General features: G+C 57.4%; 93 protein-coding genes and 4 pseudogenes (2 of these 97 only partly in view). 53 read left to right on the plus strand and 44 right to left on the minus strand.

What is annotated here, in order from left to right; genetic code table 11:
• The 3 genes and pseudogenes from copC to IEQ42_RS27750 all read left to right on the plus strand — a co-directional run.
• A protein-coding gene (gene copC, locus IEQ42_RS12875) for a copper homeostasis periplasmic binding protein CopC (RefSeq protein ID WP_024014909.1) crosses the window boundary here: on the plus strand, window positions 1-90 show its end. It extends 294 nt beyond the left edge of the window; 90 of the gene's 384 nt are visible here — the last part of the coding sequence; the start codon falls outside the window, past its left edge; the stop codon is at window positions 88-90.
• Between the two features lie 3 nt (window positions 91-93).
• Window positions 94-1,032, plus strand: coding sequence for a copper homeostasis membrane protein CopD (copD, locus tag IEQ42_RS12880; RefSeq protein WP_019816987.1), 939 nt, complete (start codon window positions 94-96; stop codon window positions 1,030-1,032).
• A gap of 73 nt (window positions 1,033-1,105) precedes the next feature.
• Window positions 1,106-1,329, plus strand: a pseudogene (locus tag IEQ42_RS27750) (hypothetical protein); the annotation flags it as partial.
• Between the two features lie 290 nt (window positions 1,330-1,619).
• Here IEQ42_RS27750 and IEQ42_RS12885 read toward each other — a convergent pair.
• Complete coding sequence (locus IEQ42_RS12885; RefSeq protein WP_210703778.1) at window positions 1,620-2,018, minus strand: MerR family transcriptional regulator; 399 nt, start codon at window positions 2,016-2,018, stop codon at window positions 1,620-1,622.
• Window positions 2,019-2,379: 361 nt separating this feature from the next.
• Here IEQ42_RS12885 and IEQ42_RS12890 point away from each other — a divergent pair, with 361 nt between their 5' ends.
• Window positions 2,380-2,682, plus strand: coding sequence for a hypothetical protein (locus tag IEQ42_RS12890; RefSeq protein ID WP_045061356.1), 303 nt, complete (start codon window positions 2,380-2,382; stop codon window positions 2,680-2,682).
• A 712-nt stretch (window positions 2,683-3,394) separates the two neighbouring features.
• On the plus strand, window positions 3,395-4,720 hold the full coding sequence (locus IEQ42_RS12895; protein ID WP_045061357.1) for an OprD family porin: 1,326 nt from the start codon (window positions 3,395-3,397) through the stop codon (window positions 4,718-4,720).
• A gap of 377 nt (window positions 4,721-5,097) precedes the next feature.
• Here IEQ42_RS12895 and IEQ42_RS12900 read toward each other — a convergent pair whose 3' ends face one another.
• From IEQ42_RS12900 to IEQ42_RS12920, 5 genes are all read right to left on the minus strand, one after another.
• Window positions 5,098-5,430, minus strand: a complete 333-nt coding sequence (locus tag IEQ42_RS12900; RefSeq protein ID WP_017341680.1) for a DUF2790 domain-containing protein — start codon at window positions 5,428-5,430, stop codon at window positions 5,098-5,100.
• Window positions 5,431-5,572: 142 nt separating this feature from the next.
• The gene (locus tag IEQ42_RS12905) at window positions 5,573-5,770 is read right to left on the minus strand and encodes a co-regulatory protein PtrA N-terminal domain-containing protein (protein WP_017341679.1); all 198 of its coding nucleotides are present in this window, start codon (window positions 5,768-5,770) and stop codon (window positions 5,573-5,575) included.
• Window positions 5,771-5,913: 143 nt separating this feature from the next.
• Entirely contained in the window at window positions 5,914-9,087 is a 3,174-nt protein-coding gene (locus tag IEQ42_RS12910; protein WP_045061358.1) for a CusA/CzcA family heavy metal efflux RND transporter, read from the minus strand.
• Window positions 9,088-9,113: 26 nt separating this feature from the next.
• On the minus strand, window positions 9,114-10,343 hold the full coding sequence (locus IEQ42_RS12915; protein WP_045061359.1) for an efflux RND transporter periplasmic adaptor subunit: 1,230 nt from the start codon (window positions 10,341-10,343) through the stop codon (window positions 9,114-9,116).
• A gap of 88 nt (window positions 10,344-10,431) precedes the next feature.
• A complete protein-coding gene (locus IEQ42_RS12920) occupies window positions 10,432-11,718 on the minus strand; it encodes a TolC family protein (RefSeq protein ID WP_152644308.1) in 1,287 nt (428 codons plus the stop codon).
• 365 nt (window positions 11,719-12,083) lie between these two features.
• Here IEQ42_RS12920 and IEQ42_RS12925 point away from each other — a divergent pair, with 365 nt between their 5' ends.
• The 4 genes from IEQ42_RS12925 to IEQ42_RS12940 all read left to right on the plus strand — a co-directional run bounded on the left by IEQ42_RS12925 (window position 12,084) and on the right by IEQ42_RS12940 (window position 16,749).
• On the plus strand, window positions 12,084-12,758 hold the full coding sequence (locus tag IEQ42_RS12925; RefSeq protein WP_045061360.1) for a heavy metal response regulator transcription factor: 675 nt from the start codon (window positions 12,084-12,086) through the stop codon (window positions 12,756-12,758).
• Window positions 12,755-14,182 carry a heavy metal sensor histidine kinase gene (locus tag IEQ42_RS12930; protein ID WP_045061361.1) on the plus strand — a complete coding sequence of 476 codons (1,428 nt, stop codon included), beginning with the start codon at window positions 12,755-12,757 and terminating at the stop codon, window positions 14,180-14,182. Before IEQ42_RS12925 ends, IEQ42_RS12930 begins: the two co-directional genes overlap by 4 nt.
• 483 nt (window positions 14,183-14,665) lie before the next feature.
• Window positions 14,666-15,340, plus strand: a complete 675-nt coding sequence (locus IEQ42_RS12935; protein WP_045061362.1) for a heavy metal response regulator transcription factor — start codon at window positions 14,666-14,668, stop codon at window positions 15,338-15,340.
• Window positions 15,337-16,749 carry a heavy metal sensor histidine kinase gene (locus IEQ42_RS12940; RefSeq protein WP_115146708.1) on the plus strand — a complete coding sequence of 471 codons (1,413 nt, stop codon included), beginning with the start codon at window positions 15,337-15,339 and terminating at the stop codon, window positions 16,747-16,749. Before IEQ42_RS12935 ends, IEQ42_RS12940 begins: the two co-directional genes overlap by 4 nt.
• A 41-nt stretch (window positions 16,750-16,790) precedes the next feature.
• Here the strand turns inward: IEQ42_RS12940 and IEQ42_RS12945 are convergent, their stop codons facing one another.
• Both IEQ42_RS12945 and IEQ42_RS12950 read right to left on the minus strand, forming a co-directional pair.
• On the minus strand, window positions 16,791-17,123 hold the full coding sequence (locus IEQ42_RS12945) for a DUF2790 domain-containing protein (RefSeq protein ID WP_045061364.1): 333 nt from the start codon (window positions 17,121-17,123) through the stop codon (window positions 16,791-16,793).
• Window positions 17,124-17,408: 285 nt separating this feature from the next.
• A complete protein-coding gene (locus IEQ42_RS12950) occupies window positions 17,409-18,086 on the minus strand; it encodes a heavy metal response regulator transcription factor (RefSeq protein ID WP_090470194.1) in 678 nt (225 codons plus the stop codon).
• A 547-nt stretch (window positions 18,087-18,633) separates the two neighbouring features.
• Here IEQ42_RS12950 and IEQ42_RS12955 point away from each other — a divergent pair.
• Both IEQ42_RS12955 and IEQ42_RS12960 read left to right on the plus strand, forming a co-directional pair.
• Entirely contained in the window at window positions 18,634-19,440 is an 807-nt protein-coding gene (locus tag IEQ42_RS12955) for a hypothetical protein (RefSeq protein WP_147282609.1), read from the plus strand.
• Between the two features lie 194 nt (window positions 19,441-19,634).
• Window positions 19,635-21,335: a phosphoethanolamine transferase gene (locus tag IEQ42_RS12960; RefSeq protein ID WP_045057964.1), complete on the plus strand. Its 1,701-nt coding sequence runs from the start codon at window positions 19,635-19,637 to the stop codon at window positions 21,333-21,335.
• A gap of 249 nt (window positions 21,336-21,584) precedes the next feature.
• Here IEQ42_RS12960 and rloA3 read toward each other — a convergent pair whose 3' ends face one another.
• The 4 genes from rloA3 to IEQ42_RS12980 all read right to left on the minus strand — a co-directional run bounded on the left by rloA3 (window position 21,585) and on the right by IEQ42_RS12980 (window position 26,070).
• Window positions 21,585-22,100, minus strand: coding sequence for a retropepsin-like aspartic peptidase RloA3 (gene rloA3 / locus IEQ42_RS12965; RefSeq protein ID WP_090470184.1), 516 nt, complete (start codon window positions 22,098-22,100; stop codon window positions 21,585-21,587).
• A gap of 72 nt (window positions 22,101-22,172) precedes the next feature.
• Window positions 22,173-23,087 carry a cation diffusion facilitator family transporter gene (locus IEQ42_RS12970; protein ID WP_045058199.1) on the minus strand — a complete coding sequence of 305 codons (915 nt, stop codon included), beginning with the start codon at window positions 23,085-23,087 and terminating at the stop codon, window positions 22,173-22,175.
• 181 nt (window positions 23,088-23,268) lie between these two features.
• Entirely contained in the window at window positions 23,269-23,685 is a 417-nt protein-coding gene (locus IEQ42_RS27755; RefSeq protein WP_311770672.1) for a TFIIB-type zinc ribbon-containing protein, read from the minus strand.
• A 30-nt stretch (window positions 23,686-23,715) separates the two neighbouring features.
• Window positions 23,716-26,070 carry a heavy metal translocating P-type ATPase gene (locus tag IEQ42_RS12980; RefSeq protein WP_045058201.1) on the minus strand — a complete coding sequence of 785 codons (2,355 nt, stop codon included), beginning with the start codon at window positions 26,068-26,070 and terminating at the stop codon, window positions 23,716-23,718.
• Window positions 26,071-26,431: 361 nt separating this feature from the next.
• Here IEQ42_RS12980 and IEQ42_RS27325 point away from each other — a divergent pair, with 361 nt between their 5' ends.
• From IEQ42_RS27325 to IEQ42_RS13010, 6 genes are all read left to right on the plus strand, one after another.
• Window positions 26,432-26,773: a hypothetical protein gene (locus tag IEQ42_RS27325; protein WP_045058202.1), complete on the plus strand. Its 342-nt coding sequence runs from the start codon at window positions 26,432-26,434 to the stop codon at window positions 26,771-26,773.
• A 99-nt stretch (window positions 26,774-26,872) separates the two neighbouring features.
• Window positions 26,873-28,129 carry a TolC family protein gene (locus IEQ42_RS12985; RefSeq protein WP_090470168.1) on the plus strand — a complete coding sequence of 419 codons (1,257 nt, stop codon included), beginning with the start codon at window positions 26,873-26,875 and terminating at the stop codon, window positions 28,127-28,129.
• A complete protein-coding gene (locus IEQ42_RS12990; protein ID WP_045058204.1) occupies window positions 28,126-29,610 on the plus strand; it encodes an efflux RND transporter periplasmic adaptor subunit in 1,485 nt (494 codons plus the stop codon). Before IEQ42_RS12985 ends, IEQ42_RS12990 begins: the two co-directional genes overlap by 4 nt.
• Entirely contained in the window at window positions 29,607-32,765 is a 3,159-nt protein-coding gene (locus IEQ42_RS12995) for an efflux RND transporter permease subunit (RefSeq protein ID WP_115146705.1), read from the plus strand. The genes IEQ42_RS12990 and IEQ42_RS12995 overlap by 4 nt, the downstream gene beginning before the upstream one ends.
• A complete protein-coding gene (locus IEQ42_RS13000; RefSeq protein WP_045058206.1) occupies window positions 32,762-33,112 on the plus strand; it encodes a copper-binding protein in 351 nt (116 codons plus the stop codon). Before IEQ42_RS12995 ends, IEQ42_RS13000 begins: the two co-directional genes overlap by 4 nt.
• A gap of 409 nt (window positions 33,113-33,521) precedes the next feature.
• The gene (locus tag IEQ42_RS13010; protein WP_082069125.1) at window positions 33,522-34,175 is read left to right on the plus strand and encodes an antitoxin Xre/MbcA/ParS toxin-binding domain-containing protein; all 654 of its coding nucleotides are present in this window, start codon (window positions 33,522-33,524) and stop codon (window positions 34,173-34,175) included.
• 718 nt (window positions 34,176-34,893) lie between these two features.
• On the opposite strand, the gene pdxR (IEQ42_RS13015) is transcribed toward IEQ42_RS13010, so the two are convergent.
• Window positions 34,894-36,390: a MocR-like pyridoxine biosynthesis transcription factor PdxR gene (gene pdxR, locus IEQ42_RS13015; RefSeq protein ID WP_210703779.1), complete on the minus strand. Its 1,497-nt coding sequence runs from the start codon at window positions 36,388-36,390 to the stop codon at window positions 34,894-34,896.
• Between the two features lie 328 nt (window positions 36,391-36,718).
• Here pdxR (IEQ42_RS13015) and IEQ42_RS13020 point away from each other — a divergent pair.
• Window positions 36,719-37,780: pseudogene (locus IEQ42_RS13020) on the plus strand (benzoate/H(+) symporter BenE family transporter); the annotation flags it as partial.
• Here the strand turns inward: IEQ42_RS13020 and IEQ42_RS13025 are convergent.
• Window positions 37,732-38,337, minus strand: a pseudogene (locus IEQ42_RS13025) (FAD-dependent oxidoreductase); the annotation flags it as partial. The pseudogenes IEQ42_RS13020 and IEQ42_RS13025 sit on opposite strands and share 49 nt — an antisense overlap.
• Window positions 38,338-38,549: 212 nt before the next feature.
• On the opposite strand from IEQ42_RS13025, the gene hflK (IEQ42_RS13030) reads away from it, so the two are divergent.
• From hflK (IEQ42_RS13030) to cfaB, 8 genes are all read left to right on the plus strand, one after another.
• Window positions 38,550-40,511, plus strand: a complete 1,962-nt coding sequence (hflK, locus tag IEQ42_RS13030; protein WP_210703828.1) for a protease modulator HflK — start codon at window positions 38,550-38,552, stop codon at window positions 40,509-40,511.
• Window positions 40,508-41,527, plus strand: a complete 1,020-nt coding sequence (hflC, locus tag IEQ42_RS13035) for a protease modulator HflC (RefSeq protein WP_210703780.1) — start codon at window positions 40,508-40,510, stop codon at window positions 41,525-41,527. Before hflK (IEQ42_RS13030) ends, hflC begins: the two co-directional genes overlap by 4 nt.
• Window positions 41,524-42,585 carry a protease modulator HflK gene (gene hflK, locus IEQ42_RS13040; RefSeq protein ID WP_210703781.1) on the plus strand — a complete coding sequence of 354 codons (1,062 nt, stop codon included), beginning with the start codon at window positions 41,524-41,526 and terminating at the stop codon, window positions 42,583-42,585. The genes hflC and hflK (IEQ42_RS13040) overlap by 4 nt, the downstream gene beginning before the upstream one ends.
• Window positions 42,582-44,489 (plus strand): heavy metal translocating P-type ATPase, encoded by a 1,908-nt coding sequence (locus IEQ42_RS13045; RefSeq protein ID WP_210703782.1) that lies wholly within the window; start codon window positions 42,582-42,584, stop codon window positions 44,487-44,489. The genes hflK (IEQ42_RS13040) and IEQ42_RS13045 overlap by 4 nt, the downstream gene beginning before the upstream one ends.
• 110 nt (window positions 44,490-44,599) lie before the next feature.
• Window positions 44,600-44,851 (plus strand): BufA2 family periplasmic bufferin-type metallophore, encoded by a 252-nt coding sequence (bufA2, locus tag IEQ42_RS13050; protein WP_210703783.1) that lies wholly within the window; start codon window positions 44,600-44,602, stop codon window positions 44,849-44,851.
• A 64-nt stretch (window positions 44,852-44,915) separates the two neighbouring features.
• On the plus strand, window positions 44,916-45,761 hold the full coding sequence (gene bufB, locus IEQ42_RS13055; RefSeq protein ID WP_210703784.1) for an MNIO family bufferin maturase: 846 nt from the start codon (window positions 44,916-44,918) through the stop codon (window positions 45,759-45,761).
• Window positions 45,752-46,540 (plus strand): HvfC/BufC N-terminal domain-containing protein, encoded by a 789-nt coding sequence (locus IEQ42_RS13060; protein ID WP_210703785.1) that lies wholly within the window; start codon window positions 45,752-45,754, stop codon window positions 46,538-46,540. The genes bufB and IEQ42_RS13060 overlap by 10 nt, the downstream gene beginning before the upstream one ends.
• A gap of 85 nt (window positions 46,541-46,625) precedes the next feature.
• The gene (cfaB, locus tag IEQ42_RS13065) at window positions 46,626-47,813 is read left to right on the plus strand and encodes a C17 cyclopropane fatty acid synthase CfaB (protein ID WP_210703786.1); all 1,188 of its coding nucleotides are present in this window, start codon (window positions 46,626-46,628) and stop codon (window positions 47,811-47,813) included.
• Window positions 47,814-47,853: 40 nt separating this feature from the next.
• Here the strand turns inward: cfaB and cls are convergent, their stop codons facing one another.
• Window positions 47,854-49,293: a cardiolipin synthase gene (cls, locus tag IEQ42_RS13070; protein ID WP_210703787.1), complete on the minus strand. Its 1,440-nt coding sequence runs from the start codon at window positions 49,291-49,293 to the stop codon at window positions 47,854-47,856.
• Between the two features lie 131 nt (window positions 49,294-49,424).
• On the opposite strand from cls, the gene IEQ42_RS13075 reads away from it, so the two are divergent.
• Window positions 49,425-49,943, plus strand: coding sequence for a DUF3617 domain-containing protein (locus IEQ42_RS13075; RefSeq protein WP_210703788.1), 519 nt, complete (start codon window positions 49,425-49,427; stop codon window positions 49,941-49,943).
• 80 nt (window positions 49,944-50,023) lie between these two features.
• Here the strand turns inward: IEQ42_RS13075 and IEQ42_RS13080 are convergent, their stop codons facing one another.
• The 7 genes from IEQ42_RS13080 to IEQ42_RS13110 all read right to left on the minus strand — a co-directional run bounded on the left by IEQ42_RS13080 (window position 50,024) and on the right by IEQ42_RS13110 (window position 55,804).
• Window positions 50,024-51,355 carry a dihydroorotase gene (locus IEQ42_RS13080; RefSeq protein WP_210703789.1) on the minus strand — a complete coding sequence of 444 codons (1,332 nt, stop codon included), beginning with the start codon at window positions 51,353-51,355 and terminating at the stop codon, window positions 50,024-50,026.
• Window positions 51,356-51,358: 3 nt separating this feature from the next.
• The gene (locus IEQ42_RS13085) at window positions 51,359-51,919 is read right to left on the minus strand and encodes a gamma carbonic anhydrase family protein (RefSeq protein ID WP_047304287.1); all 561 of its coding nucleotides are present in this window, start codon (window positions 51,917-51,919) and stop codon (window positions 51,359-51,361) included.
• On the minus strand, window positions 51,916-52,791 hold the full coding sequence (locus tag IEQ42_RS13090; protein WP_210703790.1) for a metal ABC transporter substrate-binding protein: 876 nt from the start codon (window positions 52,789-52,791) through the stop codon (window positions 51,916-51,918). Before IEQ42_RS13090 ends, IEQ42_RS13085 begins: the two co-directional genes overlap by 4 nt.
• An 11-nt stretch (window positions 52,792-52,802) precedes the next feature.
• Window positions 52,803-53,669 (minus strand): metal ABC transporter permease, encoded by an 867-nt coding sequence (locus IEQ42_RS13095; RefSeq protein WP_210703791.1) that lies wholly within the window; start codon window positions 53,667-53,669, stop codon window positions 52,803-52,805.
• On the minus strand, window positions 53,669-54,337 hold the full coding sequence (locus tag IEQ42_RS13100; protein ID WP_210703792.1) for a metal ABC transporter ATP-binding protein: 669 nt from the start codon (window positions 54,335-54,337) through the stop codon (window positions 53,669-53,671). The genes IEQ42_RS13095 and IEQ42_RS13100 overlap by 1 nt, the downstream gene beginning before the upstream one ends.
• The gene (folE2, locus tag IEQ42_RS13105) at window positions 54,334-55,230 is read right to left on the minus strand and encodes a GTP cyclohydrolase FolE2 (protein WP_210703793.1); all 897 of its coding nucleotides are present in this window, start codon (window positions 55,228-55,230) and stop codon (window positions 54,334-54,336) included. The genes IEQ42_RS13100 and folE2 overlap by 4 nt, the downstream gene beginning before the upstream one ends.
• 196 nt (window positions 55,231-55,426) lie before the next feature.
• Complete coding sequence (locus IEQ42_RS13110; protein ID WP_210703794.1) at window positions 55,427-55,804, minus strand: glutamine synthetase; 378 nt, start codon at window positions 55,802-55,804, stop codon at window positions 55,427-55,429.
• Between the two features lie 221 nt (window positions 55,805-56,025).
• On the opposite strand from IEQ42_RS13110, the gene zigA reads away from it, so the two are divergent.
• Both zigA and IEQ42_RS13120 read left to right on the plus strand, forming a co-directional pair.
• Window positions 56,026-57,231: a zinc metallochaperone GTPase ZigA gene (gene zigA, locus IEQ42_RS13115; protein ID WP_210703795.1), complete on the plus strand. Its 1,206-nt coding sequence runs from the start codon at window positions 56,026-56,028 to the stop codon at window positions 57,229-57,231.
• A complete protein-coding gene (locus tag IEQ42_RS13120; protein WP_210703796.1) occupies window positions 57,231-57,881 on the plus strand; it encodes a DUF1826 domain-containing protein in 651 nt (216 codons plus the stop codon). The genes zigA and IEQ42_RS13120 overlap by 1 nt, the downstream gene beginning before the upstream one ends.
• 4 nt (window positions 57,882-57,885) lie before the next feature.
• Here IEQ42_RS13120 and IEQ42_RS13125 read toward each other — a convergent pair whose 3' ends face one another.
• Entirely contained in the window at window positions 57,886-58,242 is a 357-nt protein-coding gene (locus tag IEQ42_RS13125) for an NADH:ubiquinone oxidoreductase (protein WP_210703797.1), read from the minus strand.
• 41 nt (window positions 58,243-58,283) lie between these two features.
• Here IEQ42_RS13125 and IEQ42_RS13130 point away from each other — a divergent pair, with 41 nt between their 5' ends.
• Window positions 58,284-59,249: a CobW family GTP-binding protein gene (locus tag IEQ42_RS13130; RefSeq protein WP_210703798.1), complete on the plus strand. Its 966-nt coding sequence runs from the start codon at window positions 58,284-58,286 to the stop codon at window positions 59,247-59,249.
• A 13-nt stretch (window positions 59,250-59,262) separates the two neighbouring features.
• Here IEQ42_RS13130 and IEQ42_RS13135 read toward each other — a convergent pair whose 3' ends face one another.
• Window positions 59,263-59,676: a DUF3301 domain-containing protein gene (locus tag IEQ42_RS13135; RefSeq protein WP_042561850.1), complete on the minus strand. Its 414-nt coding sequence runs from the start codon at window positions 59,674-59,676 to the stop codon at window positions 59,263-59,265.
• Window positions 59,677-59,793: 117 nt separating this feature from the next.
• Here IEQ42_RS13135 and pdxY point away from each other — a divergent pair, with 117 nt between their 5' ends.
• Entirely contained in the window at window positions 59,794-60,666 is an 873-nt protein-coding gene (pdxY, locus tag IEQ42_RS13140; RefSeq protein ID WP_210703799.1) for a pyridoxal kinase PdxY, read from the plus strand.
• 103 nt (window positions 60,667-60,769) lie between these two features.
• Here the strand turns inward: pdxY and IEQ42_RS13145 are convergent, their stop codons facing one another.
• Window positions 60,770-61,252: an acyl-CoA thioesterase gene (locus tag IEQ42_RS13145; protein WP_003229693.1), complete on the minus strand. Its 483-nt coding sequence runs from the start codon at window positions 61,250-61,252 to the stop codon at window positions 60,770-60,772.
• 281 nt (window positions 61,253-61,533) lie between these two features.
• Between IEQ42_RS13145 and IEQ42_RS13150 the strand changes: the two genes are divergently transcribed.
• A complete protein-coding gene (locus IEQ42_RS13150) occupies window positions 61,534-63,297 on the plus strand; it encodes a cation:proton antiporter (protein ID WP_210703800.1) in 1,764 nt (587 codons plus the stop codon).
• A 21-nt stretch (window positions 63,298-63,318) separates the two neighbouring features.
• On the opposite strand, the gene IEQ42_RS13155 is transcribed toward IEQ42_RS13150, so the two are convergent.
• The 3 genes from IEQ42_RS13155 to uvrD all read right to left on the minus strand — a co-directional run bounded on the left by IEQ42_RS13155 (window position 63,319) and on the right by uvrD (window position 67,218).
• Window positions 63,319-63,726 carry an SMI1/KNR4 family protein gene (locus tag IEQ42_RS13155; protein WP_003187120.1) on the minus strand — a complete coding sequence of 136 codons (408 nt, stop codon included), beginning with the start codon at window positions 63,724-63,726 and terminating at the stop codon, window positions 63,319-63,321.
• A 138-nt stretch (window positions 63,727-63,864) separates the two neighbouring features.
• Window positions 63,865-64,737 (minus strand): Tim44 domain-containing protein, encoded by an 873-nt coding sequence (locus IEQ42_RS13160; RefSeq protein WP_047304270.1) that lies wholly within the window; start codon window positions 64,735-64,737, stop codon window positions 63,865-63,867.
• A gap of 297 nt (window positions 64,738-65,034) precedes the next feature.
• Window positions 65,035-67,218 (minus strand): DNA helicase II, encoded by a 2,184-nt coding sequence (gene uvrD, locus IEQ42_RS13165; RefSeq protein WP_042561847.1) that lies wholly within the window; start codon window positions 67,216-67,218, stop codon window positions 65,035-65,037.
• Window positions 67,219-67,474: 256 nt separating this feature from the next.
• Between uvrD and IEQ42_RS13170 the strand changes: the two genes are divergently transcribed.
• The 3 genes from IEQ42_RS13170 to IEQ42_RS13180 all read left to right on the plus strand — a co-directional run bounded on the left by IEQ42_RS13170 (window position 67,475) and on the right by IEQ42_RS13180 (window position 71,666).
• Window positions 67,475-70,348 carry a putative bifunctional diguanylate cyclase/phosphodiesterase gene (locus tag IEQ42_RS13170; protein ID WP_210703801.1) on the plus strand — a complete coding sequence of 958 codons (2,874 nt, stop codon included), beginning with the start codon at window positions 67,475-67,477 and terminating at the stop codon, window positions 70,346-70,348.
• A 127-nt stretch (window positions 70,349-70,475) separates the two neighbouring features.
• On the plus strand, window positions 70,476-71,342 hold the full coding sequence (hexR, locus tag IEQ42_RS13175) for a transcriptional regulator HexR (protein WP_042561845.1): 867 nt from the start codon (window positions 70,476-70,478) through the stop codon (window positions 71,340-71,342).
• A gap of 111 nt (window positions 71,343-71,453) precedes the next feature.
• Window positions 71,454-71,666, plus strand: a complete 213-nt coding sequence (locus tag IEQ42_RS13180) for a PA3496 family putative envelope integrity protein (RefSeq protein ID WP_150593387.1) — start codon at window positions 71,454-71,456, stop codon at window positions 71,664-71,666.
• Here the strand turns inward: IEQ42_RS13180 and IEQ42_RS13185 are convergent.
• Window positions 71,608-72,570, minus strand: coding sequence for a LysR family transcriptional regulator (locus tag IEQ42_RS13185; protein WP_210703802.1), 963 nt, complete (start codon window positions 72,568-72,570; stop codon window positions 71,608-71,610). The two genes, IEQ42_RS13180 and IEQ42_RS13185, sit on opposite strands and share 59 nt — an antisense overlap.
• Window positions 72,571-72,760: 190 nt before the next feature.
• Between IEQ42_RS13185 and IEQ42_RS13190 the strand changes: the two genes are divergently transcribed.
• Both IEQ42_RS13190 and oadA read left to right on the plus strand, forming a co-directional pair.
• Window positions 72,761-74,176 carry an acetyl-CoA carboxylase biotin carboxylase subunit gene (locus IEQ42_RS13190; protein ID WP_042561843.1) on the plus strand — a complete coding sequence of 472 codons (1,416 nt, stop codon included), beginning with the start codon at window positions 72,761-72,763 and terminating at the stop codon, window positions 74,174-74,176.
• 101 nt (window positions 74,177-74,277) lie between these two features.
• Entirely contained in the window at window positions 74,278-76,086 is a 1,809-nt protein-coding gene (oadA, locus tag IEQ42_RS13195; protein WP_042561842.1) for a sodium-extruding oxaloacetate decarboxylase subunit alpha, read from the plus strand.
• A gap of 162 nt (window positions 76,087-76,248) precedes the next feature.
• On the opposite strand, the gene IEQ42_RS13200 is transcribed toward oadA, so the two are convergent.
• Window positions 76,249-78,573, minus strand: coding sequence for an autotransporter family protein (locus IEQ42_RS13200; RefSeq protein WP_210703803.1), 2,325 nt, complete (start codon window positions 78,571-78,573; stop codon window positions 76,249-76,251).
• A 284-nt stretch (window positions 78,574-78,857) separates the two neighbouring features.
• Here IEQ42_RS13200 and IEQ42_RS13205 point away from each other — a divergent pair.
• Window positions 78,858-79,184 (plus strand): annotated as a pseudogene (locus IEQ42_RS13205) (homocysteine S-methyltransferase family protein); the annotation flags it as partial.
• Window positions 79,185-79,283: 99 nt separating this feature from the next.
• Here the strand turns inward: IEQ42_RS13205 and IEQ42_RS13210 are convergent.
• The 3 genes from IEQ42_RS13210 to IEQ42_RS13220 are packed head-to-tail and all read right to left on the minus strand — an operon-like array spanning window position 79,284 to window position 81,048.
• Entirely contained in the window at window positions 79,284-79,955 is a 672-nt protein-coding gene (locus tag IEQ42_RS13210; RefSeq protein WP_210703804.1) for a GNAT family N-acetyltransferase, read from the minus strand.
• A 12-nt stretch (window positions 79,956-79,967) separates the two neighbouring features.
• Entirely contained in the window at window positions 79,968-80,414 is a 447-nt protein-coding gene (locus IEQ42_RS13215; RefSeq protein WP_210703805.1) for a GNAT family N-acetyltransferase, read from the minus strand.
• A 10-nt stretch (window positions 80,415-80,424) separates the two neighbouring features.
• A complete protein-coding gene (locus IEQ42_RS13220; RefSeq protein WP_210703806.1) occupies window positions 80,425-81,048 on the minus strand; it encodes an FMN-binding negative transcriptional regulator in 624 nt (207 codons plus the stop codon).
• 91 nt (window positions 81,049-81,139) lie between these two features.
• On the opposite strand from IEQ42_RS13220, the gene pdxR (IEQ42_RS13225) reads away from it, so the two are divergent.
• Entirely contained in the window at window positions 81,140-82,693 is a 1,554-nt protein-coding gene (gene pdxR / locus IEQ42_RS13225) for a MocR-like pyridoxine biosynthesis transcription factor PdxR (protein ID WP_210703807.1), read from the plus strand.
• On the opposite strand, the gene IEQ42_RS13230 is transcribed toward pdxR (IEQ42_RS13225), so the two are convergent.
• The 3 genes from IEQ42_RS13230 to IEQ42_RS13240 form a co-directional block, all read right to left on the minus strand.
• A complete protein-coding gene (locus IEQ42_RS13230) occupies window positions 82,650-87,263 on the minus strand; it encodes a dermonecrotic toxin domain-containing protein (protein WP_210703808.1) in 4,614 nt (1,537 codons plus the stop codon). The genes pdxR (IEQ42_RS13225) and IEQ42_RS13230 overlap by 44 nt on opposite strands.
• 145 nt (window positions 87,264-87,408) lie before the next feature.
• Window positions 87,409-88,440, minus strand: coding sequence for a histone deacetylase family protein (locus tag IEQ42_RS13235; RefSeq protein WP_210703809.1), 1,032 nt, complete (start codon window positions 88,438-88,440; stop codon window positions 87,409-87,411).
• 271 nt (window positions 88,441-88,711) lie between these two features.
• A complete protein-coding gene (locus tag IEQ42_RS13240) occupies window positions 88,712-89,707 on the minus strand; it encodes an AraC family transcriptional regulator (RefSeq protein WP_210703810.1) in 996 nt (331 codons plus the stop codon).
• A 398-nt stretch (window positions 89,708-90,105) separates the two neighbouring features.
• On the opposite strand from IEQ42_RS13240, the gene IEQ42_RS13245 reads away from it, so the two are divergent.
• On the plus strand, window positions 90,106-90,537 hold the full coding sequence (locus IEQ42_RS13245; protein ID WP_210703811.1) for a hypothetical protein: 432 nt from the start codon (window positions 90,106-90,108) through the stop codon (window positions 90,535-90,537).
• Between the two features lie 72 nt (window positions 90,538-90,609).
• Here the strand turns inward: IEQ42_RS13245 and IEQ42_RS13250 are convergent, their stop codons facing one another.
• From IEQ42_RS13250 to aspA, 3 genes are all read right to left on the minus strand, one after another.
• Window positions 90,610-91,614: an asparaginase gene (locus tag IEQ42_RS13250; protein ID WP_210703812.1), complete on the minus strand. Its 1,005-nt coding sequence runs from the start codon at window positions 91,612-91,614 to the stop codon at window positions 90,610-90,612.
• A 168-nt stretch (window positions 91,615-91,782) separates the two neighbouring features.
• The gene (locus IEQ42_RS13255) at window positions 91,783-93,234 is read right to left on the minus strand and encodes an alanine/glycine:cation symporter family protein (protein ID WP_210703813.1); all 1,452 of its coding nucleotides are present in this window, start codon (window positions 93,232-93,234) and stop codon (window positions 91,783-91,785) included.
• Window positions 93,235-93,763: 529 nt separating this feature from the next.
• A complete protein-coding gene (gene aspA, locus IEQ42_RS13260) occupies window positions 93,764-95,188 on the minus strand; it encodes an aspartate ammonia-lyase (RefSeq protein ID WP_150593401.1) in 1,425 nt (474 codons plus the stop codon).
• 180 nt (window positions 95,189-95,368) lie between these two features.
• Between aspA and IEQ42_RS13265 the strand changes: the two genes are divergently transcribed.
• The 5 genes from IEQ42_RS13265 (at window position 95,369) to IEQ42_RS13285 (ending at window position 99,175) form a co-directional block, all read left to right on the plus strand.
• On the plus strand, window positions 95,369-96,277 hold the full coding sequence (locus IEQ42_RS13265; protein WP_210703814.1) for a LysR substrate-binding domain-containing protein: 909 nt from the start codon (window positions 95,369-95,371) through the stop codon (window positions 96,275-96,277).
• Window positions 96,278-96,607: 330 nt separating this feature from the next.
• On the plus strand, window positions 96,608-97,099 hold the full coding sequence (purE, locus tag IEQ42_RS13270) for a 5-(carboxyamino)imidazole ribonucleotide mutase (RefSeq protein WP_007954291.1): 492 nt from the start codon (window positions 96,608-96,610) through the stop codon (window positions 97,097-97,099).
• Window positions 97,100-97,109: 10 nt separating this feature from the next.
• Window positions 97,110-98,192: a 5-(carboxyamino)imidazole ribonucleotide synthase gene (locus IEQ42_RS13275; RefSeq protein ID WP_115146657.1), complete on the plus strand. Its 1,083-nt coding sequence runs from the start codon at window positions 97,110-97,112 to the stop codon at window positions 98,190-98,192.
• A gap of 112 nt (window positions 98,193-98,304) precedes the next feature.
• Complete coding sequence (locus tag IEQ42_RS13280) at window positions 98,305-98,550, plus strand: GlsB/YeaQ/YmgE family stress response membrane protein (protein WP_016772475.1); 246 nt, start codon at window positions 98,305-98,307, stop codon at window positions 98,548-98,550.
• Between the two features lie 88 nt (window positions 98,551-98,638).
• A complete protein-coding gene (locus tag IEQ42_RS13285) occupies window positions 98,639-99,175 on the plus strand; it encodes a DUF3299 domain-containing protein (RefSeq protein WP_210703815.1) in 537 nt (178 codons plus the stop codon).
• Between the two features lie 122 nt (window positions 99,176-99,297).
• Here IEQ42_RS13285 and IEQ42_RS13290 read toward each other — a convergent pair whose 3' ends face one another.
• Both IEQ42_RS13290 and IEQ42_RS13295 read right to left on the minus strand, forming a co-directional pair.
• Window positions 99,298-100,197 (minus strand): D-hexose-6-phosphate mutarotase, encoded by a 900-nt coding sequence (locus IEQ42_RS13290; RefSeq protein ID WP_210703816.1) that lies wholly within the window; start codon window positions 100,195-100,197, stop codon window positions 99,298-99,300.
• A gap of 58 nt (window positions 100,198-100,255) precedes the next feature.
• The gene (locus IEQ42_RS13295) at window positions 100,256-100,660 is read right to left on the minus strand and encodes an acyl-CoA thioesterase (RefSeq protein WP_003229628.1); all 405 of its coding nucleotides are present in this window, start codon (window positions 100,658-100,660) and stop codon (window positions 100,256-100,258) included.
• Between the two features lie 375 nt (window positions 100,661-101,035).
• Between IEQ42_RS13295 and IEQ42_RS13300 the strand changes: the two genes are divergently transcribed.
• From IEQ42_RS13300 to IEQ42_RS13335, 8 genes are all read left to right on the plus strand, one after another.
• The gene (locus IEQ42_RS13300) at window positions 101,036-102,334 is read left to right on the plus strand and encodes an MFS transporter (protein WP_210703817.1); all 1,299 of its coding nucleotides are present in this window, start codon (window positions 101,036-101,038) and stop codon (window positions 102,332-102,334) included.
• A gap of 230 nt (window positions 102,335-102,564) precedes the next feature.
• Window positions 102,565-103,563, plus strand: coding sequence for a phosphate ABC transporter substrate-binding protein PstS family protein (locus IEQ42_RS13305; RefSeq protein WP_210703818.1), 999 nt, complete (start codon window positions 102,565-102,567; stop codon window positions 103,561-103,563).
• Between the two features lie 175 nt (window positions 103,564-103,738).
• Complete coding sequence (locus IEQ42_RS13310; RefSeq protein ID WP_210703819.1) at window positions 103,739-106,021, plus strand: ABC transporter permease subunit; 2,283 nt, start codon at window positions 103,739-103,741, stop codon at window positions 106,019-106,021.
• Between the two features lie 16 nt (window positions 106,022-106,037).
• Window positions 106,038-107,708 (plus strand): phosphate ABC transporter permease PstA, encoded by a 1,671-nt coding sequence (gene pstA, locus IEQ42_RS13315; protein WP_210703820.1) that lies wholly within the window; start codon window positions 106,038-106,040, stop codon window positions 107,706-107,708.
• Window positions 107,709-107,801: 93 nt separating this feature from the next.
• Entirely contained in the window at window positions 107,802-108,635 is an 834-nt protein-coding gene (gene pstB / locus IEQ42_RS13320; protein WP_210703821.1) for a phosphate ABC transporter ATP-binding protein PstB, read from the plus strand.
• A 118-nt stretch (window positions 108,636-108,753) separates the two neighbouring features.
• The gene (gene phoU, locus IEQ42_RS13325) at window positions 108,754-109,515 is read left to right on the plus strand and encodes a phosphate signaling complex protein PhoU (protein ID WP_042561816.1); all 762 of its coding nucleotides are present in this window, start codon (window positions 108,754-108,756) and stop codon (window positions 109,513-109,515) included.
• Between the two features lie 176 nt (window positions 109,516-109,691).
• Window positions 109,692-110,651, plus strand: coding sequence for a response regulator (locus IEQ42_RS13330; protein WP_210703822.1), 960 nt, complete (start codon window positions 109,692-109,694; stop codon window positions 110,649-110,651).
• Between the two features lie 208 nt (window positions 110,652-110,859).
• The gene (locus IEQ42_RS13335; protein ID WP_210703823.1) at window positions 110,860-111,756 is read left to right on the plus strand and encodes a peptidoglycan DD-metalloendopeptidase family protein; all 897 of its coding nucleotides are present in this window, start codon (window positions 110,860-110,862) and stop codon (window positions 111,754-111,756) included.
• A 115-nt stretch (window positions 111,757-111,871) separates the two neighbouring features.
• Here IEQ42_RS13335 and IEQ42_RS13340 read toward each other — a convergent pair whose 3' ends face one another.
• From IEQ42_RS13340 to phoB, 3 genes are all read right to left on the minus strand, one after another.
• Window positions 111,872-113,212, minus strand: a complete 1,341-nt coding sequence (locus tag IEQ42_RS13340) for a hemolysin family protein (RefSeq protein WP_042561813.1) — start codon at window positions 113,210-113,212, stop codon at window positions 111,872-111,874.
• Window positions 113,213-113,334: 122 nt separating this feature from the next.
• A complete protein-coding gene (gene phoR / locus IEQ42_RS13345) occupies window positions 113,335-114,621 on the minus strand; it encodes a phosphate regulon sensor histidine kinase PhoR (RefSeq protein WP_215729332.1) in 1,287 nt (428 codons plus the stop codon).
• 137 nt (window positions 114,622-114,758) lie between these two features.
• On the minus strand, window positions 114,759-115,343 hold the 3' portion of the coding sequence (phoB, locus tag IEQ42_RS13350) for a phosphate regulon transcriptional regulator PhoB (RefSeq protein WP_007896474.1). It continues 105 nt past the right edge of the window; only the last 585 of its 690 coding nucleotides appear in the window; the start codon falls outside the window, past its right edge — the gene reads right to left on this strand; its stop codon occupies window positions 114,759-114,761.

Below are 115,343 nucleotides of genomic sequence, written 5' to 3' on the forward strand. Positions count from 1 at the left end.
CTGACCACCGGCACCTACAAAGTTGAATGGCGTGCAGTGTCTTCGGACACCCACCCGATCACCGGCAACTTTTCATTCAAAGTGAAATAATCCATGAGCGACTCATTAAATATCGTGGTTCGCTTTGCTCTCTATTTTGACCTGATGTTGTTATTTGGACTGGCCATATTTGGCTTGTACAGCCTCAGGGGAAAGGAAAGGGTATCGGGCACGGTCTTGAACTTTGAGTCGCTTCTCTACGGTACTTCTGTTGCAGGTGTAGTTCTGTCCCTTGCTGCGATGTTGTTGCTTGCAAAAGCAATGAGCGGTGTATCGGAGCTTATGGAGCTACATCACCACATTTTTGAAATGGTCATCATGGGCACCGACGTTGGGCTGACCTGGATGGTTCGGATAGCCGCCTTGGTGGGGGCAATTCTGGGCGTCGCGTTGAATAAACGATATCCGACACCCAGCCTCTGGATCGTCACCGTCTGTGGAGCAATCGCGTTGGCCACGCTAGCCTGGACGGGGCATGGTGCCATGGACGAAGGCAGCCGCCGCTACTGGCATTTTCTCAGCGACATTTTCCATTTATTAGCGGCAGGTGGCTGGTTGGGTGCTCTAGCGGCCTTCGCTCTACTGCTACGGTTGAAATCGCTGAAGGGTGAGGAGGAAGCACGTATTCTTGCCCGCGTGCTGACTGGCTTTGAGTCGGCCGGCGGTGTGATTGTTGCGATCATAAGCGTTACGGGAGTAGTAAATTACCTTTTCATCGTCGGTCCCAACCTTGATGAGGTCATGCTCAGTACCTATGGCCAGTTGCTGTTTTTGAAGATCCTGCTCTTTGCCGGGATGATCGTTTTAGCGACGCTGAACCGCTTTCACTTAAGCCCGCTATTGGAGCGCTCGGTTCGCAATGGTCAATACTCTGTAGCGGTCAATGCCTTGCGCCGCAGCATGAAATTCGAATTCCTGATGGCAATCCTCATCATCTGTCTTGTCGCATGGTTAGGCACGCTAAGTCCTGAAATGGAAATGAGCGCGCAATAGAGGTTTCTGGCAGCTAACCCAGAAGCCTGGAGCGTGATTGTTAGCACCATTTCTACTGGCTACACTTCAGCCCATGACACGCTGTCTACGGCTTTGCCTGATTTTCCTGATTAGCCTGGCGCTTCCCCTCAGCGGGATGGCGGGTGTTCAAGCGCCGGAGAGCCATGTCCAATGAAACCCTTGGATGGCGGATGACAACATGGGCCAACGCTGCCGCCGTGACATGAAGTCCCCCGAACTCGGTGAACCCCGTAAGCCGAGCAAGGGTGCAAAACAGGCGGTAAGCTGCACATTTCAAAGCGGCAATGAATTTACCCTGTCGCACGGTTAAGCACTTTGCGTCAGAAATTTAATAAGCACGGAGGTGTCGGTGGTTCAATAATGATAACTGAGCACGGTTAACTTAGAGCTATTACCATCGATTTTCCCACATGTCGCCGCATGCGGTTTTAATGGGATGGCAAATTTGCGAACCACAGGACAATCCTAAGGCACGCATCCTGAAATAAACCAAGATAGCGGACTTTATTGCACAATGACGATTCTCACCTCGTACAATCTCTACGCACATGGAGTCTTTTGCCGCGTTAACTACGATTCGACAATGATTCAATGATGCGACATTGCTCTATAACACCACCGTGGCAGCAAACACTCAGTCGTGTCAGTTCGGCTTCTAAACCTCGTAAGTCCTGAATACGGATTCGAACTTGTTGGAGTTGCCCTTGCACTTTCGCATCCACAGCGGCGCAGGAAGCGTCGCGTCGGTCAGCCAGGCCGAGTAGATCGCGAATGTCATCGACGCTGAACCCAAGCGCGCGGCTGCGACGGATAAACAGCAGCCGGTTGCGCTCTTCATCTGTGTAAAAGCGATAACCCGACGGTGATCTTCCAGCAGAAGGCAGCAGCCCTGACTGCTCGTAATAGCGGATGGTTACGGCTTTGGTAGCCCCGAACTTTCTCAGCCCGTAAAGGCTTTGCCTCATTTCTATGGAAAATTTTAAGGTGAAATAGGATTAGTAAGTTCAAACTGTTGAATAATGATCCACGCTGCCTACAATTGATCGAGGAAAAAATTTATGCTCGCAACAAACAGATGGCAGCTGAGCACGCAGCATCCTCAACGGAGCTGGAGCGTGCGGCGGTTTTCATAAAGGCTGCGCTTTGCAGGAAATCTGGCTTATCCCTCGGCCACGTCGTTTTCAATCGCTCAGTGATGAACGTTAAGAGATGAAAACCCACCATTTGAAACTCCTGAGGCCATCACAGTTGGCAGTCAGCAGGAGCTTGCCACGTAGTCTACGTAATGAAGGTCCCGCGTCTTACATTAGCGACGAGAAATCCCAGATGAGCGTTGAACTGAATGAGGAGGATATGCGCTTGGCGCTATTCGGCTCCCCAAAACAATCCGACCCCGTAGTACTCGCAAAGCCGCAGCCGAGTCCAACGTCCCGACTAAACTCTAAACCGCTATCACTGAAGCTGAGGGTGACACTGCACGTTACCAAGGACTTCGAAGGCGACGTGAGCGTGTTCATTTATGATGCGAACACGCTGAGTACTCTTATCGCGGAACAAGAGGCTAAAAAAGAAGCTAAAAAAAAGAAATTCAAATATTTCGATGTGGTCTCGGTCAAACCCATCCAGTAACTATCGTGTCGTTAAAGAGCGTGCTTCATTGCACTGCTCTTGCTCCCTATGCAATACCACTGACCAGCCAGTTGTTTTCTTGCAGACATTCGTTTGCATGTAACTTGACCAGTATGCGCCGTAATAGGGACTGGCTGATAAAGTCCAAAAGCAACAACTCCAGCAGTATTAAAAAATACTCGGTTTTTTGAACAAGCGGATGGGGAACTCCACAACACTACATCCGGAATATTTCCGCTATTGCTATCCCATTTTGGTTAGCGGCCACCGCCTTCCGGGTACAGCTATTACCGCATCCCAACTTGACCGCGGTCACTGCTTGAATCATATAAAGCTGTGTGATGGTCAGATTGGTCAGGTGAGCCAAAAATCTAAACGATCTCGGTTCGACTTCACTGTGACGATGCATCGAGAACTGATTTCAGCTCCTGAGCATGCGCACTTTCAGGTGTGGATTCGTGCTGCTGGTTAAGAGAATTCCTGAGAAAAGCCCTAGTAAAGGTAGAGCCACCCATCGGTTGGGGGCATGCCGCAAAAGTTAATTTTGAAAAAACAGGCGAACATTACAGAATTGTAATTTTTCAATCATCTCCCCGTTATCTTCAAATTGCAACGATACAAGTCGGCGACGATACGGGAGCAGAAACTGCTCCCGTAAACAATAATTCCAGCCGAAGAGCTTTCTAGTTCTGCCGAACCTAAGGAGTGATTAATGGATAACAATACGAAATTTTCGATGGCCGCTTTGGCGTTGGTTGTCAGTTCTGGGCCTTCTATAGTGTTTGCGGAGGAAAAGACTGGGGGGTTTATCGAAGACAGCAGCCTTACCGTGCTCAATCGAAATTTCTACTTCAATCGTGATCATCGTAACGGTCAATCAAGCCCCACGGGCAATGGCTACTCCGAAGCTTGGTCGCATGCGATTATCAGTAAGTTCGAATCCGGGTTTACCCAAGGCACTGTAGGCGTGGGCGTCGACGCTTTCGCGATGATCGGTTTGAAGCTTGATACGGGTGACGGTCGTAACGGCGGTCGTAGTTCATTCGATGTGCTACCTGTCAATGGCGACGGCGAAGCTCGAGATGAATACACGAAAGTCGGTGGCGCGGCAAAAGTTCGCGCTTTTGACACTGTGGTGAAAGTAGGTGATGTATTTCCCGCCAACCCTGTCGTGGCTTCTGGCGACTCAAGGCTTTTACCGGAAAGTTTCCGTGGTGTGACCGCTACCAATACCAGCATCGAAGGGCTGACAGTTCAGGGTGGTCGCCTGCATGCTATGAGTCAACCAGTCTCCAGCAATATGCGCGACAACTTCGCAACCTTCTATGCAGGCCCAGTTAACTCACCTTGGGTCGGCTATTTTGGTGGCGACTACAATGTGAATAAGAATATTATCGTTAGTCTTTACTCCAGTCGTCTCAAAGACGCCTGGAATCAATACTATGCTGGCACCGGGTTGAACTACTCCTTCTCTGATGAGCTTTCCGTATTCGGCGGTGTGAATTACTACAAGGCCGTTGACGAAGGGAAAAAACTGCTGGGCGAGTTCGACAACAATATTTGGAGCGCTAAGGTTGGCGTGAAGTATGGCGCACACTCACTTGCACTTTCTCACCAGCGAAATAATGGTAACGACGACTTCGACTATCTGCGTCAGTCGGATTCCATCTTTCTCGACAACTCAATCCAGTACAGCGACTTCAACTCGCCAAAAGAACGTTCATGGATGGTGCGTTACGACCTCGACATGAGCTCGTATGGTGTACCTGGCTTGTCGTTTATGACACGTTATGGTCGTGGCACCGACGCCGACTACTCCAACGCCAACGCCACATACATGCGGCGCGATGCGGATGGAAACCCGTTGACCGATCAGAAACGTTGGGAGCGCGACATCGAAGTAAAATACGTCGTTCAGACAGGCTCCTTGAAAGATATGTCCTTCCGCTTGCGACAAATGAACACCCGTGCAACCGCGTTTGAGTCTGATTTGGATGAAGTCCGTGTGATCGTTGAGTACCCACTAGCGATTCTGTAATACCTGAACGGGATAATTCGTTCTTCACGAATATCCCGTTTTCGCTAGAAAGATTTCAAAAATGTAATTTTTCAATCATCTTCATGTTAACTTGAATTGCTTATAGTGAGTGGGAGTTAATAGGAATCTAGCTAGCGCATCTGGTTGGAGTCCTATAGACAAGTAGCTAGTATGTGAAAATCTGAAACTCATCGCTGTTCAGTTAAAAGCTCCAAGCTCACCTTTAGAAGCTCCTTTGGAAAAAGGTGAATTTTTAAGACGTCCCTCGGGGCGTCTTTTTTATGACCGTTAAAACACGAGCATATAAAAAACGCCCGATACCTCTAAGTATTGAGGTTAATCGAGCGTTATAAATCCCTCTGACAGCAGCATAGCTGCTAGCCGCCTCGTTTACGACACTCTCCAGCCACAGTGTACCTAATTGTATTTAGCTGTCCTTTTGAATCTTCATAGGTCATTGCGGCGGGCACCACTGCGCAGACTTTTGCAGGCCGCACCACACTGATAACCTTCACAACATCCACCTTCATCCCGTACTCGTATTCTTTCGACACAGGGGCGCTTTTCCCCTGGCTAATTGCATACTGCTCCATGGCTTTAGCATTCGCCACCATCATCTTTTCAAAGGCTTTGTCTCCTCCCCCTTCCGCCAGTACGAGAGAGGATAACGTCAGAGCTCCAGCGAAAGTAATAATACTCATGAACTTCATATTTAGTACCTCATATATTAACTGTTACAAGGATATCAATTCGAACATTGCGATGGCGTGGCGGCTAGGTTACGAATGTGTAATAAAGCCGTAAAAAAAACCGCCGCCGGAAACCGGAAGCGGTTTTTTATACGCAGTACTACTACATTTTACCTGTCTCATCTTTAGCATCACTTGAAACCACGGGAACGCTCTTCCCTTCTCTAGCAACATATGCCTCCATTGCCACATCTCGCGCCGCCATCATTTTTTCGAAGGTTCTGTCCCCCCCACCTTCGGCTAAAGCAACTGAAGAAAGGATTAAAGCACCCGCAAGAGCGCAGATTTGAGCAATTTTCATACTGACACCTCATATAGTTAACGCTAGTAGGGTATCAATTCGAACCTATCAACACGGTGGCGCCAAGATTACAGATTCGTTATGTAGCTCACATAAAAAAGCCCACTATCGAATCTCGATAGTGGGCTTTTAAAACTAAAGAATTATACGGCTTCTATTTTATCGTCTTCGTCTTCGGCTTCTTCCTCGTCTCGGCGGTGCGCCCATTGATAAAGCGCAGGCAATATCAGCAGGGTCAACGCAGTTGAGGATAGGATGCCCCCGATCACCACGGTAGCCAGGGGTCTCTGGACCTCTGCCCCCGTTCCGGTGGCCAGTGCCATCGGAATAAAGCCAAGAGAGGCCACCAGAGCTGTCATCAACACTGGGCGCAAACGGGTAAGAGCCCCTTCATTGATTGCGGAACTCAACGAATGTCCTTCCTCCCGAAGATTGCGGATGAACGCAATCATCACCAGACCATTCAGCACCGCCACGCCCGACAACGCGATGAAACCAACACCTGCCGAGATCGACAGCGGGATGTCTCGGAGCCATAAAGCCATGACTCCCCCCGTCAATGCGAATGGAATACCGGTGAACACCAATAGGCCATCCTTGAGGTTGTTGAACATCATGAACAAGAGTGCGAACACCAAGAGCAGGGCCACCGGGACTACAATCTGTAGTCGCTTGGCAGCGGATTGGAGCTGCTCGAACTGTCCTCCCCAGTTGGTCCAGTAACCGGCCGGGATCTGCACTTCTTTATCAATGGCGCTACTGGCCTCCTGTACAAATGAGCCGATATCACGCCCACGCACGTTGGCGCTGACGATCACCAGACGTTTGCCGTTTTCACGACTGACCTGGTTAGGTCCCAACACTAGATCGAGGCTAGCCACCTCTGAAAGAGCAATAAACCCGATCTGATCGGCATTGGTGTTAAGCAGCGCCGGTACCGGGATTAGCAGTGTGGACAATCCCTCGAGATCCTTACGCATTGCGTCGGATAAACGCACCACCATGTCGAATCGGCGGTCTCCCTCATACATCGTACCGGCTTGACGACCACCGACCGCCACCGCAATGGTGTCTTGTACGTCGCCAACGTTCAGTCCGTAACGGGCGGCTTTGTCACGGTCGATGTTGATGGTCAGTACCGGCAGTCCCGACGTTTGCTCGACTTTGACCTCGGAGGCACCATTGATCTTCTGCATGGACGCGGCAATTTTTGCAGCGGTGCTGTTAAGCACCGCCATGTCATCACCGAAGACCTTGACCGCCACATCACTGCGCACGCCTGAAATCAGCTCGTTAAAACGCAATTGAATAGGCTGAGAAAGCTCATAGTTGCTTCCGGGCATTCCGGCTGTAGCTTTTTGGATATCAGCTACCAACGCCTCTCTGGATTTATTCGGATCAGGCCATTGATTCTTCGGCTTGAGCATCACGTAGCTGTCAGAGATGTTTGGTGGCATTGGGTCTGAGGCAATTTCTGCTGTACCAGTACGAGCAAACATCCGCTTGACCTCCGGTACCTTTGCTAACACAAGTCTTTCCAGACGTTGCTGCATTTCTACCGATTGCGTCAGGCTGGTACCTGGTACACGCAGTGCTTGTAACGCGAAATCCCCTTCACTGAGGCTCGGCACAAACTCGCTGCCCATTCGACTGGCGACCACACCGCACACCGCGATAACGGCTAGTGCTATGGCGAATGCCATTGATCGATGGCCCATGACCCATTCTAGCGCTGGCGCATACACCCGACGGGCGCCACGCATGATGATGTTCTCTTCTTCCTTGACCTTACCGGTGACGAACATCGCAATCGCCGCCGGGACAAAGGTCACCGACAACAGCATCGCGCCGAGCAAGGCAATCACCACAGTAAACGCCATCGGGTGAAACATTTTTCCTTCGACGCCGGTGAGGGCAAAAATCGGTAGGTACACGACCATGATGATCAACTGGCCGAAAATCAGCGGTCGGCGTGCTTCCTTGGCCGCCGCGAACACTTCGTGAAAGCGTTCGGAGCGGGTGAGGATGCGTCCGTGGTGTTGCTGTGCATGGGCCAGACGACGGATGGCGTTTTCGACAATGACCACCGCGCCATCAACGATGATGCCAAAGTCCAACGCTCCGAGGCTCATCAGGTTGGCGCTGACCTTGTTGGTGAACATGCCAGTGAATGTGAATAGCATCGCGAGCGGGATCACCATGGCAGTGATCAGAGCGGCGCGAATGTTGCCAAGGAACAGGAACAGAATCGCGATTACCAGAATCGCACCTTCAATCAAGTTCTTCTTAACGGTGGCAATCGCCTTGTCCACCAAATTGGTACGGTCATAGACGGTGACTGCCACCACCCCTTTTGGCAGTGAGCGGTTGATTTGCTCAAGCTTGCTGGCAACGGCCTGGGCCACGGTGCGGCTGTTCTCACCGATCAGCATGAACACTGTGCCGAGCACCACTTCACGACCGTTTTCGGTCGCGGCCCCCGTGCGCAATTCACGGCCGATGTCCACGGTTGCGACGTTCTTGACGCGGATGGGCGTACCGTCGACGTTGGCCATGACGATATTGGCGATATCGTCGGTGGTCGCTACTTGGCCGGGTGCGCGAATCAGTAACTGTTCGCCACTGTGTTCGATGTAACCGGCACCGACGTTAGCGTTGTTGCGCTCCAGCGCTGTAACAAGGTCAGTCAGCGTAAGCTTGTAAGCCGCCAAGCGTTTTGGATCAGGCGCAATCTGGTACTCCTTGGCGAACCCGCCAATGGTATTGATTTCGGCGACCCCGGGAACATTGCGCAGCTGAGGTTTTATGATCCAGTCTTGGATCACCCTCAGGTCGGTCGGCGTATAGGGGTTGCCGTCCTCCTTGACAGCACCTTCTTCAGCCTCGACCGTCCACAGGAAAATTTCACCCAGACCGGTTGAGATCGGCCCCATGACGGCTTCCACACCCTCGGGCAGTTGCTCCTTGGCCACCTGCAACCGTTCGTTGACCAATTGTCGGGCGAAGAACAGGTCAGTGCCTTCCTTGAAGATCACTGTGACTTGCGACAAACCCGAGCGTGACAGCGAGCGAGTTTGTTCTAGAGCCGGCAAACCAGCCATTGCAGTTTCGATGGGGAACGTGATGCGCTGCTCGGTTTCCAGTGGTGAAAAACCTGCTGCCCCTGTGTTGATTTGCACCTGGACGTTGGTGATATCGGGAACGGCGTCGATCGGCAGCTTCTGGTAGCTGGCTATACCGAGGCCGGCCATGAGGAGAACCGCGAGCAGCACGATGATGCGCTGCTCGATGGCAAATTGGATCAGGCGTTCGAACATGAGAACCTTCTCGTGGAAGTGGCGGATCAGTGGGCGTGTTCAGCCGAGGCTTTACCCAGTTCTGATTTCAGAATGAAACTGCCGGCAGCGGCGACTTGAACACCGGGCTCCAGGCCCTCCGTGATCTCGACCAGACCCGCCGAACGGCCACCTGTCTCCACTGGCTGAGCTTTAAACCCGTCGTCCGTTCGAACGAAAACAGTTTGCTTGTCCTCGACCGTCTGGATAGCCGCTTCTGGTACTGCGACCTTTGTTTGCCGAGTATCAGTGTCAACCTGCACGGTCACGAATAGCCCGGGACGCCATGCACCTTGTGGATTGGCCAAGGTCACGCGGACCGTGGCTGTACGAGTTTGCTCGCCCAACAAACTGCCGACATAGGCCACGGTTCCAGTGACTTCGGCATTCAGTTCCGGCGCACTGACCGTGACCGACTTGCCCACCAGTACCTTGTTTAAATCCTTTGGCGAGACACCAAAGGTCACCCACACACGCGACAAGTCGGAGAGGGTGAAGGCATTAGTGGTTTCGCTGACAACCTCACCGAGGCCCAAGTGTTTCTCAACGACAACCCCGTCAAACGGCGCACGCAATTCATATCGGTTACCCCCGCTGGTGACCGAGCTGCCACTGAGTACGCTGATTTTTTGTCGAGCATTGCTGAGGGCGATTTCGGCTTCTTGCAAAGCCTGGCGGGCTTGCAGGAAATCCTGTTCGGCAGAGATTTTGTCCTGCCATAACTGTCGCTCTCGCTCGTAGGTAGTACGGGCCAACTCAAGACGACGTTGCGCCGCGGCTTGTTCACTACGCTGATCAGAAATTTGTTGGCTGGCGATCACGGCCAGCAACTGGCCTTTTTTCACCGGTTGACCAAGATTGACATGGACCGACTCGACGACACCGGGTACGCGGGGCACCACATGCGCAGTGCGGTCTTCATCAAAACGGATTTCTCCAGGAAAGGGCAATGAAAGGCTAATACTCTGCGCCTTGGCTTCGACCAACTGGATGCCGGCTGAGCTGATCTGCTCTTCGCTCAGAGTCAAGTGACCTTCTTCCGCTTCGCCTTCGGCGTGTTCGCCCTCGGCCGATTTCTTGCCAGTAGTTTCATCGCCGTGATCGTCATGGCCTTTGCCCTCCTGAGCCTGAGCCTGAGCTTCGGCTGAGGGCACCGATGGGCTGCCCATCCACAACGAGCCGATGCCTATACCCACCGTCAAGGTCAGTGCAGTGACGAGAATTAGTTTTTTATCCATGGAAACTCCCTGCGCAGCCCAGTCGGCAGTCACGGATTACCGTGGTATTGCGATGCTGAGCAGCGGTAAAAAAAGCGTTATATGAAATTCACGGAGTACGAGTGAGAAGGGCGACATCTCCGAAAATTCGCTCGATGCGCACCCAGGCGTCTGTCGCCTCGGCGATAGCCTGGATGTATTGCGTGCGGGCGCTAATCAAGGTGCGCTGAGCATCGAGTACGTCGAGGAAGTTAAACTTGCCCATTTCGAAACCTCGGGTAGCGGTGTCGACGGCACTTTGCGCGGCAGGCAGGATGGTTTGATTGAACGACGCGACTTCAGTGTTAGCCGTCATCCACTGATCCAGGGTGGTCTGGATTTCTGTGCGCAGGCGTAACTCACTGGCGTTACGAAGGTCGCGGGCTTGATCGGTACGGCGGGCAGCGGCTAGTACGTTGCCCTGGTTACGGTTAAACAATGGGATGGGCATAGACAGCCCCACAACATTCACCCGCTCGCGCTCGCGCTCGTCGTATTGGCTCCCGATACTCACGGTGAGGTCGGGAATTCGCTGAGCCTTCTCCAGGCCAAGGGAGGCTTCCCGCTGATCTATTTGCAGTTTTGCCAATCGTAGCTCCGCGGTTTCACCTATGCGATTAAGCAGCAGTGACGAATCCGGTACGGTTGGCATCGACCGGCCTGGATCACCCACAGACACGAATGCAGGCAAAGGCGCGCCCATGACCTGAGCGAGTCGCTGGTAGGCACTGGCCTCATCCCGCTCAGCCCGCCTCAGCTCCAGACGCACTTCTGATAGCTGAACCTCTGCGCGAGTACCTTCAACGGGTGAGGATTTACCACTCTTGATGCGACCTTGAGCTACACGCAAACCGCGCTCGGCGAGCTCAAGTGATTGACGTGATAACAGCAGCCTTTGCTGAGCCGTCGAGGAGCTGTAAAACGCCTGAATGACATCGGCACGCAGAACATTGCGTTTGCGTTCCAATTCAATCCCGGCCGCGTCTTGAGCTCGACTGGCCACCTCGATCCTAGCCCCGCGCTTACCGCCAAGCTCGATCGGCTGGTTGATCATTACCGTCGTAGTGCGCGAGTTTCGCCGAGTATCTTCAGCCTCCCAGGAAACCTCAGGGTTAGGGATCAACCCTGCCTGCTGTCGCTCTCCCTGAGCAATACCAGTCTCCCATTGAGCGGCCGCCAGATCAGGGTTATTGGCAAAAGCAGTTTCAAGCGCCTGATCCATTGTGAGCATTTGAGCGGTCGCCGCAAACAAAGGACTAGTAAAAAGCGCAAGGATCGAAATGAGACCTGCTCTTAGCATGGTCTTATGCGTGATTGGGTGAGCAATAAACTTTCTACACCGAAGTAATTCCATCATTCCTTAAACCTTTAAAACAAAAAGAATTTCCCATGAGGCAAATGTAATTCTCCGCACCTATCAACAAGGTGACTGAAAAATTACAAATACGTTATCCAGCGGAAAAACCTCAATTAATGCATTAGGATGAAGTCAATAAGTGCTCGCGCCAAGAAACAACCCGAAACAAAAAAGGGGCGCCGAACCTAATACTTTGGGAGGTAAAGGAAACATGACGAACCTTGCAAAGCTTTAAAAAGACCATATTGCGAATAAAATTAAAGATGTAGCCAGAATCGAAACGTTTATACAGATTAATAATGCCCTTAAACCATGTTTAACGAGCATCAAATCATTCCGATACATTTACCAGAGGGTGAAATCCTATGCGAATCCTTGTGATAGAGGACGAGCTGAAGACTGCTGAGTACTTACATCAAGGCCTGACTGAAAGTGGCTATATTGTAGACTGCGCATCGACCGGGGCTGATGGACTCCATCTAGCACGTCAGCAAGCTTATGATCTGGTAATACTAGACGTAAATCTACCTGAAATTGACGGTTGGGACGTTCTTGAAAATATTCGGCAGACTAGTAGCACTCGGGTAATGATGCTGACTGCAAGAGGGCGTCTGGCAGACAAAATCAAAGGATTGGATTTGGGAGCCGATGATTACCTGGTCAAGCCATTTGAATTCCCTGAGTTGCTTGCAAGAGTACGCACTTTAATGCGTCGCAGCGAACATATTCCAGTTCCGGAGGTATTAAAAGTCGCTGACCTTGAACTTGATCAAGGCAGACATCGCGCATTCCGCGGAAAGCAACGCATAGATCTGACGACAAAGGAGTTCGCGCTGCTTCATCTGTTGATGCGTCAATCAGGAGAGGTGTTATCTCGCACTCAAATTATCTCTTTAGTGTGGGATATGAACTTTGACTGCGACACAAACGTTGTCGAAGTTTCGATACGAAGATTGAGAGCAAAAATAGATGATCCATTTGAAACAAAATTAATACATACCCTTCGTGGCGTAGGCTATGTATTGGAGGCGAGGAAATGAAACCGGTCAGCCTATCGATGCGGCTGGGGTTGACAGTTAGCATTATGGGAGCGGTACTAGTAGTGCTTTTAGCGATACTAGCTTTTTTAGCGCTTACTCACGAACTTGATTCGCGCGCAAAAAATAGCTTAGAGAAGAAGATGAGTCAGATTGAGCACAGTCTACTGATGGATATTAGTACCCGCGACATGAGTTTAAAACCACACGTGCTATTAGATCAAGTGCTGGGACACGACAATCTTAACCTGACCATCTTTGATGATGACAACATGAGTGAACCTCTGCTGAGTTTTGGAGCAGATATACCTGAAGTATCTACGAATCAAGCCGGAACAGCCGCCAGTAATAAGCTGTCGTACTATTCCCCAGCCGAAGAGTCCGGAATCCACATCCTCACCGCCTCTAAGCTCATGAAATTAAAGGATGGTGAGTTCGTATCGGTCCTACTGTCTATTGATCGCTCGAATGATGAAACGCTATTGAGCGCCTACCTGAGTTCGACCATTGTAGCGGTTCCACTGTTGCTGATTCTGATTGGTATCAGCGCCTGGGCTATTGTGCAACGTGGCTTATCCCCCCTTCGGGAATTCCGGAAAGTTGCAGCAATGGTGTCGGCCCAGGATTTAAGTCATCGACTCTCAGTTGTCAAGATGCCCCAAGAACTCAGTGAGCTTGCTCACGGTATAAACTTCATGCTGCACCGTCTTGACGGCGGAGTTCAACAACTATCGCAATTCTCTGATGACTTGGCGCATGAGCTGCGGTCACCGATTACGAACCTTATGGGGAAAGCTCAGGTAACACTTTCTCGAGAACGCCCGGCAAAAGAGTACAAGGCTGTTTTAGAGTCATGCACCGAGGAACTAGGACGAGTCACCAGAATTGTTTCAGACATGCTTTTCTTGGCCCAAGTTAGTCATCCGGCCGCACTCGTGCCGTTTGAAAGCATTTTACTAGAGGATGAAGCCCTAAAAGTCATCGACCTTTTTTCGCTATCGGCTGAGGAAAAGAGCGTTGGTATAACTGTCAGCGGATGGGGTAAAGTTTTAGGTGATCGGCTCATGATTCAACGGGCTATTTCCAATCTTTTATCAAATGCCATTCGTCACTGCCCAGCAGGGCAGTCCATTGCTATAGCGATTGAAACGCAATCTGAAAAAGTCTCCCTATCAATAAGCAATCCTGGGGTAGGAATTGAGCACCAGCACTTGTTTCACATTTTCGATCGCTTCTATCGTGTGGATAACAGTCGCTCACGAGCTGAAGGTGGTACTGGATTAGGGTTGGCCATTGTCCGATCCATCATGAGCCTGCACCAGGGAATGGCAGAGGTCCAAAGTATGCCGGGCCATCTGACAGTTTTTCAACTTACATTTCCAAAATATAATGCACAAAGCAACTTAAAAGCCCAAAAACAAAAGTAGTGATTTTAGTAAAGCCGTAACTAAAATCACGATAAACAATAGTCCAAAAACGCGAATCCGAAAATGCATAGAGCATAGATAGCGCGGGGTACTTAAAAATCGCAAAGCGAGATCAACTCCCCTTGGTACATCCTGCCAGTCTCCCCAAAAAATGCGTGCAGCATTAAATTGACTATCTGCGCCGTAACACTTCGAAACGATTCCCCATAGATATCAGCCGAGCGGAGCTTGGCTTCTGGCTGAAATAAATGTACGGGAGTCGCGCATTAACATGCCTGCGACATATAGTCGCAAATACTTTTATCGTAAAATGTCCTCCTCCTGTTGACCCTGTAGCAGCTTCAGGCTTGATACTGATCACTTGAGCAATGCGCGGTTTTGAGATTTTTATGATCGAATAGTTCTACATCATTTCTTAGTCGGGCACTTAAATAAACTTCGAAATTTTATTATTCAATTCATATTACATAGGGCGGCACTACCATGCGAATGCTTGTAGTTGAGGATGAGCTTAAAACTGCCGAATACCTGCATCAGGGTTTGACTGAAAGCGGCTATATAGTAGACCGCGCGGCGAATGGTACGGATGGACTTCACCTTGCGCGTCAACAAACCTACGACTTGGTAATACTTGACGTCGATCTACCACAACTTGATGGCTGGGGTGTGCTCGAGCGACTGCGCCAAAGCAGTAACACCCGGGTCATGATGCTAACCGCTCGCGGGCGCCTGGCGGACAAGATCCGCGGCCTGGACCTGGGTGCCGATGACTATCTGGTCAAGCCATTCGAATTTCCGGAACTGTTGGCCCGGGTACGAACTTTAATGCGTCGCAGCGAACAAGTTTCCGTCCCTGAGGTCTTGAAAGTCGCCGATCTGGAACTCGACCAGGGCCGCCATAGGGCCTTCCGGGGCGAGCAGCGTATCGACCTGACGACCAAGGAATTTGCTTTGCTGCACCTTTTGATGCGCCAGTCGGGTGAGGTGCTTTCCCGCACTCAGATCATTTCATTGGTCTGGGACATGAACTTCGACTGCGACACCAATGTGGTCGAGGTTTCAATCCGCCGCCTGAGGGCCAAGATTGATGATCCTTTTGACAAGAAGCTAATCCATACCCTGCGCGGCGTTGGCTATGTACTGGAGGCCCGGGAATGAAGTCGGCAAGCCTGTCGATGCGGCTGGGTTTGGCGGTGAGTATCATGGGCGCATTGTTGGTGTTATTTCTGGCGGTTCTTGCGTTCCTCGCGCTAACGCATGAGTTAGATAAACTGTCAAAAGACAACTTGAGCGAGAAAATGCGGCAAATCGAGCACAGTCTTTCGCTGTATGAAAAACCTGTCGACATCAACATTAAACCGCACGTTTTGCTGGATCAGGTGATGGGGCATGACCACCTCAACCTTACCATTTATGACCTGATAAATATGAGGACGCCGCTCTTGAAGTCAGGCTTTGGCTTGACGGACCCCAGGGCGGAGTTGAAGGCGGCAGGGGCTGCCACCGACAAGGTGTCGTACTCCCGAAGCACCGATGATCAGGGCCGGCACTTCCTGACTGCATCCAGACTGATCCGCTTGCCGAACGGTACGAATGTCGCCGTATTGCTGTCGCTTGATTGCGCCAACGATGAAGCGCTGCTCAGCACATATCTAAGCTCGACGATCATGGCCTTGCCGTTGCTGCTGCTACTTATCGGCCTCAGTGCCTGGGCAGTGGTAAAACGGGGGCTCGCGCCGCTGCGGGAGTTTCGCAAGGTGGCCGCCATGATCTCTGCTCAGGACCTCAGCCATCGACTCTCGGTGGTCAAGATGCCGCAGGAGCTCAGCGAACTGGCCCATGGCATCAACTTCATGCTGCACCGACTAGACAGCGATGTTCAGCAGTTGTCGCAGTTCTCCGATGACTTGGCCCACGAACTACGAGCACCCATTTCCAACCTGATGGGCAAAGCCCAGGTGACGTTGTCCCGGGAGAGGCCGGCCGAGGAGTACAAAGCGGTTTTGGAGTCCTCCACCGAAGAGCTTGGGCGCGTAGCCCGGATTGTCTCGGACATGCTTTTCCTGGCACAGGTCAGTCATCCCGCTGCGCTGGTCCCGTTTGAGACCATTGCTCTGGAGGATGAAGCCTTGAAGGTCATCAATCTGTTTTCACTGTCGGCGGAAGATAAACAGATCAGCGTGAGCGTTACTGGCAGGGGGTCGACCATTGGTGATCGGTTGATGATTCAGCGGGCAATTTCCAACCTGATGTCCAATGCAATCCGCCATTGCCCAGTAGGCCAAGCCATCACAATCACCATCGAAGTCCATGCCACAGAAGTCTCGCTACATGTAGCCAACCGAGGCGCAGGTATTGAACCTCAACACCTACCGCACTTATTCGATCGCTTTTATCGAGTTGACACTCATCATTCGCGCGCTGGAGGAAGTACCGGGCTTGGTTTAGCCATTGTGAAATCAATCATGAGTTTGCATCAGGGAGTCGCAGAAGTTAATAGCCGCCCGGGTAAGATCACGACCTTCAAGCTGGGTTTTCCAAACATCCATGGACACACCAACTGGTGATACCAACCATTGAAAAAACAGCCCTTATTCACGTCATTCGTTCATTCGTGCGTGTTACGACACACACCAATAATTTGGTATTCAATAGTGTGAAGCTTTCCAGCTGAGTCCTCATAGGTCATTCGAAAAGGTACAATGTTGCAAGAGCGAATTGGTGGGGTCATACTCACCACTTTTGCGATATCAAACTTCATTCTATAGTGATATTTCTGAATTTCCGGAGCGGTCTTGCCTTTTTGCGCAGCGTAGGCGGCCATTGCTTTCTGATTTGCTTCCATGGCGTTGACAACGTTGCGATCACCACGGCTTTCAGCGAATTCTATCGAAGGCAATGATTGCGTCAGTGCAACAATACTTAGTTTTAACAGACTCATAGCAGAGTCTCTTTGAAGTAGTTACAAAGCTGTTAAACTTAAGTACGTTAACGAGGTAAATCTTTATTAATTGTCTAATGAGAATTACTTATTTGTAATTTCCAACCGTTATCCTCACAAGCTCAGTGAAGTAACATAATCAGCCAAGCACAGTGCTTCCCCACCCCGAAGACGATTTTCGTAATCTAATAGAACTGTGATTTTAGAGTGGCATTTGTGTGTTCTGTTTATAAAGTTGTTGCCGATTATTTCACATAACTTCAAAATTCGAGGGATTAAGAGGGCTCATTGATCACGCTTTTCGAGAACATATCCAACACCGCGCAAGGTATGGATTAGCTTGTTGTTGAAAGGATCATCAATCTTGGCCCGAAGCCTTCTCATCGACACTTCAACAACATTGGTGTCGCAATCAGCACTCCGCCCCCAGACAGAGGACATGATTTGCGTGCGCGACAGCGCCGTACCAGTCTGGCGCATCAAGAGGTATAGCAGGGCGAACTCCTTGGTGGTCAGCTCAATCCGCTGCTCGCCTCGGAAGGTCCGGTGTCTACCAAGATCGAGTTCCAGGTCCCCGACACACAGCACGTCGGGCAATGCCGACAATACAGCGCGACGCATCAGAGTGCGTACTCGGGCCAGCAGCTCTGGAAACTCAATTGGTTTGACCATGTAATCGTCCGCGCCTAGGTCGAAACCCTTGATTTTTTCCTCCAGACTACCTTTAACGGTAAGTATCATGATGGGCGAAATAGTGACCTTGCGAATACTTACAAGTAGGCCCCAATCGTCACGTTGCGGTAGGTTTGCGTCAAGCACTACAAGATCATAAGCCTGTTGGCAGACCAAGCGTAAGCCATCGATTCCGCTGGCGACGCAATCAACGATAAATCCGCTTTCGGTCAGCCCCTGGTGCAAATAATGGGCAGTTTTCGGCTCGTCTTCTATTATCAAAATACGCATTTTTCATAAAGTCTCGACACTAAATAATAAATCATCCTTACACACGTATAGAAAATTTTATTTACCGATAAACTTCAACATATTTGCGTTGTACGATTTTAGTCAGTAAGGAGCTATTGCGCGCTGTTGTGGCTCCGTTATGTTATCGACGTCAAACATACAAATATACAAATATACAAATATACAAATATACAAATATGCAAATATACAAATATACAAACATACAAACCTACACACTAAGTAGATCTTAGACTAATTGTCCGCGGCAGAGGGGGGATAACAAATTTGTAATTCTTCTGTCACCCTTCTGATAACTGTTCAGCAGTACATTGAGCCTGCAAAAAATCTATGCGTCATAGGATCCTGCGGTCGTGTCGACTTCTGATCGAATTCAGCCGGCAGAAATCGATCAGAAGTCTTTTAGACCATCAAATATTTATGAGTTAACAAAGAAACTGCGCACTTTGGGGGCGTAAATCTCGTTATGCCATCTCGCATTAGAAAAATGTTGTGGGCGGCTGGCCCACCGTCTCGTGTTTCGTCGTTGATGACGGCGTTGCTTCGGGCAACCCACGCCGAGGCTGTGACCAAACCTCAAATAGCATTGACCAATAACCCAAGCCTCGCAGATGCACAGTGGGAAATCCAAACTGCCCAAGCCGGGCAGCAACAGACTGATTTGATCCCCAATCCAGTACTAATAATAGATGCCCAAGCCTTCCGCGAAAATTCGAACACTACCAACGTTAAGCTCCGCCGGACACCGAAAAGGTGCCGCAAAAGTCACGCATGGATTGAGGTCGCATCTAAGAGTAAAGGCATAGTGGCGCTGGAGTCTAAACACTGCCGTAATGACTTGCGCCCCGATGATCGAAGTTTTTTACGGCGTCATGCTTGCACAGCAAGGTCTGATTTCAGCTCAGAGTTCGCACTGTCTGGCGGAACGATGACCAGCATCCGGAAGCGGTTGAACCTGGTGGGCGCTTCAACGCCGATTTTGTTTTTCGGCCGCAAACTAAAAAGCATTTCGTCGGAGGCTAGCCGCACCTATCAGTCTCGTGATATGCACAACGTCGCCGAACCGCGCCTGCGGTACGAAATCCATCTTGCTGTAGACAAGCGCTCGATGGCCCACAGAGAAAAGAAGTTCTTCAGTCAAGTGATCCTTCCCGCCGCACGAAGCGCCAAGGACTCCAACACTAATTTCTTTGAAATATCCAACCGCAAGTTTACGGGTGTTCTGGGCCCTCCGCGCACCCGTATCCAATACCTCGCTTCAGCACAACTACTGGCGTTCAAGGACGAATCGAGCGGATCTACAGCCACGTCACTTACTTGGGGTGCTACCTCATGAAAAAGATTTTCATCAGCGTGGGGTGTCTGGCGGTTTGGCTAGTCGCAGATCGCCAACTAGCTGACGAGAACGTTCAGGGTCACTGGTGCATCCACGAGTTGCACCGCGCTATTGGCGATTTTTTCTTACCTAAAATGTAGTGACACTCCAGTGGCAGTTCGCGCCTGGATACGTCGAGATTTTCCGGAGTACCCATGAATAACAAAGTACCAATTCGCAGTTGGGAAATCACACTCGGCAGCAATCAGTTAATTCTTGCAGTTTCGACTTGGCTTCTATTGTTTAGTAACTGGCCATTTTGGCGTGCTGTCTGGCAAGGCGTGGGAGGCCTACAAGACGGAAACACCATATTCGTGCTTAGCCTGCCTTGGTTCGTGTTGATTTGGCTCTACGTATTACTCAGCGTGATGGCTTGGGGACGATTGATAAAACCTGTGCTAGCTATCGTGTTGCTGGTTGCGGCAGCAACGAGTTACTTTATGAATAGCTATGGCATAGTAATTGATTACAGCATGCTAACGAATGTGATGCAGACGGACAGCTCCGAAGCCACGGAGCTGTTGAACTCGGATCTACTGCTGTGGATGCTGGGCTTTGGTGTTATGCCGGTGCTGGTTATCACTCGAGTCCGTTTGATTCAAAGATCGTGGTCCCGCGCACTTGCTCATCGATTCATGGGGGTGGCGGTAGCGCTCACCTGCTTGGCGATCGTCGTATTTACGCTTTATCAATCCTATGCATCGCTGATGCGTAATCATCGCGAACTCAGGTTGATGTTGGTTCCGTCGAATGTGGTTTCGGCAATTCATGGGTACACGCGTCGCCAGCTAGCAGTTCCCGCCGAATTAAAAACCATTGGTGCTGATGCCCGCCGTGAAGAAGCTACTGCTGGTGTACGCAAACCACGGCTAACGGTACTGATGGTGGGTGAAACCGCCAGGTCCGCGAATTTCTCCCTCAATGGCTATTCCCGGGATACCAATCCGGAATTGGCCAGTCGTGGTGTCTTAAGTTTTACCAATGTCAGCTCATGTGGAACAGCTACGGCCGTTTCCTTACCCTGCATGTTTCTGGATGTGGGTAAAGAAGGCTACAAAGACGGTATGGCGTTGCGCAGAGAAGGACTATTAGACGTGTTGCAGCGGGCCGGCGTATCGGTCCTGTGGAGAGACAATAATTCGGGTTGCAAAGGCATTTGCGACCGAGTACCAAATGAAAAATTGAACAATCAGAAATCGACGGGATTATGTAGAGCTGACGAGTGTTACGACGAAGTCTTATTGCAAGATTTACAAGCCTACTTGGATCAACAGCAGCGGGATTCAATCGTGGTGCTACACATGAAAGGCAGTCACGGCCCATCCTATTCCAAGCGCTATCCACCGGCGTTCGAACGATTCGGTCCCGTTTGCGATAATAATCAACTTGAACGTTGTACGCGCGAAAGCATTGTCAGTGCCTATGATAACAGCCTCGGTTATACGGACTATGTACTTGGGCAAACGATCGACCTGCTAAAGCGTAACGCTGAGCGTTTTGATACGGCGATGCTTTATGTCTCTGATCACGGTGAGTCCCTCGGCGAGAATGGGCTTTACTTGCACGGACTTCCTTATGCCATGGCTCCCAGCGAGCAGACTAGTATCCCCATGGTAATCTGGATCTCCAAAAACATGCAGTCGCGTCAAACCCTCGACTCCCAATGTTTGAAGGATCAGCGAGACGTATCACTGTCCCATGACAACTTATTCCATTCTATATTGGGGTTGATGGGTATTCAAACTACAGCATATCGCCCAGAGCTTGATCTGTTCAGTACCTGCCAGTCCAAAGCGTCAACACCGTTAAAGCTCGCGCAGACATTTGAGCGTCAATCAATGAAAACACCGAAATAAGTGGAGCTGCGAGAAAGATCTAAAATGACCCTATAGTATGAGCATACTTTGATTAGAAGCCATGCAACTAAATACTAATCGTTGCATGGCGCCACTTCTAACTCTTCCTAAAAATCGGCATCCGGGTGAGCTTTTTTTAAGACTATTTAGTCAGCCACATCAAGCATCAAAAAAGCTGCAAAATTCTGCCGAGCTATTTTCTCAATACATTCACCCTGCACGTATAGATAAAATGTATAATTCAGGTGTTTAATTACAGTTTGGTTCGTTAGTGAATGTGCGTGAAACATCGACCGCGCCCAAGACCCCCAAAGTTTTGCGACCAATCAATACGGGGTAGTTCATGTCGCCTCGATCCTTCAGTGAAAACTCTTCCTTATAAATTTTATCACCTATGCACATCGTCATCATGACTACTGGACGATGTTCAGCGCCACCGGCGCCTCGAACCTTTACATTTCTTTCGACGCGTCGCTCGAAGAGTGCGTTACTCACCTTCTTAGTTTTTGTGTCTTTTACTTTAACGTTGAAACGAACCCATTCCTCTCCATTTTTACGGAATCGTTCTAAGTCTTTCGCATCCATCGAGGATGTAAGAGCCCCTGTATCTAACTTTACTTTCACAGCAATATTTTCTGGTAAAAGTATTCCTTCCTCAATCCACCCGTATACCCTTTCTGGATTAGCAGGTGTTGAAAAAGCTGGCTGCGCAACAAAAGCCAAAAACAAAGCCAGCCCAGAATAACTTAAAATATTTCTGACCATTTTAATCGACCCTTTTGATCTGTATCACGACGTATAAACGTTCATCCAGCTTAAATAAATACCACGACTCAGTTAGTGGACCATACCCTCATGATCGTCAGCCAGTTGATCGTGAAAATCAGATCCTTCCATTTGGACGGTAGTATGGCTGATGTGGAACTTATCACTCATAAGGCTGGTTACTTCAGCCAAGATAGCTTGCTCGCTGCGGGAAGCCGAGTCAGCGACAAGATGGACGCTCATAACACTTTTACCACTGGTCAAAGCCCAGATATGCAAATCGTGGATATTCTTGACCCCCTCAATGCCATAAAGCGTTGCCTCTACCTTCTCAATATCGATGCCCTCTGGAACCCCTTGCAGCAATATGTTCATGCTTTCCTTGAGCAATGACCAAGTCCTGGGCAGCACCCAGAACCCGATGCCAGCCGCGACAAGTGAATCAACCCAAGTCCAGCCGGTGAAACGGATCAAAAGAGCTGCGATGATGACGCCAATAGACCCCACCATATCGCTCCAGACCTCTAAATAAGCGCCCTTCACATTGAGGCTTTCCCCACTGGCAGCACTCAGTAGGCGCATTGAAACAAGGTTGACGATGAGCCCGAACACCGCAATGACCAACATGCCAGTCGACTGGATTTCCGCCGGGACTTTAAGTCGCAGATACGCTTCATAAACGATGTACATAGCGACTAAAAACAGCAAGACCGCATTGAAGGTGGCTGCAAGTATTTCAAATCGTGCGTACCCGAAGGTCCGCTTCCTATCCGCAGAGCGTTTGGCTATATGAATAGCGACCAAGGATATCGCCAAAGCCGCAACGTCCGTCAGCATGTGGGCCGCGTCGGATAATAAGGCCAGGCTGCCGGTGACAAAAGCTCCAATGACCTCCGCGACCATAAAGCTTGTCGTCAGGGTGAGTGCGATCCACAGCAACTTTTCGTGACCGGCGCGTACTTGGCCGTGACTGTGTCCTGAACTCATAACCTTTTCCTCAAACGCCGCTCGCTGAAACTCCAACCACCCAGGTAGCACCCTTGCTACGAGTCGATTGCAGGATATAAAGACCAGCTAATACCCAAAACCGTTCCATCTCATGAAACACCCTATTTCAGAATTGGTGCTGGTTCGAGGTATATCCCGATCAAAGCGCGAAATCGCAGCCTTAATCGAACATCTCCTGCAAAAATGATTTTTTGCGGTACGACTGTTGCCCCTGATGCCCACTCTGGTTTTGATGTCCACCATGACTTTGATGGCCGCTCTGGTGGCCACCTTCTCTCCAACCGCCACCGTGACTTCCTCGCTGATCTCCATGAGCTTGGCTATCTCCATGCTGGCTGTAACCGGGTTGTACTGCTGGAGGAGCATTCTGTACGGGTGGAATTGGGTTCTGTGGAAGAAACCTAACGGCCTCCTGTTGTTGGCTGCGCTCGATGATCTTGTCGAGTTCACCTCGGTCGAGCCAAACGCCACGGCATTGAGGGCAATAATCAATTTCGATGCTTTGGCGCTCAGTCATTACGAGGGCAGTATCTTTGCAGATCGGACATTGCATGATTTGATTTCCTTGTGTGGGCATGTAATTGAACACGAAGTCGCAGCTTTCGTATCACCGACGCAGTAGCCGCAGTCCGTTGAATACGACCAGCAGGCTCGCTCCCATATCGGCGAAAACAGCCATCCACAACGTAGCGTGGCCGGACAATGCAAGCGCCAAAAATACAACTTTGATACCCAAGGCCAGTCCGATGTTTTGCTTCAAAACAGAGGCACATCGACGACTCAGGCTAATAAAATCAGCAATCTTGCGTGGGTCGTCATCCATGATGGCGACATCAGCCGTTTCAAGGGCTGTGGCAGTCCCTGCGGCCCCCATCGCAAAACCAATGTCGGCTTGCGCCAATGCTGGAGCATCGTTCACACCATCGCCCACCATGCCAACAGTACCAAAGCGGCGTTTGAGTTCAGCGACGGCGGCTTGTTTATCCTCCGGCATGAGGTTTCCGCGTGCATCCTGTATGCCGAGCTGAGCGGCGATGGACTTGGCGGTTGCAGGGTTGTCACCCGTGAGCATCACCGGTACGACATTCAACGCTTTCAGAGCAGTTACGGCAGCAAAGCTTTCAGGCCTTACGGTGTCAGCCACAGCAAAAATCGCTACTGGACCGCTGGCCGCGCAGAGCACGATTACAGTTTTTCCTGCGTTTTCCAGTAGCGACAATCGGGCCTCAAGGGCCGGCGAGCATACGCCCAACTCTTCAACCAAGCGGTGGTTACCCAGGTGCCACGATTGACCGTCGATATTGCCTTTGACGCCACGACCGTTGAGTACGCCGAAGTCCTCAACCGGCAGAGTCGCCGCATCCGGTTGCTGTAATTTCCATCCGCTGACCAAGGCCTTCGCCACTGGGTGTGTACTGTGTTCGTCGAGGCTAGCTGCGATCTGCAAAGCCATCTCGATGGGCAGATCACCAAACGGCTCGTTATCGGTCAGTACCGGCTTGCCTTGGGTCAAGGTGCCGGTCTTGTCGAGCGCCACAACCTTAAGTAGTCGGCCGCTTTCAAGGTATGCACCGCCTTTAATCAAAATGCCATGCTTGGCAGCCGCGGCTAGCCCACTGACGACGGTAATTGGCGTTGAAACCACCAAGGCACATGGGCAGGCGATCACTAACAGGACCAGGGCCTGATAAAGCCAATCGCCCCAGGTTCCACCGATCAGTACAGGGCCCAAGACAGCGACCAAGAGGGCAAGAACCACTACAGCCGGGGTGTAATAACGTGCAAACTCATCTACAAATCGCTGAGTAGGGGCTCGTTGAGACTGCGCGTCTTGTATGGCTGCCGCGATACGAGCAAGAGTACTTTCTCCTGCTACGGCCGTCACAGTCGCTTCAACCACGCCGTCGGTAACGATACTGCCAGCGTAAAGTGGGTCCCCGACCTGCTTATCAACAGGTAGGCTTTCGCCGGTAATTGGAGCTTGGTCCAGTGCGGCGCGACCTGAGTCTATGCGGGCATCCAAGGGTACTCGCGAACCCGTGCGAACCCGAATACGACTACCAAGTAATACACTCGCCACCGGATGGTCTTTCCAGCCGCCATCAGTCATGACTTCAGCGGTTTCTGGCGCCAACGCGGTCAGCGACTTGATCGCGTTCCGCGCGCGCTCCAGAGAAAGTGCTTCGATAGCCTCAGCAACGGCGAAAAGGAAAACCACCATCGCGGCTTCGGGCCATTTACCGATGATGAGAGCACCAACGACAGCCAACGACATCAGAAAATAGATGTTCAGAGTGAGGTTCTTAACTGCAATCCAACCCTTTTTGAGGGTGGGCAAACCAGCGCTCAGAATGGAAAGAGCCGCAAGCACCATAACCGGCCAAGAACCTTCTTGTCCGGTTGTCCACGCGATGACTTCAGCGGCGATAGCAGCCAGGCCACTGATGGCCAGCAATCCTTTTAGTTTTGCGCTCAGGGCCGGGGGAACCGCCGATGGCGCGGCACCGGCTTCGATCAGGCTCGGCCCCATGTCCAACGCGACTAATGCGGTGACGATTGGCTGCGGATCATCCAAGCGGTGATGCACGGTCAACTCACGATTCAGGAGGTTGAAGTCGAGCCGAACAATTCCGGCCATCGGCTCCAGTCGGTTGCGGATCAAGCGCTCCTCTGTAGGGCAATCCATTTTATCGATGCGGTAGCGAACTCTACTGGTCCCTTTCGGGGCAGGGCTACTCTTAGTAATCGCAACACCATCAGTAGCTTGCGTGCCATGAGCACAGCACGCATCGGCATGATCGTGAGCATGCTCATGCTCATGCTCATGGTCGTGACCATGTTCTTTGTGATGCTTGGGTTCAGCAGCATTAACAGACCCATGTTGATGGTCAGATCCGCAACACTCTTCTTTCTTCTGTACGTGAAGACGGAGGACCGGCTTGAGCTTGTTTTCCTGGTTCATGGTGCTTCTACCGCTTGGGATAATTTCACCATTCAACAGCCTGTACCTACTACAGGGTCAAGCGCCCAATGAAGTTATTTGAAGCTGCTTTCGTGTGCGGATAGCTTGGTCCTCCATGGACATCACCTAATCCTCGGAAGGCAGAAGAGGGTTCAAAAACTTGATTTGAGGTCTCCTATTCGCCTATTTTTGGCTGCAATCTGTCCACAAACTCAGGTAAAAGATGAGATGTGGCCAGATAAAAATTGACTCAGATTTATAAACCAGCTCCGGTGTTATCACCTGACTTAGGCCTCTCGGCAGGCCGTTTATGCCCTGCATCCAATTGTAAGGGCCATTTGCACCGTCTACACTCCAGTCCATGAAACGCTATCTGCGGTTTTGCATCGTCTTCATGATTAGCTTGGCGCTTCCCCTCAGCGGGATGGCGGGCGTTCAGGCACCGACAGAACCATGCCCAATGAAGACGATGGGCATGGCGATAATGGACGACATGGGGATGGACTGCTGCAACGATATGAAAAGCCCTTCCGAGCACGGCAAACCTTGTAAGCCGGGCCAGGAATGCAAGACAGGCGGCATGCTGCAAGTCTCGATCCTCAAGCCTCCTGTAACCGTATTCAGCCCCGTAGTGCTTTACTTCTTCAGCGATTCCCTACCCGTACAGACCCCGTCCGGGGTATGGCGACCGCCTCGCGTTTGATTCCTGTCCCACATTGAGCCTCATTCCGCGTTAGCGGGATGGACTAGCTGCGCGCATGTCTTTTGACGCGTGCAGTGGATGATCACAGGAATCGTAAACATGAACTCCAAGTGCTATTGCACAGGCTGGTCCCTCGTGGCCGGTCTGGCGGCAAGCGTACTGGCATTGCCGAGCTTCGCTGCCGCATTGACACTCGATGAAGCGTTGCGGCTGGCCGAAAACAATGCACCGTCGCTGACCGCACAAGACGCCAAAATTCAAGCTGCCAGCAGCGCGGCTATTCCAGCCGGTGAACTACCTGACCCCAGGCTACTGTTGGGTGTGCAGAACTACCCCATTGGCGGTCCGGATCGCTGGAGCATCGATCAGGACTTCATGACCATGCAAGTGGTCGGGGTCAGGCAAGAAATGCCCAACAGCGACAAGCGCAAAGCGCGCATAGAAGTGGCCGATGCGGCCATTGATCGCGCCGCTGCGGAGCGTCGAGTCGAACGTCTGAAAGTACGCCAGTCCACGGCGTTGGCCTGGATCAATAGCTACTCGGTTGAGCGCAAAGATGCGCTGTTCCAGGACTTCTACAAAGAAAACCGCCTGTTGACCGATACCGTCAGGGCCCAGATTGCCGGTGGCCGCGCTCAACCCGCCGATGCGGTGACGCCTAAGCAAGAAGCGGCTCAACTGGCGGAGCAACAGGACGATCTGATTCTCCAGAGAGCGCAGGCCCGAGCAGCCCTCAAACGCTGGATTGGCTCCGCCGCCAACGACAAGCCTGTGGGCAGCTTGCCGCATTGGCCCGTCGATACCTCCGGCTACGCCCATAAACTGCAACACCACCCCGAGTTGGCAGCGTTTGCGCCGATGACCCGCGAAGCGCAAGCCAAGGTTCGTGAAGCCGTGTCGGAGAAGCAGTCGGACTGGAGCTGGGAGCTGGATTATCAGCGTCGCGGCCGTGAGTTTGGCGATATGGTCAGCGTGCAATTTTCCTGGGAGCTGCCGCTGTTTCCTGACTCGCGCCAAAACCCCAAAATCGCAGCCAAACAGGCTGAACTCAGTCAGCTTGAGGCCGAGCGCGAAGCTCTGTCACGCGAGCACACTCAGCAACTAGAGAGCGAACTGGCCGACTATGAGCGCCTGAATCGTGCCGTGCGCCGAAACCAGGAAAGCCTGTTGCCGCTGGCCAAGGAAAAGGTCGAACTCAGCATGGCCAGTTATCGCTCGGGCAAAGGCGATTTAAACGCCGTTGTTGCTGCCCGACGTGAACTCATCGAGGCCCGCCTCAAACAGATCGACGTGGAAGAGCAGCGAGCGCTGACCAGTGCGCGGTTGTATTTTGCTTATGGGGAGTCCAGCCAATGAGCCTTAAAAAAGGGAACGGGGCATTGCTGGTTGGCATCTCGCTGGCCTTAGGTGTTGCCGGTGGTTACTGGTTGGCGCATCAGCGTATGAGTGGACTACCAAATACCACACAAGAGCAGAGCCTCAATTCACCGGGCGAACGCAAAGCACTTTATTGGTACGACCCCATGTACCCGCAACAAAAGTTCGATAAGCCGGGTAAGTCTCCCTTCATGGACATGCAACTGGTCCCGCAGTACACCAGCAGCGCAGGGGACCGAGCGACCGTCAGTATCGATCCAAGTCTGACCCAAAATCTCGGCCTGCGTTTTGCGACAGTCAGCCGTGCGATCTTTGATTCCAGCCTCGACGTGACAGGTGTGTTGGGATTCAACGAACGTGATGTCGCTGTGATTCAGGCGCGCACCCCTGGCTTTGTGGAGCGGGTCTATGCCCATGCTCCCGGCGATGTACTCAAAGCCAACGCGGCGCTGGCGGATGTTCTGGTGCCTGAGTGGGCCGCTGCCCAGACAGAGTTCCTTGCCCTGAAACGCAACGGGGATGCTGCCCTGTTGGATGCGGCCCGACAACGACTGCGGCTCACAGGGATGCCGGCAGCACTGATTACCGATGTAGAGCGTGGCGGTAAGGTTCAGCCCTACCTGACGCTGACCAGCCCCATTGCCGGTGTACTGCAAGAATTGAACGTACGTGCGGGAATGACCGTGGCGACTGGCGATACTCTGGCACGCGTCAATGGCTTGAGCAGTGTCTGGCTAGCCGTGGCCGTTCCAGAATCGGATGCCGGATCAATCACCGTGGGGCAGGCGGTCGAAGCGCGCCTGCCAGCTTTCCCAGGGACAATACTCAACGGCAGGGTCAGCGCGATTTTGCCCGAGACCAATCCGGACAGCCGCACTCTTCGCGTACGTGTCGAGTTACCCAATCCGGACGGACGCCTCAGACCGGGTTTGACAGCGCAGGTACACCTGAATCGTTCGACCGAGCAAAGTGTGTTGTGGGTGCCGAGCGAAGCGGTGATTCGCACGGGCCGACGTGCCTTGGTGATGCTCGCCGCAGACGCCGGCCGCTACCGTCCCGTGGCGGTGCAACTCGGGCAGGAAAGCGATGGCAAGACGGCGATATTGAAAGGTCTGGAAGAAGGCCAGAAAGTGGTTACCTCTGGCCAGTTCCTGCTCGACTCGGAGGCCAGTCTTAAGGGCATCGTTGCAAGCTCGGAGGAAGAGTCACCACCCAGCGCAGCAGCCTCCAGCTTTCATGAAGCGGATGGGCAGATCGTTGAGATCAACGACAAAGAAGTCACGCTCGCCCATGGTCCTTTCAAAACGCTGGGTATGCCTGGCATGACGATGACGTTCCCACTCGCCAACCCGGCGCTGATGCAGGGCTTCAAAACGGGTGACAAGGTTCGGGTTGCGGTGAGTCAGACCGACGATGGCCTGCGTGTTGAGCGCCTGGAAAAATCGGGGAGCCAGCCATGATCGCTGCCCTGATTCGTTGGTCAGTGGCCAACCGATTCCTGGTGCTACTGGCGACGCTGTTTGTCACGGCGTGGGGCATTTGGTCGGTGCAGAGCACGCCCATCGATGCACTGCCAGATCTCTCGGATGTTCAGGTGATCATCCGCACCCCTTTTCCGGGACAAGCGCCGCAGATTGTCGAGAACCAGGTGACCTATCCGTTGGCCACCACCATGCTCTCGGTGCCGGGTGCCAAGACGGTGCGTGGCTATTCCTTCTTCGGTGACAGCTTCGTTTACGTGCTGTTCGAAGACGGCACTGACTTGTACTGGGCGCGCTCGCGGGTGTTGGAGTATCTGAGCCAAATACAAAGTCGGTTGCCGGCCAGCGCCAAGCCGGCGTTGGGACCGGATGCGACGGGGGTGGGCTGGATCTATCAGTACGCACTGGTGGATCGCAGTGGAGGACACGATCTGGCGCAGCTACGCGCACTTCAGGACTGGTTCCTCAAGTTCGAACTCAAGACCCTGCCCAACGTTGCAGAAGTAGCCACCGTGGGTGGCATGGTCAAGCAGTACCAGGTCCAGCTTGATCCGCTCAAACTGGCCAGCCTCGGTATTACTCAGGCTGAGGTGACCGAAGCCATCGGCAAGGCCAACCAGGAAACCGGTGGCGCGGTGCTGGAGATGGCAGAGACCGAGTTCATCGTGCGTGCTTCCGGCTACCTGAAGACGCTCAATGACTTTCGGGCGATCCCGCTCAAGCTGGCTTCGGGAGGAGTGCCAGTAACCCTTGGCGATGTCGCCACGATCCAGTTGGGACCGGAAATGCGGCGTGGCATTACTGAACTCGACGGCGAAGGCGAGACCGTCGGCGGCGTGGTGATTTTGCGCAGCGGCAAGAATGCTCGCGAGACCATTGCCGCGGTCAAGACCAAACTCGACGAACTGAAAAGCAGTCTGCCGGCCGGGGTGGATATCGTCACCACCTACGACCGCAGTAAGCTGATCGACCGCGCCGTGGAAAACCTCAGCCACAAGCTCATCGAAGAGTTCATCGTTGTCGCGTTGGTGTGTGGGATCTTCCTCTGGCACCTGCGCTCATCTCTGGTGGCGATCATTTCGCTGCCGGTGGGGGTGCTGATTGCCTTCATCGTCATGCGCTACCAGGGCATCAACGCCAACATCATGTCCTTGGGCGGGATAGCCATCGCCATCGGCGCCATGGTCGATGCCGCCGTGGTGATGATCGAGAACGCCCACAAGAAGATCGAGGCATGGCACGCGGCCAATCCGGGGGAAGAACTGAAGGGTGAACGTCATTGGCATGTAATGACCGAAGCGGCGGCAGAGGTAGGCCCGGCGCTGTTCTTCTGTTTGTTGATCATCACTCTGTCTTTCATTCCGGTGTTCACCCTGGAAGCTCAGGAAGGACGGCTGTTCGGTCCTTTGGCTTTCACCAAGACCTACGCCATGGCCGCAGCGGCGGGATTGTCAGTGACCTTGGTGCCGGTGCTGATGGGCTACTGGATTCGTGGACGAATTCCCAGTGAACATCAGAACCCGTTGAACCGGTGGTTGATTCGGATCTATCAGCCAGCCCTGGACGCAGTCTTGCGTCGACCAAAGATCACGCTGCTGGTGGCACTATTGGTTTTTGTCAGTGCGCTATGGCCAATGTCTCGCTTGGGTGGCGAGTTTCTCCCCCCGTTGGACGAGGGCGACCTGCTCTATATGCCTTCAGCTCTGCCGGGATTGTCAGCGCAGAAAGCGGCACAACTGCTGCAACAGACTGACCGTCTGATCAAGACCGTGCCTGAAGTCGAACACGTCTTCGGTAAGGCGGGGCGCGCTGAAACCGCCACCGACCCCGCACCGCTGGAGATGTTCGAAACCACGATCCAGTTCAAGCCGCACGAGCAATGGCGTCCAGGCATGACCCAGGAAAAGTTGGTGGAAGAACTGGATCGAGTGGTACGAGTCCCTGGGCTGACGAATATCTGGATACCACCGATTCGTAACCGTATCGACATGCTGGCTACGGGGATCAAGAGTCCCATCGGAGTGAAAGTTGCCGGCACCAACCTGACGGAGATCGATGCCGCGACTCAGGCGGTTGAGCGAGTGGCCAAGGACGTGCCCGGCGTCAGTTCGGCTCTGGCCGAGCGTCTGACCGGTGGTCGCTATATCGATGTGGATATCGACCGCAAAGCCGCCGCCCGCTACGGACTGAATATCGCCGATGTGCAGTCCATCGTGGCCGGCGCTATCGGCGGTGAAAACGTCGGCGAGACCATTGAAGGGCTCGCACGCTTCCCGATCAACGTGCGCTATCCACGGGAGTGGCGTGACTCGCTCGGCGCCCTGGAGCAATTGCCGATCTATACCCCGCTAGGTAGCCAGATCACCCTCGGCACAGTGGCGAAGGTCAAAGTCACGGACGGTCCACCGATGCTCAAGAGCGAGAACGCACGACCTTCGGGCTGGGTGTACGTCGATGTGCGGGGGAGGGACATTGCGTCGGTGGTCGCTGATCTACGACGGGTCGTCAATGAGCAGGTCAAGTTGCAGCCCGGCATGAGCCTGAGCTACTCAGGGCAGTTCGAGTTTCTCGAAAGGGCCAACGCACGACTCAAACTGGTGGTGCCTGCCACGCTGTTGATCATCTTCGTGCTGCTCTACCTGACTTTTGCCCGCTTCGATGAGGCCTTGCTGATCATGGCCACTCTGCCATTCGCTCTCACGGGCGGGGCATGGTTCCTCTATCTGTTGGGGTTCAACCTGTCAGTCGCCACCGGGGTCGGCTTTATCGCCTTGGCCGGTGTTTCCGCCGAGTTTGGCGTGATCATGTTGCTCTACCTGAAGAACGCCTGGGCCGAACGTGAAGACCTCGGCGACAGCACTGAGCTCGGTCTGGTTGCGGCGATTCGTGAAGGCGCCGTGCAGCGTGTTCGACCCAAGGCCATGACCGTGGCCGTCATCATTGCCGGCTTGTTACCCATCTTGCTGGGCAGCGGGACCGGCAGCGAGGTGATGAGCCGCATTGCTGCGCCCATGGTAGGCGGCATGGTCACGGCACCCTTGCTTTCCCTGTTTGTCATTCCGGCAGCCTATCGCCTGATGCGTCGCCGGCACCTCTCCGTTGAAACCGTCAAACCTGAAGGAAGTGTCGTATGAAACTGACCCTGATTGCAGTTGCCAGCACCGTAGTAGCGTTGTCTTTTTCTGCCCTGGCAGAGGACATGCCGGGTATGAAGATGGACGGTATGGAGAGCAAGCAGATGACTGAGGAAACAAAGCAGGCTCCAGTCGCGAATGCCGATGGAACGATCAAGGCTATCGATACTGTGAAGCATACGGTGACTATCTCTCACGGCGCTGTGCCTGCCGTGCGATGGCCGCCGATGACCATGGTCTTTTCCGTAACGCAAGATAAGTTGACAGGGCTGACGGCCGGAGACCGTGTATCTTTTTCCTTCCTGATAGAGGGTGGTAGAGCTACGATTGTGTCCATTCAAAAGTGAAACAGCGGTGGTGAAAGTGGCCGGCGCGCTTGTCGAGCCGACCATTATCACTAAATCTGCAGGTCAGAAAAATGTACGCCTCGTTTTGAGTCGCGAGCAGTCGAGATGCGACGAAGTTGAGGCCGGTCTCTGTTGGGCTTCTTTTCCTTCCCTTTGGCGAATATCTTTCTGACCAGACCAATGGCTGCCGTTGACCCATTTCCGTCCGATGTGGTGCTCGAACGTGAAACAGCGGGCGTGTAGTCGAGCTTTTAGCTGACATCTTTGCCGATGCGCCGGAGAGTGCAGCCGCTCGTCGCAATAACCGGCAGGAATGGCCTCTATGCACGGTTATCCAGTGACTGGATCTGCTCTGCGCGCGAGCATAATGATGCGTCTTCTCTAATTACGAAATGAGAACCGGACGATCATGAGTGGGAGCGAGCGCTGGATAGTCAAATGCCAGGATACTGAGGATGGTAGCGGTGATGTCATCGTTGATTTACCCCCAGAACTGCTTGCCAAAATGGGAGTAGGTGTGGGGGACGATCTGACGATTACGGTAGCGGACGGCGCAATAGTGCTGAAGCCTACGCATGGAACAACATCAGTGCAGCCCGTGTTTGCTGGAGTCCTGCTTGATGAAGCTTATCATGCCTACCGCATCCGGCTGGAGGCGTCTCTTAATATCCCCTCAAACGCCTCTGACCAGGACATTCACGACATTATCGTAGCTGGCTTCTCGGCCAGCCTGATCCAGTCGCTTTGCGACGTTGGAACTATAAGTCCGGAAGAACGCGACAGAATTATTCCACTCAAAATGCTCAAAACAAAATTGGTCAGCAATCAGCTTTTAACGGTGGATGAGAGTGATCGCCTGTTCCGCTTTGCACATATTACCGCCATGGCCGATGTGATCTTCGGGGACGCAGAGAAGGCCAAACAATGGCTTTCCAAACCGAAATCCCGGTTTTCGGGTAAAAGTCCAACAGCGATGCTCACTACAACTCACGGCACACATCGGGTCGAACAAATGCTGATTGAGGTAAATGAGGGCATGTCATTTCGATCTAACCGCAGCTAAGTAGAACCATCACAATTGGGTACGCGCCCCCAAGGGCATTTTTGTCAAAATATTCATTCAGCTGGCATGCTCCGTTAAGCCGTTTACCCCTGAGTTCACTGAGCCGGTGGTGTCACAATATTTTGTTCGGCTGCAATCTCGACTTTAAAAAGGCTCCCGCGGGTAGTGTCAAACTATGTTGTTATAAACTCATCCCGTCATTCGGATATCGTTATGCGTTGTGTCAATCTATGTTGTAAAAATGGCATCGCGGCAGGTTCCGTAAACGACTGATTTTATTGGTTTCCGTGTGTCAAACTATGATGTTGGGCACCAGACGAATGGTTTTATACGATAAAGCAATGCCAAAGCCCCTGATTTCAGGGGCTTTTTTATTTTATGGCCTCCACCGGATGGCCGATTTGGTGGGTGATCTTGCTGAAGGTTTAGCCTGGTACCGGTGATCAGACTTATTCACAGGGCTGATTTTTCCCAAGACTATTTGTGCACATTTTATTTTCAAGGATTTGTGGCGGCCGCAAATTCGGCGCAGAGCTTAGTGAGGCGATGGTCTTGCGCGATAGTCATTACCGATGAAGCCACCAGACCACTTTAAAAGGCGCCGATCTCACCGCATCATCCCCACCGGCCGCCTGGCGGCTACCGGCACGTCACGTTTCGGGTTGTTCAGCACCGCGAAGCTGTCGCCGCGTGCGCGGATGGCCGTCCAGGCCCAGCATTAGATTTTCAGGGCGTTGGCCAGACGCAACATGGCGGCTTCTATTTCATACGCGGTCAGGGAGGAGTAGCCCAGCAGCCAGCCCTGTTGCTTCGGTTCGCCCGCGTAAAAACCGCTGAGGCCGGACAGTTGCACGCCGGCAGTGGCGGCCTGGCGGATGGTTTTTTCCTCGGACCATCCGGCTTTCAGCAAGCAGGGGATTTGCAACCCGCCCGGCGGCAGTTCGGCGGTGACCACCGTGCTCAAGTACTTGCCGATGGCGTCGTGCATGATCGACCGGCGTCCGGCATACAGCTTGCGCATGGCCCGGACATGCGCGTTGTAATGGCCGTCCTCCATAAAGCGCGCCAGCGTCAGTTGCAGCGTTTGCGGAGTGTGGCCGTCCATCATGCTGCGCGCATAGGCAAAGGGCTTTACCAGTTCGGAGGGCAGCACCATGTACCCCATGCGCAGTCCGGGGTAGAGGGTTTTGCTGAACGTGCCGATGTAGAGCGTGCGCTGATACTTGTCCAGGCCTTGCACGCACGCCGTGGGTTGCCCGTCGTAATGGAACTCGCTGTCGTAGTCATCCTCGATGATCCACTTGCCTTTTTGCGCCGCCCAATTGATCAATTCAAGACGCCGCTCCAGCGGCAACGTCGCGCCGGTGGGGTATTGGTGAGAGGGCGTGACATACACGCAATTGGCGCCGCTGCGGTCGGCGTACAACAGGTCGGTGCGGATGCCCTGTTCATCGACATCAATGGGCATCACCTTGGTTTCGGCGATCTGGAAGGCCTTGCGGGCGCCGTAGTAGCCGGGGTTTTCCATCAGAATCGGCTTGCCGGCGTCCACCAGCAATTGCGCGCACAGATACAACGCCTGACGCGTACTGCTCAAGACCAGTACCTGGTCGGGAGAGCATTTGGCGCCGCGCTCGAGGTTCAGGTAGGTGGCAATCGCTTTGCGCAGGGGCTCAGCCCCCTGTGGATCGCCATGCAGCAGCACGCTCGCGCGATAGTCCTTCATGACCTGGCGCTGCAAACGCTCCCAGACAGCCGTCGGGAAGCTGCGGGTTTCCGGCAGGCCGGTGGCGAATGCCTTGATGACTTGCTGATCGCGCACGCCGCCGGTGTCGAAGATCATCCGCCCGCGTTGGCTGAGTTCGGCGCCCGGTGCGGCGACGCTGCTCCTGATTTCCTGCGCCCTGAGGCGTCGGCGGCCCGCACCGCGCAATTCGACGCCCACCGTGTCGCAGACGTAACTGCCGGCGCCTTCGCGGCGCACGATGAACCCGTCCCGATGCAACTGCACATAGGCGTTCTCGACGGTGTCGCGGGCGCACCCCAATGACTTGGACAGCACCCGCGTGGCGGGCAGTTTCAAGCCGGGGCCGAGGGCGCCGTCGAGAATCAGCGCACGCAATGCACGTTGAATCCGCTGATGCAGATCCAGCAGCTGAAATTCAGCGTCGTTGAGGCGCATCTTCAGGGTTTCCAGCTCGAAGGTCTTCGCCATGTGGTCTGCTCTCTTTCCATGAAATGGCAGTTAAAGGCAGGCCAGTTTATCCGTAGACTCTGGCCCTCGCCACCCCACGGCTTTACCTCGGTGATGACGCGCAGGGCGAGCGTTCTTTGCACACCGGCCTCTGGTCGGGCAAGGCGATCAAGGCTGCCCGGCGCTGTGCGACTTCATGATCGCCTTTGCGCGTGAGCATGGCTGAGCCGACCACAGAAAGTGGTCTGGTCTGCTGCGCTAAAGCGTAGGGGTGAAACCTGCCATTCAACCGCTATAAATGACCGCTTGTCAGCGGCCGGATGCATCGTCCAGCAAGGAGCCATGACCTATGTCATCTACTCAATCCCTCTCGTCCCTGCGTCTGCGGGACCTGCTGCACCCTGTGGTTGCCGGGTTGATTTCGGTGATCGTCAATTACGGCGGCACCTTCATCCTGGTGTTTCAGGCCGCCAAGGTCGCAGGGCTCAGCCCTGAGTTGACGGCGTCGTGGGTTTGGTCTGTGTCGATCGGGGTAGGGGTGACCGGGCTGTTCCTCAGTTGGGTGAGCCGTGAGCCGATCATCACCGCCTGGTCGACCCCGGCGGCGGCGTTTTTGATCGTCGCCTTGGCGACCACACCCTACGCCGAGGCCATTGGGGCGTACATGATTTCGGCTGCAGCGTTCGTGCTGCTGGGCGTATCCGGTTACTTTGAAAAAGCCGTTCGCCTGATCCCGCCGGGTGTGGCAGCGGGCCTGTTGGGCGGCATCCTGCTGCAGTTCGGCATCGGTGCGTTCGCCAGCATGAGCGTCGACCCGTTATTGGTCGGGGTGTTGATCGGCGCCTACATCCTGTTCAAGCGCTTGAGTGCGCGTTACGCGGTGGTCGGCATTCTGGTGCTGGGGCTTGGCTTTCTGCTGATGCAGGGACGCGTGGACTTCACGGGGCTGACGCTGGAGTTTGCGACACCGGTGTTCACCCGCCCGGAGCTCTCGCTCAATGCGTTGTTGAGCGTGGCATTGCCGCTGTTTCTGATCACCCTCACGGGGCAGTACATGCCGGGCATGCTGGTGCTGCGCAGTGACGGCTTCAACACCAGTGCCAACCCGATCCTCAGCGTGACCGGGCTGGGTTCTCTGCTGATGGCGCCGTTCGGTTCCCATGCCTTCAACATCGCGGCCATCACCGCCGCCATCTGCACGGGCAAGGAAGCGTCGGAAGACCCGTCCAAGCGCTGGATCGCAGGCGTGGCCGCGGGCATCTTCTACATCCTGGTGGGGATCTTCGGCGTGACCCTGGCGGCGGTGTTCATGGCCTTCCCGGCGACTTTCATCACTACCCTGGCCGGGCTGGCCCTGTTGGGCACAGTGACCTGCGCGCCGAGTCGCCGCCACACCGATCCCAGTTCGAGGCCGATCACGCCAGCACCAATCACCACCAGATGTTTGGGCACTTCGCTCAGCGACAACGCGCCGGTGGAGTCGAGGATGCGCTGGTTGTCGATCTCGACACCGGGCAGGGGAGTGGGCTCGGAACCGGTGGCGATGATGATGTCCTTGGCGGTCAGTTCGGTCTTGCTGCCCTGATCGTCGGTCACGGTGACCCTGCCCGGGCCGTCGATGTGGCCCCAGCCCTTGATCCAGTCGACCTTGTTCTTGCGAAAGAGGAACTCGATGCCCTTGGTCAGGCCGGTCACGCTCTCGTCTTTCTGCTTCATCATCTGCGCGAGATTCAGGGTCGGTTTGACCTCGATGCCGAGGTTGGCGAATTCCGCCCCCATGGCTGCCTCGTACAGTTCCGAAGCATGCAGCAAGGCTTTCGAGGGCATGCAACCGACGTTCAGGCAGGTGCCACCGAGGGTTGCCCGGCCTTCGACACAGGCAGCCTTGAGGCCCAACTGACCGGCGCGGATTGCCGCGTTATAGCCACCGGGGCCGCCGCCCAGAATCACCACGTCATAGTTGCTCATGCGCTTGCTCCTGATGGATGGATGCAGATCGTTAAAAGTAGTCATCGCACAAAATTACGAACGTAATATGTGCGTTTGCAAACATTTCGGTCAAGGCTTCAGGCAGGCGACAGGCCAAGCGGCTTTAGATAAGCGCAATTTGTGCACAAATATTTCACGGTTTTCGTTATATCGTAACGATATGAGCAGTGAGCCGATGGCTTTGGGGTGATATGCGAGTCGATCTGGAGGTTGAAGGCACGCAAGTGGCCGGACTCCCGCGCTTTCAGCAGGCGGCCACGCAGGGTCGAAGGTTACGCCGTTTGGCGATCGGCCTCGGTGGGCTGGCCGGAGCAGGGTGGGTGTTGGCGTTTTTTGTCGGGTTGTTCGCGCCGCAGTCGTTTTGGCTGCCGCTGCTGATCAACCAGAGCGCGGCATTGCTGGTGGTGGTTGCCGGGCTGCAATTGGCCTGGTGGGTGACGCAGTGGCGTGCACGGGTGATGAATCCACCGGCAGCCGTGCCATTGACTGTTGATGAGCAGCCCGCAGCGCAGGGCTGGTATGAGCGCCTGCTCGATCGCTTGAGCCGGCGCAGCTTACAGTTGCTTGGACTGATCGGCGCACCGACTTTGTGGCTGGGCGGTTGGGCGTTGCTGATTGTGCTCAGCATCGAGCAGGTGTGGAACCTGACAGTACCGCCCGCGGCTGTCGGTGTCTCGGCCACAGTCGGCGCCGCGCTGGCGTTGTTATTGGCGTTCGGCTTGTTGGTGCTGGAGCGGCAACTGGCTCAGGAAAACCCCGCGCAATGGCCCGAAGCGAGTTCGCTTGCACAACTGACTCGCGTGGCGATTATCAGTCTGGTGTTGGGCGCTCTGTGTTTGTTGTTCGCCACAGAAACCTCCGTTTGGCCGGTGCGTCTGGCGGTACTGGTCGGGATCTTGCCAGGTCTGGTTGCGATCGAGCTGCTATTGCGCGCCGTTCTGTCGGTGTTCAGCCCTCAACGCGAACAGCTTGAACCGACGCTGCTCGCGCGCAGTTTTGTCGCTGACATGCTGCGCTGGCCGCCCCAGCCATTGCTGGCGCTGCAGCACGAATTACACAATCGCTTTGGCATCGATCTACGCCAGATCTGGGCGTTCAGCTACATGCGTCGGGCGTTTTTGCCGGTGTTGGCGTTGGTTGTGGCAGTCGGCTGGTTGCTGACCGGTCTGCATGAAATCCCCTTGCAGGGTCGAGGCATTTACGAACGTTTCGGCAAACCGGTGCAGGTGTTCGGCCCAGGTTTGCACGCAGGACTGCCGTGGCCGCTGGGCCGGGTGTTGGGCGTTGAAAACGGCGTGGTGCATGAACTGGCGACCAGCGTTGGCGAGAATCCGGTGCCGGTCCAACCTGTTCCCGCTGAAGGCCCGGCGCCGTCCACGGCCAACCGCTTGTGGGACGCCAGCCATGTGAGTGATAAGTCTCAAGTCATCGCCAGCCGCCGTGGCGCGCAGCAGAGCTTTCAGATCGTCAACATGGATGTGCGTTTCGTCTATCGCATCGGTCTCACCGACCAGGCAGCGCTGGCAGCTACCTACAACAGCGCCGATGTGCCGACGCTGATCCGCAGCACCGCCAGCCGGATTCTGGTCCACGATTTTGCCTCGCGCACCCTCGACGGTTTGCTTGGTGCGGACAGGGCAGGGCTGGGTGAAGAAATCGGCCGTGCGGTGCAAAGCGATCTGCAACAGCTCGACAGCGGCGTGGAAATTCTCGCCACGGTCGTCGAAGCCATTCACCCGCCGGCTGGCGCTGCCAATGCTTATCACAGCGTGCAAGCGGCGCAGATCGGGGCGCAAGCCTTGATCTCCCGCGAACGTGGCGCCGCCGCTGAGGCGAGTAATCAGGCGCAATTGCAGGCCAGTCTTGCTCGCGATCAGGCCAGCGCCAACGCTGGTGAGATCAGCGCCGCCGCGCAGTCAGCGGATCTGAAATTCAGTGCCGAACAAAAAGCCTACGCCAGCGCGGGTCAGGCGTTCGTCCTTGAGCAATATCTCAGTCAGCTCAGCCAGGGCCTGAGCAAAGCAAAATTGCTGGTACTTGACCATCGACTGGGCGGAAGCAGTAACGCGCCGACTATCGATCTGCGTACGTTCACGCTGCCGGCTGATCCGACGCCCGCACGTTCTACCGCTCAACCAGGAGTCGCCCATTGAGCCAGTCGCACACTCACGATCATCATGACCACGGCGGGCATCACCATCATCATGGGCATCATCACCACGGCGCGCCGGAAGAGGCGGGGCCTTTTCCATGGCGACGCATGGGTTGGGCGGCGTTGCTGGTGGCGTTCGCCATCGCTGCGGCAAGCTTGGTGCAAGTGCGCTCCGGCGAAGCCACGGTCATTACCCGTTTTGGTAATCCGTCGCGGGTGTTGCTCGATCCGGGTTTGAGCTGGCGCTGGCCCGCGCCATTCGAAGCGGCGATCCCGGTGGATCTGCGCTTGCGTACCACCTCCAGCGGTTTGCAGGATGTCGGCACCCGGGATGGTTTGCGCATCATCGTCCAGGCTTATGTGGCGTGGCAGGTGCAGGGCGATCCGGACAATGTGCAACGCTTCATGCGCGCCGTGCAGAACCTGCCGGACGAAGCAGCACGGCAGATTCGCACGTTTGTTGGCTCCGCTCTGGAAACCACCGCCAGCAGTTTTGACTTGGCGAATCTGGTAAATACCGACGCCAGTCAGGTACACATCGCCGAATTCGAGGCACAGCTGCGTCAGCAAATCGATCAGCAACTACTCGCGACTTACGGCGTGCGAGTGGTGCAAGTCGGTATCGAGCGGTTGACCTTACCGTCAGTGACACTCACCGCCACGGTAGATCGGATGCGCGCCGAGCGTGAAACAATTGCCACCGAACGCACGGCCATCGGCAAACGTGAAGCTGCGCAAATCCGTTCTGCCGCCGAGCGCGATGCGCGGATTGTTCAAGCGGATGCCACGGTGAAAGCCGCGGATATCGAAGCGCAATCTCGGGTTGAGGCCGCGCAGATCTACGGCCGCGCCTACGCCAGTTCACCGCAGCTGTATAACTTGCTGCGTTCGCTGGACACCCTCGCCACCATCGTTACGCCAGACACCAAGCTGATTTTGCGCACCGATGCCGCGCCATTCCGTGTGCTGGTCGACGGCCCGCCGGATCTCGACAGCAAAGCCGGATCGCAACCATGAGTGAAGAAGTTCCACGTGGAACATATTCGCTGAACAGTCCGTGGATTCAGGCCGGGCGTTTGGCGTTTTTTGCTCTGTACGCCGTGACCGTGCTGGCAGCAGTAGCTTGGGCGTTCTCGAATGTCCGGCAGATTGATCCGCAGAATCGCGCCGTGGTTTTGCACTTTGGTGCGCTGGATCGCATCCAGAATGCCGGTTTGCTGTTGGCTTGGCCGCAGCCGTTCGAGCAGGTGGTTTTACTCCCGGCAGCAGATCGAGTGATAGAGCGTCGCGTTGAAAATCTGCTGCGCAGCGATGAGGCGTTGAAGGCTGATCGTGTGGCCACGTTCGCCACGCCGCTCAGTGATGCACTGGCAGGATCTGGTTATTTATTGACCGGTGACGCCGGCGTTGTACAACTGGATGTGCGAGTGTTTTACAAAGTGACCGATCCCTATGACTTCGTGCTGCAGGGCGATCATGTGTTGCCAGCGCTTGATCGGCTGGTCACCCGCAGCGCCGTGGCACTGACCGCCGCGCGAGATCTCGACACTATTCTGGTGGCCCGACCGGAATTGATCGGCGCCGATAATCAGGCTGCCGAACGTCGCGAGCGCTTGCGCGGTGACCTGGTGCAAGGCATCAACCTACGCTTGGCTGAACTGAAAACCAGCGGGCAGGGCATCGGCATCGAGGTGGCACGGGTTGATGTGCAGTCCAGTCTGCCCGGTCTCGCCGTCAGCGCGTTCAATGCGGTTCTGACCGCCAGCCAACAAGCCGACAAAGCCGTGGCCAATGCCCGCACCGATGCCGAGAAACTCACCCAGACCGCCAACGAACAAGCCGACCGCACGCTGCAGGTCGCTCACGCTCAGGCGGGTGAGCGCCTGGCCAAAGCGTCTGCGGACACCGCTACGGTGTCGAGTCTGGCCAAGGCCCAATTGCAAGGCACTGACCCACAAATGCTCCTGCGTCTGTACCGCGAGCGCATACCGAAAATTCTTGGTCAGGCCGGATCAGTGACCACGGTCGATCCGAAAGATGATTCCCGCCTGATCATTCAGGGAGCCAGTCAATGAGCGCGACCACCGCTGCACCGGGCCTGTTGTCTTCGGCCGAACAACGTCGCGCCGCGCGCCAACTAACGCTGGCCATGCTCGCGCTTGGTCTGCTCGGCCTCGGTCTGATCTGGCGTTGGCTGCTGCCGACACAAGCCGGTGTCAGTCAGTTGCTGCTGGGCGTTGCTTCTTTATTGGTCGCCGTGCCGGTGATGCGTTCGGCGTGGTTCAGCCTGCGTTATCCAAGTCTGCATGGCATCACCGACCAACTGATTGCCCTGGCGATGCTCGGGGCATGGGCGACTGGCGATCTGCTGACCGCCGCGTTGCTGCCGATCATCATGATCTTCGGCCACGCGCTGGAGGAGCGCAGCGTCATTGGCTCGCAGGAAGCGATTCACGCACTCGGTCAATTGACCAGCAGTCATGCACGCAAGATTCAGGCTGACGGCTCGATCATTGAAGTCGACAACGGCACGCTCAAATCCGGTGACACGGTCGAGGTCCGCGCGGGTGATCGAGTACCGGCCGACGGTCGGGTTTTGTCCGGCCAGGCCAGCCTCGACACCGCGTCGATTACCGGTGAATCCGTGCCGGTGGAAGCGAGCGTCGGCATGACGGTGTTTGGCGGCGCGATCAATCTCGACGGTTTGCTGCGCATCGAAGTGACCCGCACCGGCGACGAGTCGACGTTGGGCAAAGTCATCGCGCTGATGCAAAACGCCGAGCGTTCGAAACCGCCGATCACCCGGTTGCTTGAGCGCTATGCCGGTAGTTACATGGTGCTGGTGTTGCTGTTGGCGGCCGTCACCTGGTTCATCACCAATGATGCGCAAGCGATGCTCGCGGTGTTGGTCGCCGCTTGCCCTTGCGCCTTGGTGCTGTCGGCACCGGCCACGGCGATTGCCGGTGTGGCGGTGGCGGCGCGGCACGGGATTCTGATCCGCAGCTCGGCGTTCCTCGAAGAGCTGGCCGATCTCACCTCGCTGGTCGTCGACAAGACCGGCACCCTGACTTACGGCACCTTGCGCTTGCAGTCGATCAACAGCTCGCATGCGGATCAGTCGACGGTCCTGGCGCTCGCCGCCAGTCTGGGTGCGGCGAGCAGTCATCCGGTCAGTCGTGCGCTGGCGGGGTTGGTCAATCAGGACGACAGTTTGCCTCTGTCCGATATTCACGAACGGCAGGGTCTCGGCGTAGTCGCCATGACCGGGCAGGGCGAAGCGGCGCTCGGCCGCCCGGAGTTGTTCGCACAACTGGGCATCACTCCTACTCCCGTCCCTGAACACGATGGACCGATTGCCGGCCTGGCCTTGAACGGTGAGTTTCTCGCCTGGCTGCTGTTGGCTGACAGTGTCAAACCGGAAGCCCGATTTGCCCTCAGTGAACTGCGTGAGCTGGGCCTCGGGCGGCAACTGTTGCTGACCGGCGATCGCCAAAGCGTGGCCCGGACACTGGCCCGCGAAGTCGGTCTCAAAGAAGTCGAAGCCCAGGCGTTGCCCGAGGACAAACTCAATCGTGTGCTGAAAGAAATCAACGACGGTTTCCGGCCGATGGTGGTGGGCGATGGCATCAACGATTCGCTGGCGCTCAAGGCTGGCGTGGTCGGTGTGGCAATGGGGGCGGGCGGGGCAGACATCGCCTTGGCCTCCGCCGATATCGTGTTGATCGGCAGCGATCTGCGTCGGCTCGGCACTTGTGTGCGGCTCAGTCGTCAGTGCCGGCGAACCTTGCAGGTCAACGTGATCATCGGTCTTGGCTGGACGCTGGCCATTGTCGTGTTCGCCGCGTTCGGCTGGCTCGGAGCCGCCGGAGCGATGATCGCCGCGTTGCTGCACAACCTCAGCACGTTACTGGTGCTGGGCAATGCCGGGCGATTGCTGCGCTTTCAAGAGCCGCTGCTCAAGCTCAAGGACGAAATCTGAAATTTATTTTTCGCCCGCTGTAACGCCATCAGGGCAGCGATCTCTAGTGCTGTGTCGGGACTGAACAACCTTCCAGCCGACACCCCTGATGCTTACCGAGGATAAGAAAAATGACGATCAAGACCGCTGCTGCTGGTGCCGCTCTCGCTTTGGCCGCCGCTACCATGTTTGCCGGTGTAGCCACCAATGTGGTCGCCGCCGATGCCAACGTGCACTGTTACGGCGTGACCTCCTGCAAAGGCCAGAACGATTGCAAAACCAAAGACCACGCTTGCAAAGGCTTGGGCGCCTGCAAAGGCCAGGGCTTCAAAGCAATGACTCAAGAGGCTTGCGAAAAAGCAGGTGGCAAGGTCGGCGAATAACTGACCGGTAAGTGCCGCCGCAGTGGTTCACGCCACTGCGGCCACTTTTATCAGGAGCCCGCATATGTCCGCCTCACTTCCTTTCCTCGGCTACGGCCTGGGATTGCGCAGCGCTTACTACCAGCAGATCCTTGAACAGTCGCCCGACGTAGACTGGTTCGAAGTGGTCTCGGAAAATTTCATGGTGCAGGGCGGCAAGGCTCTGTATTACCTGGACGCCATCGCCGAGCGCTATCCGCTGGTGATGCATGGCGTCTCCCTGTCCATCGGCGGGCCGCATGCCCTCGACCCGGACTATCTCAAACAACTCAAGCAATTGGCCGATCGGGTCAAACCGGCGTGGATCTCCGACCATCTGTGCTGGAGCCGCGGCAACGCTCATCAGTTGCATGATCTGCTGCCGCTGCCGTACACCGCTGAGAGCCTCGAATACATCGCTGGCCGAGTGGCCCAGGTGCAAGATGTGTTGCAGCGTCCATTGGTGCTGGAAAACGTCTCCAGTTATGTTCGCGCCGCCTCGGATGATTTCACCGAGTGGGAATTTCTCGCCGCACTAAGCCGGGTGAGCGGTTGCGAGTTGCTGCTGGACGTCAACAACGTCTACGTCAGTTCGCGCAATCACGGCTTCGATCCGTGGACCTTTATTCAAAGCCTGCCCAAGGACAAAGTGCGCCAGTTGCACTTGGCAGGGCACAGCGATTACGGCGACTACGTGATCGACACCCACGACCATCCGGTGAGTGATCCGGTCTGGGCGCTGTATCAACGCACACTGGAACACTTCGGCCCGGTGGCGACATTGCTGGAACGTGACGATCACTTTCCGCCGTTTGAAGAGCTGCTCGATGAATTGCAAAAGGCTCGCGAGCTGGGTAGTCGTGTTTTGGCCGGGAGGCAGCAATGCGCCTGAGAGAATGGCAATTGGCGTTCGAGTCGTTTCTGCTGGATGACGCAGCGACGGCCAACCTGGCATTGGGAAAGAGTCTGATCGGCGGCCCGACGCTGGATATCGACACCGGTCTGGCGATTTATCACAACGCCTACAAGGCGCGTTTGCTGGAAGTGTTGCGCACCGATTACCCGACAATCTGGCACTGGATGGGCGACGAAGAATTCGATCAGTTGGCCACCGCGTATATCCGCCAATGCCCGTCGGCGCATTACAGCCTGCGCTGGTTGGGCAAGGGGTTCGCCGATTTTCTCCGAGAGCACCTGGTGCGGGAGCAGGGTGCACCACTGGCCGAATTGGCTGCGCTGGAATGGGCGTTCACGCTGGCCTTTGATGCGCCCGCAGGTTCACCGTTAACCCTCGACGCGATGGCGTCGCTTGCTCCGGATGAATGGCCAGGATTGCAGTTTAAATCCATACCGTCGTTGCAAAGGTTGGAGTGCCAGTTCAACAGTCTCTCGCTGTGGCGGGCGGTGAAGGAAGCGTGCGATTTCCCTGAAAGCATGGCGTTTGCTGCTCCTCAGGGCTGCCTGATCTGGCGTAATGATCTGATCTGTCATTACCGCAGCCTGGAAGCTCCCGAAGCATCGGCCCTGAACGGGCTGCTCGACGAAGGCTGGAGTTTCGCCGAACTGTGTGAGGCGTTGGCAGTCATTTATGGTGAGGGCGCTGCACTTCAAGCCGTCACCTGGCTGAAACAGTGGGTGCAGGATGGCTTGTTGGAGCGTCTGGAGCGGTAGATTCGGTCTATCAAATCGATAGCCTGCTATTTTTCAAGGATGGTCTACCCTCAGATCAGACGTCTGAAACAAGGGGGGATTTTCCATGCTCGCGCAACTTCCACCGGCCTTACAGAATCTGCAGCTACCGCTTCGCCTGCGACTCTGGGATGGCCATGAATTCAATCTGGGCCCGACGCCCAGTGTCACCATCGTGGTCAAGGATCCCAAGATGGTCAGCCAGTTCACCCATCCAAGTCTGGATGCGCTTGGAGCGGCGTTCGTCGAAGGCAAGCTTGAACTGGAGGGTTCAATCAGCGAGGTCATCCGGCTCTGCGACGAATTGAGCAATGCCTTGCTCGGTGCAGATGACGACAGTCATCCCGTGCGTTCGGTGCATGACAAGGAAACCGACGCCAAAGCCATTTCCTACCACTACGACCTGTCCAACGCGTTCTACCAGTTGTGGCTGGACAGCGACATGGCGTATTCCTGCGCGTATTTCGAAACCGGCAGTGAAACGCTGGAACAGGCGCAACAAGCCAAATTCCGTCACCTGTGCCGCAAGCTGCGTTTGCAGCCGGGCGACTATCTGCTGGATGTCGGCTGTGGCTGGGGTGGATTGGCGCGTTACGCGGCGCGGGAATTCGGTGCGAAAGTGTTCGGCATCACCCTGAGCAAGGCGCAGCTGGAACTGGCCCGCGAACGTGTCAAAGACGAAGGTCTGGAAGACCAGATCGAGCTGCAACTGCTGGACTACCGCGATCTGCCCCAGGACGGTCGCTTCGACAAAGTGGTCAGTGTCGGCATGTTCGAGCACGTCGGGCACGCCAACCTGGCCGAGTACTGCAAAACCCTGTTCGGTGCGGTGAAGGAGGGGGGGCTGGTGATGAACCACGGCATCACGGCCAGGCACACCGATGGCCGCCCGGTAGGCCGTGGTGCCGGCGAGTTCATCGAAAAATACGTGTTCCCCAATGGTGAGTTGCCGCATTTGTCGATGATCTCGGCCGAGATCAGTGAAGCCGGGCTGGAGATTGTCGACGTCGAAAGTCTGCGCCTGCACTACGCACGTACCCTCGATCACTGGAGCGAGCGTCTGGAAGACAATCTCGAAACAGCTGCGAAGCTAGTGCCGGAGCAGGCGCTGCGTATCTGGCGGTTGTACCTGGCCGGTTGTGCTTACGCCTTCGCGCGCGGCTGGATCAATCTGCACCAGATCCTCGCGGTAAAAGCGCATGCCGATGGCAGCCATGAACTGCCGTGGACTCGCGACGACATCTACCACCCTTGAGTCCCTGTATCCCTTGCCCTACGCAGAGGGTTGGGGAACGTCAGAGAATCGGTGAAATAAGCCGGGCGATCCGCATGCCGACCTGTTGCAGGCGGTGGATCTCCCGGCTTTCTTCTTTGGCGATCTCGTAAGATTGCTCGAAATCCTCGATCAGCATCTGTTCGACGCTAGCGGCGAAGTCGCTGTCGACCGTCAGTAGCATCACTTCGAAGTTCAAGCGGAACGAACGGTTGTCCAGATTGGCGCTGCCAATGGCGCTGATCTCGCTGTCGATCAACACCACTTTCTGATGCAGGAATCCGGGTTCGTAACGAAATACACGGACCCCGGCGCGCACGGCTTCGAAGGCGTACAGGCTGGACGCCGCGTAGACGATGCGGTGATCGGGGCGCGAAGGCAGCAACAAGCGCACGTCGACACCGCGCAACACGGCCAAACGCAGGGCAGCGAACACGGCTTCATCGGGAATGAAGTAGGGGCTGGTGATCCACACCCGTTCCGTCGCCGCGTGGATAGCTTCGACGAAGAACAGCGAACAGGTTTCGTAGGCATCTGCCGGGCCACTGGCAAGCAACTGGCACAGCACACCGTCGTCCGGGTAAGCGTCCGGCAGGATCAGCGGCGGTAAAGTGCGCGCGGCCCAGAACCAGTCTTCGGCAAAGGATTCCTGCATGCACGCCACCACCGGACCACGCACTCTTACATGCGTATCGCGCCACGGCGCCAGCGGCGGCTTTTCGCCCATGTATTCATCGCCGACGTTGTGCCCGCCGACAAACCCGACCACGCCGTCGACCACGACGATTTTGCGATGGTTGCGGAAGTTGACCTGAAAGCGATTGAGCCAGCCGCTGCGTGTGGCGAACGCTTTGACCTCGACGCCGCCATCGCGCAGTGCCTGAACATAATTATGGGGCAGGGCGTGACTGCCGATGCGGTCGTAGAGCAGATGAATCGTTACGCCTTCGTCGGCCTTCTTCAGTAGCAGATCACGCAGGCGTTGACCGAGCCGATCATCGTGGATGATGAAGAACTGGATCAGCACCGCTTCCTTCGCCTGATCGATAGCGCGGAAAATCGCTTCGAAGGTCGCTTTGCCATTTACCAGCAACTGCACCTGATTATTCGCCAGACACGGCATTCGCCCCAGTTTCGGCATGGCGCGCAAGGATGCGTAGGCGTTCGAGGCGCGGGCGGCCAGGGCTTCTTCTACCCACGGCCGCCAGTTCAATTCGGAGATGGCTTGGCGCATCTGTTCGTTGGCCTGGCGCCGAGCTTTGATGTAGCCGTCGAAAGTGCTGCGGCCGAACACCAGGTACGGAATAAGCGTGAGGTAGGGAATGAAGATCAGCGACAATGCCCAGGCGATCGAGCCTTGAGCCGTGCGCACGGTGAGCACCGCGTGAACGGCGGCGATCAAGCCGAGGGTGTGTATCAGGGCGATCAGATAACCGAAAATATGCGGTCCGAAATAATCCATGGGGCAGCCTTGCTCCGGAAGATTCAATGCTTAACAGACCATGTTCCGCCGCGAATGTCGCTAATTAATTGGTGCATGAACCGAAGCAATTGGCCGACGTCTAACGGCCACTACTGATCAGGAGTTTTTCGATGAACATTCGTCTGCTGGGTTTGGCGCTGGGCCTGGGTTTGGCATTGCCGGTGGTTGCTCAGGCGCAGATGCTGCAGCCGGGGTTGTGGGAAATGACGTCGAGCAACGTCAAAGTCGATGATCAGCCGATGGACGTGCAATCGATCCTCGGCCAACTGCAAGGCCAGATGACCCCGCAACAGCGGGCGGCGCTGGAGAAAAACGGCATCAACATCGGCGGCAAGGGCATCCGCGCGTGCCTGACGCCTGAGCAAGTGGCGACCAATGATATTCCGTTGGCCGACCCGCAATCGGGCTGCAAACAGCAGATCACCGAGCGCAACGGCAACCAGTGGAAATTTCGTTTCAGCTGCCCGAAAGCGCAGGGCACCGGTGTTGCGACTTTCCTCAGTGATCGGGAATTCAACACGGTCGCCAACGGCACGTTCAATGCCATCGGCATCAACCAGAAGGGCAGTCTGGAAACCCGCGCCGTGTGGCTGGGTCAGGACTGCGGCGCCTTGAAACCTCGCGCCTAAAAGCAACGCCGGCAGGCTGGCTCCCACAGTCGAATAATCGAAATGTGGGAGCCAGCCCGCTGGCGATGGCGTCATCAATATCAGCGCATAAACCGCAACGGCAAACCGCGACAGCCTTCATTCACCCGACCATCGCGCCAGGCGATCTGCCCTGACACCAGCGTCGTACTGACCCGATGCCGAAAGCTTCTCCCGGCAAACGGCGTCCACCCGCATTGCGACAGAATTGGTTGCCGAGACACCTCGACAGTCTGCCGCTCAACCAACACCACATCCGCCCAGTACCCTTCACGCAAATAGCCCCGATCCGGAATCGCAAACAGATCCGCCACGCGATGGCTGGTCTTCGCCACCAGAGTGCTGATCGGCAGTACGCCGTCCGCGACCAGTTCGAGTAACGCCGGTAGTGCATGTTGTACCAGCGGTAATCCCGAAGGCGCCTCAGTGTAAGGTCTTTGCTTTTCCGCCCAGCTATGCGGCGCGTGATCGCTGCCAATGACGTCCAGTCGATTGGAGTTCAACGCGTCGCGCAAGGCATCGCGGTCGGCCTGAGTCTTGATCGCCGGATTGCATTTGATCAGGTTGCCGAGCGCCGGATAGTCGCGATCATCAAACAGCAAATGATGCAGGCAGACTTCTGCCGTGATGCGTTTTTGTGCCAGTGGTTTGTCTTCGAACAGATCCAGTTCCCGGGCGGTGGTGAGGTGTAAAACGTGCAGTCGTGTGCCATGACGCTTGGCCAGTTCCACAGCCAACGAAGACGAGCGATAGCAAGTCTCGGCATTACGAATCAGCGCATGAGCCGCGGGCGGTAGACGCTCACCAAACAGGTCGCTCAGGTTGGCCGCATTCGCGTTGATGCTTGGCGTGTGTTCGCAGTGAGCCAGCAAGATCGTCGGCACATCAGCAAACAACCGCTCAAGAATCTTCGGATCATCCACCAACATGTTGCCGGTGGAGGCGCCCATGAATACTTTGACGCCGGCCACTTCGCTTGGATTGAGCGCGGCGACGGTGTCGAGATTGTCCCGGCTGACCCCGAAGTGAAAGCCGTAATTGGCCATGGAGCTGAGCGCCGCCCGGCGTTTTTTATCCGCCAGCGCCTCGAGGCTGAGCGTGGCGGGTTGGGTGTTGGGCATGTCCATGAAACTGGTAATGCCTCCCGCAACCGCCGCGCGAGATTCGGTATGAATGCTGCCCTTGGCCGGCGCACCGGGTTCGCGGAAATGCACCTGGTCATCGATCATCCCAGGCAACAACCACTGTCCGGCCGCGTCGATTTCGACGCTCGCGCTTTCACCTTCGATGCTGCGCGCAATCTTGACGATACGACCGTTGCTGACCAACAGATCGCCATCGAACCCACGTCCTTCGTTGATCATTCTTGCGTTGCGAATCAGCACACTGCTCATGGTCTAAAACTCGTTCTGCAGGGCTTTGTAGCCGCGCACCAAATCGACATTGGTACGCGCCACGTCTTCGGAAAACTCCGAGGCGCTGACACTCACCGGTGGGAATTGCGAGAGGTCAGTGTTGGGGCCGATGCGGGTGGTGGAGGGCACATAGAACGCGTCCGGCAAATCGCGTCCGTCGACCACCGAGTTGTGCCGCACCACGCAGCCGTCGCCAACCACGCAATTGAACAGCACGCTGTTGAAGCCAATGAACACCCGGTCGCCGACCACGCAGGGACCATGCACGATTGAACGATGGGCGATGGAGCTGAACTCGCCGATGGTCACAGCCGCGCCGGATTTGGAATGAATCACCACACCGTCCTGGATGTTCGAATTGGCGCCGATGGTGATCGGTTCCATCTCGCCTGAAGCATCCACTTCGTCGGCGCGAATGACGGCATAGGGGCCCACGAACACGTTTTCACCAATCACCACTTTGCCGCATATGATCGCGGTTTTATCGACGTAGGCCGACTCGGCGATCTGTGGCAGATCGCCTGAAGGATTCTTGCGGATCATGGTTGGCTCAGTGCGTTGTAAAGGGTATTGAGGTTGTATTCGAAGAGCCCGGTAAAAGTGCTGGCCGGGCCGCTGGCGGCGAGGGCGTCCGAGTAGAGCGTGCCGCCAATGTGCGCGCCGCTCTCATCGGCAATCTGCTTGAGCAGTCGCGCATCCTTGATGTTTTCCATGAACACCGCTTTGACTTTCGCCTGGCGGATCTGGGTAATCAGCGCCGCGACTTCGGCGGCCGAGGGGTCACGCTCGGTGGACAACCCTTGTGGGGCCATGAAGTCGATGCTGTACGCCTGACCCAGGTAACCGAAGGCATCGTGGCTGGTGACGATTTTGCGATTGCGCGGTGGCAGTGAACCGAGTTTGGCCTTGGCTTCGGCGAGCAGGGCGTAGATCTGTTTCAGGTAGGTTTGGCTGTTGCGCTCGTAGTCGGCCTTGTTCGTCGGGTCGGCGGCGATCAGCGCTTTGGTGATGTTGGCGACGTACAACTCGGCGTTGGCCAGATTGTGCCAGGCGTGCGGATCGGGAATGGTTTCACCGTCCTCATCCAGCGAGCGCGGGATCACTCCGTGACTGGCGCTGACTACCGTGGCTTTGGTTTCGGTGCTGGTCACCAGGCGATCCAGCCACGGTTCGAAACCCAAACCGTTTTTGATAATCAGTCTGGCTTTGAGCAGTGCTTTGGCATCGTCCGGGGTCGGCTCATAGGTGTGCGCGTCAGCGTCGGGGCCGACCATGTTGGTGATCTGAATATGCTCTCCACCGACCTGATGAACCATGTCGGCGAGGATGCTGAAGCTGGTCACCACCGGCAATTTTTCTGCCGCCGACAATGACATCGACAGCAACAGGCTGAACAGCATAAATAGAACGCGCATCGGGAAACACCTCATTGGGATGTAAGCAACGGAGGGCGGCGCAGCAAACCGTGAACCGGTCCGAACACCACGGAGAGCAAATATCCGGCCCCCGCGACCAGCACGATGGCCGGCCCGCTGGGCAGCGAGAAGTAGAACGACAGCAGCAAGCCGAGCCACACCGACAGGCAGCCTAGAAGGGCGGCGATAGCAATCAGGATCGGCAGACGGCGACTCCAGAATCGCGAGCTGGCTGCGGGCAGCATCATCAGTCCAACGACCATCAGTGCGCCGATCGCCTGAAATCCGATCACCAGATTCAGCACCACCAGGGTCAGGAACACGCCATGGGCGAGAGGGCCGAGTCGGCTGACGGTTCTCAGGAACAGTGGGTCGAGGGTGTCGAGCAGCAACGGTTTATAGATGAGTGCCATGGCGATCAGGCTGAAGGTCGATACCCACAGCATGCCGTTGAGGGTCGGACCGTCGACCGCCAATGCCGACCCGAATAGCAGGTGTAAAAGGTCGAGACGTTTGCCCGCGATGCCAAGAATCAGCACACCGGCTGCCAACGATATTGGATAGATCGCGGCGAGGCTGGCGTCCTCTCGCAAACCCGTTTTGCGAGTGATCCAGGCGGCGAGTCCGGCCATGCTCAAACCTGCGCCGAGCCCCCCGATGGTGAGCGCAGGCAGACTCAGGCCTGCGAACCAGAAGCCCAATGCGGCACCGGGCAGGATGCCGTGGGCAACGGCGTCACCGATCAGACTCATGCGCCGCAAGATCAAGAAAACGCCGAGGGGGGCGGTGCTGCAGGCCAGCACCAAACCACCGAACAGGGCGCGGCGCATGAAGACGAACTCGTTGAACGGTTCCCAGAGGTGCGCGATGGTGAGCATCACGCCACCTGCGTATGCGGTGTTTGCCGGATGAGCTCTTTGCTCGTGCCAAATACGCAGGCACTGTTTTTGATCAGCAGCGTTCTTGGAATGTGTTCGCGAACGGCGCAGAGGTCGTGGCACACCACGATCAGTGTTCGACCTCCGGCGTGCCAGGCGTGGATGTGTTGCCACAGCAACTGTTGACCCAGTTCGTCGAGAGCAGCATGCGGTTCGTCGAGTAGCAAAACGGGTGCATCAGTCAGACTCAGTCGAGCGAGCAGAGCGCGTTGTAATTCGCCGCCGGACAAGGCCATCAAGGGGCGTTGATCGAGTCCGTTCAGGTGCCAGTTTTCCAAGGCAGCGGCGAGGCGCTGTGCACGCAGTTGTGTGGACAATCGACGTCCCCAGAATCCGGCGGCCACCAACTCTTCGAGGCTGATCGGGAACTGGCGATCCAGTTGCTGTTGTTGGGGGAGGAAGGAGACGCCGCTTTGCCGTGGAACGCTCAATGAGACCTTTCCTGCCAAAGGCCTTTGCAGTCCTGCAATGACTTTCAACAGGCTGCTCTTGCCACAACCATTGGCGCCGATGATCGCCGTCAGGCTGCCGCTTTCGAATTCGAGGGTCAGGGGCGAGGTGAGCGGTTGGCCGGGTGCGCCCCAGCTCAAGGCCTGGCAACGGATCATGCCTGCTCCCGGTGCCAATGACTTTCGGCGACGGCATCGTGGGCATGCAGGCTTTCGGCGTGGGTCACTCGCAGTTTGAATGCACTCACTCCGGGAGAGCGGCGTAGCGCTAGATTCAGCCTGCGTGCGGCGTCTTCACAGAACATCAGGTTCTGCCCGTTGGCGAGGGCAAAGGCTTGTTCGTCCGCTCGTTTAACCGCGGTTTGTACGGCGGTGCCGAGGGCGGCTTCGGCATCGTTGATGATTGCGCTCAGCGGTAGTTCGTCGATGAATTCGTCGAGATGAACGTGTAGTTGCGCGATGCTACGTTGGCTGTGTGGTGTTGCGACGATGCCTTGGGGCGTACCCAGCCACGCCAAAACCTCTGCGTGATTCAGATGTTTGTTAGCGAAGTCTTCAATGAATTGTTGCTGGATAAGCTGTCTCGCCAGCGCTGCCGAGCACGGACATGTCGAGGAGTAAGGCACTTCAATTTCTAGTTCCACGTGGAACATTCTGTTTTTCAGGCTGGCCGAAATGGTGACTGGATAGGATTTCCATCCGGACAAAGGACTGATCAGTGCGGGTCGCTTGAGCAGTAAATCTGTATGGATTTTCAAATAGGCGTTGCTGGACAAACCTTCGTGGCTATCGAGGAAATGCTGAAGAATTTGGTGAAGCAATGCTGGGCTAATGTTGCGTTGTTCAAGGGTTTCGAGTGCCAGATACAAGCGCGACATATGAATACCGCGCGCCTCTCCATCATCAAGACTTACACCTGCATCAGCTTTCGCACTCAGGCGTTGGCCGTCCAGCAAAACAGGCAACGCAATGCCGCGCATGCCCACCCATTCGAGTGGCAAGGCTTGGCGAGCGGCCTGCGCGGCGATATCCGGAAGTGTCAGCGAATTCATGAGCGGGACCATCGTGTTGATTAAATTCGATGTTACATTATAACAATTCGAATCACGATGTCTTTTTCATGAACAGGTTTTCATATGTGCATGCCAATCCCGCCTAGGGTTCCACGTGAAACACTCTCAAAAATCGCCCATTCCATGCGAGACACAATCGGGGTTATATCCTCGACATGTCGATGACTTGGGCGGACTAGCAACCGCTCAATCGGCTGCAGGTGAATTTCGCGCTGCTGCCACCTGAACTGGAGAAGCGATTGATGGTGGTCCATCCCACCCGACGGGTGTAGCCGACCCAGGCTTCACCGTCGGAAGCGATGCCAGTGAAGAACGTCATTTGTCCGAACCGACTGTTGGTCTGCGCCCAATACCGCTTGTCGTTCTTTTCAAAACCGCGCAGGTAAATTGTGTTGCCGACCGTGTTGACGCTGTAAGCGTTGCCATCGGCATCCACGCAGGCCAGTAGATTGGCGCTGCGCGTGCAGGAGGCGAGCGCCGGGGTTTTTCCCCAGGCGGTGGCCGTAGTTAACAGCATGACGCTCAAAACCAAGTATTTCAGCGCATTTTCCATCACGTTTTCCGAGCCTGAATTTGAAGGCAGCTTTCGGTTGTTTGTAGATAAGGGTAAGAGCAGGGCTGGTCATTCTATATTGTTATACTATAACATAAATTTGAACTGAGCCTGAGTCGGCCGATTTCAAACGTTTACCTTCTGCGAACTCCGTATGAAGCCCAGAACGTCACGCGCTACGTAAAAGCGCAGATCGGCTGCCACCTAAAGAGGATTACCCAATGTCAGCCGCACTGCCTGTGACCGTTCTTTCAGGATTTCTTGGTGCTGGAAAAAGTACACTTTTGAATTACGTACTACGTAATCGCAAGGGTCTGCGCGTGGCGGTCATCGTCAATGATATGAGCGAGATCAACATTGATGGCAGCGAAGTCCAGCGCGATGTCAGCCTGAACCGCGCTGAAGAGAAACTCGTGGAAATGAGCAACGGCTGTATCTGTTGTACATTACGCGAAGACTTGCTTGAAGAAGTCAGCAAACTCGCGCGAGAAGGGCGGTTCGATTATTTGCTGATCGAATCCACCGGTATCTCGGAGCCATTACCCGTCGCAGAGACTTTCACCTTCCGCGATGAGCAAGGCCAAAGCCTCGCCGACATCGCCCGTCTGGACACCATGGTGACTGTAGTCGACGGCGTGAATTTTCTGCTCGACTACCAGGCCGCCGAAAGTCTTGCCTCTCGTGGCGAAACGCTTGGCGAAGAGGACGAGCGCTCCATCACCGACTTGCTGATCGAGCAGATCGAGTTTGCCGACGTGCTACTGATCAGCAAAATCGATTTGATCAGCCAGCACGAGCGCGAGGAATTGACCGCCATCCTCAAACGGCTCAACGCACAAGCCGAAATCATCCCTATGGTGATGGGCGAAGTACCGTTGGAGAAGATTCTCAACACCGGCCGCTTCGACTTCGAGAAAGCTGCGCAAGCACCCGGCTGGTTAAAGGAGTTGCGCGGTGAGCACGTCGCAGAAACCGAGGAGTACGGGATTGCCTCCACCGCCTACCGGGCGCGTCGACCGTTTCATCCGCAACGCTTTTTCAGCTTCATTGATCGTCCATGGCTCAACGGCAAGCTGCTGCGCTCCAAAGGGTTTTTCTGGCTGGCGAGCAAGCCCAACGATGCCGGCAGTTGGTCGCAGGCCGGTGGCTTGATGCGCCATGGTTTTGCCGGGCGCTGGTGGCGTTTCGTGCCGAAAAGCCAATGGCCGCAGGATCAGGAAAGTACCGTCGCGATCATGGAAAACTGGATACCGAGTGTCGGAGATTGCCGTCAGGAGTTGGTATTTATCGGTCAGAACATCAATTTCGTACAGCTATCTGCCGAGCTCGATGCGTGTCTGCTGACCGACGATGAAATGGCACTGGGTGCGGAAGGCTGGCGATTGCTGCCAGATCCATTCGGCCCTTGGCACGAGGAGGCCGCCTGATGCTTGCGATGACGCTGCTGCGAGACCGTACGCGCTCACAGCATCAGGGCCCGACCCCCAAGGCGCTGAGCCGAATTCTTAACGATGAAATAAACCTCGCCGTATGGCAGCGACATATGCCGCTGCACATCGCCGAATTCGCAAGGTTATTACTCTCGCTAAACGAGCCGTTGGCAGAGTCGTTATGTCTGGAATTGGCCGACGAAGACGCCGAGCCTGATCTCAGCGGACTGGCCTCGGGCTTGCGCGATCTGGAAGGCTACGAAGGCTTCATCGCCGATCTGAAATGGCTGGTCAGTGCCTTCGCTTGCCTGCTCGGTGCGCGGCGTATCGGTTTGCGCCTGCGGGTGCTGGATAAAGCCATGTGCCCGCGGTTCCACGTCGATCATGTGCCGGTGCGCTTGATCACAACTTATGCTGGCGTCGGCAGTGAGTGGCTGAAGGAGGGCGCCATGGATCGGCGCCAACTGGGCCAGGCCAACGCCGAGCCGACGGACACAACGCAGATCCAGCAACTCAAGAGCGGCGAGGTGGCGTTATTAAAAGGTGAAAAATGGCACGGCAATGAAGGTTTCGGCTTGATCCACCGCTCGCCGCAACCGGCACCGGGCGAGCGCCGCTTGATCCTGACCCTCGACTGGCTTGGCTAACGCCTCATGGCTTGAGCCATGTGCCCTGGCTCTGGCCCTCGCAGTAAGGCTTTAGATAAGCGGCGTCAGTGGCGACGCCGTAATAGTGGATGTCCTGGCGATAGGGCATATTGGCAACTTGTGCGTTGTTGCACACGCCGAAAGCGCCGCTGGGGCATTGATCGACGTACTGCACGTCGACTTTCTGCCCGGCCAGCGCGGGTTGGCAAAAACCGTCGTTGAACAGTTTTGCCGGGATGTTGCGGTTCTGCTGGCAGACTTTAACGTCCAGCCGCTCGCTCTGACTGTGCACCACGCAGGCCTGAGCCAACACCTTGCTGGACACCAGCAGCAACAGCAACGACCATCCCATCCAACGCATTTTCAATCTCCTCAGAAACTTTCCTTAGAAAATCCCCGGCCATGTTGCAGAACATTCCTGTCCACGTCATCGCAGGCCCACTCGGCGCCGGCAAGACCAGCCTGATCCGCCAGCTCATGGCGCAACGCCCTGAAGGCGAGCGCTGGGCGGTGCTGATCAACGAGTTCGGCCAGATCGGCCTCGACGCCGCTCTACTGACCCGCGACGGCGATGGTATCGCACTGGGGGAAGTGGCCGGGGGCTGTTTGTGTTGCGTCAATGGGGCGCCGTTTCAGATTGGTCTTGGGCGTTTATTGCGTAAGGCGAAACCAGATCGGCTGTTTATCGAGCCCTCCGGGCTGGGCCACCCTGCGCAATTGCTCAAGCAGTTGAGTGAAGCGCCATGGCTGGGTGTGCTGGCGGTTCAGCCGTGCGTTCTGGTGCTGGATGCCCAGGCACTCAATGCGGGGAAAGCGCTGCCGGCAGCGCAGCAGGATGCGCTGGCCAGCGCGGGTTTACTGGTGTTGAACAAGGCCGAAAACCTTTCTGAAACTGTCAGGCAGAAGATTGCCAGTCAGTTGCCGCCAGTCAGACTCGTCTGGGCGCAACAGGCGCAATTGCCCTTGAGCGAATTGCCGGGGCTGGCCGTGCGAGCGGTGGCGGGTGTGGATAACCTGATCGTGCCCAAAGGATTGGCGCAGATGCCGGCGGTCTGGAGCGATCCGACACTGCCGATTTGCCTGAGCCAGGCCCAGGACGGTGGTTGGAGTAACGGTTGGCGTTGGCATCCGAGCCAGACGTTCGACTCAAAAAAGGTCGCAGCCTGGCTGCAAAGCCTTGTCTGGAAAAGGGCAAAACTGGTTATCCACAGCACCAATGGCTGGGTTTCAGCGAATGCTCTGGAGAACGCTGATCTGCACTGGCAGCCCAGTGAATGGCGGCGCGATTCGCGGATCGAGCTGATTTTCGCTCAAGTGCAGGATGTTGGCGTGTTGCAGAGCGCGTTAGCGGGTTGTCGAGTCGATTGAGATCTTTTGATTTCTACGGCTTCCACTTGGTGTGTTCCTGCCGCCACTGACTCAGCTCGATCACTTCAGCCCGTGGCTTGTGCACCTCGACAACCGGGGGCGTGTCGTCGAACGGTGCCGGGTAGGGCGCCAATTCGATCTGCGCACTGTGGGCGCCGAACTGGGTGATGGTGCCGTTGTGGCGGCTTTCGCCTGTCACGGTGAACTCGAAGTTGTACACCCGCGCCAGTCGCCGGCGACCGCTGGCATCCTTGATAAAACCAATCTTCTTCAACGCGACGTTGCCGTCCAGCAGCTCCACACCGACGTTGATGCAATGCTGTTTGACCCGCTCCAGCGCCCGCTCGCGCAAGCCGTGGTTGTGCCATAGCCACGCGCCAGCGGCGGCGAACAGTATCAGCACGAAGATGTTTTCGAGGGTCAGCATCAACAATGAACTCCAAAAGTTAGCGCCAGCTTAACTGCGTCGCCGGTCTGTCGTACAGGCTGCGTTTCGTCGCATACTGCGCGGCTTGAATTTCAATCGTTTTACGGAAAAACCCGAATGAAACGTACGCCTCATCTGCTCGCCATTCAGTCCCATGTGGTGTTCGGCCACGCCGGCAATAGCGCCGCAGTATTTCCGATGCAGCGGGTCGGGGTGAATGTCTGGCCGCTCAACACGGTGCAGTTTTCCAATCACACCCAGTACGGCCAGTGGGCCGGCGAAGTGCTGGCGCCGCAACAGATTCCCGAGCTGGTTGAAGGCATTGCGGCCATTGGCGAGCTGGGCAATTGCGATGCGGTGCTGTCCGGTTATCTCGGCAGCGCAGCGCAGGGCCGGGCTATTCTTAGTGGCGTGGCGCGCATCAAATCGGTCAATCCGAAAGCGCTGTACCTGTGCGACCCGGTGATGGGCCATCCGGAGAAAGGTTGCAGCGTGCCAACGGAGGTCAGCGATTTCCTGCTGGAAGAAGCGGCGGCTGTGGCAGACATCATGTGTCCGAACCAGTTGGAGCTGGACAGTTTTTCCGGTCGCAAGCCGCAATCGCTGTTCGATTGCCTGGCAATGGCGAGGGCCCTGTTGGCTCGCGGGCCGAAAGCCATTCTGGTCAAGCATCTGGACTACCCGGGTAAACCGGCAGAGGGTTTCGAGATGTTGTTGGTGACCGCCGAGGGCAGTTGGCACCTGCGCCGTCCGCTGCTGGCGTTTCCGCGTCAGCCGGTGGGCGTGGGCGATCTGACGTCCGGCCTGTTTCTGGCGCGCGTGCTGCTGGGCGACAGTCTGGTGGCGGCGTTCGAGTTCACGGCGGCAGCGGTGCATGAGGTGCTGCTGGAAACGCAGGCGTGCGCCAGTTACGAGTTGCAACTGGTGCGGGCGCAGGATCGTATTGCGCATCCGCGGGTGAAATTCGAGGCGACGGTAATCAGTTTGTAAGACTGCGTTGCCCCCATTCGCGAGCAGGCTCGCTCCCACAGGTACCGCGTGAACCCTGTGGGAGCGAGCCTGCTCGCGAAAGCGGTCGTCAGATCGCTACCAATCAAGCGTCGCCCTTGATCTCCTGATAACGCTTTTCCAGCTCCTGGCGAATCTGCCGGCGCTGCTGCGCCTGCATGTAGCGGCGCTTGTCCTCGCTGTTCTGCGGTTGCAGCGGCGGTACAGCGGCCGGTTTGCGCTGGTCATCCACCGCGACCATGGTGAAGAAGCAGCTGTTGGTGTGGCGCACCGAGCGCTCGCGGATGTTTTCGGTGACGACTTTGATGCCGACTTCCATCGAGGTGTTGCCGGTGTAGTTGACCGACGCCAGGAAGGTCACCAGTTCGCCGACATGGATCGGCTCGCGGAAAATCACCTGATCCACAGACAGTGTCACCACGTAACGGCCGGCGTAGCGGCTCGCGCAGGCATAGGCCACTTCGTCGAGATATTTGAGCAGGGTGCCGCCGTGGACATTGCCAGAGAAATTGGCCATGTCGGGGGTCATCAGTACCGTCATCGACAGCTGGGCGTTTCCGGGTTCCATAACGTTCTCACGGATCAAGGCTGGTTTGCTGGAAGCACCTCTGCGGGCGCCTGGTCACTTTTCAAAAGCACCGTTATCGGGACGCCGGGCGACTGGCTGCCGTCACGCCGGGATCGATCTGTTTCCTAATATTGCACCGCCTTTCAGTGGGAAGTCGCGGTGTTAACCTGCAAAAGCCCTACCCAAGGGCAATTCCCACACGAAAAGCGGATTTTTACCCTGGCTCGATCAGATCTTTCTGATGCCTGACGACGAGCCTCGTCATTCAAGGAGCCCACGCCATGCATGCCATCAGTTTTATTCAGGATCTGGCAGTGATCATGTTGGTCGCGGGCGTGGTGACGGTGTTGTTCCATCGTTTCAAGCAGCCGGTGGTGCTGGGTTATATCGTCGCCGGCTTCATTATCGGCCCGCACACCCCACCGTTCGGCCTGATCCACGATGAAGAAACCATCAAGACACTCGCCGAGCTGGGGGTGATTTTCCTGATGTTCTGCCTCGGGCTGGAGTTCAGCCTGCGCAAGTTGTTCAAGGTGGGCGCCACGGCGTTCATCGCAGCGTTCCTCGAAATCGTCCTGATGATCTGGATCGGCTACGAAATTGGCCGCTGGTTCGACTGGAACACCATGGATTCGCTGTTCCTCGGCGCGATCCTGGCGATCTCTTCGACCACCATCATCGTCAAGGCGCTCAACGATCTGAAGATGAAGAACGAGCGCTTCGCACAGTTGATCTTCGGCGTCCTGATCGTTGAGGACATCCTCGGTATCGGCATCATTGCCTTGCTGTCGAGCATCGCGGTCAGCGGTACGGTGAGCTCCGGCGAAGTGTTTTCCACTGTCGGCAAATTGTCGCTATTCATGATCGTCGCGCTGGTGATCGGCATTCTGCTGGTGCCGCGTTTGCTGGCTTACGTCGCCAAATTCGAAAGCAACGAGATGCTGCTGATCACCGTGCTGGGCCTGTGTTTCGGCTTTTGCCTGCTGGTGGTCAAACTTGAATACAGCATGGTGCTCGGCGCATTCCTGATCGGCGCGATCATGGCCGAGTCGCGGCAACTGCTGAAAATCGAGCGACTGATCGAACCGGTTCGCGACCTGTTCAGCGCAATCTTCTTCGTCGCCATCGGCCTGATGCTCGACCCGATGATTCTGCTGCAATACGCCTGGCCGATTGCCGTGATTACGGTAGCCGTGGTACTCGGCAAGATACTGTCCTGCGGGCTCGGTGCGTTTATCGCAGGCAATGACGGACGCACCTCACTGCGGGTAGGGATGGGACTTTCACAGATCGGCGAATTTTCCTTCATCATCGCCGCGCTGGGCATGACGCTGCAGGTCACCAGCAACTTCCTCTATCCGGTGGCCGTGGCCGTCTCGGTGATTACCACGCTCCTGACGCCGTACTTGATCCGCTCCGCCGATCCACTGTCGATCAAACTGGCCGCCGCGATGCCGCAGCGTTTGGGGCGGGTGCTGGGGATGTATGGTGAATGGCTGCGCAGCATTCAGCCGCAGGGCGAGGGGGCGATGCTGGCGTCGATCATCCGGCGAATCCTGTTGCAGGTCGGAGTGAATCTTGCGCTGGTCATCGCGATCTTCTTCTCGGGTGCGTTCTTCGCCGAGCGTATCTCGACGTATCTGCAAGACTGGATCAGCGATCCGAGCTGGCAGAAAGCGTTGATCTGGGGCGGCGCTTTGCTGGTGTCGTTGCCGTTTCTGATCGCGGCCTATCGCAAGCTCAAGGCGCTATCGATGCTGTTGGCCGAGATGGGCGTGAAGCCGGAGATGGCGGGGCGGCACACGCAGCGAGTGCGCCGGGTGATCTCCGAGGTGATCCCGATTCTCTCGCTGCTGGTGATTTTCCTGCTGCTGGCAGCCTTGTCGGCCAGTATTCTGCCGACCAACAAGTTGCTCGTGCTGATCGCCGTGGTCGCGGCCGCCGTGGCGGCCCTGCTCTGGCGCTGGTTTATCCGCGTGCACACGCGGATGCAGGTGGCCTTGCTGGAAACCCTCGACAACCACAAGGAGTCGTCGGGGCACTGACCACCCGGGGCGTTTGGCCAATCAGCTTTCCAGCCAGACGTCCCGCGCCCAATGCCAGACCGATTCCCAGGTTTCTTCGGCAATCAGCTCTTCCTCGGCTTGCCACAACACCACAGTGCCGTCTTCTTCGACACAGTAATAGTCGTCGCCGTCCTGGCAGATTGGAATCAGGCTGCGATCCACACCGGCATCCCAGGCGTTGGCGGCGACATCCGGCAAGTAAGTGTGCGATTGCGGGTCGGTGACAGTTACCGGCTCCAGGCTACCGTAAACCACGTCGCTGACCGTCAGCAAAAACTCCCTGAAGACAAACGGAATATCGATGAACAGCTGTTCTTCGATTTCAACCAGCAGGTCTTCGTCAGGCAACTCCAAAGGAACCGGTACCGGTTCGTTGGCTTCGCGCAGTTGTTCGATAATTTCTTCCACGTCCGGGATCCTCTTGCTTGTATGGCGCGGTTTATATGGGCCGGTTTATACAGTAGCTTGCTATAGATGCAACCGCGAAATAGAAAAACCCCGGACAAGTCCGGGGTTTTTGTTACCGCATGCTTAACGCAGAGGGGATCAGCCGTTCTGGCGGATACCGGCCACCAGCCAAGGCTGGTTCTCGCCCTGCGGACGTTCCATGTTCCAGCTTTCGCTGAACACTTCGCCCTGGTCGAAACGCGAGGTCTTCGACACACCGCTGAAGGTCAGGGTGGCGATGGTCTTGTCGGCACGGTCATCTACGCCGTCCAGTTGAACCTGGAGGTTGTCGATGTAGGTCGACTGGAAGGCGTCGCCCAGATCCGCACGCTCGCGCTTGAGGAACTCGAGCATCTGCGGGGTCACGAACTCGGCGATCTTGTCCATTTCGTTAGCGTCCCAGTGCTGCTGCAGCGACTGGAAGTGGCTGCGTGCAGCTTCAAGGAAGCTTTGCTCGTTGAACCAGGCCGGTGCGTTGATCACCGGACGGGCGGCAGCAGGTGCAGCCGAACCGCCGAAAATCGAACCCATGCCGGCAGGCTTCTGCTCGAACACTTCACGCTGCATCGGCGCGCCAGCTGGAGCCAGGTGCTCCTGCTGCTTGCGGCGACGAGCGGCGATGAAGCGGAAGATCACGAACGCGATCACGGCCATGATCAGGATGTCGAAGATCTGCATGCCCTGGAAGCCGCCGCCCATGAACATGGAAGCGAGCAGACCACCGGCGGCGATACCGGCCAGAGGGCCGAGCCATTTCGAAGCACCGCCGGCCTTGGCAGCAGCGCCAGCGGCACCGGCAGCACCAGCGGTCGCAGCAGCGCCGCCAGCTGCGGAAGAAGGAGCCATTTGGCTGGTCTGGTGCGACGGCGCAGCGCCGGCACTTTTGCCACCACCAAAGCGCTTGGCGTTGGCGTCGAGGCTCATCGTCAGGCCGATGCACAACGCCATGGCGATGCTAAGAAAACGTTTCATAAAGGGAATTCCCGTTTGTGGAGACACGCGCGCCATGTTGCACAGCTGAAGTGTTACTGGCTAGCGAGAGAGTGTTTCGGGCTTTTGCCTGACAGGTTACGTTCAGCTCCGTCGGGGCAATCAGCGGATGTACTTTTGGCTGTAGGAAAAGGCGATTGGTTCAGAGCGATTGGGGGTTAGAGCGCAGAATCCTGTGGGCGCGAGCCTGCTCGCGAAAGCCACACCGAGGTTTATCAGATAAACCGTGGTGATTTCCTTCGCGAGCAGGCTCGCTCCCACAGAAAAGCGAAATCGGTGTCAGATGGCTTCCAGCTTCGCGTAACCGAGCATCAGCCACTTGCTGCCTTCGCCGAAATTCACCTGCACCCGCGCCTGTGCACCAGCACCTTCAAAGTTGAGGATCACGCCGTCGCCAAAGACCGAATGGCGCACTGCCTGACCCAGACTGAAGCCGGTTTCCGGAATCTCGCTGCCGCTGAACAGATTGCTGCCACTCATCGACTGGTTGCCGCCGAACGGACGGCTGACGCTGTTAGACAAACGGACTTCCTGAATCAGACCTTTCGGCACCTCTCGTACGAAACGCGAGACCTTGTTGTAGGTTTCGCTGCCGTACAGGCGTCGGGTTTCAGCGTAGGTCATCACCAGGTTTTGCATCGCCCGGGTGATACCGACGTAGGCCAAGCGTCGTTCTTCTTCAAGACGCCCCGGTTCTTCCAGGCTCATCTTGTGCGGGAACAGGCCTTCTTCCATGCCCACGAGGAACACGTAAGGGAATTCCAGGCCTTTGGCGCTGTGCAGGGTCATCAACTGAATGCTGTCTTCGTGCTCGTCAGCCTGAGTATCGCCGGCCTCCAGCGAAGCGTGGCCGAGGAATGCTGCCAGTGGCGTCAGTTCTTCGTCTTCTTCAGTGTTCTCGAAGTTGCGCGCGGCGCTGACCAGTTCCTCAAGGTTTTCTACCCGGGCCTGGCCTTTCTCGCCTTTTTCCGCTTCGTGATAGGCGATCAGGCCGGATTGCTCGATGACGGTTTGGGTCATCAAATGAAGCGGCATCTCCGCGCATTTGGCAGCGAGGTTCTCGATCAGCTCGATAAACGCACCCAGCGCACCCGCAGCACGACCGGTCAGGCCTTTATTGGCGACCAACAGGCGCATGCCTTCCCACATCGACACATCGCTGTGGCGCGCATGCTCGCGAATCGCTTCAACGGTTTTCTCGCCGATGCCACGAGCCGGGACGTTGATCACCCGTTCCAGCGCAGCATCGTTGCCCCGACCTTCGAGCAAACGCAGATATGCCATGGCGTTCTTGATTTCCGCACGCTCGAAGAAGCGCTGGCCGCCATAGATGCGGTACGGAATGCGTTCACGCAGCAATGCTTCTTCCAAAACGCGTGATTGGGCGTTGGAGCGGTACAGAATCGCGATGTCGCTGCGAGCCAGGCCGGTTTTCAGCGCGCTTTCGATGGTTTCGACAACGTAGCGTGCTTCGTCGTGTTCGTTGAACGCGGCGTACAGATTGATCGCCTCGCCGTCGCCGCCGTCCGTCCACAGCTCTTTGCCCAGGCGTCCGGTGTTGTTGGCGATCAGGGCGTTGGCCGCTTTCAGAATGCCGGCGGTGGAGCGGTAGTTCTGCTCCAGGCGAATGGTCACGGCGTCCGGGAAGTCGGCGGAGTATTGATGGATGTTTTCGATCTTCGCCCCGCGCCAGCCGTAAATCGACTGGTCGTCGTCGCCGACCACCATCAGGCTGTCGCCACCCTTGCCGAGCAGACGCAACCAGGCGTACTGCACGGCGTTGGTGTCCTGGAACTCGTCCACCAGAATGTGCCGGAAGCGTTTCTGGTAATGCGCCAGCAAGCCGGGGTGGTCGCGCCACAAGTCGAGGGCGCGCAGCAGCAGTTCGGAGAAGTCGATAACACCGGCGCGCAGGCAAGCAGCCTCGTAGGCCTCGTAAATGCCGCGCATGGTGGCCAGGTACAAGTCGCCGCTGGCCTGAATGTGTTGCGGACGCAGACCTTCGTCTTTCTGTCCATTAATGAACCATTGGGCCTGACGGGCCGGCCAGCGTTGCTCGTCCAGGCCCAGCTCACGGATTACCCGCTTGACCAGCCGTTGCTGGTCGTCGCTGTCGAGAATCTGGAAGGTCTGGCTCAGCCCGGCTTCCTGCCAGTGCGCCCGCAACAAGCGGTGCGCGAGGCCGTGGAAGGTGCCGACCCACATGCCAGCCGGGTTGATACCCAGCAACTGCTCGATGCGGTGTCGCATCTCGGCAGCGGCCTTGTTGGTGAAGGTCACCGACAGGATGGAGTGGGGCGAGGCGTTTTCGACCTGGATCAACCAGGCGATACGGTGCACCAGCACTCGGGTTTTACCGGAGCCGGCACCGGCCAGGACCAACTGACGGCCAACGGGGGCTGCTACGGCCTGGCGTTGGGCATCGTTGAGGGAGTTCAGCAGAAGGGAGAGGTCATCGCGCATCGGGGCATTCTAGGGTGCGCCGCAGGCCCGGGCAAACCGAGCTTTGCATTAGCCGATGAAAGTGCCGTCAATGACGACCGGTCGGTCACTGGCTACAGGCGTCAGCCCGCCTCACTCTGCGGGTCCCGCCGGCACCAAGGGAGGGAAAACTTTCGATGAAATTGTGGTCCGGAGCGGTTTGGCATCGGGATCGGCTTGTGTATGCTCCGTCCACGTTTCGGGCGCACGCCCCCTTATAAGAACAAGAACGTTGCCCATGACCCTCAGCGCCGAACTGTCGGGCCCCTCTGTGGAACCCCGGGTTATCCGCAAGCACTACGCCGTCGAGATGGCGGTCGAGCGCACGCGTCTGCTGTATCAGGGCTCTTTGTTGCCCACGCTGTTCATGTTGATCAATGGTCTGGTCTGCGCCGGTTTGCTCTGGAGCCCGCAGCGCTCTTTCGTGGTCAGCGTCTGGCTGGTGTGGTTGTTGTCGCTGGTGGCTTTACGTGTGATTCAGGTAGCGGCGTTCGACTCCGCCATCCCCAGTCGCCAGGCCCAGCCGATCTGGCGCCGGATGTTCCTGCTCGGCTCGACCATGACCGGCCTGACCCTGGCCGGTGCGGGCATCGCGCTGGTACCCGCCGACAACTTCATGCAGCAAGCCTGGGTTTTCGGCCTGATCGGCGCCGCAACCCTGTCGGCCAGTGTCGCCTACGCGGTGAGCCTGCCGGCATTTCTGTCGTTTACCTTGCCCTGTCTGCTACCGGCGATCGGTTATCTGTTCTGGGGCGGTGACGAGCAGGCGCGCGGTTGGGGCTGGCTCGGGCTGATTCTGTTGGGATCGCTGAGCGTGGTGGCGTGGCAGGTCAATCGTCTGATCGATCGTGGTTTGCTGCGGCGCTTCCAGAATCAGCACCTGATCGAGCATTTGCAGCAGACACAGGCGCGCAGCGAGCAGCTCAATCAAGAACTGGCGACAGAAATAGACCATCGGCGCTGCGCCGAGGGCAAGTTGCGCGAAGCTCAGGTCGAGCTGGAAGACCGCGTCGCCCTGCGCAGCCGCGAGCTGGACGCTGCCAATCAGGCCTTGAGCAAAAGCGAAACACGTCTGGCGCTGGCGTTGAAGGCCAGTGAGTTGGGGTTGTGGGACTGGAATCTGCAAACCGACGAAGTCCACCACACGCAGATCCAGGAACTGTTCGGTCTGGCCCCGGAATACGTCACCGCCATCCTGCGCGATCTCAAACCGCGGCTGCACCCTGAAGACGTGCCACCACTCAAACAGGCGTTGATCGAGCATCTGAAGGGCCGCAGCGAGGACTACCAGATCGAATACCGCGTGCGTCACGGCGATGGCCATTGGGTCTGGATCGAGGACCGGGGCCGCGCCGTAGAGCGCAGTGAAAGTGGGCGAGTGATCCGCATGGTCGGCACTCGCCGGGATATCAGCGCCAGCAAGAGCCTTGAAGAGCAGCAGCGCCTGGCCGCAACGGTGTTCGAAGCGGCCAGCGAAGGCATTGTGATTTTGGACCCGGATTACACACTGATCGCGATCAATCAGGCGTTCAGCCGGGTCACCGGTTACGGCATTGATGAAATGCTCGGGCGTAATGTGGTCGAGCTGCCATGCAGTCGCGATGCCCGCCGCCACTACGTCGCCATTCGCACCGCCCTTGAGCAGTACGGCAGTTGGCAGGGCGAATTGGTGGAGACCCGCAAGAACGGCGAACTGTATCCGCAATGGCTCCAACTCAACGCAGTACGTGATAGTCGGGGAAATGTCGGTCATATCGTGGGCTTCTTCGCCGATCTTTCCGCGCGGCGTGAATCCGAAGAGCGCATGCGTTACTTGACGCACTACGACGAACTTACCGGTCTGGCCAATCGCTCGCTATTCCGCGAGCGGCTGCATGAGGCGCATCAGCGGGTTCGACAGGGCGGCCGGCGCAGTCTTGCGCTGCTGCACATCAATCTGGATCGCTTCAAATTGCTCAATGACAGTTTGGGCCATGAAGTCGCTGACCAGTTGTTGCAGAAGATGGCTCGCCGGTTGGTCAACGCCTTGCCGGAAGCCGACACGATCGCTCGCTTATCCGGCGACGAGTTCGCTGTGCTCTTCGATGCCTACGGCAACCTGTCGAGTCTGGCGCGGGTCGCCACGCGGCTGTCGGGCAAACTGTGCCTGCCCCTGACCGTGGACGGGCACGAATTGGTGGTCAGCGCCTCGATGGGCATCAGCATGCTGCCGGACAACGCACGGGAGATCTCCGCGCTGGTCAGCCAGTCGAACATGGCCATGCAACATGCCAAACATCTGGGCGGCAACAATTTCCAGTTCTACACCGAGAGCCTGCAGGCCAGCACCCTTGAGCGATTGCAGCTGGAAAACCAGTTGCGCAAAGCCATCGATGAGAAGCAATTACAGGTGTTCTATCAGCCCAAACTGTGCCTGGAGTCGGGGCGCTTGAATGCGGCGGAAGCACTGGTGCGCTGGGATCATCCGAGCATGGGCCAGGTGCCGCCGGGGGACTTCATCGGGCTGGCCGAAGAAACCGGATTGATCGGGCCGATAGGCGAATTCGTGCTGCGCCAGGCTTGCTGGCAGGCGTGCGAATGGCAGCGTCAGGGGCTCGCGCCAATTCGCGTTTCGGTGAACCTGTCGGTGCACCAGTTGCGCCAAGGCAAGCTGGTCAGTCTGGTGCGACAAGTGCTGGAAGAAACCGGGCTGGCGCCCCACTACCTCGAACTCGAACTGACCGAAAGTCAGCTGCTCGACAGCGTTGAGCACATCATCGCGACGTTCCAGCAACTGCGCGATCTGGGGGTGAAACTGGCCATCGACGATTTTGGCACCGGGTATTCGTCGCTGAGTTATCTCAAGCGCATTCCGGTGGATTACGTGAAGATCGATCAAGCGTTCATTCGTGGTTTGGGCGAGAGCAGTGAGGATGCGGCAATCACCCGGGCGATCATCGCCATGGCCCACGGGCTGTCGCTGAAAGTGGTGGCTGAGGGGGTAGAGCGCGAGGAGCAGTTGGAATTTTTGCGCACCGAGCGTTGTGATGAAGTGCAGGGTTATCTGATCAGCCGACCCGTTGAAGCTGCCGCTCTGGTCGGGCTTTTACGTGCGCAGGAAAACCCGCTTTAAGGGCTACATGCACGCCATCGCGCCTGATATGGGGACATGGAGTTACGCATTGAGCAGGCAAAAAGCCAATTCATGTAGTATAACTACAAGCTTGCTACATCCCCGACCATAACAAGAGTCCAGCCCCTTGAATCTGCTGCAACACATCGCCCAGTCACGTCACCTGTTACGCAAGTCGGAGCTCAAGGTCGCCGACCACGTGCTGCTTGACCCTGCGGCGGTGATGCACAGTTCCATGGCCGACCTGGCCCACAACGTCGGCATCAGTGAGCCGACCATCGTGCGCTTTTGTCGCGCCATCGGTTGTTCCGGCTTTCAGGATCTGAAACTGAAACTGGCACAGAGTCTGGCCGCCGGTGCCAGTTTCGGCCAGTTCGCGATCCATGAAGACGACTCGGTCGCCGATTACAGCCTGAAGATTTTCGACACCACGTTGCACACGTTGATGGAGGTTCGCGAGAAGCTCGATCCGGTGGAATTGCAGCGTGCGGTGACCTTGATGTCGCAGGCGCAGCGCGTCGAGTTCTATGGCTTTGGCGCGTCGGGCGCGGTGGCAGCGGATGCGCAACACAAGTTCTTCCGCCTGCTGCTGACGGCGGCGGCCTACTCCGATCCGCACATGCAGGCGATGTCGGCGGTGACGTTGAAGCCGACTGACGTGGCGATCTGCATTTCGCAGTCCGGGCGCTCCAAGGACTTGCTGATCACCGCCAATCTGGTGCGCGAGAGCGGCGCTTCGCTGATCACGCTGTGCCCGAGCCAGACGCCATTGGCGGAACTGTCGACGGTCAATCTGGCGATCGATGTGCATGAAGACACCGAAATCTATACGCCGCTGACTTCGCGCATTGCTCACCTGGTGGTAATCGACGTGCTGGCCATGGGCGTGGCCATGGCGCGGGGTCCGAGCCTGGTCAACCACCTCAAGAGCGTGAAGCGCAGTCTGCGTAGCTTGCGTTTGTCTCCGAAAGCAGTGAAAGCACTGGATGACTAAGATCTTTTGCTTTTCGATGCAAACCTTCATCAGTCTGTAACCATGACGCAGCCAAACCGTCATCCCCCGAGCCTATCGTGAAACTCCCGTAAACGCCTTGGGAGACTCGAAATGGCTCAGCCCTACGAAGAACGCAACAGCGCAGCGAAAACCCGTCGTCAGCAGGAAGACCAGCGCCGCATGGAGTTCCGTCGCGCAATCGAAGATCGCTATGAACTTCGTCAGCTTCAGGCCGAAATTGGCGGTTTTCCCGAGGAAGTCGAACTCAATTATTGGCAGGCAGCACCAGCAGCTTCCCGTCGAAACGCTCAACCAGCGCGCTGATCTGCACGCGTTCACTGCGGATAAACGCCAGGAAGGCGTGCGCCACTGGTGACAAGCGCTTGGCTTTGGCTTGTACCAGGCACCAGCTACGGAACAGCGGTAACTCCTCGACCGGCAACTCGACCAGGCCGCCGGTCGCCAGCTCCAGGTTCAGGGCGTGGCGCGTCAACAGCGCCAGGCCCAGACCCGCCGCCACGCATTCACGTTGTGCTTCGGCCGAGGCCACCTCTTGAGTCTGGGTGAAGTGCACGCGCTTCTCTTTGAAATACTCTTCGCACGCCAGTCGCGTGCCCGAGCCGGGTTCGCGGATCAATAGCGTGTACGGCTCAAGATCCTGCAAACGCAGCGGCCCCATATGCGCCAGCGGATGATCCGGACGAGCCACGGCGACAATCGGATTATTGAGGAACGGCAGGAACTCCAGCCCCATGTCCTGCGGCACCATCGACATGATCACCAGATCATCGCGGTTGTCGGAAAGACGTCGGATCACCTGGCCACGATTGACCACGGTCAGTTGCAGATTTACTTCCGGATTCTGGCGTTTGAACGCCGCGAACAGATGTGGCACGAAATATTTGGCGCTCGACTCCACCGCCAGCTTCAGTTGGCCCTGCAGCGAGCCCTGCATGTCCGACAGCTGCATGTCGAGGTTCTCCAGGCGGCCGAAGATGTCTCGACTGGCACGCTGAAGGGCTTCGGCGGCCTCGGTCATGTAGAGTTTTTTGCCGACATAATCGAATAGTGGCTGCCCGATCAGCTCTTCGAGCTGACGAATCTGTAGGCTGACGGCCGGTTGTGTGAGCGACATTTCCTCGGCCGCGCGGCTGTAAGAGCGTAAATCACACACTTCATTGAAGATCTGTAACTGGCGTAATGTCATACGCATCAGTGACTTACGCATTTTATTCAGGCTCAGGGTTCGGGCGGATGTTTCAACTATAAGTGTTTACTTATGCCTAACCCAATAATTATTCATTTTTGTTAATCCCTTGCGAGCGCTAGTGTGGAGATGCGACCAAATTGAAACATTTGGTCACGCGTCGACCTGGGTCTAGCAGGTCGTGGTGCCACCGGCTCAAGGGAACCTCCAAGTGATAAAAAAGATCCTGATCGCCAACCGTGGTGAGATTGCCGTACGAATCGTGCGAGCCTGCGCCGAGATGGGCATTCGCTCGGTTGCGATTTTTTCCGACGCTGACCGGCATGCGCTGCATGTGAAGCGTGCGGACGAGGCCCACAGCATCGGTGCCGAACCACTGGCCGGTTACCTCAACCCGCGCAAGCTGGTGAACCTCGCGGTGGAAACTGGCTGCGATGCACTGCATCCCGGTTACGGTTTCCTGTCGGAAAACGCCGAACTGGCAGACATCTGCGCCGAGCGCGGAATCAAATTCATTGGCCCGTCGGCAGAAGTCATTCGCCGCATGGGCGACAAGACCGAAGCGCGCCGCAGCATGATCAAGGCTGGCGTGCCGGTTACGCCAGGCACCGAGGGCAACGTGGCGGACATCGCCGAAGCCCTGACCGAAGGTGACCGCATCGGCTATCCGGTGATGCTCAAGGCCACCTCCGGTGGTGGCGGTCGCGGTATCCGACGCTGCAACAGTCGCGAAGAACTCGAACAGAATTTTCCCCGCGTTATCTCCGAGGCCACCAAGGCCTTCGGTTCGGCGGAAGTGTTCCTGGAAAAATGCATCGTCAATCCCAAACACATCGAAGCGCAGATTCTCGGCGACAGCTTCGGCAACGTCGTGCATCTGTTCGAGCGTGACTGCTCGATCCAGCGTCGCAACCAGAAGCTGATCGAAATCGCCCCGAGCCCGCAACTGACCCCGGAACAGCGCGCCTACATCGGCGACCTGTCGGTGCGTGCTGCCAAAGCCGTGGGCTATGAGAACGCCGGTACTGTGGAGTTCCTGCTCGCCGAGGGCGAGGTGTACTTCATGGAGATGAACACCCGGGTGCAGGTCGAACACACCATTACCGAAGAAATCACCGGGATCGACATCGTCCGCGAGCAGATCCGGATTGCTTCCGGCCTGCCGCTGTCGGTCAAGCAGGAAGACATTCAGCACCGTGGGTTCGCGTTGCAGTTCCGCATCAACGCTGAAGACCCGAAAAACAACTTCCTGCCGAGCTTCGGCAAGATCACCCGTTACTACGCCCCCGGCGGGCCGGGCGTGCGCACCGACACGGCGATCTACACCGGTTACACCATTCCGCCGTTCTACGATTCGATGTGCCTGAAACTGGTGGTCTGGGCATTGACCTGGGAAGAGGCGATGGACCGTGGCCTGCGCGCCCTCGACGACATGCGCCTGCAAGGTGTGAAGACCACCGCCGCGTACTATCAGGAAATCCTGCGCAACCCGGAATTCCGTAGCGGCCAGTTCAATACCAGCTTCGTTGAAAGCCACCCTGAACTGACCAACTACTCGATCAAGCGCAAACCCGAAGAGCTGGCCCTGGCCATCGCCGCCGCCATCGCCGCCCACGCAGGCCTATGAATGAAGCAGCTGCGAGCTTTCAGCTGCAAGCGGCAAGTAAAAGCAGATTGGCTTTTTCTTGCAGCTCGTAGCTTGAAGTTTGCCGCTATGAGGAGATACCAATGACTAAGAAGATCTTCGTTACCGACACCATCCTGCGCGACGCTCATCAATCGCTGCTGGCCACCCGCATGCGCACCGAAGACATGCTGCCGATCTGCGACAAGCTCGACAAAGTCGGCTACTGGTCGCTGGAATGCTGGGGCGGCGCGACCTTCGACGCCTGCGTACGTTTCCTCAAGGAAGATCCGTGGGAGCGTCTGCGCCAACTGCGCGCCGCGTTGCCTAACACGCGTCTGCAAATGCTCCTGCGTGGCCAGAACCTGTTGGGCTATCGCCATTACAGCGATGACGTGGTCAAAGCGTTCGTCGCCAAGGCAGCGGTCAATGGCATCGACGTATTCCGCATCTTCGACGCGATGAACGACGTGCGTAACCTGCGTGTGGCCATCGAAGCGGTGAAAGCTGCCGGTAAGCACGCCCAGGGCACCATCGCTTACACCACCAGCCCGGTGCACACGATTGACGCTTTCGTGGCGCAAGCCAAACAAATGGAAGCCATGGGTTGCGACTCGGTAGCGATCAAGGACATGGCCGGTCTGCTGACGCCCTACGCGACCGGTGAACTGGTTCGGGCATTGAAAGCCGAGCAGTCGCTTCCAGTGTTCATTCACTCGCATGACACCGCCGGTCTGGCGACGATGTGCCAACTCAAGGCAATCGAAAACGGTGCTGACCACATCGATACCGCGATCTCCAGCTTCGCCTCGGGCACCAGCCATCCAGGCACCGAGTCGATGGTAGCTGCGCTCAAGGGCAGCGAATTCGATACCGGTCTGAACCTTGAACTGCTGCAAGAGATCGGCCTGTACTTCTACGCCGTGCGCAAGAAGTACCACCAGTTCGAAAGTGAATTCACTGCCGTCGATACACGCGTTCAAGTCAACCAAGTACCGGGCGGGATGATTTCCAACCTGGCCAACCAGTTGAAAGAGCAGGGCGCGTTGAACCGCATGGCTGAAGTGCTGGCGGAAATCCCGCGTGTGCGAGAAGACCTCGGCTTCCCGCCCCTGGTCACCCCGACTTCGCAGATCGTCGGCACCCAGGCGTTCTTCAACGTGCTGGCCGGCGAGCGCTACAAAACCATCACCAACGAAGTGAAACTCTACCTGCAGGGCGGCTACGGCAAAGCGCCGGGCGTGGTGAACGAAAAACTGCGTCGTCAGGCCATCGGCAGCGAAGAAGTCATCGACGTGCGTCCGGCGGATCTGCTCAAACCGGAAATGACCAAGCTGCGTGCCGATATCGGTGCACTGGCCAAGTCGGAAGAAGACGTACTGACCTTCGCCATGTTCCCGGACATCGGTCGCAAGTTCCTCGAAGAGCGTGCCGCCGGGACTCTCGTGCCGGAAGTGCTGCTGCCGATTCCAGAGGCTGGCGCCGTGACGTCGGCGAGCGGCGAAGGTGTGCCGACCGAGTTCGTCATTGACGTCCACGGCGAGACTTACCGCGTCGATATCACGGGTGTCGGTGTGAAGGCTGAAGGCAAGCGTCACTTCTACCTGTCCATCGACGGCATGCCGGAAGAAGTGGTGTTCGAACCGCTTAACGAATTCGTCGGCGGCGGCAGCAGCAAGCGCAAGCAAGCGTCGGCTCCAGGCCACGTCAGCACCACCATGCCCGGCAACATCGTTGATGTGCTGGTCAAGGAAGGCGACACCGTCAAGGCGGGCCAGGCTGTGCTGATCACCGAAGCCATGAAGATGGAAACCGAAGTTCAGGCCGCCATCGCCGGCAAGGTTACGGCGATTCATGTGGCCAAGGGCGACCGGGTGAACCCGGGCGAAATCCTGATCGAGATCGAAGGCTGAGATAACCGCCGCGATCAAACGCTTTAAACCTCGGGGGGGCATGTGCTCCCCTTTTTTTGTCCGTTTTTTCACCTGTAGGAGCTGCCGCAGGCTGCAATCTTGTGATCTTTTAAAACGAAGATCAAAAGATCGCAGCCTGCGGCAGCTCCTACCGGGAGCGATTTAGAACGCCATGCGCCACTGACCCATCACGCCGCGATTGCGGCTTTCGCTGCCGAACTCTCCAGTGACAGCGACGCCCAGCGTGTGGTTGGTCGACAGTCCGAGGTCCAGACCCGCATCGACGCCCAGGCTGTTGCGATCCAGTTCTGCACCGTTCACGGTGAAGCGTTTGCCGCCCTTGACCAGTTGCTGGCGGGTGTCGCTGTCGAGTTCACCAAAGGTGTGTTTCCACCCGGCGCTCAATCGCGGCGTCAGGCTCATGCCGTTGTCCAGTGTGTGGATTTTTGCCGTGCGCAGGCCGAAGGTACTGCTGAGATTGTCGCGGGTTTGCCCAAAGACCTTCAGCGCCGCATCACCACCTTTTTCAGTGTGGCTGTCACGTTGGTAACGTTGGTAGCCGAGGCTGGCGAACGGTTCGAGTGTCACGTCGTTGCGGCCGAAGTTGAAGCCCAGTTCGGCGAAGGCTTGCTGAGTGTTGGCGTCGTAATTGCCTTTGAGGCGATCGCTGAATCCGTTGAACGCCACCCGACGTTTGCTGCTGCCGTCATGGCTGGCGTAAGTGGCACCCAGGCGCAGCGCCAGTGGTCCATCCTGACGCACGGCGTAGGCGCCAACGTGCCAGCTGTCGAGGTCGCCATCGTATTGGCGGGCATCGAGTCTGGTTTGGGATTTGCCGCCCAGCAGACCGATATGCCATTGCTCATTGAGCCGCCAGTCAGCGCCCATGACCAAGCCTTGGGTGGCGTGTTTCAGGGTGCTGTCGTTCTCGCGATCAACCTTGCCACCATGGCCCAATGCCTGAACCCAGACTCGCCCGGAATCAGCACCGCCGGCAGCTTCGCGGGGTGAATTGCCCGAGCCGTAAGCTGCGCCCGTGCGATGGTCGAGTTGGCGCATGGCCGACAGCATGCTCGCGCTCACGGGGGTAACGCTGCTCAACGTGGCTTTGGCGAGGTTGGCGTTGCTGCCGGCGGCGAGTTGTTCGAGGGCGACGGGGGCAGTAGTTTTATCGCTGGCCAGTAATGCGGTGACCGCAGCATTTACCGGTTTTTGCGGTTGAACTGCTGGTTGGTCGACGTTTTGAGGCGTGTGCTCGACAAAGGTTTTACCCGGTGCTGGAGAGGGCGCTGTCGACGATGTTGCAACTGCGGATGGAACAGCAACATCAACAGCAACTGACGCAGGAGCGGGAGCTAAAGCCGTGACGGAATCTGGCACTGGCACTGAAGCTAGATCTGGTGCCGACAATGATATTGGTGTTGAGGTAGTCAACGGTGTTGGTATCCCGGATGGCGTTGGTTCGGGTGGCGCATCGATAGCTCCGCCAACCGCACGACCGTTTTCTGTATTCGCAAGACTTTCAATTTCTACTTTATTGCGGGAATAAGTCAGCCCGACTTTTTGATCATCGTAATGCACCTCTGGCGTCATGAAGGCCAGGTTGTTCTCGATGCTGACAAAACGCCCTTCGACTTTTTTTGCAGTGAGAATGGTGTGCTTGGCGCTTTTCGGGTATTCACCGGCAGTGACGAGTTTGAGAGTTGCACCCCCAAGCCGGGCGGTTCCGCCGACTTCTATGGTCGGGCTGTGACCCGCAGCATCAACAGCGTACGACAACATCGCTGTTTGCGACAGGTTCAGGTCTCCACTCACTTTCGGCGCGTGATACACCTCATCAACCGAAAGCCGCCCGTGGACGTTCAGGTTTTTCAACGTGCCCCCACCCGCGAAATGTCCGTTTTCGTGAACGGTGACGGTGCCGTCAATCAGTCCCTTGTTGGTAAGGTCTCCGCCGCCCAGAACTGTGGCTCCGCCAACTATGGCCCCTTTGTTGATCAGAATTCCCGCGGTCACTGCCTGCCCCAATATGCTCCCATCATTGGTCAATGATGCTTTTGACCTGACCAGAACGCCGAGATCGAAATCACCATCTCCACTGCGAGTCCAGGTGCCTTGCTTGACGTGCAAACCGTTGAAGTTAACAGTTTTGCCCAGCGTTCCTCTCGCGCCATCGAGTTGTAGGACATTCACTCCGCCCGCGCCATCAACCAGCCCGGCGAAATTGCCTCGGCTGCCCAGAGTGACCAGATCATTGCGGTGATCAAGCAGCAGGGAAGTACCGTCGATTGCGGCGACCTTTGCTTTGATGGGGTCGTGCTTGACGGTCTCAGGATCAGTAACAAAGTTATCGAGCATACCGATCAACTCTTCAGCGCTCGGTGCTGGATCAGGGCTGAGTTCTGCATAAGTGAAGGGCGTGCACCCCAGCGTCAGCGCGATTGCTAACGCGAGTTTTTTTGCTTGGTACTTGTGTTGAGCATCCATCAAGTAAAGTCTCTGCTGAAAAGACCCAACTCTATTGATGCACCAAAGAATCCGATGTCGGCTGCTTCCCGAAGCGTTGCAGGCGACGTCGCATCATTTTGTGGAAAATTTCCACCAGATCCGCGGCCGGTGGTTTTACCCGAATCCAGCGCTTCCTTTTCCTACAATCAAGCGGGACGTCGCCGACTGTTCAGCGGTGCAAAACTCATCTGTCACTGCCCAATCAACCCGTGACGCGTTACGGATCACCTTAAGTACGGCGAAGGTATGCCCTGCCGTAATGCCGCTCCATCCGCGCCGGACTCCCGCAGGACGGCAAGCCGTTCTGGCTGTCGTTTACCTTGAAGGATGAAGACACTGACGACGTACCGCGTTTGCGTTCTGGCGAGCCGGTCGCCGAGGCGGCTGCAGTGGCAGCGGAGCTGGGCGTTGAAACGTTGCTATTCAATTGCAGCCAGCCGCAAGTGATTGGCACGGCGATTGATGCGGCGCGCGCTACCTTCGAGCGTCTGGGGGTGAAGATTCACATCGGCGCCTACGCCAGTGCGTTTCCGCCGCAGCCCAAGGAGGCAACGGCCAATGACGGATTGGCGGTGCTGGCGCAGAAACTGGTTTAAGAAAGCAGATCAAAAGATCGCAGCCTGCGGCAGCTCCTACATTTTGTCCCGTGTAGGAGCTGCCGAAGGCTGCGATCTTTTGCTTTTAAGGAGTTAGCTACGGCACTCAACCAAGCCTTTAACCTGCCCGGTCGGAGTCTGGTTTTCATCACTCAACCAGCGCTCGAACCCCTTCGCAATCGCCGGCCATTCCCCATCCAGAATCGAGTACCACGCGGTGTCGCGGTTCTGGCCCTTGACCACCATGTGCTGGCGGAAAACACCTTCGAAGCTGAAACCCAAGCGTTCAGCGGCGTATTTGGAGCGGGCGTTAGCGTTGTTGCACTTCCATTCGAGGCGGCGGTAGCCGAGCTCAAATGAATACTTCGCCAGCAGATAAACCGCCTCGGTGCTTTTCGGCGAACGCTGCATCGGTGCGCCGAAGGTGACGTGGCCGATTTCGATACGGCCCTGAGCCGGGACAATCGACATCAGGCTGAGGATGCCCTGCACCTGGCCGCTGGTGCGATCGATGATGCTGAAGAAATACGGGTCGCTGCTCGCCGCGTGATTGTTCAGCCAGTCGTTGAATACGCTGCGCTCGGGAAACGGGCCGTAGGGCAAGTAATCCCAGAGTTTCGGGTCGGCGCCGGGGCCTTCGAGTGCGTTGAACAGGTCGTCACCGTGGCGCGCCGGGTCGAGTCTTTCCAGGCGGATGAAGCGGCCTTCGAGCAGCGCGGTCGTGGGGGCGGGCACGCCTTTCCAATCGGCAGGTGAGGTGATCATGAGCGCGTCTCCTTAAAGGGCTTTGCGAAACTGGATGAAGCCTGGGCGCTCGGCGATGCGCTCGTAGAGCTGGATCGCCGTGGCGTTGGTTTCGTGGGTCAGCCAATGGACTTTGCAGCAGCCGTCGGCTTTGGCCGTTGCATAGACGTGCTCGATCAACTGGCGACCGACGCCGGTGCCGCGGGTTTCAGGCGCCACCAGCAAGTCTTGCAGGTAACAGGAGTTTTCGATGCTCCAGTTCGAGCGATGGTAGATGTAATGCACCATGCCCAGCGCTTTACCGTCAGCCCAGGCGAGGGCGGCGTGCGTCGGTTCGCTCGGGTCGAGGAAGCGCTGCCAGGTACTGGTCGTTACCGCCTCCGGCAGTTCGGTGTTGTAGAAGCGCAGGTACGCTTGCCACAGCGCCAGCCAGGCGGCGTGGTCGTCGGCGCTGACCTGGCGGATCTCGATCTGACTCATGGGGTTTTCCTTAACGCATCAATTGGGCGAGGGTTTGATCGTTGACTTCGGTGCTGGCAGCCAATCCTTCTCGTACGCCGGCGATGTCTTCGGGGCTACGGTTCTGGCTGAGCTTGCGTTTGCCTTCCAGTCGGTCGATGGGAATAGCGAATCCGACGATGGCCTTGAGCATGCTGTCGATGTAATCGGCGGGTGCGTCGGCGACCGACCAAGGCTGTGCGCGGCCGGCTTCATGGCGGTCGGTGAGGGTGCTGACGATGTCGAGCAGCCGCCCGCCGTCGCTGAAGGTCTCGGCGTGGCCGTAGGCGTGCACGGCGATGTAGTTCCAGGTCGGCACTACTTTGCCGTGCTCGGCCTTGCTCGGATAAAACCCCGGGCTGACGTAGGCATCCGGTCCGGCAAAAATCAGCATCGCTTCGGCGCCGTCGCGCAGATCCTTCCACTGTGGATTGGCCCTGGCCAGATGCCCGTAGAGCGTGCCGTATTCACCTTGCTCGCAATGCAGCAGCACCGGCACATGGCTGGCTTGCAAACCGTTTTCGCCGTGGGTGACCAGGATGGCGAGGCGAGTGGCGAGGATCAGTTCGTGGAGTTGGGACAGCTCATCGATGGCAAAGGCGCGCGGCGTGTACATAAGAGATTTTCCTTGGCGAATACTTACATCCTAGGCAGGCTATTGGTCTGATGTAAGAGCCATTGATGGCCAATTTCATAGGTCCATTACCATGCCTGATTTGTCCACGTTGTCCATGCCGTTCAACCCGGCGGGCATCGAGCTTGATCGCCGTCAGGGCTTGAGCCGTCAGCTCTATCAGGCGCTGCGACTGCGTGTGCTCGACGGGCGGCTGGCCAGTGGCACGCGCCTGCCAGCCAGCCGTGATCTGGCCGCCGCGCTGGCGATTTCCCGCAACAGTGTGGTTCGGGCCTACGATCAACTCTATGCCGAAGGCTTCATTGAAGGGCGGGTGGGCGATGGCACTTACGTGGCCCAACTGCCCCGTGACCCGCTCAAGCCGAAAAAACTATCCACAAAAGTATCCACAGGGTTTTCAACAGGCTTACCCACAGCCTTATCCACAAATTCCGCAAATTCCACTGTGCTTTCATCCAGTAAAGTTATCCACAGCGGCGTTTTACAGCGGTTGCAAAACAACCATTTACCCAATCCCCCCAGTGGCCCGCCGCGCGCATTTCGGGTTGGTGTACCGGCATTTGATCTGTTTCCGTTTGACGTCTGGGCCAAGCTCAACGGGGCTTTCTGGCGCAAACCGGACCTTCAGCAGATGTGTTACGGCGACCCGGCCGGCGATGCCCGTCTGCGCAGCCTGATTGCGGCCTATCTGCGCAGTTCGCGAGGGATGCAGTGCTCGGCTGAGCAAATTGTGATCACCAGTGGCGCACAGCAGGCCATTAGTCTTTGTGCACAGCTGCTAGTGGAGCCGGGCGATGGCGTTGCGATCGAAAATCCGGGGTACCGTGCGGCCGGTCATGCATTCGCCGTGGCGGGAGGCATTCTGCGCGGGATTGGCGTGGACGGGGAGGGCATGGATTGCTCGGCACTGTCGGGCGCCAGTGATTGTCGCGTGGCTTACGTGACGCCCTCGCATCAATACCCGACAGGCGTGGTGATGAGCCTGGCGCGGCGTCTTGAACTGCTCGCCTGGGCCGAACGCACACAAGGCTGGATCGTTGAGGATGACTACGACGGCGAGTACCGTTACACCGGCGCGCCATTGGCCCCCTTGGCGGCACTCGATCAACAGGGCCGCGTGCTGTATGTCGGCACGTTCGGCAAGGTCGCATTCCCGGCGTTGCGCCTCGGTTATCTGGTGCTGCCACCGGCGCTGGTGCCAGCGTTTTCGCAACGCCGGGCGGTGGATGTCCGGCATTCCGAGGTGAGCACGCAAGCGGTGATGGCCGAGTTCATGGCGGCCGGGCATTTCCAGCGGCATATCCGCCGGATGCGCCGCGCCGCGCTGAACCGGCGCAATACGTTGCTCGATGGTTGGCCAACGGCAATCCTCGGCGTAGGTGACCTGCCGGCGGTGTCGGCCGGGCTGCACCTGACCGTGAAGGTGGAGAGCATCGACCGTGAGCAGCAACTGATCGAGCAAGCTGCGCGCGTGGATGTCGAAATCAGCGGCTTGAGCCATTACTGGCTGCCGGACTCTACGACTCCCCAGGACCAGCGCGCGGGACTGGTCCTGGGGTTCGCCGCCGTGCCGGAAGCCGCGATCAAGGCTGCGTTGGCCCGGTTGCAGCAGGCTTGGCGGGCGTGAAGAACAAGGTCTCGGCCAATTGCGTGGAAATCTCGCTGCGGTGAATATCGATGATTTGCTGATTGTTCAAACCACGCAATTCATAGGTCCCCCCTAGATGCCGCTGCGCGTTGGTTTTCAGGTGTCCGGCAAGGAATGGTGTTAGCGGCGCGCTGACACTGCTGTAGTGAAAATGCGCGTAACACACCACCTTGTTGGTTTTGATATCGCGTACTTCGTACTCGTCCAGAAAGTCATTCGGGCGACTTTTGAGTTCTCGTCGCGTAAGGATTTTGGCGATGGTCACTTCACCGTGATTTTTCAGCCACTCGACACCGGCGCCTGTCGGCATCTGCTGTTTGATCATTCTGGCCCGGGTACTGGTGCCTTTTTCATCAAGCGTCTTTGCTGCCTTCTCCAGCGCGTGACCCAGTTCTTGCGTCGGATTGTCGAGATCCGCCGTGGCATTGCGCGCCGTCAATGCCTCATCGATGTCGGCGTTGGCTTTGCGCAGCAGGGCTGCATGCCGGTGGTATTCCTCCTCGACCTCCACCGGGAGCCGCGGGCTCCGCTTGATCCGAGCGTCGGTAACCCGATGAAACTCCGCAAGGCCATCGAGCAGTGCCTGGCCGGCGCGGATACTCTTATTGAGATTGAGCCTGGACGGCGGCTTGGGGAGTTGCGTCGTCGGCGTAGCGGTGATGTGTTCCACCCAAACACCGGGTGACTCTTCCTGAAAGGTGGCGATGACCCCTGTCATGTTCGAGCGCAATTCGACCAGATCGCCTGGCCCGCCCTCAGTGGCAACTTTCGGTACACCCACGAGTGTGCCTCTGCTGCGGGTCTTGATGATTTTCCGGGTGTTCATGCCTGCAGGCCTGGACGGACCGGCTTGAGGTTCGACCAGACGTCGGTCACGCAGCAAGCCTGCCAGCTGCGTGACCGCCATGTCGCTGAACTCTTTGACCCTTTCACGTACCCGCGCAAGCCGAGAAAGGTTGAGCTGGTCCGCAAACTCGGCGGCGATATCGCCGAAACCCTGATCCACCGCGGCAAATTGCCGGGTCAGGTGATTGAGGGTATCGATCCGCTCACCGAGGTTGTGCAGACTTTCATCGGTACTCAGATTCAGCGAGCTCTGAACGTTCAGTGCTGCGCTTTCGATGAGTCGTTCCATCGCCGACTGCACCTGTGCCCTGACCGCTGTTGTGCCCGGCTTGACGCAAATCTCCTGGCCAAGAGAGATTTGCAGCAGCTTGAAATCATTCAGATCGTAGTCCGGCAGCGTTTTCCGATATTTGATCAGTAGCTCCACAGCGCCTTCGCCGAGGCGTTCAAGTTCTGCGAAGCGGGTATGGGAAGCGTCGATCTTTTCCATGATCCCTTGCGTCTGATCGCTCATTTCTTCGCAGGTTTGAATGAACAGCTGCGACGAAGATTGCCTGCGGTCTTCGATCGCCATCGTCATAGCGCGGATATTGGCCTGAAAATCCGTGCTGTTCTCTATGAGCCATTCCTGGCCGAGGAACAGTTGCATCTCCAGCCGCTCGATCATCACTGCGCGGAAATTGGGAACCTCCTGTAGCGAATTCAACTCTCTGATTTGCTTGATATTCTCACCGTACTCCTTGAGCTGTGAATCCAGCAGGTCGAGGTAGTGTTTGCGCGCTGTTTTGGCCGTTTCCGGCAGGGCGGCGTCCATGGCGGTGCGGGTTTGTGTGAGCTCAGTCAGCTTGGACGCCATCGTCAGGTCGAAGGCGCTAATAGCACTTCGGTGCTGAGAGATGCGCTGCTTGTTCTGACGCTGGACCTGCTTGCGCCGACTGCTCAGGCTGCCGCCGCTCAGGCGCAATCGCAGGTCGACGACCCATTGGCCGGCCGCGCTGCGTACCAGAAATGGTCCGGTGCCGGGAGGTTGACGGCTCGAGTCGATGATCTGCACGTGTTCATCTTCATTGATCTGCACCTGGAACCAGCGCTTGTCGACCGGCGCGTACCATTTCCCGTCATGTTGGTAGAGGTGCTGATACGGGCCCTCACTCGCCGCAGCTCCAAGCGCTTCGGGTTTGCTGACGTTGAGACGGTCCAGCAGTGCGGCGAGGCTGTGGTTCGATTGCTCTAGAGCGGCGATGGTGTTGATTGACGTTCCATGATTGGCGACCAGTTCACTGCCCGCGATGTCCGGCGCGTGTACAGCATTGATGAGCTCAGGTACGGGTTGAGGTGTCAGCGACTCCCACTCATCAACTGCACTGATGGCCTTGTGGGCGGGCTTGTGACCGACCGCTGCGCGATGGGCGAGGACCATGCCCAGTGCGAGGAGAATATCGGCAAGTGCCGACCAGGCGACTCTGCCGGATTGTTGATTGGCAGCGTCGCTGACCTCCTGCAAGTCGTCCATGATCTGCCAGATCCAGGCCGCTATTGCGACACCGCGCCCCAGAAAGGGCAGCGCCGCGTTAAAGAGCGCCCAGCCACCGCGTTTGAGGGTGGCCCAGCGAGCTTCCGCATTGGATACCGATTGGCGGTCAGCTTGAGTGATGACTGCTTGCACATTGGTCTTGTGCAGCGTTGCCAGAACATCGCTTTCGATGACGTCGGAGCCCAGCGTGACGGGCCTGGACATATCAATGAGGGTCAGCGGGTGAACCACGATCTCTGGAATGACCCACACCGAGGGAACCCTTGCTGCAAACACATACTGGCTGAAGTTGAATCGCACGCTATCGGGTAACCACGCCAATACTGATTCGCGCAGATCCTGGGAATGCTTGATTGCGTACAGCAAGTTGGTAGGACCGGGGTATTGAATCAGCGCCTTTTCGAACAGCGGTCGATAAAGCAGGCAGGGCCCTTTGTCCGGGTCGCGCGGGCCGATGACGAACATGTTGTCCACGGTGTCCGCGCGGGAGGTGCTGCGGTGGGTAACGAATGCCAGAGGGCGGATGACGATGTCCTGCCCGTCGACCTGACGATCTGCAGCGACGCTGTTCAGTGCCGCGACCACGTATCGGTAACCCAGCTCAGTGATGCCGGCTTCGCCACGGATCTTGTGTTGCAAGGCCAGCAACGGCAATTCAAGGGGTAACTGTTGGCTATAGAGATCCTGCAAAGCAGATGCCTGAGTGGCGTCGTCGAGCAGTTTTTTCTTCAGGTACGCCGGGTAAGTGCTGCCGATGTCGACGGTTTTTACCAGCTCTTCGACAAAGGTCACGGTCATCCATTGCGGTAATGCGCTGCCGTCCTTGTAGGCCACCCTTTTATTGCCCAGGGGCAGCCCCGCCAGGTTTTGCAGTGCGAGATCGAGAAGCGTCAGCGTTTTGGTCTGAAATTCGCCCGGCACTATGAACGTGCCCCAGATCACCAGGCTGACGATGGTCATCTCGATGTCGTCGAGCTTGATATCGGTTGCTGTCGGGTGCTCTTTGAGAATCTGTGCAGTCAGTGCCTCGCGTGTGAATGTCTGCAGATCGTTGACTTCGCTCTGAAACGATTTGCCCTGGTTCGCATGCTGCATCACGGTCAGATCCAGCAAATATCGGCCGTAGAGGGTCTGATCGGCAGGTGAGGCAGCGTCCAGCCACTCGGGCAGCATTGGCTTCAGTCGCTCGATGTGCGGTTTCAGGCGTGGTATCGGTTGTTGATGGTTGGCAGCGGTTCCGGCGTGAGGATAGAGCCTTTTAAGAATCGGACCTTCGAAGAAATTGATCTGGCCCAGCGCATCGGCTTCAAGGGCAATGACAGTGCAGGCCTGGTGGTTGAAGAAGTCGCCTTCAGGCTCGACAAGTCGCCAGCTCAGACCTTTGGCGCTGGCGCCTTCGCGAAACCGGTGTGGCAGGGCATTGCCGATTTCGTCCACCGAAGCGAAGCGCCGAAAGCCTTGCACCACCGAGTGAGTGAGCACCAGCGTGCGCTGCCCGAGCGTACCGATCAGCACGGCCGTATTGAGCAGCGTCGCGTGTTTGCGGGCAGCCCCTTCACCGTGATCCAGGTCAATCAGACAGGCGCGGGTCTTGTACTTGTCGTTGGTTCTTTTCCGTTTGTCCGGGTTGTTGAAAACGGCGAGGGCCATGGCTTGCTCATCGGCATCCCAGCCAAGGCTTGCGTCGACATTCCATAGTCTGCGCAAGCCATCCGACAGTTGATACCAGCGCGGGTGATTCGCAGCGGTGGTTTCGCTCCAGTAATCGATGTGTTGCTCTTTGTAGGCAACGAACAGCAGTGGCGCCAGCTCGTTGATCAGCCGGGCGATGGCACTGATTTTCACCGGCAGCTGGATTGCCGGGCTGACAGTGGGCTGCAAGGTCAGGAAGTGTTCGTCGTCGAGGTACGTCACCGTGGTGCCGGACAGGCCAAGCCGCACCAGCGCGTCGGTAAGGGATTCGAACTTATCGGCACCCGGGGTTGCATGCTCGTCAGTGATGACCCATGTCGGCGTCGCGACCATGGCCCGTTGCGGGTCGATCTCCAGGTTCGGATACAGCGTTTTGAGGGCCTGACGCAGTGTTGTTGTGGCGACTTCCCGCAACGAGGGGCCGGTCACCAGTTGGGTCAACACATCGACCGCGCTGGGTAAGGATATTTCGGGCATGGGCAATTCCTGCTCTGACTGTTGGGCACACCGGGGAAGTGGCCGAGCAGGGCAAGGTAAAGTTCGCGTCGCGACGGTGTGCGGTACATAGATCTTGCGGGCAAAAAAAGACCCGCGCGAGCGGGTCCAGGTGTTCAGCCGTTGCTCAGTGAGCGCCTTCAAAGCCCTCAAGCACGTTCACTGCGTTGATGCCGATTTCTTCCACCGCGTAGCCACCTTCCATCACGAACAGCGTCGGTTTGCCGAGCGCGGCAATACGCTTGCCCATCGCCAGGTAATCCGGGCTGTCGAGCTTGAATTGCGAGATCGGGTCATCTTTGAACGTATCGACACCCAGCGACACGACGATGATCTCGGCGCCATAACGGTCGATCTCGTTGCAGGCTTGATCCAGCGCGGCACTCCAGGTGTCCCAGCCGGAACCGGCGGGCAATGGATAGTTGAAATTGAAGCCTTCGCCGGCGCCTTCACCGAGCTCGTCTTCGTAGCCGAGGAAGAACGGAAACTCCGCTTCCGGATGGCCATGGATCGAGGTGAACAACACGTCGCTGCGTTCGTAGAAAATCGATTGGGTGCCGTTGCCGTGGTGGTAGTCGACGTCGAGGATCGCGACCTTCTTGTGGCCCTGATCAAGAAACGCCTGCGCCGCAATGGCTGCGTTGTTGAGGTAGCAATAACCACCCATCAAATCGCCGGCAGCGTGATGTCCGGGTGGGCGACACAACGCGAAGGCACTGTGTGCGCCGTGCTGGATCGCCGCTTGCGCGGTCAGTGCAACTTGCGCCGCGCTGTACGCGGCTTGCCAGGTGCCGGCGGTGATCGGTGCGCCGCCATCGAAGCTGTAGTAACCGAGTTGGCCGTGCAGGCTGGTCGGTTTGATGGCGCGCAGTGTGCGGGCTGGCCAGGTGTAGGGCAGCAAGTCGCCGTCGGTGTTGAATTCTGTCCAGCGAGCCCACGCGCCTTTGAAGAACTCGAGATAGTCACGGCAGTGAATGCGGGCGATCGGTTCGAGGCCGAAGTCCTTCGGTGCTTCGACCGGACCCAGCTGCTGGTGCTGCACGCGTTGCAGCACATGGTCGGCACGCGAGGGCATCTCGAAGCAAGGCTTGAGCTGGCCATCGATCAATTCGCAGCGGCCATGGTGCAGGTGGTGATCATCCGAGTAGATCGTCAGCATTTGTTGTTCTCCGCAGGGGCTGATTCGGTTTGCGTCCAGTGTTGCGGCGCACAGCGATTCGGAAAACGGCAGAAGAGGCCAAAAGGGGATCGATATGGCCAGAACCTCTGACCGCTATTCGCCCCTTGCTGGAGAAGGTTTGTCGTCGACATGGGCATGAAATGCAAACCCTTGTGGGAGCTGGCTTGCCAGCGATAGCGGCGTGTCCGGCAACATGAATGTTGGCTGTGCCGAAGTAATCGCTGGCAAGCCAGCTCCCACATTGAGGATATCAATGCGGTCGGAACTGACTCGGCGCGACCCCACTCCAGCGCACAAACGCATGGCGAAAGCTCGCGGTCTCGCTGAAGCCCAGGGTTTCGGCGATGCGGTAGATCGGAAGTTGATCCTCACACAGCATCTGCTTGGCTCGCTCGAAGCGCAGTTCATCGAGCAGTTCCTGATAGCTACTGCCCATGTCCTTCAGATGTCTGCGCAAAGTGCGCGGCGAGCATTTCATTTGCTGAGCCAGACCTTCCAGTCCCGGTGCGGCGTTCAACTGGGCACTGAGCAATTGGCGGATACGGCCCAACCACGCCTGACGCCCGGTGAATTCAAGGTTCTGCTTGCGGCAGCGTTCGGCCATGGCCTGGTGGGTGATGAGATCGGCCAGCGGCAGCGGTTGATCGAGCCAGTGACGGTCGAAGGCGAAGGCGTTGTCCTTGGCAGTGAAGTGCAGCGGACTGTCGAAGTGCTCGGCGTAGCTGTCGCGATAGTCCGGCGCCGCGTGTTCGAACCGCGTGGCGAGCAATGGCAACGGATGCCCGAGCAAGTCATCACAAATGACTCTCAGCGACACCAGACAAAATTCGGCATTGAACACCGCCATCGCCGGGCTCTCGCGATAATCGGCAGCGACGAACCAGACGCGCTCGCCGTCGTCCTCAAGACTCAGTTCGAAAAGTGTTCCCAACAGCGCCGGATACCGGATGGCCAGACGTAAAGCGTCACCGAAGGTGGCACAGGTGAGCAGGGCGTAACCGAGGATGCCGTAGCAGGAAACGTGCATGCGTCGACCCAGCTCCAGACCGATATCGTGCTTGAGCGCGACCGCGTTGGCGCAGACCTGCATCTCCTGATTGGTGGTGATGCGCGTGTCGGCACGGCTGAGGTCTGCCGCACCAATGCCGCTGCCGGCCAGCAACGCTTCGCTCGACAGGCCTGCGGCTTTGAAGGTGTTGAGGATCAGCGAGACGGCGTTAAGAGTGGTGAGGTGGGAGTGCAGCATAAGAAGTTTCCCGATCATGGATGGGGATACCCCAGCAATTTATGTGCCGCTCAAGACAATTTGTAAGTCGAGATTATATTGAAAGTTAAACTTTCAATCGCCGGCGAGAGATTTGCAAGTTGTGTTTTTAAAAGTTAATTATAACTCTTTGAGTAATTAGAGCAGGACATGGCGCATTTCAATTCTAAAGTTTAAACTGCGCTTGGTCTACTGTCAGAAATTACAGGTTTTTGGCGAATTATTAACCGTTTGTCGAATATTTTTATTTGTTGGTATTTTTTTTGACAGCCCCATAAGTCGGGTCTAGTTTGCCAGTGGATGTCGCCAGTTGTTTGGTGGGTGTTGCGTGTTTTTCAGTGAATATGAATTTTGACTAATGTGTCGAAAAGGAGATTTAAATGAGCCGTTCACAAGCTAAAGAATATCCGTTGGAATTTTTCAAAGGCATCAAGAAGGCGCTTCAAGGCCAGATCACTGTGGAGGTTGACGGTCAAAAGCAAACGTTTCCGGTGATTCGCGCCGAAGTCCGTGCAAATGATATTGTTTTGAACTTCGATATGAGCGGCGGAAATCCGAACCGCAATGATATTATCGGCTTGGTATTCGGCAAAGCTCATTTGAATAAGAAAGTGGAGTTTGTGGCGCCCGGCTCCCCTGTTTATCTGTTGTTTCAGGATCCTGGGCAAGAGTGGTTGGCGGCAAAGGGCTGGATTCGAATGGAGTGGCAAGAGGGCAGTAAAACAATCGCTGGATTGCTGGATAATGTGCAGGGCGATAGAGAGGGTAACTCCAAACTCACCGGCGGAAAATTTGAAGTTACATTAGATTGATTGTTTAAACCTTCCTGCATCAACTTTGCAGGAAGGTTTATTTATGGCGAGAAGTGTATTGGCCAGCGCTGGTCAGACCAGCTCGCCACACAGGTCCAGCTCAACCAGTTGACGAACGTCCTGTGTGTTAAGCCCTGCACCGAGCAGGCCGTGTAACTTGCCGAACGCTGCCTCGCGAGTCATGCCACCGCCGGACAATACGCCGACACCGCGTAAGCGACTGCCAGCCTCGTAAACATCCAGCTCGACGCCACCCTCATGGCATTGCGTCACGGCAATCACCACCACGCCGTTATCCCGCGCCCGGCCAAGGCTTGCCAGAAACTCGGGATTGTCGCTCGGCCCGGTGCCGCTGCCGTAGCACTCCAGCACCAGACCCTGAATGCCGCTGTCGAGCAAGCCGTCGAGGACTTCCGCGCTGATGCCCGGGAACAGTGGCAACACCGCAACCTTGGCCAACTGCTTCGGCTGTTTGTAGTTCAACGACGCTGGAATCGAAGGGGCTTTAATACCGCCGCCCTGACGCTCCAGACGTTTGAACGGATGACGGCCGAAGCTGCGCACTTTCGCGCAGCGGGTCGGCGCCAGGAGTTCGCCGTGGAAGTACAGATGCACGCCCGGCGCCTGGCCTTGGCCGAGGGCAACCAGCGCACCACCGAGGTTTTCCCAGGCATCGCTGTCAGTAACACCGGCCGGCAGCATGGAACCGGTGAAGCACACACGAGCATTGAGCCCCAACAACTGGAAGCTCATCGCCGCCGCGCTGTAGGCCAGTGTGTCGGTGCCGTGCAGGATCAGCACGCTGTCGCAGCCTTGCACATCCACGGCATCGACCACCGCTTCACGCAATTGCTGCCAATAGGCCGGGGTCATGTTGGCGCTGTCGATCAGCGGCGACATTTCACGAAAGCGCCATTGCGGCACGACCAGTTCTGGCTGACTGTGCAGATAGTCGCGCATCCGCGCTTCGAAACCGGACGCCGGGGCCAGGCCATTGGCGCTGGCCTGCATGCCGATGGTGCCACCGGTGTAGAGCACCATGACGTTTTGCGCGGCAGGATAGGTCGACGAATTCATGAGGATTCTCCGAAAGGATGAGGTCCTGTGGGAGCGAGCCTGCTCGCGAAAGCGGTGTGTCAGTCAATGCATGCATGAACTGCCAGATTGCATTCGCGAGCAGGCTCGCTCCCACAGTTTTCCGAACTGTAACTGACGAGCGCAGGAGATGCGCCCGTCATTCACCCATCAGCGTTGCGCTGCAGGGACGCCTTGCGGCTCGACTTCAGTCTTGCCGGCGGCGGCGGGCGGGTTGGCCGGCCAGGCTTTGCGGTCCAGGTCCAGATCCGGGAATTTGCTCGAATCGAACACCGGCGTCTTGATGCCGGCCGCACGCTGGTCATCGTAGTCACGCAGGATGCGCATGCCGATCTTGAACAGCAGGAACAGCGCGATCAGGTTCACAAACGCCAGCATGGTCATGGTGATGTCAGCGAAGGCGAACACGGTGCTGAGGTTTTCGATCGCACCCCAGAAGATCAGCACCAATACCAACACGCGGTAGCCGATCAGCGCCTTGCGGTTTTCACCGATCATGAAGCGCAGGTTGCTCTCGCCCAAGTAGTAGTTGTAGAGGATCGAGGTGAACACGAACAACGCCAGGGCGACCGAGATGAACATCCGGCCCCATTCACCCACCACAGCGGCCAGCGAGTTCTGGGTCAGGGCAATGCCATCGCCTTCGAAGCCCGGGGTGTAGAAGCCCGAGAGCAGGATCAGCAGCGCGGTGCAGGTGCAGATCACGAAAGTGTCGAGGAACACGCTGAACGCCTGAACCACGCCTTGCGCGACCGGGTGCTCGACCGAAGCCACAGCCGCCACGTTCGGCGCACTGCCCAAACCGGCTTCGTTGGCGAACACGCCACGCTTCACGCCCATGACGATGGCGCTACCGATCAGACCGCCGAATGCCTGGTCGAGACCGAATGCGCTTTTGACGATGGTCATCAACATCGCGGGTACGTGGTCGAATTGCAGCACGATCACGTAGAGGGTCACGCCGATGTACACCAGGGTTTTCACCGGTACCAACAGGTCAGCGACCTTGGCGATACGCTTGATCCCGCCGATGAACACCAGGCCCAGCAGCACTGCCAGGCCGAGGCCGGTGTAAGTGGTGTCGAGGCCGAAAGCGTTTTCCAGCGAGTGAGTCACGGCGTGAGCTTGCAGGCCGTTGAAGGCGAAACCGAAGGTCACCAGCAACAGGAACGCCATGACCATACCCAACCAGCGTTTCTGCAAACCGTGCTGGATGTAGTAGGACGGGCCGCCACGGAAGGTGCCATCAGAGTCGGTGCGTTTGTAGAGCTGGCCGAGCGAGCACTCGAAGAAGCTGCTGGACATGCCGACCAGTGCGGTTACCCACATCCAGAACACCGCACCTGGCCCACCGAGGGTCACTGCGATGCCGACACCGGCGATGTTACCTGCACCGACACGGCCGGCGAGGCTGAGCATCAGGGCCTGGAACGAGCTGAGCTGCCCGGCGCTGCTTTTCAGGCTGTCGCGGAACACCGCGAACATGTGGAAGAAGTGCCGCAATTGAACGAAACGCGAGCGAATCGTGAAGTAGCTACCGAGCCCGACAATGAGCACGATCAGTACTTTCCCTGAGAGGAAGTCGTTAATGACTTCGAGCATGGATTTTTCCTCGCTGTTTTTTGTGTAAGCAAATGCTGGATAGAAGAAACATCGTGTTACACCGGTCTGCGCACGGCACGACGGGTGAGGCGAAGGTTTCGTCCCGGATCCATTTCGCGGGTTTGTTATTAGTTCGGGTTTCGCATGGGTGATGGCCTCGTTACCGACGACCGCTCACGCGAAGAGGGGCGGCACTATACCGATCAGTGGCGCGCCCGTCTGCACGGTAGTGGTGCAAGCGACGAAACGAAGCTTTGAAACACCCGGCGTTACCGGCGCCGGGTTTGTGCGGGAACTGCTTTTTTGTGGGAGCGAGCCTGCTCGCGAAAGCGGTGTATCAGGCGCATTGGCGTTGGATGTGTCGCCTTCGCGAGCAGGCTCGCTCCCACATTGTTCAGTCCCCAGACATACGGGTCTCAGGATCAGATAGTTAAAAAAAAGGGCTTGGGGACGGATCCCCAAGCCCTCAAAAGGTGAGAGGTGTCTAGTCCCTCGACCTGGTGAGCGGTGCAACAAGTAACGCGTCGGCTCAGGCTTTGAGCGGAACCAGACGCGGAGCAATCATGTTTTCCGGGCGCAGGATGTCGGCGAGCATGGCTTCGTCGAGCAGACCTTCTTCGCGCACCAGTTCCAGCACGCCGCGGCCGCTTTCCAGCGCGATGCCGGCGATGCGGGTAGCGTTTTTGTAACCGATGTACGGGTTCAGTGCGGTGACCAGACCGATCGAGTGCTCGACCAGTTCACGGCAGCGCGCTTCGTTGGCGGTGATGCCGACGATGCAGTGCTCGCGCAGCATGTCCATGGCGCGTTGCAGCAGGCGGATCGAGTCGAAGATCTTGAACGCGATCAGCGGCTCCATCACGTTCAATTGCAGCTGGCCGCCTTCGGCTGCCATGGTCAGTGCCAGGTCGTTACCGATGACCTGGAAGGCTACCTGGTTAACGGCTTCCGGGATCACCGGGTTGACCTTGCCGGGCATGATCGAGCTGCCTGGCTGACGCGCCGGCAGGTTGATCTCGTTGATGCCGGTGCGTGGACCGCTGGAAAGCAGGCGCAGGTCATTGCAGATCTTCGACAGCTTGACCGCGGTGCGTTTGAGCATGCCGGAGAACAGCACGAAGGCGCCCATGTCGGAAGTCGCTTCGATCAGGTCGGCCGCCGGAACCAGCGGTTGACCACTGATCAGCGCCAGACGCTGTACAGCCAGCGCCTGATAACGCGGGTCGGCGTTAATGCCGGTACCGATCGCGGTGCCACCCAGGTTTACTTCAGTCAGCAGTTCCGGAGCCAGCGTCTTCAGACGGGCCAGGTCTTCGCCCATGGTGGTGGCGAACGCGCGGAATTCCTGGCCGAGGGTCATCGGTACGGCGTCTTGCAGCTGGGTACGGCCCATCTTCAGGACGTGATCGAATTCTTTACCTTTGGCCGCAAATGCCTGAATCAGGCTGTCGAGGCTGGCCAGCAGGGTGTCGTGACCCAACAGCAGACCCAGGCGGATGGCCGTCGGGTAGGCGTCGTTGGTCGACTGCGCCATGTTGACGTCGTCGTTCGGGTGCAGGTACTGGTACTCGCCTTTCTGGTGACCCATTGCTTCCAGAGCAATGTTGGCGATCACTTCGTTGGCGTTCATGTTGGTGGAGGTACCGGCGCCACCCTGAATCATGTCGACCACGAATTCTTCGTGGTAATCACCGCGGATCAATCGGGCACAGGCTTCGCTGATGGCAGCGTGCTTGGCTTCGCTCAGGTGACCCAACTCACGGTTGGCGTCAGCGGCGGCCTGTTTGACCATCGCCAGACCCACAACCAGTTTCGGGTAATGCGAAATCGGAACGCCCGAGAGGCGGAAGTTGTTCACCGCTCGCAGGGTCTGGATGCCGTAATACGCTTGAGCCGGTACTTCGAGGGCGCCAAGCAGGTCGTTTTCTGTGCGGAAAGATGCAGCGGAGGACATGATAGAAATCATCTCGATATGGACCCGGTCTGTGCCGGAACGCTGCGAATGCTAGGCTTGTGGGGAAATTTGGGCCAATGCTGTTAAGCACTGGCCTATGCACATTCGGCATAATGCCCGTGTGACGCCGCGTGCGCGGCAGACGTGTGACCTGTTTTGGTGCGTGTCCGGGAGGACGTGATGAATCTGGAAAGCAAATGGCTCGAGGACTTCAGTGCTCTGGCCGCCACCCGCAGCTTCTCGCAGGCCGCCGAACGACGTTTCGTGACTCAGCCAGCATTCAGCCGGCGGATCCGCAGCCTCGAAGCGGCGCTGGGGCTGACCTTGGTCAATCGGTCGCGTACGCCGATCGAACTGACGGCGGCGGGGCAATTGTTTCTGGTGACCGCGCGCACCGTGGTCGAGCAACTCGGCGAAGTGTTGCGTCACCTGCATCATCTGGAAGGCGGGCAGGGCGAAGTGATGCAGGTGGCCGCCGCTCACTCCTTGGCGCTGGGCTTCTTCCCGCGCTGGATCGCGCAATTGCGTAACGAAGGGCTGAACATCGCCACGCGGCTGGTCGCGACCAACGTTGGCGATGCGGTGCATGCGTTGCGTGAAGGTGGTTGTGATCTGATGCTGGCGTTCTATGATCCGGACGCGGCGATGCAGATGGACCCGGAGATTTTCCCGTCGCTGCATTTGGGCCAGACCGAAATGTTGCCGGTGTGCGCGGCGGATGCCGATGGCAAGCCGTTGTTCGATCTGGAAGGCGAAGCCAGTGTGCCGCTGCTCGCCTACAGCGCGGGGGCTTTTCTCGGACGCTCTGTGAACGGTTTGCTGCGCCAGCGTCAGCTGCGGTTTACCACCATTTATGAAACCGCCATGGCCGACAGCCTGAAAAGCATGGCGCTGGAAGGACTCGGCATTGCCTGGGTGCCGCAACTGAGCGTGCGTGCCGAACTGGCGCGTGGCGAACTGGTGGTCTGCGGCGGCCCGCAATGGCATGTGCCGCTGGAGATTCGTCTGTATCGATGCGCACTGGTGCGCAAGGCCAACGTGCGTCTGCTGTGGCGCAAGCTCGAGGGCGGCGCGGCACAAAACGCCTGAACCCATCGAATAAACCTGTGGGAGCTGGCTTGCCAGCGATTGCGGTTGGCCAGTCACCCTCAATGTTTGCTGACACGACGTCATCGCTGGCAAGCCAGCTCCCACAAGGGATTTGCGGTGTTTCTGGACTGACCTTCAGGTCAATAAAACCGGGCTTTTGCGGCAGATGACAGATGGTCGCGCAGGGGGCTGTTTATTACTTTCATTGCGGTATACTGCGCGGCCTTTGGCCGGTACGACCGGCCATTTTTCGTACAATCAAGCCACGCAACCTGCGTGGCTTGTTGTTTTTGACGCGCCTGCGGGCGCCCAGAGAGAAGAGGCGCGACGATGAGTGCACTGGTTGGCGTGATCATGGGCTCCAAGTCCGATTGGTCCACCCTTAGCCACACCGCCGATATGCTGGAAAAGCTCGGCATCCCGTACGAGGTCAAGGTGGTTTCTGCACACCGTACCCCGGATCTGCTGTTCCAGTACGCCGAAGAGGCTGAAGGTCGAGGCATCGAGGTGATTATCGCCGGTGCTGGCGGCGCAGCTCACTTGCCGGGCATGTGTGCGGCCAAGACCCACCTGCCGGTGCTGGGCGTTCCCGTGCAGTCGGCAATGCTCTCGGGCGTCGATTCACTGCTGTCGATCGTGCAAATGCCGGCCGGCATTCCGGTCGCCACCCTGGCCATCGGCAAGGCTGGCGCGATCAACGCAGCGCTGCTCTCGGCGAGTATCCTTGGCGCCAAGCATCCGCAATTCCACGCGGTGCTGAAAACCTTCCGTGCCGAGCAGACAGACAGCGTCCTGGACAATCCAGACCCACGTATTGCCTGAGGTTGTTGAGATGAAGATCGGTGTAATCGGTGGCGGCCAGTTGGGTCGCATGTTGGCCTTGGCGGGCACTCCGCTGGGCATGAACTTCGCTTTCCTCGATCCTGCGCCGGACGCTTGCGCCGCTGCGCTGGGCGAACACCTGCGGGCCGATTACGGCGATCAGGACCATCTGCGCCAATTGGCCGATGAAGTCGATCTGGTGACCTTCGAATTCGAAAGCGTCCCGGCTGAAACCGTAGCGTTTCTCTCGCAATTCGTGCCGGTCTATCCAAGCGCCGAAGCCCTGCGCATCGCGCGTGACCGCTGGTTCGAAAAGAGCATGTTCAAGGATCTGGGTATCCCGACCCCAGCCTTTGCCGACATTCAGTCACAAGCCGATCTGGATGCTGCCGTGGCTGCAATCGGTCTGCCGGCCGTGCTGAAAACCCGCACGCTGGGTTACGACGGCAAGGGTCAGAAAGTCCTGCGCAAACCTGAAGACGTGGTCGGCACTTTTGCCGAACTCGGCAGCGTTGCCTGCTTGCTGGAGGGCTTCGTGCCGTTCACCGGTGAAGTCTCGCTGATCGCCGTGCGTGCACGTGATGGCGAAACGAAGTTCTACCCGTTGGTGCACAACACCCACGACAGCGGCATCCTCAAGCTGTCGATCGCCAGCACTGATCACCCGTTGCAGGCGTTGGCCGAAGATTATTCCAGCCGTGTGCTCAAGCAGCTGGATTATGTCGGCGTGATGGCGTTCGAGTTCTTTGAAGTCGACGGTGGCCTCAAGGCCAACGAAATCGCCCCGCGCGTGCACAACTCCGGGCACTGGACCACCGAAGGCGCCGAGTGCAGCCAGTTCGAAAACCACCTGCGTGCCGTTGCCGGTCTGCCGCTGGGTTCGACGGCCAAGGTCGGCGAGAGCGCGATGCTCAACTTTATCGGCGTTGTCCCGCCGGTTGAGAAAGTCATCGCCATCGAAGACTGCCATCTGCATCACTACGGCAAGGCCTTCAAGGCCGGGCGCAAGGTCGGTCACGCCAACCTGCGCTGCGCCGACAAGGCCACGCTTGAAGCGCAGATCCTCAAGGTCGAAGCGTTGATCGCCGAGTAAAAGAGTTTCATGTGGCAGCGGCGGAACCATTCAGGGGCCGCCGTTCTCTCATGGCAGGATGCCAAAGTCTGTCTAGGCTTTGGCATAGCCAATTCACACAGAGGGAAATGCCATGGGAATTATCGGAACCATCTTTATCGGCTTGATCGTCGGCCTGCTGGCTCGGTTCCTGAAACCGGGCGATGACAGCATGGGCTGGATCATGACCATCCTGCTCGGTATCGGCGGTTCGCTGGCGGCCACCTATGGCGGCCAGGCTCTGGGCATTTATCAGGCGGGCGAGGGCGCAGGCTTCCTCGGCGCGCTGGTTGGCGCAGTCGTGTTGCTGGTGATCTACGGCCTGATCAAAAAGAACTGATTCAAAGCGACAAAGTCCTCTCCGCCATCGCGGCGGGGAGGGCTAGAATGCTCGGCGTTTCAACTTCCTTTTTTTACCGAGCTCCTTCATGCGCCGTCTCCTGTTGACTCTCCTCTTGCTGGGCAGCGGTCTGGCACACGCCAGCGAACTGCCGGAAACCGACTGGCTCGAACTGATGCCCAAGTCGGATCAAAAGGCCCTCGAGGCCATGCCTGAAATCGACCACAACTCCCCGGAAGCCACCGGCACCTTCACCGAGAAGGGCGGGATGAAGCAGGCCAAAGGTCTGCCGGCGGTCATGTACTCGACCAAAACCGTAGCGTCGATGAACGACAAGCACATCCGCATCGGCGGTTATCCGGTGCCGCTGGAATCCGACGCCAAGGGCCGCAGCACGCTGTTCTTCCTCGTGCCGTACCCGGGCGCGTGCATCCACGTGCCGCCACCGCCGCCGAATCAACTGGTGCTGGTGCGGTATCCGAAGGGTTTGAAGCTGGAAGACATCTATACGCCGCTGTGGGTGAGCGGCACGCTGAAGGTCGAGAAGGTCAGCAATGATCTGGCCGATGCGGCGTATGCGCTGGAGGCGGACAAGGTGCGGGTGGTGCAGGAATCTGATCTCTGACACCACGAAACAACTGTGGGAGCGAGCCTGCTCGCGAAAGCGGTGTGTCAGACATTTGAATGTTGACTGATACCACGCCTTCGCGAGCAGGCTCGCTCCCACATTTTGTATTGTGGTGCTGATTAGAGCGCTTTGCTGGCGACGCTGACGCCCATCGTATGGCTCGCACCCGGTGCCAGAGTCACCACATCACTCATCACATTCGCCGTCTCGATGCACAGCATGCGCTGCCAGCCATCGTTATCCATATCGCTGAGCGCCGCAGCGCGGTCGATCCAGGGGTTCCAGATCACGGCCGTCCGCGAGCCGGTAGACGTCAGCACGATGCGCCGCTCCCAGGCCGGATCGACGATGCTCAGTTGCGGTGGCGTATCGAGGTAGATGCGGTCGGTTTCCCCGGCAAAATTCAGATCGCCTTGCTGGCTGTGGGTCTTCCAGTCGTCCAGCGTCTCGATGTAGTCCAGCCCCGCCACGCCGTCGACATGCACATTGCGCACGTCGCTGACAGCAAAATAGGTATGCAGCGCCTGACTCAGGCTGACGGAGTCACTGCCACGGTTATGGCTGGTCAGGTTGAATTGCAGCTCATCCGACAGGTGCAGAGTCAGGGTCAGATCCACCTGATGCGGCCAACCCGCCAGGCCGCCTTCGGGACAGGGCAACTTGAACTCGACCTTGATCCCGTTGCTCTCGGCTTCGATGCCGCCCAGTTCCCAATCCATCGCACGCACCAGACCGTGCGCAGGGGCCGGTTGCTCACCGGTGTACATCGCCTGCACGTTCTGCGGATTGCGTTCGAACTTGCCGAACCACGGCCAGCACACCGGCACGCCGGCACGGATGCTCTTGCCGGTCTTGAACGTGGCCTTGTCGTTAAGCCAGATGATCGGCGGCTGGCCGTCGATCTGGTAACTGAGGATGTGCGCGCCTTGTTGGGCGACCAACACTTCAGCCTGACCGTGGCGAATGCGCCAGCAGTTCAGTTCATCCAGTTTCACGGCTTCAACGTTGGGCGTGGTCATGGGACAGCTCTCGATCAGACACTTGGGACGACTATCGACCGTAAAACGGCCGCGAGGTTTAACGTGCGCGTGGTGGCACCGAACGAGTGCGGCCACTACCGTCGATGGCGACGAAAACGAATACCGCTTCGGTCACCTTACGCCACTCGCTGGACAGCGGATCGTCGCTCCACACCTCGACCATCATCTGGATCGAGCTACGACCGATTTCCAGGGTCTGGGTGTAAAAGGACAATTGCGCGCCGACCGCCACAGGCACCAGAAACGCCATGCGATCAATGGCGACAGTAGCCACGCGGCCACCAGCGACACGGCTGGCCATCGCGGTGCCGGCCAAATCCATCTGCGCTACCAGCCAGCCGCCGAAAATATCGCCAAAGCCATTGGTTTCGCGTGGAAGCGCGGTGATTTGCAGGGCCAGGTCGCCTTGCGGGATCGGATCTTCTTGTTCGAGTTCTATCATGCCGGGGGGCCTCTGACCCGTGACTCTTTGTTAGTGCTGCTGGTGGTAGCCGTCTTCGGGAAAAACGATTCAGCACCGAACATACTACGTTCGTCACGTTTTCCATAAGGCGCCTAAGGAGAAACTCTGCGAAACCGGCTGCGCCGATCAAAGGGCGGGCCAACAACGTTTTCGCACAGCAACCCCCTACAAACCGGGGCAAGGTTGCGAGTATATCGGTCGGTAGACTCCACGACGACCGTCCGGTTCTGATTTCGACTGTCAAATACGCGGCTCTATGTGCTTTTTCGAACAATTTGCTATGGTGCCGAACCTGCCCAAGCCACCGCCAGCGTTGTTGTGGCGGCAGATCCGACTATAAGAGAAGCCCTTGCCATGACCACAGCGCCTTCGAGCCTCGCGCAGCCCGAGCAACCCGCACGACCGTTGACCCGCAATGACTACAAGACCCTGTCGCTGTCCGCCCTGGGGGGCGCGCTGGAATTCTACGATTTCATCATCTTCGTATTCTTCGCCACCGTAGTCGGCAAACTGTTCTTCCCGGCCGACATGCCCGAGTGGCTGCGCATGATGCAGACCTTCGGCATCTTCGCCGCCGGTTATCTCGCGCGTCCGCTGGGCGGCATCGTCATGGCGCATTTCGGCGATCTGCTGGGGCGCAAGAAGATGTTCACCCTGAGCATCTTCATGATGGCCGTACCGACCCTGATCATGGGTTTGCTGCCGACGTATGCGCAGATCGGCATGTGGGCGCCGATTCTTCTTCTATTGATGCGCGTGATTCAAGGCGCGGCGATTGGCGGTGAAGTGCCGGGGGCGTGGGTCTTCGTTTCCGAACACGTGCCGCAAAAGCATATGGGTTACGCCTGTGGCACCCTCACCAGCGGCCTGACCGCCGGAATCCTGCTTGGCTCGCTGGTCGCCACGGCGATCAACAGCCTCTATACGCCGAGCGAAGTTTCCGATTACGCCTGGCGGATTCCGTTCCTGCTCGGCGGCGTGTTTGGCCTGTTCTCGGTTTACCTGCGCCGCTGGCTGCACGAGACCCCGGTATTTGCCGAGCTGCAACTGCGCAAGGCGCTGGCCGAAGAAGTGCCGCTGCGCGCGGTGCTGCGTGATCATCGCGGGGCGATCGCGATCTCGATGCTGCTGACCTGGCTGCTGTCTGCCGGCATTGTCGTGGTGATCCTGATGACCCCGACCGTGCTGCAAACGGTCTATCACTTCTCGCCAACCACCGCGCTGCAATCCAACAGCCTGGCGATCGTATTTCTGAGTTTTGGCTGCATCATTGCTGGCGCGCTGGCGGATCGCTTTGGCGCCGGGCGCGTATTCGTGTTCGGTTGCCTGGGCCTGCTGATCAGCTCCTGGACCTTCTATCACAGCCTCGCCGATCACCCGAACTGGCTGTTCCCGCTGTATGCCCTGACCGGTTTGCTGGTCGGCACCATCGGTGCGGTACCGTATGTGATGGTCAAGGCGTTCCCGCCGGTGGTGCGCTTCAGTGGCTTGTCGTTTTCCTACAACGTGGCGTACGCAATCTTCGGTGGTCTGACGCCGATGATCGTCAGCCTGCTGCTGAAAGAAAGCCCGATGGGGCCTGCCTACTATGTGGCGGTGCTTTGCGCGGTGGGGATTGTGGTGGGGGCGTGGCTCTGGAAGAAGGGGCGCTGATCCGAAAACTCCTCGGTAGTCACGACCCTTTCGCGAGCAGGCTCGCTCCCACACTTGGAATGCGTTCCCGGTGTGGGAGCGAGCCTGCTTGCGAATGGGCACCTCGAATCATCTTTTAAAACCCGAATGCTGGCCTTTCATCCAATTGTCATATTTCAGCCATAGAGTGTTCACACGGCCTGCTGATACTTGGCCCCGACTTAACACACCCTATCTGCTAGGAGTAAGGCATGAAACTGAAGCGTTTGATGGCGGCAATGACTTTTGTCGCTGCTGGCGTTGCGACTGCCAACGCGGTTGCCGCTGTTGACCCTGCTATCCCGAGCTACACCAAGACCACTGGTGTGTCGGGCAACCTGTCCAGCGTCGGCTCCGATACCCTGGCCAACCTCATGACCCTGTGGGCTGAGAACTACAAAAAAGAATACCCGAACGTAAACATCCAGATTCAGGCCGCCGGTTCTTCGACCGCGCCACCTGCGCTGACTGAAGGCACCGCTAACCTGGGCCCGATGAGCCGCAAGATGAAGGACAACGAGCTGCAAGCCTTCGAAACCAAATATGGCTACAAGCCAACCGCTATCCCGGTTGCCGTGGACGCCCTGGCTGTATTCGTACACAAGGACAACCCGATCAAGGGTCTGACCATGGAGCAGGTCGACGCGATCTTCTCGTCCACTCGCCTGTGCGGTGCTAAAACCGACGTGAAAACCTGGGGTGACCTGGGTGTGACTGGCGACCTGGCGAACAAGCCGGTTCAGCTGTTCGGTCGTAACTCGGTATCGGGCACCTATGGCTACTTCAAAGAAGAAGCCCTGTGCAAAGGTGACTACAAGGCAAACGTCAACGAGCAACCAGGTTCGGCTTCGGTCGTGCAGTCGATCAGCTCCTCGCTGAACGGCGTTGGTTACTCGGGCATCGGCTACAAAACCGCTAGCGTGAAAACGGTAGCTCTGGCCAAGAAAGGCAGCACCGATTTCATCGAAGACACCGAAGAAAACACCCTGAACGGCAAGTATCCGCTGTCGCGCTTCCTCTACGTTTACGTCAACAAGGCCCCGAACAAGCCTCTGGCCCCGCTGGAAGCCGAGTTCGTGAAACTGATTCTGTCCAAACAGGGTCAGGAAGTGGTTGTGAAAGACGGCTACATCCCACTGCCGGCCAAGGTTGCTGCAAAAGCACTGGCTGACCTGGGTCTGCAAGAAGGCGGCGCTGTCGCCAAGAAGTAACAAATTGAGTCCGGGGTGAACCCCTTCGGACTCAGGTGAAAGGCCGGATCTGCCCGCAGACCGGCCTTTTATACACCTCTCAAATTTTCGATCCTCTGCCAGCTCCGTTGGCGGTGGATTTGCTGCGTCACTGCACTGTCATCTTTCTGTCATACAGGATCGCTAGGGTGAGCGCATGAATGATCTGGCCAATTCCAACATGACTACAAATCCTCCCAAGCGCATTGACTTCAATACGCCTGAGCTGCAACGCAAGCGCCGCATTCGCGCGCTCAAGGATCGCTTCACCCGCTGGTACGTCCTCGTTGGCGGCCTGGCGGTGCTGGTAGCCATCACCCTGATCTTTTTCTTCCTCGCCTACGTCGTCGCGCCGCTGTTCAAGGGTGCCGACCTGACCGTGAATGATGCCATCACCCCGGCCTGGATGCAGGACGCCGGAAAGCCGCTGATGATTTCGCTCGAAGAGCAGAATCACGTGGCCATGCGCGTTTCCGACAAGGGCCAGGCGCTGTTCTTCGATATCGACAGTGGCGCTGAACTGAGGCGCGTCGATCTGCCGTTGCCGGCAGGCGCAACCGTGACCTCCATTGGTAAAGACCAGCCAGGTCATCCACTGGTGGCCGTAGGCTTGTCCAACGGTCAGGCACTGGTGTTCCGTCACACCTACAAAGTCAGCTACCCCGACAGCAAGAAAACCATCAGCCCGGCTATCGAGTATCCGTACGGCAACACGCCGATCACGTTGAACGAAAGCGGCGGTGCGCTGGAGCACGTCAGCCTCAATGCCACTGATTCGACCCTGATGCTGGTGGGCTCGACCGGTTCGCAACTCAATGTGTTGTCGCTGACCAGCGAAGAAAACATGATGACTGGCGAAGTCACCAACGAGCAGAAGCGTATTGATCTGCCGCAGATGACCGAGCCGGTGAAAAACATCTTCGTCGACCCGCGCCAGCAATGGCTGTATGTGGTCAACGGTCGTGCCCAGGCTGACGTGTTCAGCCTGCGCGACAAGAGCCTCAACGGTCGTTACAAATTGCTCGAAAACGCTGACGCTGAAGTCACCGCGACCACGCAACTGGTTGGCGGTATCTCGCTGATCATCGGTGACTCCAAAGGTGGTCTGGCCCAATGGTTCATGGCCCGCGACCCCGATGGCGAGCAGCGCCTGAAGCAGATTCGTACGTTCCAGATGGGCAAGGCGCCAATCATTGAGATCACCGCCGAAGAGCGCCGCAAAGGCTTCCTGGCGCTGGATGCCGACGGCAAGCTCGGCGTGTTCCACAGCACCGCGCACCGTACCTTGCTGGTCGATCAGGTTGTTGAAGGCCAGGGCCTGTTCGGTCTGTCGCCACGCGCCAACCGCGTCATCGTCGAAGCCGGCGGCAAGCTGCAACCGCTGCTGCTCGACAACCCGCACCCGGAAGTGTCCTGGAGCGCGCTGTGGAGCAAGGTCTGGTACGAGAACTACGACGAGCCAAAATACGTCTGGCAATCGACTGCGGCCAACACCGATTTCGAACCGAAACTGAGCCTGTCGCCACTGACCTTCGGCACCCTGAAAGCCGCGTTCTACGCGATGCTGCTGGCTGCGCCGCTGGCTGTTGCCGCTGCGATCTACACCGCGTACTTCATGGCGCCGGGCATGCGCCGCAAGGTCAAACCGGTCATCGAGCTGATGGAAGCGATGCCGACGGTGATCCTCGGTTTCTTCGCCGGTCTGTTCCTCGCGCCTTATGTGGAAGGACATTTGCCGGGCATCTTCAGCCTGCTGATGTTGCTGCCGATCGGCATTCTGGTCGCCGGTTTCACCTTCAGCCGTCTGCCTGAGTCGATCCGCCTGAGAGTTCCGGATGGCTGGGAAAGTGCGTTGCTGATTCCGGTGATCCTGTTTGTGGGCTGGCTGTCGCTGTACATGAGCCCGTTCATGGAGAACTGGTTCTTCGGCGGCGACATGCGCATGTGGATCTCCCACGATCTGGGCATCACCTACGACCAGCGCAACGCTCTGGTAGTTGGCCTGGCCATGGGTTTTGCGGTGATCCCGAACATCTACTCGATCGCCGAAGACGCCGTGTTCAGCGTGCCCCGTGGTCTGACCCTCGGCTCGCTGGCCCTCGGTGCCACGCCGTGGCAGACCATGACCCGCGTGGTGATCCTCACCGCCAGCCCGGGCATCTTCTCGGCACTGATGATCGGCATGGGCCGTGCGGTCGGTGAAACGATGATCGTGCTGATGGCCACCGGTAACACCCCGGTCATGGAAATGAACCTGTTCGAAGGCCTGCGCACCCTGGCTGCCAACGTTGCGGTGGAAATGCCCGAGTCGGAAGTCGGCGGCAGCCACTACCGCGTGCTGTTCCTCTCGGCGCTGGTGCTGCTGTTGTTCACCTTCGTCATGAACACCCTGGCAGAACTGATTCGTCAGCGTCTGCGCAAGAAATACTCGTCGCTTTAAGCAAAGGTAGAAGTCTGTGAAACAGAACTCCCTGAAAGGATGGTTCAAGAGCGGCGCCCCAGGCGTCTGGATCAGCGGTGGCGCGGTGTCCATCGCGGTCATCATGACCATTGGCCTGCTGGCGGTGATTGCCGTGCGCGGTCTGGGTCACTTCTGGCCGGCGGATCTGATCCACGCCAGCTACGACGTGCCGGGCCAGGCCCAGCACCTTGTGGTCGGCGAAGTGGTGCAGAAAGAAGAAGTGCCCCGCGCCCGTCTGAAGAGCGCCGGTTTGCCGGTGCCGGACGCTGGCCCGGAATTCATGACGCGCGAGCTGATCAAAGTCGGCAACCGTGACCTGAACGGCAACGACTTCACCTGGATCGTCGGCGAGTGGCTGACTAACCAGACCACGCCGCCAGAGTTGATGGCAGTCGAGCGGCGCGAGTGGGGCAATTTCTACGGCTACCTGGTCAACGTCAAACAGGACGGCAAGGTCATCGCCGAAGGTGAAGCGGCCTGGCCTGAACTGCAAGCGCGGATCGACCGCGTCAATGGTCTGGCCGCGCAACTGAAATCGCTGGAAAAATCCGACATCGGCGCGATCAACGCAGGGCTGGAGCGCATCCGTCTGCACAGTCGCAAACTGGAGCTCGAAGGCAAGTTCGACGCCGCCGCGCAAGCCGACATGGAATCCGAGCGTGCCGAACTCAATGCCCGCTATCAAGACATCGAAGCGCGTCTGGCTGACCTGCATGCGCAGTTCAACCGCGACGCATTGACCGCTCGCGATGCCAACGGCAAAGAGATTCAAATCGATCTGGGCAAAGTGGTTCACGCCTACCAGCCGAACGCGATGAGCACTCTGACCAAGGTCGGTTTCTACTTCAGCAAGATCTGGGAGTTCCTGTCGGACGACCCGCGTGAAGCGAACACCGAGGGCGGGATCTTCCCGGCGATTTTCGGCACCGTGATGATGACGCTGATCATGGCGATGATCGTGACTCCGTTCGGCGTGCTGGCGGCGGTGTACCTGCGTGAATACGCCAAGCAGAACACCCTGACGCGGATCATCCGGATCGCGGTGAACAACCTGGCGGGCGTTCCGGCCATCGTTTACGGCGTGTTCGGTCTGGGCTTCTTTGTTTACGTGTTGGGTGGTTCGGTTGACCGCTTGTTCTTCCCGGAAGCGTTGCCGGCACCGACCTTCGGTACGCCGGGTCTGCTCTGGGCTTCGCTGACGCTGGCGCTGCTGGCGGTGCCAGTGGTGATCGTGGCCACTGAAGAAGGCCTGGCGCGGATTCCTCGCACCGTGCGTGAAGGCTCGTTGGCCCTCGGTGCCACCAAGGCTGAAACCTTGTGGAAGATTGTCATCCCGATGGCCAGTCCGGCGATGATGACCGGCATGATCCTCGCGGTGGCCCGTGCCGCCGGTGAAGTGGCGCCGCTGATGCTGGTGGGTGTGGTGAAACTGGCGCCTTCGCTGCCGGTGGATGGCAACTATCCGTACCTGCACCTGGACCAGAAGATCATGCACCTGGGCTTCCATATTTATGACGTCGGCTTCCAGAGCCCGAACGTCGAAGCGGCACGCCCGCTGGTATACGCCACGGCGCTGTTGCTGGTGTTGGTGATCGCGACGTTGAACCTGTCGGCGGTGTATATCCGTAACCACCTGCGTGAAAAATACAAAGCACTGGATAGCTAAAGCCATTAGCCACAAGCGGCAAGCTACAAGCCGCTTTTGCTCAAACTTGCAGCTTGCAGCCAGAAGCTTGCAGCTACGAACGGAGTGAGACCCATGCAGCACGAAACGCATACCCACGGCATCAACATGTCTGCCCTGGGCCGCGACAAGCAGAGCCTGAACCTCGAGCAGGAAACCGTTGCCATCGAAGTGCCGGGCCTGAGCCTGTACTACGGCGAGAAGCAAGCGCTGTTCGACGTCAGTATGAATATTCCGAAACAGCGCGTGACCGCGTTCATCGGCCCGTCCGGCTGCGGCAAATCCACGCTGCTACGGACCTTCAACCGCATGAACGACCTGGTTGACGGTTGCCGTGTCGAAGGCGCGATCAACCTGTGCGGCAACAACATCTATCGCAAGGGCGAAGATGTGGCCGAACTGCGTCGTCGCGTCGGCATGGTGTTCCAGAAGCCGAACCCGTTCCCGAAAACCATCTACGAAAACGTGGTTTACGGTCTGCGCATCCAGGGCATCAACAAGAAGCGCATCCTCGACGAAGCCGTTGAGTGGGCCCTCAAAGGCGCGGCGCTGTGGGACGAAGTAAAAGATCGTCTGCACGAGTCGGCACTCGGCCTGTCCGGTGGTCAGCAGCAACGTCTGGTGATCGCTCGCACCATCGCGGTTGAACCGGAAGTCCTGCTGCTCGACGAACCGTGCTCCGCACTCGACCCGATCTCGACGCTGAAAGTCGAAGAGTTGATCTACGAACTGAAGTCCAAGTTCACCATCGTCATCGTGACCCACAACATGCAGCAAGCCGCGCGGGTGTCCGACTACACGGCGTTCATGTACATGGGCAAACTGGTGGAATTTGGCGATACCGATACGCTGTTCACCAATCCGGCCAAGAAGCAGACCGAAGACTACATCACGGGGCGCTACGGCTAGTCGTACAGCTGCAAGCCGCAAGCTTCAAGCGGCAAGAAAGATGCGGTGCGATATCAGGACTTATACATAACTGCTTGAAGCTTGCAGCTTGAAGCTTGCAACTTTCGCGGAGCGAACAATGATTTCTAAAGAAGGCCTTACCCATCACATTTCCGCGCAGTTCAACGCCGAGCTTGAGGAAGTGCGCAGCCACCTCCTGGCCATGGGCGGGCTGGTCGAGAAGCAGGTCAACGACGCGGTCACGGCATTGATCGAGGCCGACTCCGGCCTGGCTCAGCAGGTGCGCGAGATTGACGACCAGATCAACCAGATGGAACGCAACATCGACGAAGAATGCCTGCGCATTCTGGCCCGTCGTCAGCCGGCGGCGTCGGACCTGCGTCTGATCATCAGCATCTCCAAGTCAGTGATTGACCTGGAACGCATCGGCGACGAAGCCACCAAGATCGCCCGCCGCGCCATCCAGTTGTGCGAAGAAGGCGAAGCCCCGCGCGGTTACGTCGAGGTTCGCCACATCGGCGACCAGGTGCGCAACATGGTCCGCGATGCGTTGGACGCGTTTGCCCGTTTCGACGCCGATCTGGCCTTGTCGGTGGCGCAATACGACAAAATCATCGACCGCGAGTACAAGACCGCCCTGCGTGAACTGGCGACCTACATGATGGAAGACCCGCGCTCTATCTCGCGCGTCTTGAGCATCATCTGGGTGCTGCGTTCGCTGGAGCGCATCGGCGACCACGCGCGCAATATCTCCGAGTTGGTGATCTATCTGGTGCGCGGTACCGACGTGCGCCACATGGGCCTCAAGCGCATGAAGGAAGAAGTTCAGGGCACAAGCGGCGAAACCGCTAATGTTCCGGGCGTTGCTGACGATAAGTAAGATTGCCTGAGAAAAGCGCCCGGCCCTTTGGCCGGGCGTTTTTGTTTCTGGTGCTTTTGAATCAATCGAATTAAAAAGCAGCACCCGCGAACGAAAAGTCCCGGCGTGACTGAAGAGTTTTGGCAATGTGCCATCAGCCAGCGTTATGCTTGCCGGGATTTTAATAGGGGTGTTGGATGAGCAAGATCAGTGTGTTGGTTGTGGACGATGCTTCGTTCATTCGTGACCTGGTGAAAAAGTGCCTGCGTAATTATTTCCCGGGGATCCGCACCGAGGACGCCATCAACGGCAAAAAGGCCCAGGCCATGCTGGCCCGTGAAGCCTTCGACCTGGTCCTGTGCGACTGGGAAATGCCGGAAATGTCGGGTCTGGAACTGCTGACCTGGTGCCGCGAGCAGGACAATCTCAAGACCATGCCGTTTGTCATGGTCACCAGCCGTGGCGACAAGGAAAACGTCGTGCAGGCGATTCAGGCCGGCGTTTCCGGCTATGTCAGCAAGCCGTTCACCAACGAACAACTGCTGACCAAGGTCAAGCAGGCACTGAACAAGGTCGGCAAGCTCGACACCCTGATGAACAGCGCACCGACCAAGATGAACTCGGCATTCGGCAACGACTCCCTGAGTGCCCTGACCGGCGGCAAGGCAGCGGTCATTGGTAGCGGCGCCCCGGCTGCGGCGGCGGTAAATCCGTTTGCCAAACCTGTCGCCGCAGCGCCTGCACCTGCGGCGGCCGCGTCGCGTGGCCTGCTCAACAGTCCGCCGGTCAAGGCACCTGCGGCTGCGTCCTCGCCTGCCAGCGGTCGCGGTCAAGGCCAATTGCGCCTGCCGAGCGGCACGCAGCAATGCGTGATCAAGGCCCTGAGCATCAAGGAAGCGCTGCTGGTAGTGAAACGCACCGACACCCTGCCGCAGATCCTCGACAGCGCTGTGCTCGACCTGGAGCAGGGTGACAACGCCGAAATCGCTCGCCTCAATGGCTATCTGCACGCCATCGTTGCGTTTGAGCAGAAACCTGACAGCGAATGGCTGCAACTGACGTTCCGCTTCGTCGACCAGGACGCGCAGAAACTCGACTACATCTCCCGCCTGATCGCCCGCGGCACGGCGCAAAAGCACTTCGTTCCTGGCGCGTGATCTCTCTCGCCTGACAGTCAGTCTTCGCGAGCAGGCTCGCTCCCGCTTTGGAATGCATTCCAAATGTGGGAGCGAGCCTGCTCGCGAAGGGGCCATCCCTTACGGCGTCCACTTTCCAGACTGGCTAATTTGAAACATCTCTCGACTACCCTGGTCTGTCTCACCTGCTAGGCTCTTTCCCAGGCCTTACTTCGACAGACTCTTGCCCATGCTCGCGCGACTGCTGTTTTTCTGTGGTTTGGCCATGGCCTCCAACCTGGCTGTGGCGATGACAATCTACAAATCCACCGATGCCAACGGCGTGGTCTCGTACAGCGACCGTCCGAGCAAAGGTGCGAAGGTGTTCGTGTTTCAGGACCGAATGGTCGAGCGCCTCGAGCGCCAGGTCTACCTCGACATCAAGAAACAGAAAGGCGCCGACGTGGTGTTCGTGCGCAACGACCTGTATGCGCCGGTTGAGATAGCGCTGGCGTTTACCGGGTTGAGCAACGTGCGTGGCGCGCCGACTCAAACCATTCGCCGGGTGCTGCCGGCGCGCAGCAATACGCGGTTGGCGTTGCTCAAAGCGGTGTCCGGCGGCCAGCCACTGGTGTATTCGCCGCAGTTTCACTATTCCCTCGGCGATCCTTCAGGAGCGGCCCAGGGCTATCGTTATCCGCTGCCGTGGCGCGGTGGACCGTTCCGCTTGAGTCAGGGTGCCAACGGCCAATACAGCCACTATGGGCCGAAGAACAAATATGCGATGGACATCGCCATGCCGGTCGGCACGCCGATCATCGCGGCGCGGGCCGGCGTGGTGGTAAAGACCGAGAATTCGCAGAGTGGGCGCGGCAATGATGCGTCCGGCAATTTCGTGCGGGTGCTGCATGACCACGGCACGATGGGAGTGTACCTGCATCTCAAGCAAGGTTCGGTGAGTGTGCGCGAAGGGCAGCGGGTGACGGTGGGCAGCCCGTTGGCGCTGTCGGGCAACACCGGCAACAGCAGTGGCCCGCACCTGCACTTTGTGGTGCAGCGCAACAGCGGCGCGGGGCTGGTGTCGATTCCGTATCAGTTCAACCAGCCGCTGGGGGCGATGCCCAACTTTGCGTTGGGCAAGCAGTAACGCGGTATCAGACCTGGCGCCTTCGAGATCAGGCTCGCTCCCACATTTGAAATGCATTCCAGGGGTGGGAGTGAGCCTGCTCGCGAAGCGATCGGCGCGGTGCAGGATCCGTCGATCAACCCAGCATCAACACCTTCGCCAGCACAATCTTCGGCCCTTTCATCTTCTTGATGATGATCCGCAAGCCTTCGACTTCCAGCACTTCTTCCTCTTCCGGCACCCGTTTCAGGGTTTCATAAACCAGGCCGGCGAGGGTTTCGGCTTCGATGTGGTCCAGGTCGATTCCCAGCAGGCGTTCAACCTTGAACAACGGCGTGTCGCCGCGCACCAGCAGCTTGCCCGGCTGATAGGCAAGAATGCCGCGTTCAGCCTTGCGGTGTTCGTCCTGAATATCGCCGACCAGCACTTCCAGCACGTCTTCCATGGTCAGGTAGCCGATGATGTTGCCATCAGCCTCCTCGACCACGGCGAAGTGCGAGCCACCCTTGCGGAACTGCTCCAGCAGCTGCGACAGCGGCATGTGCCGCGACACGCGCTCCAGCGGGCGGGTCAGCTCAGCCAGGTTGAACGATTCGGGAATGTGATCCAGCGCCGCCAGCTCCAGCAGCAGGTCCTTGATGTGCAGCAGGCCGACGAACTCCTGGCGCTCGCTGTCGTACACCGGATAACGGCTGAACTTGTGGCGACGGAACATCGCCAGAATTTCCTTGAGCGGCGCGTTGAACTCCAGAGTGATCAGGTCTTCGCGGGAGTTGGCCCAGTCGACCACTTCCAGTTCGCCCATCTCCACTGCCGAGGCCAATACACGCATGCCCTGATCGCTCGGGTCCTGGCCACGGCTGGAGTGCAGGATTAGTTTCAGTTCTTCGCGGCTGTAATGGTGTTCATGGTGCGGGCCGGGTTCACCTTGGCCGGCGATACGCAGAATCGCGTTGGCGCTGGCGTTGAGCAGGTAGATCGCCGGGTACATCGCCCAGTAGAACAGGTACAGCGGCACCGCCGTCCACAGCGACAGCAGTTCGGGTTTGCGGATCGCCCAGGATTTGGGCGCCAGCTCACCGATCACGATGTGCAGATAGGAAATGATGAAAAACGCGGTGAAGAACGACACGCCTTTGATGATCTCCGGCGATTGCACGCCGACCGCGCTCAGCAGCGGTTCGAGAATATGCGCAAACGCGGGCTCACCGACCCAGCCCAGACCAAGCGAGGCGAGGGTGATACCGAGCTGACACGCCGAGAGGTACGCATCGAGCTGGCTGTGTACGGTGCGCAGGATGTGCCCGCGCCAGCCGTTCTTGTCAGCGATGGCCTCGACCCGGGTCGAGCGCAGTTTGACCATGGCGAATTCTGCCGCAACGAAAAAGCCGTTGAGCAAAACCAGGATCAGAGCAAAAAGGATCATGCCGAAATCGGCGAATATTGATGCGAGGGACAAGCCAGGGGAAGGGTCCATGATGGAGTTTTGCGGGTTCCGTGTGATTCAAAAGAGATAAAAGCCGCGCCTGAAAGGCAGGCACAAGTCAGCCAATGTAGCGGCTGACTTGGCGATTGCCTAGTGGCGCGTGCCGGCCGGTATCACTCGGCGGCGCTGATCGCCCGTGCGTAAGCGACCTGAGCCGGGGCGAAATGGCAGGTGAACGTGCTGCCGTGGCCTGGCACGCTGCTGATCTCCATGCGCGCACGGTGGCGCAACAACACGTGTTTGACGATGGCCAGACCGAGCCCGGTGCCACCAGTGTTGGAGTTGCGGCTGGAGTCGACACGGTAGAAGCGTTCGGTCAGTCGCGGCAGGTGTTTGCTGTCGATGCCGATCCCCGAATCCTGCACGCTCAGGTGTGCGCCTTGATCGTCGCCCCACCAGCGAATGCGGATATTGCCCTCGGCCGGGGTGTACTTCACCGCGTTGAACACCAGATTGGAAAACGCGCTGCGCAGTTCCGCCTCGCTGCCTTTGAGCGACAGGCTGCTGTCGGCTTCCAGAGTGATGCGCTGGTTTTTCGAGCCGGATAACTGCTGCGCGTCGCTCGTAATCGATTGCAACAGCGTGTCGATCTGTATCGGTTGGTTGTCGGACGGGTAATCGGTGGCTTCCAGCTTCGCCAGCAGCAACAAGTCGTTGAGCAGCGTCTGCATGCGCCCGCCCTGTTGTTGCATCTGCTGCAGGGCGCGGCTCCAGCGCGGGTTCACTTCTTCGACGTTGTCGAGCAGGGTTTCCAGATAGCCGCAGATCACCGTCAGCGGCGTGCGCAATTCGTGGGAGACGTTAGCGATGAAGTCTTTGCGCATCTGTTCCAGCTGATGAATGCGCGTGACGTCGCGCACCAGCATCAAGTGTTCATTGTTGCCGTAGCGTGTGAGGTACAGCTGAATGCGCACGCGATCATTGGTCGGCGAGGGGATTTCCAGCGGCTCTGCGTAAGCGTCCTGCTCGAAGTATTCCTTGAAGCGCGGATGGCGCACCAGGTTGGTCACCGGTTGGCCACTGTCCTGTGGGGTTTTGAGCCCGAGCAGGGTTTCGGCGGCGCGGTTCCACCATTCGAGGTTGCCGTCGCTGTCGAGCATGATGACCGCGTCTTTCAGCGCGGCGGTGGACTCCTGAACCCGGTCGATCACCGCTTGCAGGCGCCCGCGCACTCGTTGGTCGCGGCGTTGCAGGTGATAAATGCTGTCGAACACTTCGCCCCACAGACCATAGCCGTCGGGCGGTGCTTCATCGGGTTGGTGCAGGCGCAACCACTCGTGCAGGCGCAGCAATTGCTTGAGTGTCCAGGCCAGGTAAATGCCCAGGCCCGCCGCGAGGCTCCAGCCGTAATAGCCGGTGATCAGGCCTATCACCAGACAGGCGGTGACCAGCAGCAGCATGTGGCGAATCAGGGTGCCATGCCAGTTTTGATTCACGGGGGCGTCCTTAGCCGCAGCTTCAAGTTTCAAGCTGCAAGCTACAAGTCAGAGCGGCTCGCTGTTTCTTGCCGCTTGTAGCTAGAAGCTTGCAGCTGTTTTTATGCTTTTGTGGAAAACCGGTAGCCGGTGCCACGCACGGTTTGTACCAGATTTTCGTAGGCGTCGCCGAGGGCCTTGCGCAGGCGTCGGATGTGCACGTCGACCGTGCGCTCTTCCACATAGACGTTGCCGCCCCAGACCTGATCCAGTAACTGGCCGCGAGTGTAGGCGCGTTCCTGGTGGGTCATGAAGAATTGCAACAGACGGTATTCGGTCGGGCCCATCTCGGCCGGTTTGCCGTCGATGGTCACGCGGTGGCTGATCGGGTCGAGCAACAGGCCGCCGACTTCGATTGGCGCTTCGCCATCGGTCGGGCCGGCGCGGCGCAGCACGGCCTTGAGGCGGGCAACCAGCTCGCGTGGGGAAAACGGTTTGGTGATGTAGTCATCGGCGCCGACTTCAAGACCCTGGATCTTGTTGTCCTCTTCGCCCTTGGCGGTGAGCATGATGATCGGGATGTCCCCGGTCAGCTCGTCACGCTTCAAACGTCGGGCCAATTCGATGCCGGAGGTGCCGGGCAGCATCCAGTCGAGCAGGATCAGGTCCGGCTTGCGGTCGACGATGATGGCGTGGGCCTGCTGCGA

Source organism: Pseudomonas iridis (assembly GCF_017980685.1).
GTDB classification, from domain to species: domain Bacteria; phylum Pseudomonadota; class Gammaproteobacteria; order Pseudomonadales; family Pseudomonadaceae; genus Aquipseudomonas; species Aquipseudomonas iridis.

Bases quoted from the DNA above. Each gene is read 5' to 3' on its own strand.
- IEQ42_RS13300 (WP_210703817.1), top strand. From the start codon at position 101,036: ATGACCACAGCGCCTTCGAGCCTCGCGCAGCCCGAGCAACCCGCACGA.
- IEQ42_RS13045 (WP_210703782.1), top strand. From the start codon at position 42,582: ATGAGCGCGACCACCGCTGCACCGGGCCTGTTGTCTTCGGCCGAACAA.
- IEQ42_RS13200 (WP_210703803.1), bottom strand. From the start codon at position 78,573: ATGGATGCTCAACACAAGTACCAAGCAAAAAAACTCGCGTTAGCAATC.
- IEQ42_RS13180 (WP_150593387.1), top strand. From the start codon at position 71,454: ATGGCTCAGCCCTACGAAGAACGCAACAGCGCAGCGAAAACCCGTCGT.
- pstB (WP_210703821.1), top strand. From the start codon at position 107,802: ATGCAGCACGAAACGCATACCCACGGCATCAACATGTCTGCCCTGGGC.
- IEQ42_RS13215 (WP_210703805.1), bottom strand. From the start codon at position 80,414: ATGAGTCAGATCGAGATCCGCCAGGTCAGCGCCGACGACCACGCCGCC.
- IEQ42_RS12905 (WP_017341679.1), bottom strand. From the start codon at position 5,770: ATGAAAATTGCTCAAATCTGCGCTCTTGCGGGTGCTTTAATCCTTTCT.
- IEQ42_RS13090 (WP_210703790.1), bottom strand. From the start codon at position 52,791: ATGCGCGTTCTATTTATGCTGTTCAGCCTGTTGCTGTCGATGTCATTG.
- IEQ42_RS13110 (WP_210703794.1), bottom strand. From the start codon at position 55,804: ATGGAAAATGCGCTGAAATACTTGGTTTTGAGCGTCATGCTGTTAACT.
- IEQ42_RS13060 (WP_210703785.1), top strand. From the start codon at position 45,752: ATGCGCCTGAGAGAATGGCAATTGGCGTTCGAGTCGTTTCTGCTGGAT.
- pdxR (WP_210703807.1), top strand. From the start codon at position 81,140: ATGCCTGATTTGTCCACGTTGTCCATGCCGTTCAACCCGGCGGGCATC.
- IEQ42_RS12970 (WP_045058199.1), bottom strand. From the start codon at position 23,087: ATGAGTTCAGGACACAGTCACGGCCAAGTACGCGCCGGTCACGAAAAG.
- IEQ42_RS13075 (WP_210703788.1), top strand. From the start codon at position 49,425: ATGAACATTCGTCTGCTGGGTTTGGCGCTGGGCCTGGGTTTGGCATTG.
- folE2 (WP_210703793.1), bottom strand. From the start codon at position 55,230: ATGAATTCGCTGACACTTCCGGATATCGCCGCGCAGGCCGCTCGCCAA.
- IEQ42_RS13145 (WP_003229693.1), bottom strand. From the start codon at position 61,252: ATGGAACCCGGAAACGCCCAGCTGTCGATGACGGTACTGATGACCCCC.
- IEQ42_RS12940 (WP_115146708.1), top strand. From the start codon at position 15,337: ATGAAGTCGGCAAGCCTGTCGATGCGGCTGGGTTTGGCGGTGAGTATC.
- IEQ42_RS13335 (WP_210703823.1), top strand. From the start codon at position 110,860: ATGCTCGCGCGACTGCTGTTTTTCTGTGGTTTGGCCATGGCCTCCAAC.
- IEQ42_RS13120 (WP_210703796.1), top strand. From the start codon at position 57,231: ATGCTTGCGATGACGCTGCTGCGAGACCGTACGCGCTCACAGCATCAG.
- IEQ42_RS12995 (WP_115146705.1), top strand. From the start codon at position 29,607: ATGATCGCTGCCCTGATTCGTTGGTCAGTGGCCAACCGATTCCTGGTG.
- IEQ42_RS13290 (WP_210703816.1), bottom strand. From the start codon at position 100,197: ATGACCACGCCCAACGTTGAAGCCGTGAAACTGGATGAACTGAACTGC.
- IEQ42_RS12945 (WP_045061364.1), bottom strand. From the start codon at position 17,123: ATGAGTCTGTTAAAACTAAGTATTGTTGCACTGACGCAATCATTGCCT.
- phoU (WP_042561816.1), top strand. From the start codon at position 108,754: ATGATTTCTAAAGAAGGCCTTACCCATCACATTTCCGCGCAGTTCAAC.
- IEQ42_RS13080 (WP_210703789.1), bottom strand. From the start codon at position 51,355: ATGAGCAGTGTGCTGATTCGCAACGCAAGAATGATCAACGAAGGACGT.
- bufB (WP_210703784.1), top strand. From the start codon at position 44,916: ATGTCCGCCTCACTTCCTTTCCTCGGCTACGGCCTGGGATTGCGCAGC.
- IEQ42_RS13245 (WP_210703811.1), top strand. From the start codon at position 90,106: ATGAGCCGTTCACAAGCTAAAGAATATCCGTTGGAATTTTTCAAAGGC.
- IEQ42_RS13010 (WP_082069125.1), top strand. From the start codon at position 33,522: ATGAGTGGGAGCGAGCGCTGGATAGTCAAATGCCAGGATACTGAGGAT.
- IEQ42_RS13295 (WP_003229628.1), bottom strand. From the start codon at position 100,660: ATGATAGAACTCGAACAAGAAGATCCGATCCCGCAAGGCGACCTGGCC.
- uvrD (WP_042561847.1), bottom strand. From the start codon at position 67,218: ATGCGCGATGACCTCTCCCTTCTGCTGAACTCCCTCAACGATGCCCAA.
- IEQ42_RS13000 (WP_045058206.1), top strand. From the start codon at position 32,762: ATGAAACTGACCCTGATTGCAGTTGCCAGCACCGTAGTAGCGTTGTCT.
- IEQ42_RS12925 (WP_045061360.1), top strand. From the start codon at position 12,084: ATGCGAATCCTTGTGATAGAGGACGAGCTGAAGACTGCTGAGTACTTA.
- IEQ42_RS13220 (WP_210703806.1), bottom strand. From the start codon at position 81,048: ATGTACACGCCGCGCGCCTTTGCCATCGATGAGCTGTCCCAACTCCAC.
- IEQ42_RS13085 (WP_047304287.1), bottom strand. From the start codon at position 51,919: ATGATCCGCAAGAATCCTTCAGGCGATCTGCCACAGATCGCCGAGTCG.
- zigA (WP_210703795.1), top strand. From the start codon at position 56,026: ATGTCAGCCGCACTGCCTGTGACCGTTCTTTCAGGATTTCTTGGTGCT.
- IEQ42_RS13280 (WP_016772475.1), top strand. From the start codon at position 98,305: ATGGGAATTATCGGAACCATCTTTATCGGCTTGATCGTCGGCCTGCTG.
- IEQ42_RS12895 (WP_045061357.1), top strand. From the start codon at position 3,395: ATGGATAACAATACGAAATTTTCGATGGCCGCTTTGGCGTTGGTTGTC.
- IEQ42_RS12980 (WP_045058201.1), bottom strand. From the start codon at position 26,070: ATGAACCAGGAAAACAAGCTCAAGCCGGTCCTCCGTCTTCACGTACAG.
- IEQ42_RS13265 (WP_210703814.1), top strand. From the start codon at position 95,369: ATGAATCTGGAAAGCAAATGGCTCGAGGACTTCAGTGCTCTGGCCGCC.
- IEQ42_RS13130 (WP_210703798.1), top strand. From the start codon at position 58,284: ATGTTGCAGAACATTCCTGTCCACGTCATCGCAGGCCCACTCGGCGCC.
- IEQ42_RS13275 (WP_115146657.1), top strand. From the start codon at position 97,110: ATGAAGATCGGTGTAATCGGTGGCGGCCAGTTGGGTCGCATGTTGGCC.
- IEQ42_RS13185 (WP_210703802.1), bottom strand. From the start codon at position 72,570: ATGCGTAAGTCACTGATGCGTATGACATTACGCCAGTTACAGATCTTC.
- purE (WP_007954291.1), top strand. From the start codon at position 96,608: ATGAGTGCACTGGTTGGCGTGATCATGGGCTCCAAGTCCGATTGGTCC.
- IEQ42_RS13285 (WP_210703815.1), top strand. From the start codon at position 98,639: ATGCGCCGTCTCCTGTTGACTCTCCTCTTGCTGGGCAGCGGTCTGGCA.
- IEQ42_RS13150 (WP_210703800.1), top strand. From the start codon at position 61,534: ATGCATGCCATCAGTTTTATTCAGGATCTGGCAGTGATCATGTTGGTC.
- IEQ42_RS12930 (WP_045061361.1), top strand. From the start codon at position 12,755: ATGAAACCGGTCAGCCTATCGATGCGGCTGGGGTTGACAGTTAGCATT.
- IEQ42_RS12985 (WP_090470168.1), top strand. From the start codon at position 26,873: ATGAACTCCAAGTGCTATTGCACAGGCTGGTCCCTCGTGGCCGGTCTG.
- pdxR (WP_210703779.1), bottom strand. From the start codon at position 36,390: ATGGCGAAGACCTTCGAGCTGGAAACCCTGAAGATGCGCCTCAACGAC.
- IEQ42_RS13135 (WP_042561850.1), bottom strand. From the start codon at position 59,676: ATGCTGACCCTCGAAAACATCTTCGTGCTGATACTGTTCGCCGCCGCT.
- IEQ42_RS12935 (WP_045061362.1), top strand. From the start codon at position 14,666: ATGCGAATGCTTGTAGTTGAGGATGAGCTTAAAACTGCCGAATACCTG.
- hflK (WP_210703828.1), top strand. From the start codon at position 38,550: ATGCGAGTCGATCTGGAGGTTGAAGGCACGCAAGTGGCCGGACTCCCG.
- pdxY (WP_210703799.1), top strand. From the start codon at position 59,794: ATGAAACGTACGCCTCATCTGCTCGCCATTCAGTCCCATGTGGTGTTC.
- IEQ42_RS13250 (WP_210703812.1), bottom strand. From the start codon at position 91,614: ATGAATTCGTCGACCTATCCTGCCGCGCAAAACGTCATGGTGCTCTAC.
- IEQ42_RS12890 (WP_045061356.1), top strand. From the start codon at position 2,380: ATGAGCGTTGAACTGAATGAGGAGGATATGCGCTTGGCGCTATTCGGC.
- IEQ42_RS13330 (WP_210703822.1), top strand. From the start codon at position 109,692: ATGAGCAAGATCAGTGTGTTGGTTGTGGACGATGCTTCGTTCATTCGT.
- IEQ42_RS12920 (WP_152644308.1), bottom strand. From the start codon at position 11,718: ATGATGGAATTACTTCGGTGTAGAAAGTTTATTGCTCACCCAATCACG.
- copD (WP_019816987.1), top strand. From the start codon at position 94: ATGAGCGACTCATTAAATATCGTGGTTCGCTTTGCTCTCTATTTTGAC.
- IEQ42_RS27325 (WP_045058202.1), top strand. From the start codon at position 26,432: ATGAAACGCTATCTGCGGTTTTGCATCGTCTTCATGATTAGCTTGGCG.
- aspA (WP_150593401.1), bottom strand. From the start codon at position 95,188: ATGTCCTCCGCTGCATCTTTCCGCACAGAAAACGACCTGCTTGGCGCC.
- IEQ42_RS13095 (WP_210703791.1), bottom strand. From the start codon at position 53,669: ATGCTCACCATCGCGCACCTCTGGGAACCGTTCAACGAGTTCGTCTTC.
- rloA3 (WP_090470184.1), bottom strand. From the start codon at position 22,100: ATGGTCAGAAATATTTTAAGTTATTCTGGGCTGGCTTTGTTTTTGGCT.
- IEQ42_RS27755 (WP_311770672.1), bottom strand. From the start codon at position 23,685: ATGCCCACACAAGGAAATCAAATCATGCAATGTCCGATCTGCAAAGAT.
- IEQ42_RS12990 (WP_045058204.1), top strand. From the start codon at position 28,126: ATGAGCCTTAAAAAAGGGAACGGGGCATTGCTGGTTGGCATCTCGCTG.
- IEQ42_RS12955 (WP_147282609.1), top strand. From the start codon at position 18,634: ATGACGGCGTTGCTTCGGGCAACCCACGCCGAGGCTGTGACCAAACCT.
- IEQ42_RS13255 (WP_210703813.1), bottom strand. From the start codon at position 93,234: ATGCTCGAAGTCATTAACGACTTCCTCTCAGGGAAAGTACTGATCGTG.
- IEQ42_RS12960 (WP_045057964.1), top strand. From the start codon at position 19,635: ATGAATAACAAAGTACCAATTCGCAGTTGGGAAATCACACTCGGCAGC.
- cfaB (WP_210703786.1), top strand. From the start codon at position 46,626: ATGCTCGCGCAACTTCCACCGGCCTTACAGAATCTGCAGCTACCGCTT.
- bufA2 (WP_210703783.1), top strand. From the start codon at position 44,600: ATGACGATCAAGACCGCTGCTGCTGGTGCCGCTCTCGCTTTGGCCGCC.
- IEQ42_RS13235 (WP_210703809.1), bottom strand. From the start codon at position 88,440: ATGCTGACGATCTACTCGGATGATCACCACCTGCACCATGGCCGCTGC.
- IEQ42_RS13170 (WP_210703801.1), top strand. From the start codon at position 67,475: ATGACCCTCAGCGCCGAACTGTCGGGCCCCTCTGTGGAACCCCGGGTT.
- phoR (WP_215729332.1), bottom strand. From the start codon at position 114,621: ATGCTGCTGCTGGTCACCGCCTGTCTGGTGATAGGCCTGATCACCGGC.
- IEQ42_RS12885 (WP_210703778.1), bottom strand. From the start codon at position 2,018: ATGAGGCAAAGCCTTTACGGGCTGAGAAAGTTCGGGGCTACCAAAGCC.
- IEQ42_RS13340 (WP_042561813.1), bottom strand. From the start codon at position 113,212: ATGGACCCTTCCCCTGGCTTGTCCCTCGCATCAATATTCGCCGATTTC.
- IEQ42_RS12915 (WP_045061359.1), bottom strand. From the start codon at position 10,343: ATGGATAAAAAACTAATTCTCGTCACTGCACTGACCTTGACGGTGGGT.
- IEQ42_RS13230 (WP_210703808.1), bottom strand. From the start codon at position 87,263: ATGCCCGAAATATCCTTACCCAGCGCGGTCGATGTGTTGACCCAACTG.
- IEQ42_RS12950 (WP_090470194.1), bottom strand. From the start codon at position 18,086: ATGCGTATTTTGATAATAGAAGACGAGCCGAAAACTGCCCATTATTTG.
- IEQ42_RS13160 (WP_047304270.1), bottom strand. From the start codon at position 64,737: ATGAAACGTTTTCTTAGCATCGCCATGGCGTTGTGCATCGGCCTGACG.
- IEQ42_RS13310 (WP_210703819.1), top strand. From the start codon at position 103,739: ATGAATGATCTGGCCAATTCCAACATGACTACAAATCCTCCCAAGCGC.
- IEQ42_RS13100 (WP_210703792.1), bottom strand. From the start codon at position 54,337: ATGATCCGTTGCCAGGCCTTGAGCTGGGGCGCACCCGGCCAACCGCTC.
- hflK (WP_210703781.1), top strand. From the start codon at position 41,524: ATGAGTGAAGAAGTTCCACGTGGAACATATTCGCTGAACAGTCCGTGG.
- IEQ42_RS13305 (WP_210703818.1), top strand. From the start codon at position 102,565: ATGAAACTGAAGCGTTTGATGGCGGCAATGACTTTTGTCGCTGCTGGC.
- IEQ42_RS13240 (WP_210703810.1), bottom strand. From the start codon at position 89,707: ATGCTGCACTCCCACCTCACCACTCTTAACGCCGTCTCGCTGATCCTC.
- IEQ42_RS12910 (WP_045061358.1), bottom strand. From the start codon at position 9,087: ATGTTCGAACGCCTGATCCAATTTGCCATCGAGCAGCGCATCATCGTG.
- IEQ42_RS13210 (WP_210703804.1), bottom strand. From the start codon at position 79,955: ATGATCACCTCACCTGCCGATTGGAAAGGCGTGCCCGCCCCCACGACC.
- IEQ42_RS12900 (WP_017341680.1), bottom strand. From the start codon at position 5,430: ATGAAGTTCATGAGTATTATTACTTTCGCTGGAGCTCTGACGTTATCC.
- IEQ42_RS13125 (WP_210703797.1), bottom strand. From the start codon at position 58,242: ATGCGTTGGATGGGATGGTCGTTGCTGTTGCTGCTGGTGTCCAGCAAG.
- oadA (WP_042561842.1), top strand. From the start codon at position 74,278: ATGACTAAGAAGATCTTCGTTACCGACACCATCCTGCGCGACGCTCAT.
- cls (WP_210703787.1), bottom strand. From the start codon at position 49,293: ATGGATTATTTCGGACCGCATATTTTCGGTTATCTGATCGCCCTGATA.